At 62.8% G+C, this 99,312-nt stretch carries 90 protein-coding genes, 3 pseudogenes and 1 riboswitch (1 of these 94 running past the window's edge); of the genes and pseudogenes, 45 read left to right on the top strand and 48 right to left on the bottom strand.

Annotated elements, in window-relative coordinates:
* Positions 1-79: 79 nt before the first annotated feature.
* On the top strand, positions 80-421 hold the full coding sequence (locus RFN28_RS11395) for a hypothetical protein (protein ID WP_320287434.1): 342 nt from the start codon (positions 80-82) through the stop codon (positions 419-421).
* Positions 422-914: 493 nt separating this feature from the next.
* Here the strand turns inward: RFN28_RS11395 and RFN28_RS11390 are convergent, their stop codons facing one another.
* Together RFN28_RS11390 and RFN28_RS11385 are read right to left on the bottom strand one after the other, a co-directional pair.
* Positions 915-1,196 (bottom strand): hypothetical protein, encoded by a 282-nt coding sequence (locus tag RFN28_RS11390; RefSeq protein ID WP_320287433.1) that lies wholly within the window; start codon positions 1,194-1,196, stop codon positions 915-917.
* 254 nt (positions 1,197-1,450) lie between these two features.
* Positions 1,451-1,609: pseudogene (locus tag RFN28_RS11385) on the bottom strand (DUF3606 domain-containing protein); the annotation flags it as partial.
* Positions 1,610-1,770: 161 nt separating this feature from the next.
* Between RFN28_RS11385 and RFN28_RS11380 the strand changes: the two are divergent.
* Positions 1,771-2,649, top strand: a complete 879-nt coding sequence (locus RFN28_RS11380; protein WP_320287432.1) for an ATP-dependent DNA ligase — start codon at positions 1,771-1,773, stop codon at positions 2,647-2,649.
* A 37-nt stretch (positions 2,650-2,686) separates the two neighbouring features.
* Here RFN28_RS11380 and RFN28_RS11375 read toward each other — a convergent pair whose 3' ends face one another.
* The 6 genes from RFN28_RS11375 to RFN28_RS11350 form a co-directional block, all read right to left on the bottom strand.
* Complete coding sequence (locus RFN28_RS11375) at positions 2,687-3,211, bottom strand: hypothetical protein (RefSeq protein WP_320287431.1); 525 nt, start codon at positions 3,209-3,211, stop codon at positions 2,687-2,689.
* Positions 3,212-3,217: 6 nt separating this feature from the next.
* On the bottom strand, positions 3,218-3,430 hold the full coding sequence (locus RFN28_RS11370; protein WP_292114199.1) for a hypothetical protein: 213 nt from the start codon (positions 3,428-3,430) through the stop codon (positions 3,218-3,220).
* A gap of 300 nt (positions 3,431-3,730) precedes the next feature.
* Positions 3,731-3,970 carry a hypothetical protein gene (locus RFN28_RS11365; protein WP_320287430.1) on the bottom strand — a complete coding sequence of 80 codons (240 nt, stop codon included), beginning with the start codon at positions 3,968-3,970 and terminating at the stop codon, positions 3,731-3,733.
* A gap of 172 nt (positions 3,971-4,142) precedes the next feature.
* Positions 4,143-4,835, bottom strand: coding sequence for an SOS response-associated peptidase (locus RFN28_RS11360; protein WP_320287429.1), 693 nt, complete (start codon positions 4,833-4,835; stop codon positions 4,143-4,145).
* Between the two features lie 9 nt (positions 4,836-4,844).
* Positions 4,845-5,225 carry a hypothetical protein gene (locus RFN28_RS11355; RefSeq protein ID WP_320287428.1) on the bottom strand — a complete coding sequence of 127 codons (381 nt, stop codon included), beginning with the start codon at positions 5,223-5,225 and terminating at the stop codon, positions 4,845-4,847.
* Positions 5,219-5,971, bottom strand: a complete 753-nt coding sequence (locus RFN28_RS11350) for a hypothetical protein (RefSeq protein WP_320287427.1) — start codon at positions 5,969-5,971, stop codon at positions 5,219-5,221. The genes RFN28_RS11355 and RFN28_RS11350 overlap by 7 nt, the downstream gene beginning before the upstream one ends.
* 101 nt (positions 5,972-6,072) lie before the next feature.
* On the opposite strand from RFN28_RS11350, the gene RFN28_RS11345 reads away from it, so the two are divergent.
* On the top strand, positions 6,073-6,390 hold the full coding sequence (locus RFN28_RS11345) for a hypothetical protein (RefSeq protein ID WP_320287426.1): 318 nt from the start codon (positions 6,073-6,075) through the stop codon (positions 6,388-6,390).
* A gap of 572 nt (positions 6,391-6,962) precedes the next feature.
* Here RFN28_RS11345 and RFN28_RS34840 read toward each other — a convergent pair.
* Positions 6,963-7,145: a Lar family restriction alleviation protein gene (locus RFN28_RS34840; RefSeq protein ID WP_366929463.1), complete on the bottom strand. Its 183-nt coding sequence runs from the start codon at positions 7,143-7,145 to the stop codon at positions 6,963-6,965.
* Positions 7,142-7,597, bottom strand: a complete 456-nt coding sequence (locus RFN28_RS11340; RefSeq protein ID WP_320287425.1) for a Ros/MucR family transcriptional regulator — start codon at positions 7,595-7,597, stop codon at positions 7,142-7,144. Before RFN28_RS11340 ends, RFN28_RS34840 begins: the two co-directional genes overlap by 4 nt.
* Positions 7,598-8,707: 1,110 nt before the next feature.
* Here RFN28_RS11340 and RFN28_RS11335 point away from each other — a divergent pair.
* Positions 8,708-9,418 carry a hypothetical protein gene (locus tag RFN28_RS11335; RefSeq protein ID WP_320287424.1) on the top strand — a complete coding sequence of 237 codons (711 nt, stop codon included), beginning with the start codon at positions 8,708-8,710 and terminating at the stop codon, positions 9,416-9,418.
* Between the two features lie 176 nt (positions 9,419-9,594).
* On the opposite strand, the gene RFN28_RS11330 is transcribed toward RFN28_RS11335, so the two are convergent.
* Both RFN28_RS11330 and RFN28_RS11325 read right to left on the bottom strand, forming a co-directional pair.
* A complete protein-coding gene (locus tag RFN28_RS11330) occupies positions 9,595-10,530 on the bottom strand; it encodes a hypothetical protein (RefSeq protein WP_320287423.1) in 936 nt (311 codons plus the stop codon).
* Between the two features lie 746 nt (positions 10,531-11,276).
* On the bottom strand, positions 11,277-12,023 hold the full coding sequence (locus tag RFN28_RS11325; RefSeq protein ID WP_320287422.1) for a hypothetical protein: 747 nt from the start codon (positions 12,021-12,023) through the stop codon (positions 11,277-11,279).
* Between the two features lie 616 nt (positions 12,024-12,639).
* On the opposite strand from RFN28_RS11325, the gene RFN28_RS11320 reads away from it, so the two are divergent.
* Positions 12,640-17,802 carry a GTPase domain-containing protein gene (locus RFN28_RS11320; protein WP_320287421.1) on the top strand — a complete coding sequence of 1,721 codons (5,163 nt, stop codon included), beginning with the start codon at positions 12,640-12,642 and terminating at the stop codon, positions 17,800-17,802.
* A 614-nt stretch (positions 17,803-18,416) separates the two neighbouring features.
* On the opposite strand, the gene RFN28_RS11315 is transcribed toward RFN28_RS11320, so the two are convergent.
* Positions 18,417-18,917 carry a hypothetical protein gene (locus tag RFN28_RS11315; protein WP_320287420.1) on the bottom strand — a complete coding sequence of 167 codons (501 nt, stop codon included), beginning with the start codon at positions 18,915-18,917 and terminating at the stop codon, positions 18,417-18,419.
* Between the two features lie 569 nt (positions 18,918-19,486).
* Here RFN28_RS11315 and RFN28_RS11310 point away from each other — a divergent pair.
* From RFN28_RS11310 to RFN28_RS11300, 3 genes are all read left to right on the top strand, one after another.
* Positions 19,487-20,992: a tyrosine-type recombinase/integrase gene (locus RFN28_RS11310; protein WP_320287419.1), complete on the top strand. Its 1,506-nt coding sequence runs from the start codon at positions 19,487-19,489 to the stop codon at positions 20,990-20,992.
* Positions 20,993-21,109: 117 nt separating this feature from the next.
* Entirely contained in the window at positions 21,110-24,109 is a 3,000-nt protein-coding gene (locus tag RFN28_RS11305; protein WP_320287418.1) for a VPA1269 family protein, read from the top strand.
* A complete protein-coding gene (locus RFN28_RS11300) occupies positions 24,109-24,789 on the top strand; it encodes a hypothetical protein (RefSeq protein ID WP_320287417.1) in 681 nt (226 codons plus the stop codon). Before RFN28_RS11305 ends, RFN28_RS11300 begins: the two co-directional genes overlap by 1 nt.
* A gap of 1,026 nt (positions 24,790-25,815) precedes the next feature.
* On the opposite strand, the gene RFN28_RS11295 is transcribed toward RFN28_RS11300, so the two are convergent.
* Positions 25,816-26,979, bottom strand: coding sequence for a M20 aminoacylase family protein (locus RFN28_RS11295; protein ID WP_320287416.1), 1,164 nt, complete (start codon positions 26,977-26,979; stop codon positions 25,816-25,818).
* Between the two features lie 212 nt (positions 26,980-27,191).
* Between RFN28_RS11295 and RFN28_RS11290 the strand changes: the two genes are divergently transcribed.
* Both RFN28_RS11290 and RFN28_RS11285 read left to right on the top strand, forming a co-directional pair.
* Positions 27,192-28,364, top strand: coding sequence for a D-alanyl-D-alanine carboxypeptidase family protein (locus RFN28_RS11290; protein ID WP_320287415.1), 1,173 nt, complete (start codon positions 27,192-27,194; stop codon positions 28,362-28,364).
* Between the two features lie 15 nt (positions 28,365-28,379).
* Positions 28,380-29,480 (top strand): CobW family GTP-binding protein, encoded by a 1,101-nt coding sequence (locus RFN28_RS11285; protein ID WP_320287414.1) that lies wholly within the window; start codon positions 28,380-28,382, stop codon positions 29,478-29,480.
* Between the two features lie 48 nt (positions 29,481-29,528).
* Here the strand turns inward: RFN28_RS11285 and RFN28_RS11280 are convergent, their stop codons facing one another.
* The 5 genes from RFN28_RS11280 to RFN28_RS11260 all read right to left on the bottom strand — a co-directional run bounded on the left by RFN28_RS11280 (position 29,529) and on the right by RFN28_RS11260 (position 33,429).
* A complete protein-coding gene (locus RFN28_RS11280) occupies positions 29,529-29,765 on the bottom strand; it encodes a sulfurtransferase TusA family protein (protein ID WP_320287412.1) in 237 nt (78 codons plus the stop codon).
* An 11-nt stretch (positions 29,766-29,776) separates the two neighbouring features.
* Positions 29,777-31,078 (bottom strand): L,D-transpeptidase family protein, encoded by a 1,302-nt coding sequence (locus RFN28_RS11275; protein WP_320287411.1) that lies wholly within the window; start codon positions 31,076-31,078, stop codon positions 29,777-29,779.
* Positions 31,079-31,287: 209 nt separating this feature from the next.
* The gene (locus tag RFN28_RS11270; protein WP_320287410.1) at positions 31,288-32,238 is read right to left on the bottom strand and encodes an acetyl-CoA carboxylase carboxyltransferase subunit alpha; all 951 of its coding nucleotides are present in this window, start codon (positions 32,236-32,238) and stop codon (positions 31,288-31,290) included.
* 99 nt (positions 32,239-32,337) lie between these two features.
* A complete protein-coding gene (locus RFN28_RS11265; protein WP_320287409.1) occupies positions 32,338-33,252 on the bottom strand; it encodes a site-specific tyrosine recombinase XerD in 915 nt (304 codons plus the stop codon).
* 24 nt (positions 33,253-33,276) lie between these two features.
* Complete coding sequence (locus tag RFN28_RS11260; protein ID WP_040989318.1) at positions 33,277-33,429, bottom strand: hypothetical protein; 153 nt, start codon at positions 33,427-33,429, stop codon at positions 33,277-33,279.
* A gap of 194 nt (positions 33,430-33,623) precedes the next feature.
* On the opposite strand from RFN28_RS11260, the gene RFN28_RS11255 reads away from it, so the two are divergent.
* From RFN28_RS11255 to RFN28_RS11245, 3 genes are read left to right on the top strand one after another with little or no spacing between them, the layout of a single operon-like run.
* A complete protein-coding gene (locus RFN28_RS11255; protein WP_320287408.1) occupies positions 33,624-34,238 on the top strand; it encodes a shikimate kinase in 615 nt (204 codons plus the stop codon).
* Positions 34,235-35,356: a 3-dehydroquinate synthase gene (gene aroB, locus RFN28_RS11250; RefSeq protein WP_320287407.1), complete on the top strand. Its 1,122-nt coding sequence runs from the start codon at positions 34,235-34,237 to the stop codon at positions 35,354-35,356. The genes RFN28_RS11255 and aroB overlap by 4 nt, the downstream gene beginning before the upstream one ends.
* Positions 35,353-36,246 (top strand): HlyC/CorC family transporter, encoded by an 894-nt coding sequence (locus RFN28_RS11245; protein ID WP_320287406.1) that lies wholly within the window; start codon positions 35,353-35,355, stop codon positions 36,244-36,246. Before aroB ends, RFN28_RS11245 begins: the two co-directional genes overlap by 4 nt.
* 232 nt (positions 36,247-36,478) lie before the next feature.
* Here RFN28_RS11245 and RFN28_RS11240 read toward each other — a convergent pair whose 3' ends face one another.
* From RFN28_RS11240 to RFN28_RS11230, 3 genes are read right to left on the bottom strand one after another with little or no spacing between them, the layout of a single operon-like run.
* Entirely contained in the window at positions 36,479-38,023 is a 1,545-nt protein-coding gene (locus tag RFN28_RS11240; protein ID WP_320287442.1) for a SpoVR family protein, read from the bottom strand.
* A 27-nt stretch (positions 38,024-38,050) separates the two neighbouring features.
* Positions 38,051-39,364: a YeaH/YhbH family protein gene (locus RFN28_RS11235; protein ID WP_320287405.1), complete on the bottom strand. Its 1,314-nt coding sequence runs from the start codon at positions 39,362-39,364 to the stop codon at positions 38,051-38,053.
* Positions 39,365-39,383: 19 nt separating this feature from the next.
* Positions 39,384-41,333, bottom strand: a complete 1,950-nt coding sequence (locus tag RFN28_RS11230; protein ID WP_320287404.1) for a PrkA family serine protein kinase — start codon at positions 41,331-41,333, stop codon at positions 39,384-39,386.
* A gap of 276 nt (positions 41,334-41,609) precedes the next feature.
* Here RFN28_RS11230 and RFN28_RS11225 point away from each other — a divergent pair, with 276 nt between their 5' ends.
* A complete protein-coding gene (locus tag RFN28_RS11225) occupies positions 41,610-42,422 on the top strand; it encodes an alpha/beta hydrolase (RefSeq protein ID WP_320287403.1) in 813 nt (270 codons plus the stop codon).
* 1 nt (position 42,423) lies between these two features.
* On the opposite strand, the gene RFN28_RS11220 is transcribed toward RFN28_RS11225, so the two are convergent.
* Positions 42,424-42,726, bottom strand: coding sequence for a BolA family protein (locus tag RFN28_RS11220; RefSeq protein ID WP_320287402.1), 303 nt, complete (start codon positions 42,724-42,726; stop codon positions 42,424-42,426).
* Positions 42,727-42,862: 136 nt separating this feature from the next.
* Here RFN28_RS11220 and RFN28_RS11215 point away from each other — a divergent pair, with 136 nt between their 5' ends.
* From RFN28_RS11215 to RFN28_RS11200, 4 genes and pseudogenes are all read left to right on the top strand, one after another.
* Positions 42,863-43,486: a J domain-containing protein gene (locus RFN28_RS11215; RefSeq protein ID WP_320287401.1), complete on the top strand. Its 624-nt coding sequence runs from the start codon at positions 42,863-42,865 to the stop codon at positions 43,484-43,486.
* A gap of 122 nt (positions 43,487-43,608) precedes the next feature.
* Positions 43,609-44,595 carry a cobaltochelatase subunit CobS gene (cobS, locus tag RFN28_RS11210; protein ID WP_320287400.1) on the top strand — a complete coding sequence of 329 codons (987 nt, stop codon included), beginning with the start codon at positions 43,609-43,611 and terminating at the stop codon, positions 44,593-44,595.
* Between the two features lie 52 nt (positions 44,596-44,647).
* Entirely contained in the window at positions 44,648-46,546 is a 1,899-nt protein-coding gene (gene cobT / locus RFN28_RS11205) for a cobaltochelatase subunit CobT (RefSeq protein ID WP_320287399.1), read from the top strand.
* A pseudogene (locus tag RFN28_RS11200) lies at positions 46,543-47,544 on the top strand (esterase-like activity of phytase family protein). The gene cobT and the pseudogene RFN28_RS11200 overlap by 4 nt, the downstream one beginning before the upstream one ends.
* A gap of 73 nt (positions 47,545-47,617) precedes the next feature.
* On the opposite strand, the gene RFN28_RS11195 reads toward RFN28_RS11200, so the two are convergent.
* The 3 genes from RFN28_RS11195 to rpmB all read right to left on the bottom strand — a co-directional run bounded on the left by RFN28_RS11195 (position 47,618) and on the right by rpmB (position 50,571).
* Positions 47,618-49,396, bottom strand: coding sequence for a GtrA family protein (locus RFN28_RS11195; RefSeq protein WP_320287398.1), 1,779 nt, complete (start codon positions 49,394-49,396; stop codon positions 47,618-47,620).
* A gap of 87 nt (positions 49,397-49,483) precedes the next feature.
* Complete coding sequence (locus tag RFN28_RS11190; RefSeq protein ID WP_320287397.1) at positions 49,484-50,161, bottom strand: queuosine precursor transporter; 678 nt, start codon at positions 50,159-50,161, stop codon at positions 49,484-49,486.
* A gap of 113 nt (positions 50,162-50,274) precedes the next feature.
* A complete protein-coding gene (rpmB, locus tag RFN28_RS11185; protein WP_040973570.1) occupies positions 50,275-50,571 on the bottom strand; it encodes a 50S ribosomal protein L28 in 297 nt (98 codons plus the stop codon).
* A 254-nt stretch (positions 50,572-50,825) separates the two neighbouring features.
* Between rpmB and RFN28_RS11180 the strand changes: the two genes are divergently transcribed.
* The 3 genes from RFN28_RS11180 to RFN28_RS11170 all read left to right on the top strand — a co-directional run bounded on the left by RFN28_RS11180 (position 50,826) and on the right by RFN28_RS11170 (position 53,262).
* Complete coding sequence (locus RFN28_RS11180; RefSeq protein WP_320287396.1) at positions 50,826-51,617, top strand: DUF3108 domain-containing protein; 792 nt, start codon at positions 50,826-50,828, stop codon at positions 51,615-51,617.
* 89 nt (positions 51,618-51,706) lie between these two features.
* A complete protein-coding gene (gene yddG, locus RFN28_RS11175) occupies positions 51,707-52,594 on the top strand; it encodes an aromatic amino acid exporter YddG (protein ID WP_320287395.1) in 888 nt (295 codons plus the stop codon).
* Positions 52,591-53,262 (top strand): lysoplasmalogenase, encoded by a 672-nt coding sequence (locus RFN28_RS11170; RefSeq protein ID WP_320287394.1) that lies wholly within the window; start codon positions 52,591-52,593, stop codon positions 53,260-53,262. Before yddG ends, RFN28_RS11170 begins: the two co-directional genes overlap by 4 nt.
* A gap of 140 nt (positions 53,263-53,402) precedes the next feature.
* Here RFN28_RS11170 and RFN28_RS11165 read toward each other — a convergent pair whose 3' ends face one another.
* Both RFN28_RS11165 and gloB read right to left on the bottom strand, forming a co-directional pair.
* On the bottom strand, positions 53,403-53,834 hold the full coding sequence (locus RFN28_RS11165; protein ID WP_320287441.1) for a cupin domain-containing protein: 432 nt from the start codon (positions 53,832-53,834) through the stop codon (positions 53,403-53,405).
* 66 nt (positions 53,835-53,900) lie between these two features.
* Positions 53,901-54,668, bottom strand: a complete 768-nt coding sequence (gloB, locus tag RFN28_RS11160) for a hydroxyacylglutathione hydrolase (RefSeq protein WP_320287393.1) — start codon at positions 54,666-54,668, stop codon at positions 53,901-53,903.
* A gap of 194 nt (positions 54,669-54,862) precedes the next feature.
* On the opposite strand from gloB, the gene RFN28_RS11155 reads away from it, so the two are divergent.
* The 3 genes from RFN28_RS11155 (at position 54,863) to RFN28_RS11145 (ending at position 58,429) form a co-directional block, all read left to right on the top strand.
* Positions 54,863-55,645 carry a class I SAM-dependent methyltransferase gene (locus tag RFN28_RS11155; protein ID WP_320287392.1) on the top strand — a complete coding sequence of 261 codons (783 nt, stop codon included), beginning with the start codon at positions 54,863-54,865 and terminating at the stop codon, positions 55,643-55,645.
* A 107-nt stretch (positions 55,646-55,752) separates the two neighbouring features.
* Positions 55,753-57,576: an ABC transporter ATP-binding protein/permease gene (locus tag RFN28_RS11150; RefSeq protein WP_320287391.1), complete on the top strand. Its 1,824-nt coding sequence runs from the start codon at positions 55,753-55,755 to the stop codon at positions 57,574-57,576.
* Positions 57,577-57,628: 52 nt separating this feature from the next.
* Positions 57,629-58,429: a DUF1194 domain-containing protein gene (locus RFN28_RS11145; protein WP_320287390.1), complete on the top strand. Its 801-nt coding sequence runs from the start codon at positions 57,629-57,631 to the stop codon at positions 58,427-58,429.
* 27 nt (positions 58,430-58,456) lie between these two features.
* Here RFN28_RS11145 and RFN28_RS11140 read toward each other — a convergent pair whose 3' ends face one another.
* Complete coding sequence (locus tag RFN28_RS11140) at positions 58,457-59,386, bottom strand: glycosyltransferase family 2 protein (RefSeq protein WP_320287389.1); 930 nt, start codon at positions 59,384-59,386, stop codon at positions 58,457-58,459.
* 375 nt (positions 59,387-59,761) lie between these two features.
* On the opposite strand from RFN28_RS11140, the gene RFN28_RS11135 reads away from it, so the two are divergent.
* Positions 59,762-60,082, top strand: a complete 321-nt coding sequence (locus RFN28_RS11135; protein WP_320287388.1) for a DUF1330 domain-containing protein — start codon at positions 59,762-59,764, stop codon at positions 60,080-60,082.
* A gap of 38 nt (positions 60,083-60,120) precedes the next feature.
* Here the strand turns inward: RFN28_RS11135 and RFN28_RS11130 are convergent, their stop codons facing one another.
* The 3 genes from RFN28_RS11130 to metX all read right to left on the bottom strand — a co-directional run bounded on the left by RFN28_RS11130 (position 60,121) and on the right by metX (position 63,121).
* Complete coding sequence (locus RFN28_RS11130; protein ID WP_320287387.1) at positions 60,121-61,113, bottom strand: glycosyltransferase family 2 protein; 993 nt, start codon at positions 61,111-61,113, stop codon at positions 60,121-60,123.
* A 147-nt stretch (positions 61,114-61,260) separates the two neighbouring features.
* Positions 61,261-61,875, bottom strand: coding sequence for a methionine biosynthesis protein MetW (metW, locus tag RFN28_RS11125; RefSeq protein WP_320287386.1), 615 nt, complete (start codon positions 61,873-61,875; stop codon positions 61,261-61,263).
* 76 nt (positions 61,876-61,951) lie between these two features.
* Complete coding sequence (gene metX / locus RFN28_RS11120) at positions 61,952-63,121, bottom strand: homoserine O-acetyltransferase MetX (protein WP_320287385.1); 1,170 nt, start codon at positions 63,119-63,121, stop codon at positions 61,952-61,954.
* Positions 63,122-63,209: 88 nt separating this feature from the next.
* A riboswitch (SAM riboswitch) is annotated at positions 63,210-63,287 on the bottom strand.
* A gap of 141 nt (positions 63,288-63,428) precedes the next feature.
* Between metX and hisC the strand changes: the two genes are divergently transcribed.
* Complete coding sequence (gene hisC, locus RFN28_RS11115) at positions 63,429-64,541, top strand: histidinol-phosphate transaminase (protein WP_502572785.1); 1,113 nt, start codon at positions 63,429-63,431, stop codon at positions 64,539-64,541.
* A gap of 6 nt (positions 64,542-64,547) precedes the next feature.
* Positions 64,548-65,486 carry a prephenate/arogenate dehydrogenase family protein gene (locus tag RFN28_RS11110; RefSeq protein WP_320287383.1) on the top strand — a complete coding sequence of 313 codons (939 nt, stop codon included), beginning with the start codon at positions 64,548-64,550 and terminating at the stop codon, positions 65,484-65,486.
* On the opposite strand, the gene RFN28_RS11105 is transcribed toward RFN28_RS11110, so the two are convergent.
* Together RFN28_RS11105 and RFN28_RS11100 are read right to left on the bottom strand one after the other, a co-directional pair.
* On the bottom strand, positions 65,483-66,430 hold the full coding sequence (locus RFN28_RS11105; RefSeq protein WP_320287440.1) for a sugar kinase: 948 nt from the start codon (positions 66,428-66,430) through the stop codon (positions 65,483-65,485). The two genes, RFN28_RS11110 and RFN28_RS11105, sit on opposite strands and share 4 nt — an antisense overlap.
* Before the next feature lie 8 nt (positions 66,431-66,438).
* On the bottom strand, positions 66,439-67,437 hold the full coding sequence (locus tag RFN28_RS11100) for a DUF2125 domain-containing protein (protein ID WP_320287382.1): 999 nt from the start codon (positions 67,435-67,437) through the stop codon (positions 66,439-66,441).
* 123 nt (positions 67,438-67,560) lie between these two features.
* Between RFN28_RS11100 and RFN28_RS11095 the strand changes: the two genes are divergently transcribed.
* From RFN28_RS11095 to RFN28_RS11085, 3 genes are all read left to right on the top strand, one after another.
* The gene (locus RFN28_RS11095) at positions 67,561-68,097 is read left to right on the top strand and encodes a gamma-glutamylcyclotransferase (protein WP_320287381.1); all 537 of its coding nucleotides are present in this window, start codon (positions 67,561-67,563) and stop codon (positions 68,095-68,097) included.
* 125 nt (positions 68,098-68,222) lie between these two features.
* A complete protein-coding gene (locus tag RFN28_RS11090) occupies positions 68,223-69,191 on the top strand; it encodes an aldo/keto reductase (protein WP_320287380.1) in 969 nt (322 codons plus the stop codon).
* A gap of 80 nt (positions 69,192-69,271) precedes the next feature.
* A complete protein-coding gene (locus RFN28_RS11085; RefSeq protein ID WP_320287379.1) occupies positions 69,272-69,892 on the top strand; it encodes a LysE family translocator in 621 nt (206 codons plus the stop codon).
* Between the two features lie 7 nt (positions 69,893-69,899).
* Here the strand turns inward: RFN28_RS11085 and RFN28_RS11080 are convergent, their stop codons facing one another.
* Together RFN28_RS11080 and RFN28_RS11075 are read right to left on the bottom strand one after the other, a co-directional pair.
* Complete coding sequence (locus tag RFN28_RS11080) at positions 69,900-70,694, bottom strand: lysophospholipid acyltransferase family protein (protein WP_320287378.1); 795 nt, start codon at positions 70,692-70,694, stop codon at positions 69,900-69,902.
* A gap of 81 nt (positions 70,695-70,775) precedes the next feature.
* The gene (locus tag RFN28_RS11075; protein ID WP_320287377.1) at positions 70,776-71,678 is read right to left on the bottom strand and encodes a LysR family transcriptional regulator; all 903 of its coding nucleotides are present in this window, start codon (positions 71,676-71,678) and stop codon (positions 70,776-70,778) included.
* A 103-nt stretch (positions 71,679-71,781) separates the two neighbouring features.
* On the opposite strand from RFN28_RS11075, the gene RFN28_RS11070 reads away from it, so the two are divergent.
* Entirely contained in the window at positions 71,782-72,399 is a 618-nt protein-coding gene (locus RFN28_RS11070; RefSeq protein WP_320287376.1) for a pyridoxamine 5'-phosphate oxidase family protein, read from the top strand.
* Here the strand turns inward: RFN28_RS11070 and RFN28_RS11065 are convergent.
* From RFN28_RS11065 to ftsE, 3 genes are all read right to left on the bottom strand, one after another.
* Positions 72,389-73,102, bottom strand: coding sequence for a YdcF family protein (locus tag RFN28_RS11065; protein ID WP_320287375.1), 714 nt, complete (start codon positions 73,100-73,102; stop codon positions 72,389-72,391). The genes RFN28_RS11070 and RFN28_RS11065 overlap by 11 nt on opposite strands.
* A 205-nt stretch (positions 73,103-73,307) precedes the next feature.
* The gene (locus tag RFN28_RS11060; RefSeq protein WP_320287374.1) at positions 73,308-74,297 is read right to left on the bottom strand and encodes a cell division protein FtsX; all 990 of its coding nucleotides are present in this window, start codon (positions 74,295-74,297) and stop codon (positions 73,308-73,310) included.
* Complete coding sequence (gene ftsE, locus RFN28_RS11055) at positions 74,290-74,949, bottom strand: cell division ATP-binding protein FtsE (RefSeq protein WP_095816884.1); 660 nt, start codon at positions 74,947-74,949, stop codon at positions 74,290-74,292. The genes RFN28_RS11060 and ftsE overlap by 8 nt, the downstream gene beginning before the upstream one ends.
* 180 nt (positions 74,950-75,129) lie before the next feature.
* Here ftsE and RFN28_RS11050 point away from each other — a divergent pair, with 180 nt between their 5' ends.
* The 3 genes from RFN28_RS11050 to RFN28_RS11040 all read left to right on the top strand — a co-directional run bounded on the left by RFN28_RS11050 (position 75,130) and on the right by RFN28_RS11040 (position 77,016).
* Positions 75,130-75,777: a hypothetical protein gene (locus tag RFN28_RS11050; RefSeq protein WP_320287372.1), complete on the top strand. Its 648-nt coding sequence runs from the start codon at positions 75,130-75,132 to the stop codon at positions 75,775-75,777.
* A gap of 249 nt (positions 75,778-76,026) precedes the next feature.
* Positions 76,027-76,569 carry a hypoxanthine phosphoribosyltransferase gene (gene hpt, locus RFN28_RS11045; RefSeq protein ID WP_320287371.1) on the top strand — a complete coding sequence of 181 codons (543 nt, stop codon included), beginning with the start codon at positions 76,027-76,029 and terminating at the stop codon, positions 76,567-76,569.
* Between the two features lie 75 nt (positions 76,570-76,644).
* Positions 76,645-77,016, top strand: a complete 372-nt coding sequence (locus RFN28_RS11040) for a response regulator (protein WP_320287370.1) — start codon at positions 76,645-76,647, stop codon at positions 77,014-77,016.
* 165 nt (positions 77,017-77,181) lie between these two features.
* Here RFN28_RS11040 and RFN28_RS11035 read toward each other — a convergent pair whose 3' ends face one another.
* On the bottom strand, positions 77,182-78,132 hold the full coding sequence (locus RFN28_RS11035) for a DMT family transporter (RefSeq protein ID WP_320287369.1): 951 nt from the start codon (positions 78,130-78,132) through the stop codon (positions 77,182-77,184).
* 191 nt (positions 78,133-78,323) lie between these two features.
* Between RFN28_RS11035 and RFN28_RS11030 the strand changes: the two genes are divergently transcribed.
* A complete protein-coding gene (locus RFN28_RS11030; protein ID WP_320287368.1) occupies positions 78,324-79,202 on the top strand; it encodes a LysR substrate-binding domain-containing protein in 879 nt (292 codons plus the stop codon).
* Between the two features lie 199 nt (positions 79,203-79,401).
* Here RFN28_RS11030 and RFN28_RS11025 read toward each other — a convergent pair whose 3' ends face one another.
* Both RFN28_RS11025 and RFN28_RS11020 read right to left on the bottom strand, forming a co-directional pair.
* On the bottom strand, positions 79,402-81,984 hold the full coding sequence (locus RFN28_RS11025) for a TIGR02302 family protein (protein ID WP_320287367.1): 2,583 nt from the start codon (positions 81,982-81,984) through the stop codon (positions 79,402-79,404).
* Positions 81,985-82,099: 115 nt separating this feature from the next.
* Positions 82,100-83,026, bottom strand: a pseudogene (locus tag RFN28_RS11020) (threonine/serine dehydratase).
* A gap of 98 nt (positions 83,027-83,124) precedes the next feature.
* Between RFN28_RS11020 and RFN28_RS11015 the strand changes: the two are divergent.
* Positions 83,125-83,424: an ArsR/SmtB family transcription factor gene (locus tag RFN28_RS11015; RefSeq protein WP_320287366.1), complete on the top strand. Its 300-nt coding sequence runs from the start codon at positions 83,125-83,127 to the stop codon at positions 83,422-83,424.
* A gap of 22 nt (positions 83,425-83,446) precedes the next feature.
* Here the strand turns inward: RFN28_RS11015 and lysA are convergent, their stop codons facing one another.
* The 3 genes from lysA to argH form a co-directional block, all read right to left on the bottom strand.
* The gene (gene lysA, locus RFN28_RS11010; RefSeq protein WP_320287365.1) at positions 83,447-84,715 is read right to left on the bottom strand and encodes a diaminopimelate decarboxylase; all 1,269 of its coding nucleotides are present in this window, start codon (positions 84,713-84,715) and stop codon (positions 83,447-83,449) included.
* A gap of 51 nt (positions 84,716-84,766) precedes the next feature.
* A complete protein-coding gene (locus RFN28_RS11005) occupies positions 84,767-84,973 on the bottom strand; it encodes a lipoprotein (RefSeq protein ID WP_320287364.1) in 207 nt (68 codons plus the stop codon).
* Positions 84,974-85,045: 72 nt separating this feature from the next.
* Positions 85,046-86,446 carry an argininosuccinate lyase gene (gene argH / locus RFN28_RS11000; protein WP_320287363.1) on the bottom strand — a complete coding sequence of 467 codons (1,401 nt, stop codon included), beginning with the start codon at positions 86,444-86,446 and terminating at the stop codon, positions 85,046-85,048.
* A gap of 36 nt (positions 86,447-86,482) precedes the next feature.
* Between argH and tlpA the strand changes: the two genes are divergently transcribed.
* The 6 genes from tlpA to RFN28_RS10970 all read left to right on the top strand — a co-directional run bounded on the left by tlpA (position 86,483) and on the right by RFN28_RS10970 (position 92,918).
* Positions 86,483-87,166: a thiol:disulfide interchange protein TlpA gene (gene tlpA, locus RFN28_RS10995; protein WP_320287362.1), complete on the top strand. Its 684-nt coding sequence runs from the start codon at positions 86,483-86,485 to the stop codon at positions 87,164-87,166.
* Between the two features lie 485 nt (positions 87,167-87,651).
* Positions 87,652-89,004: an extracellular solute-binding protein gene (locus tag RFN28_RS10990; RefSeq protein WP_320287361.1), complete on the top strand. Its 1,353-nt coding sequence runs from the start codon at positions 87,652-87,654 to the stop codon at positions 89,002-89,004.
* 150 nt (positions 89,005-89,154) lie between these two features.
* Positions 89,155-90,039 carry an ABC transporter permease subunit gene (locus tag RFN28_RS10985; protein ID WP_320287360.1) on the top strand — a complete coding sequence of 295 codons (885 nt, stop codon included), beginning with the start codon at positions 89,155-89,157 and terminating at the stop codon, positions 90,037-90,039.
* Between the two features lie 7 nt (positions 90,040-90,046).
* Positions 90,047-90,961 (top strand): ABC transporter permease subunit, encoded by a 915-nt coding sequence (locus RFN28_RS10980; RefSeq protein WP_320287359.1) that lies wholly within the window; start codon positions 90,047-90,049, stop codon positions 90,959-90,961.
* A gap of 12 nt (positions 90,962-90,973) precedes the next feature.
* Positions 90,974-92,074: a sn-glycerol-3-phosphate ABC transporter ATP-binding protein UgpC gene (gene ugpC / locus RFN28_RS10975; RefSeq protein WP_320287358.1), complete on the top strand. Its 1,101-nt coding sequence runs from the start codon at positions 90,974-90,976 to the stop codon at positions 92,072-92,074.
* 46 nt (positions 92,075-92,120) lie between these two features.
* Positions 92,121-92,918, top strand: coding sequence for a phosphodiesterase (locus tag RFN28_RS10970; RefSeq protein ID WP_320287357.1), 798 nt, complete (start codon positions 92,121-92,123; stop codon positions 92,916-92,918).
* Between the two features lie 23 nt (positions 92,919-92,941).
* Here RFN28_RS10970 and RFN28_RS10965 read toward each other — a convergent pair whose 3' ends face one another.
* From RFN28_RS10965 to RFN28_RS10955, 3 genes are all read right to left on the bottom strand, one after another.
* Complete coding sequence (locus RFN28_RS10965; protein ID WP_320287356.1) at positions 92,942-94,024, bottom strand: ABC transporter ATP-binding protein; 1,083 nt, start codon at positions 94,022-94,024, stop codon at positions 92,942-92,944.
* Positions 94,021-95,595, bottom strand: a complete 1,575-nt coding sequence (locus RFN28_RS10960; RefSeq protein ID WP_320287355.1) for an ABC transporter permease — start codon at positions 95,593-95,595, stop codon at positions 94,021-94,023. Before RFN28_RS10960 ends, RFN28_RS10965 begins: the two co-directional genes overlap by 4 nt.
* A 160-nt stretch (positions 95,596-95,755) precedes the next feature.
* The gene (locus RFN28_RS10955; RefSeq protein WP_320287354.1) at positions 95,756-96,763 is read right to left on the bottom strand and encodes an iron ABC transporter substrate-binding protein; all 1,008 of its coding nucleotides are present in this window, start codon (positions 96,761-96,763) and stop codon (positions 95,756-95,758) included.
* Between the two features lie 207 nt (positions 96,764-96,970).
* On the opposite strand from RFN28_RS10955, the gene RFN28_RS10950 reads away from it, so the two are divergent.
* From RFN28_RS10950 to RFN28_RS10940, 3 genes are all read left to right on the top strand, one after another.
* Positions 96,971-97,507 (top strand): sigma-70 family RNA polymerase sigma factor, encoded by a 537-nt coding sequence (locus RFN28_RS10950; RefSeq protein ID WP_320287353.1) that lies wholly within the window; start codon positions 96,971-96,973, stop codon positions 97,505-97,507.
* Positions 97,504-98,142, top strand: coding sequence for an NrsF family protein (locus RFN28_RS10945; RefSeq protein ID WP_320287352.1), 639 nt, complete (start codon positions 97,504-97,506; stop codon positions 98,140-98,142). The genes RFN28_RS10950 and RFN28_RS10945 overlap by 4 nt, the downstream gene beginning before the upstream one ends.
* 155 nt (positions 98,143-98,297) lie before the next feature.
* On the top strand, positions 98,298-99,312 hold the 5' portion of the coding sequence (locus tag RFN28_RS10940; protein WP_320287351.1) for a PAS domain S-box protein. The gene runs 929 nt beyond the window's last position; only the first 1,015 of its 1,944 coding nucleotides appear in the window; its start codon is at positions 98,298-98,300; its stop codon lies beyond the right edge, outside the window.

Genomic DNA, 99,312 nt, shown 5'->3' with positions numbered 1-99,312 from the left:
ACCCGCAGTTTCTGCTCATCTTCTTCCATAACTTGGTGTCCACCTATTTTGGTGGACACCTCATGCATCAACCCACTCAATGGCAAAAGGTGCGGGGAAAATCGCGCTTACTGTCCAACGCAAGCAGCAGATCATTGAGGAAAAGCGCAGGCGCCACGAGGAAGCCATCAGCGCCGCAGCAGAGGCGCGTGCCGAGGCCGAAAGAGAGCGCATCGATAGGCTGGTCGGCGAGGCGGCAGCCTTCCGCCAAGCCCAGGACATCAGGGCCTATGTCGAGGCCGCGCGAAGGGCGATTGCGAGCACAGAAGCGGTGCCCGAAGCGCAGTTTGATGCCTGGGCACAATGGGCGAACGAGAATGCCGATCGGATCGACCCTGTCCTGTCGAGGGCATTTCTCCAAAATCTTGAAGACGAGTTTTAGAGATCTTCGGCATCCCCAACCAAGCTCCTCAGGCGTTCTATTTCCAGCGCCTGCCTGGCCACCAGTGCCTCAAGATAGGCAACCCTCGCTTCGTAGTCCTGAAGTGATCGCATAATCGCCCGAAGGGGCGATGGTGGCATATGTGGTCCGGTGTCTGGATCGGAGATGCTCATTCGGAACCACCCCACTTGGAGGGCACGGAGTTGCTTCCCGGTATTCTTAACCAACATGATTAGGCCGGCGCAATCCTCGCTGCGCGCTGCAGCCGCCCAAGTGTACCCCGGGACACTCGCCCTGAGCGATGCTGTTTCGGACCAGCGCTCCATTCTAGCCCTTCCTCGAGGCACTCGTCAGCGAGCGCCCGAGCGCCGGTCGCCGACGAAACGGTGATAACGATCCCCAGGATCATGAAGGTGCATTGCACGGGACTCGAGGCGGCCAGAAAGGTGTCCAGCGATCAGGGAGCTATATTCAGTTCCCAAGGCGCCTCGCGCTATGGTTGGAGAAGTGCACCGCCGTATTGCGCCCAAAGGTGTTCGCAGTCCCACACCCTCAAGCTTGGCGTTCCGGGTTCCCCATACAGGACGATTGCACCGCGAACGTTGTATCCAAGCACCGACGCATTGGCGACGAACTGGATGGCGCGCCCTAAGCTGATGGCGCCGATCCGAGCTTCAATTTTGCTGGCGAGATCGATCACTCCGAAGATTTCCGCGTCTGCGCCTCTGCCGGCCAAAACAGCCGTCGAGATCGCATCGTCCAGGGCAAGGAGCATCGCATGAGTCCCGGTGGGCAGCGCTACCTAACTTCGATGCGTGAAATTTGTTCCGCGCTCGCGAAAGAATTTGGATCAACCATCCAGTTCAAGCGGCTCATGGTCCGGTTGCTCATGCCAAATGACTTGCCGGAGATCGCGCCGGTCGACGGGCTGGCCGCATTTCCTGCAATTGTAGAAGTGATCCTGTTCGCGGGGAGGGTCGCCCCCGTGTCGGTGCCCGACGATGGGTGGACCAAGGTTCGAAAGCGTCGTCACCCGTGCAATTTCCTGGCCTCGCGTTCCAAAGTCTTGCGGTCGTTGCCGTGTTCGCCGATCAGTTCCCGAACCTGGTCGGGCGTGATGCGATGCTGCTTGGCGAAATAGCGCACCTCGTACTCCTCATCTGCCGAAACGCGGTCACGGTCGCGGAAATCCCGTTTGCTCGCTCTTGTCGTCTGTCATGGCTGTTCCTCCCTGGGAGGGAAAACCACCACAGGGGACGAACGTTCCAACCTGCTTTTTCAGCAATCGCTAACAGAACGCCTGAGTCTGTGCGATATTGAATCAAATTCGAGTATCGCGTGGGGTTTCGATGCGTAAGCCTGTCGGCGGCGCCCGGCTGTCCTTCATTCGTCCGATGGAGCCCGAGCTCGTCGAGCAGCCGCCCAAGGGCGACGGATGGAGCCACGAAGTCAAATTCGACGGCTATCGCACCCAGCTCATCAAGGATGCTGACGGCATCCGCCTCTACACCAAGACCGGAGTAGACTGGACGACCAAATATCGACCACTCGCCGCGGAGGCGAAGTCGATCGAGGCGGAAGGCTTCATCATCGAAGGGGAGACGATTGTTACCAACGAAGCCGGTTTGTCTGACTTCCATGCGCTGCGCTCGGCGATCACCAGGCGACCGCAGGATCTCTACCTGGTCGCGTTCGATCTCCTGCATCTCAACGGCCACGATCTGCGCGACATGGTGCTGAAGGACCGGCTCGAAATCCTGCAGGCACTCATCCTCGCTGGCGGTCATATCCAATTCAGCGAGGCGCTGCCGGGCACGGGCGACGCCGTCTTTCATCTCGCCTGCGAAGCCGGCCTGGAGGGCATCGTGTCAAAGCGGCTGGATAGCGTTTACCGCAGCGGCGCGACGATGAACTGGCGCAAGATCAAATGCTACGTCGAAAAGGAAATGGACATCGTCGGCGTCAAGCGCGAGAGCGGCAAGCCCGCGATGGTCCTAATGGCCGACAACGGCCGCTACATGGGCGGCGCCTTCGTCACCTTCAAAGCCGACAAGCGGCAGGCCCTATGGGACCGGGTGCAGGGCAAGGCCGGCGCTCTGCCGCCGAAAGGGATGGCGAAGGAGAAGGCCGAGTGGCTGAAGCCCGGCCTGGTCGGCCGGGTAAAGTTCCTGAAGGGCGAAGAGAAGCTTCGCCACGCCTCGCTGAAGGACTTTTGGGAGCGAAGCTGAGTATCCGTCGAAGACCTCACAGGCGCGGTTTTTTGGCCTAAGGCCCGGAGGCAGAAGGGTTCGACGCCTGAACGGCCAGGTCGACGGCCTTTTCGACCTCAGCCACTACCGCTCGAAGCCGCTCCATAGTTCGCTCCGCCTGCCAGGGTGCACCCTGTTTATCAAGCCTATAGTCGTATCGGATTCTCACATATTCCTTCGACCGTTTTGGCGATTGAATGAAATCTTGGACCTCTTTTGGCAATTGCAGCCCTAAGGCCTTGCAGGCTGTTAGCCTGGCAGCAAAGTTGTGGTTGTAGTCCCGCACATCCTCCGGCGTCGTGCCGCCGAGTAGCTGGAAACTTCGCAGGTAGTTTTCCAATGCCTGGAAGTAGAGGAGCCTCCGGGGATGGTCCGACATCTGCGGCCCGATCTGCGCCAGAGCGTCGGCGCTCATCCTGTAGGTCTCAGCAAGGCGGAAGACGCCATAGGCCGTCATGTCCTTGCCGTGGATAAGTTTCGGCTTTTTCGCAGTAACATCCCCCATGGTTAGGAGGATGCCGCCATTAGCTCGGTAGGGCAAGCCGTGTCACCGCCTACCGATTGAAATCTTTGGCATGTCGTCTCCTTCGCCCTGTATGAGGAATTCAGCGAGCGCGCTCATTAGCCACTCAGCATTTTCACGGTCGAGCAACATATCGACCGTGTCGTCATCGTCAGTGACCAACTCCAGCGTGCCTCTCAGCGGCTTGCGGGAAGTCACTTCCACATCACCGTCCTGGTACTCAACAAATTTAGGCATAGTCTTCTCCTAAATAGTCATGGGGCCGCAGACGTGCATGAGCGGGTCCGCGAGCCAGTTGATGTTCAAGGAGTTGTGTTGGGCAGCCGTGCTGCTCGTTGTCTACGACGTAAGGGCTCCCCCGTCGTCGGTTATCACGCGGCGTTACACTCAGAGTGCCCGGCGCCGATTCTCTCAAGGCACAGTGCAAGAGTGATCCAGCGCGTGTGGGCAGTCAAGGTCGTTCAGTCGGCCTGTATGCTGACAACAAGTTGCTTCAGCGCAAGCCAATCTCGAACCGCTGCACAAAGGCGGGATTCTTCATTTCCTTGCTCGGATCATCGCCCGCGCGATTGCCAGTTCGGCCTCGACCCTGGCGTTTTCCTTCTGCGTCATGTTGTCGGCGGCGATCAGACGCCGCAGGGTACGCATGACCTCGCCGCGCGCCCACCCGACATCAAGCATGCAGTCGACGATCGCCTGAAAGCCGGGCTCCATTGCTTCCTGACAGTCGACCTCCCGGTCCGGGTAGGCAATGGCGCGTCTAGGCGGACTGATCATAGGAACTTCTCTCCCTCGCTCCGGTGCTCGAAACAGAACCAATGCGACGTCTGCCTTGGTCGGGCAAAGCCCCAACCGGCATCCTTGCCGCACCCGCCGTGCTCGCAAACATGCCCAAGCGGGCCATGGTCGCGTGGTGGCACGATTTCGCCAAGCCGGGCAGGTTCGTCGCTCATAGCAGCTTTATCGGTTCGATCAGCCCGGCGTGGTCATTGGGCTGTTTGTTGATGGCGGCTGCATTGACGTCCCTGCCGACACGGTAGAACTGCAACTGCCCATCGATGTCGTGGCTGAGAATGTCCTTCAGGTCGCCAGCCGGCGTCGTGGGATCGAGCCAGGAATCGTAATAGGCCGGATCGAGCATGAGCGGCTGGCGGTCGTGGATCTGGTTGACCGGCGCCGCCGACGGCTGGGTGATGATGGTGCAACTGATGACTTCGAGCTTCGAATTGTAGGCCCACAGCCCGGCGAATGAAAAAGGCGCATGGTTGGGCTGGAAAATGAACCAGGGGTCTTTCTTGCCGTCGGCGGGTGAGATCGTCCACTCGTAATAGCCATCGGCCGGAACCAGGCAGCGCTTGGACTTGTAGGCGTCTCGAAAGGCCGCTGTCGTGTCGACGCTTTCGATGCGGGCATTGAACATCGCTGCCTTGGGCATTTCCTTCGCCCAAAAAGGAACCAGCCACCAGCGCCCGGTGCGAACCTTGTGATTGCCGTCATCGGCCGCTGTGATGAACGGCACTTCATCGGTCGGCGCGATGTTGTAGCGCGGCGCGTCGTTCCGCCCGATATCGGCCGGCGCTGTCAGCCGATAGAGGCGATGGATTTCCGACCACGGCAGGTATCTGGTGTAGCGCCCGCACATGCCTCCACCTCAGTTCCGCAAGGCTTCGGGCACACTGAGCGGCCCGAGCTCCAGAATTCGCTCGTAAGCGCCTTGCCGCCGCCAGGCGCCACGTGCGCGCCCATTCTCCCTGTCTCTCTTCGGATCGAACACGATGCCGCCGAAGTGGTCAAGGAAGGCTGCAGCGGCCGCAGGGTCGGCGAAGCAATGCAGCCGCCATTGCTCCTGCTTGCCATCATCCCAGACCGCGATCACAGCTCTGGTCCTGCATGAGATGCCGCGCTCGCCGAGAAAGCGCATGATGAGCGTGTAGTTGCAGTCCGTGCAAAGATCGTCGGGGAGCGCGACCTGGTGCGGCATCTCGCGGTCGATGATCGTCGGCGTTGGAATGCCGCGGCTTCGTCTCACCATGCCTGGGGCAGAAAGCTGTCAGCCTGAAGGCGCATCGCGGCGAGCGTCAGCGCAATCGCGGCATTGGCCGGTGGCTTCTCCATGTGCAGGTAGACATCGGGACAACGCCATGCGGCCACGTTCATGTCTTCGTCGTCATCTCCGTCGCGCTCCGGCTCGATGATGTGCGCGTCGCAAGGATCCTGGTCGATTTCGATCGTCCAGCCCTGAAGGGATTTCTCGGTGATGGCCGCAACCTCAGCCAAGTTGCCAGTGAGATAGGGCAGACCCAACTCGCCCGCCTTTTCTGGTGTTCCCGGTTCATTGACCCAACCCATGACATAGCAGATGTCGATGTCGAGTTGCCGGTCAGGACCGGTGGCCGTTTCGAGACGTTCAATGATCTCCCGGTAGCGCCGCTGCCTGTCCGGCCAGGTCGCCAGATTGGCCGTTTTGACCCTGGGTTCGACGGGACCGATCCCCAAAACCCTATGGGCTCGAACGACCTTGTCCTCGGGCCATCCGGCGCAGCACGCCTCGCAGGCGGCGCGCTCAGCCTTGAACCAGATGGTGGCCGCCGCATCCTGTTCCTCACTCGGCTCGGCATCCTCTGGGAACCCCTTCATGTCCCAGAGTTCAACTGCGAGCATGCCGCTCATGGCATCCTCGCAGGAAATCCCAGAGCTTTCGAAAACCGCCTCTGCGGCGGCTACACCGCGAGCAAGTTCTTCGGCTGTTGCGTTCTCGATGATCAAGCGAAGTGGCATTTTCGCCTCCCTTGTGGCTATCCTCCCAATTGAGAACAAAAAGAGAACAAGAAGTCAAGAGAGACCTTGACCAGAGAGGAATATGTTCCTCATTTCAGCATATGCCCGAACAACCCGAAAAGTGGTCGAGAGGCGCCGCCTGGAGCCTGACGCATGCCCATGACGCGGGGCAAGTGGCCGGCATCCGCTGCGCCCGCTGCAACATCACGCGCTACTACAAGCCGCTCGAGCTGCGGGAGGTGATCGGCAACGTCACGATCGAGGAGGTGCGGGACAAGGTCCGCTGCCAGCAATGCAAGAGCCGGGAGTGGATGAGTGCACAGCTATTCCACCCGACCGGAGAGCAGGCCCACACGATCCGCTTCCGGCGATTGGTGCAGATCCGTTGGGAGAAGCGCGTGATCTGGCGCGATGAGTAAATGAACAGCGGGAGCGGCCCGGCAGGCTGGCGGGGTAGGCCAGCAAACGCCGGGCCTAACCGGTGGGGCTCGGGGGCGAGACACCATCGGCTGACGACAAATATATGCTTGTGCCGAAATGATCGGCACGCATCCATACGGCTGAGCCGGGAGTAGCCCGAAGCGCCGCTATGGTCGAAGGAGGCACCAGCATCGCTAGTTCCCGCGCGGCCTGGCTCTTGGTCCTGGGAAGCTTTCACACGGGTTTGCGGCCAATCTGTCGATTTGCGGATCTCTTACCCACAAAGATTTCTTCCTTCTTTCCGATGTCTCATTGAGGTCGACATTAACGGCCGATCGGCCTTTCGTCGCGGCGATCAGAAAATCAGCCTTGTTCGTTCGATAGTCTTCTTTTTGGACAGACATTGGTTTCCTCCCGATCCGTGGCCTTTCCCTCCATTAGCCTGGACGGAGACACTAGCTGCCGATGCATCAAGGGAGTCTACAAATCGAAGATTGTATTAAAATGATACACGTCACCCCGCGCCCAGCATCCGGCTTCGGTTGGTTGCGATGCCAGCCCGGAACTGCCGTCAGTCCCAATCCTGGTCGGGTGTAGCGGGACGGCGATTCCAGCTTCTAATGGCGTTCAATTCGTCGATGCAGACTGGGCCGGATGCGCCGCAGTCGTCACACTTCACCACGACCCGCCTATCGGCTGTGATGAACGGCCTTGCGTCGTTGCTCGTGCAAAACGGGCAAGGCTCCGCGTTCATCGCGGAGAGCGCTTTTTGCCAGTGCTCTTCGCCGGCTTTGCCGCGGGCGGCTTCCGGCCGAGCCCGCTCGACTTCGCCAGCACAGATCTTTGGGCCGCGTAGTTGGGCGCCACCATTGGATAGTCCGGCTTCAACCCCCATTTCTCGCGGTACTCGTTGGGCGTCAGGCCGTAGTGAACTCCAAGATGGCGCTTCAGCGATTTGAACTTCTTCCCGTCCTCGAGGCAGACTATGTAGTCGGGGAACACCGACCGCTTCGGATTGACCGCGGGGACCAGGGCCGGCGTCTCGGGTTCGGCCCTCTGTCCGATCTTCGACAGCGACGAATTCACGCTCTCGATCAGCTCCGGGAGAGACGCAACCGGCACGGCGTTTTTGCTGACGTAGGCGGACACGATGTCCGCCGTGAGCTCGATCAGTTGGCTTCGGCTGTTCTCAATCTCTTCCGGCATGCAGTATCTCCGATTGGCGGGAATAATAGCTGAAGTCTCTTAGCCGGTTTTCGGCCCGGCGCAACAGCGCGAACACGCTCCTGAACGAAGCGATCGCCACGCACCCGTCGTGCCGTCCGTGACGGTGCCCGCATGTACAAGCGTAAAGTCGACGGCATCACATTTTGGTGCTATTCTGTTCGTGTACTGTTCCCTGCCGACAATCACGTCGATGTTGCATCGTGACTGGAGGTTTGATCATCAGCAACCGCTAAATGTAGCACTATATAGTTCCCTCGGAGCCGCCGCTGCCGAAGCCTCACGGTTGGGGCGGGTGGCGGAAAGGGTCAGTCGCCACCCCACCTCCGTTCGCGGCTGGCCCTTTCCGCCTGGCTTTCCCTACACCGCAGCATGGAATTCCTTATCCAAGCTCCTGCTAAAGTGCTATGGTACACATAGCCCGCAGCGCCGACCTAAAGTCCCCCAAACCCCTAAGTCCCCGGGTCGGCTGCGAGTGAACATTGGGATCAGTCACTCTGGTCGGTGGCTGGTCCCTTTCCTCGATGTGCTATCTTCGCAAGCGTAAGCCCTGCTAGCTGCCGCCAAGGTGTCCTCCTCGGAAAGCGCTGCGGGCTTCCAGAGGGTCGGCGTCGTTCAGGTAGAGCGATTCCGGCCCTCGACTTTCTTAGGCTCGTACCCCGCACCGCAGCATCGATTTCGTTATCAAGCGATAGCTAAAGTATGTTACCGTCCGTGACAGGCTCGCGAAGCCGCCTTGTGTCACCTCTATAGGCATGCTGCGAGCAGGAGAAAGGGCCAGTCGAGTATCCTGCGGCTGGCCCTTTTTGTCTGGGTACTAAGGGCTTGGGGCAATGGATGTTCCAATTGACCATGGGCCCGCTGGTTCCGCTAAAGAACTGGTACGGCAAGCGCTCGTGAACACCCGGCCTGGCCAGACGGTTTCGGTCAAAGAGACCATTGCCGCAAGACCCGCTGGCGATGCCGAGGGCATTCGGGCAGCTTTGCGCGCGACGCAAGCGACACAACCACGGTGACGACGCTCGAGGCGTCGTTGGCCGAGCGTGAAACGAGGACTCCGGCGTCATGAGGACGCGGTGGAAGTCTTTCCTGTTGCTTGCAGCCTTGGCAACGGCGGCCTTTGTGGTTGCACGCTATTACTTCAGAACAGAAAGCTACCGCTACAAGTTAACCTTCGCGGTCAATACGTCCGAAGGCGTCAAACGCGGCTCGAGCGTGATCGAAGCGACGTTCTGGGAAGTCTCGTTCCCGGAGCATGGGGTCATGCACAAGCTTCACGGGGAGGCTCTGTATCTCGATCTCGGTGCTGGCAGAAGGCCGCTGATAGCGCTTCTGACCAGTCAGCTTCACCCGATACAAGCAAAGAATTACGGAGAATATCAGAAAAAGATTCGCTGGTCGCGCGATGCCGGGCCAGGCGACAATCTGCTCACCGAACTGTACGGCCCACAATCGGAAGATGTTCTTGATGACATATCCCGCCTAGCCCGAATGCGCGGCGCACACCGGATCACACCTGGCGATCTACCGGATCTCGTGACCTTTGCGGACATCAAAGATCCGAAGAGTGTGATCGACCTCGATCCGAATGATCTTAAGGCAACGCTCGGTCCCGATGTCTCGTGGAATGAGATTACGCTTGAGAGCACCGACGAGCCGGTCACCGAAGGCATCGAGAAGAAGCTGACCTGGCTGCCGGCGTATAACTCTAAGGGCGCGACGCTCGACGGCTCCCCCTACAGCAGCAAAAATACCGTCGCCAATATTCTGTACCCGTGGGACTTCTATCAAAACGTTGATTAGCAAGGGGATAATTAGCAATGGCAACGCAGACTGATCCGTCGGAGACGGCGGTCGTCGTCGCAGGTGGTGCGCACTTTGGCCAGGACAGGCCGTAAGTTAGGGCTCGGCCGCGACGCGCCGATGGTGGACGTTGTCATGGCTGCCCTGTCGACCGCACCGTTGGGCACTCTGTCAAATTATTTTACCGATTGGCTGCCGTTTCGGCGGGAGGGGTTGCCATGTTTGGTGCCCTTGTCGCTCTCGATCGACCACGCGAGGGTCGGCAGCACCTTGGTGGACAGCCACGCGGCAAGTTCCTCGCGCGGCCAGCTGTCTCGGCCGCCCAACACCCATAGCAGGTCCGAAACTTCCCGCCATTTGCTTCCGTCCGAAAACGGGATGGCCCGCGACGCCGAGGCGTTCGCCGGATCGAGTTCAACGGGCAGCGCAATGTTCGCGAGCTGGAAACGCGCGAGCCTTGCTCGATGTTCGATGTTGTCCGCCAACCGGCCTTTCAGAACCCGTTTGCCTTCCCGGACAGGCTCGAGCGCTGCCTCGACATCGCCGATGATCCAGGTGACGTTCCCGACAAACCCGGAAATGACGAGCGCCTGCTTTGCCTTGGCGTTGGCCCGAAGCCCGGCGATACCACCGGCATTGGGAAGGGCGATATCGGGGGTCTCTTCTCCGCCGCTGATCACGGCGGAAACTTGCTTTCCGGTCAGTCCCCGTCCAGCCTCGAATTCGGCAAGGATCTTTTCCAGGTGCTCCGGCGAAGCGGCAAGCTTCTCCATGACATTGTCAGGGACCCGCGCCTGGACAAGCCGCGATTTATGATCCTTGAGGACCCTCGCGATCTTGATGATCGTGTGAACGCGCTGGCGCGTGTAGCGAGTCACAGCCGTAGCCCACTTGCCGAACGTTCGGTCTGGTATCAGGCTTGCGGCCATACCCAGCAGCTCGCCGGCCTCGAATGTCTCTTCGGTTGTCCTCCGTCCCAACGTCAAAAGCCTGGACTCGCATTTCAATACGATCTCGAGATCAGCCCGCTTCAGGCCGAGCTGGGAATAGTCGAAGGCCTCTGCCTTCCTCCGTGGTGCTTTCGTCATCACTGACCCCATGTCGTCGTTCAAAACGCATCTGGGGTGGAAGGCCGGCCTAATATCCCCGCGGTTTTCCGTCCCAGACATGAGAACGGACTACGGCGCCGCTGCGGCGGCGTCAACGCCAATGCCCTGCTAACTTATTGTCAACAATATGTTTTTTGTCATTCCTCCAAGTCGTATCATTGAGTAAGATTCGCCCGCGTTTCGCCCAAGGAATTCTGGTTTCGACATCAGCGGCACCCATTTTCAGTCAAGCGAATCCTTGGTGAGCGCCGAAGGAAAGGGGGATAAACGGATCAAGCTAATCAACAGTGTTGCGCTCGAAACAACATTCTGGTGTCCGAGCTTCGAGCGGCCAACACCGTGGGTGGAAAGCTGTCCAGCTACAAGGGAAGAGGGTCCGCGAGTTGGTTCGAGGCGACTGGCGCGACACTCCTGTTTCCGGCGCCTAACTTGGCGACCCCATCCGACTGCAGAGCTCCAGCATATTCATCCTCGCCGAGTCGGCTTGGTGGGGTCGTACTGCGAATATCCCATAGCGTTTCTCCTTCGGCCGTGATTAGCCGCCAGAGAAACGCGTAGGGATTGGGGACGCTGGGGGGCCGCAAGCGGCAAGTCTGGTTTGGTCGAAGAGCTTATGAATAGCTGACGTTCGTTACTTACGGCCGGCGAGACAAAGCATAGGTCAGCACTGCTAATATATCTTTCGATCGGTTCTCAACGCCCAGGCTGTCACTGTTGCTGCATGAGGCGTGAGGATTCGCGGACCGCGCCTAACGCGGCGAGTTCAACAAACCAGACGCGAGGCAAGGTACGCCAAAAGGCTTTATCTCCCGTTTGATGCTCGCTGTTTCGGTGGGGCTTGCGTGAGGTGTAATCATCACTTGGTCGATGAACGTCTTCGCCTCGATGTCGATATAGACACCCTCTCTCAATGCCTGCTTGTCCAGCCAAAGGAGTCTGACCTCGTCTTCGAACTTGAAGGCACGCCGCTTTTGCAACAGCATGGTCGCGGCCATCCGGGTAACTTCTTTCTTCGATCCTTCTGCAACCGACTGCGCCAGACGAACAAGAGTTCTCTCGCCACGGTACTGGACGCGGCCTAGAAAAGCGGAGCCGACGCTGTCCGTGATGAGGCCTTTTGCCGAGTCCACCATAGCGTCTACCCGACAGCGGATCCGGACAATAGGTGTTTTCTTTTCGGGACCAAAGCCTGCCATTCGCCAACGCGGTTCGTCATGTGCACCTGTGGTCCAACAGGAGCCGTACGGTTGAAATCCCAACAATGGACCGGGGCGATTGAACAGGCCATCGCACCACCACCGCTCATAGGGGTCCTGCCAAGATCGGACAGGCGAGAGCCGCAGTTTGTCGGTTTGGAAAATCAGCTTGGCGTAACGCCATTCGAGCATGTGATAGAGGTATGGCTTTGTGAGCGCGGGATCCCGCATCACTTTCCGACCGTCCGCGCCGCCCTCGACGAGTGACCATGAGATGAGGTGCTTCTGGTTGGTGATCATAACAGATTCCAAGCGCCAGTTCGGCACTCTAATCAGCTACGAACTCTGTGTCATTGGCATCGCCCCCTTAAACACAGGCCATTCAGACCTAGCGGAGATCCGGAGGCTGTTTGGTCTTGCACCATTTTGATCAGTCAGCTAGGATAACTCTATGATTGATCTGGCAACTCACGCGTTTGAGCTTGTAACGGCGCTAGTTGGATTGGCAACAGCAAGCGTTCCCGCGCTCTTGTTTTTTAAAAATACCTGAAAAATCGATATCAATTTCTTTTACGCAACCAAAAACGCCTTCGCCAGATCAGGAATCTTGAAGGACATCGGCACAAAGGACTGGAAAGACCCTTTGCGAGACTTCTGGCGCAAGCCAAGATGAATGGCTGACAGTCAAATCTCAGACCCACAGTTTACCCGGCCGGTAGCGGCGGGGCAACTGACGTCTCGGTGTCGCGGTTCCGCGCGGCCGTTCGGACCACGCAACCGACATCCTTTGATCTTCGGTGACGAGAAACAATCTTAGAAGCTGGCCCTCCCTTGAATTTTAGAAGCACATCAAGATTGCTTTTCCATCCCATGTCAGGCGTGTAAGCGGCGTGGTGGAGGGGGCGAGACAAAAGCGATGGCAACGAAGAAGGACGGGCAACCGCGCAAGAAGCCAGTCACTACCACGCGTTCGACCTCCGGCGAGGCATATGACTTCGAGGATGAGGTGGGCGCCTGGTTTCTGGTGAAGATGCTGGGCGGGCAGCCTATGTCAGGACCCGGAGGATTTGGCGTCGGACTGAAGAATCAAACCGGGGCGCTGGGCTGGAAAATCGACGATCTGCTCGTTGTGACCGATGGGCAGCCCCTGGCGATATCTTGCAAGGGCAACGTGCAAGTGACCGCCAACGGATTACCGAAGGACTTTGTCGAGCGCGTCTGGGCGCAAACGACACAAGATGATCCACCGGCGAGCAGAACGGCACATTTCGCTCTCGCGACGCGTGACTCGCATCCGGAGTTCAATGCGAAGTGGTCGGACATCAAAAGCTGGGCTACTGGCCCCGACGGCGCGCTCACCCTGGCCAGGATCGCCGTATCGCCCAAGCACAGGGCTATTTTTGAGAGCGTAACCGGCTCAGGCGAAGGCGCGCACGACCACACGGCCTCGCTAGCAATGGTCCGGCGGATCGATGTGCTTCCCTTCGATTTCCAGCTTGCGCCGTCGAAGGATGTAGCGGCAGTGGTTCAGGATTGTCGGCAGTTGCTCCGAGACGGAGCGCTCGCAACCGCCCAGCTGCTTTGGCGGTCGCTCGTCGAGCGCGTGCACGCCTCGAGGGTTGGCGGTGGAGCAATTGCGCTCGACGAGCTTTGGGATTCGCTCAGGCAGCACTTCGACCTAAAGGACCATCCGAACTTTCAAGCCGATTGGCACGTATTGCGTGACCTGACATCCGATTACCTCGCGACGATAGCCACGTCGCTACCTGGAGGTATAACCTTGATCCGCCAGAAGCCCCGCGATGATGTTGCACGGGCGGCGGTCGACAATGAGACTACGTTGGTAGTCGGGGATTCGGGTGTCGGAAAATCGGCGATAGTTCGCGCCGCGCTAGAGACCCATTTTCCAAGTCACGAGAAACTCTGGCTCGGACCGGTCGATCTGGAGAAGGTGCTGTCCGCGACGGGCCGTCGCCAGCTAACCCTCAACCATCCTCTCACGGTCACACTGCGCCGCTCGCCCGCGGCAGGCGTGATCCTGGTCATCGATGCCGCGGAAAGAATTTCGGAGCGAAACGTCCCCGCCGCAAATGCCTTCTTGAAAGAGCTTTCCGCCAACGGCGTGCGGGTGATTGTGGTCGGGCAAGCATTGTGGGCGAGCAGCGCGGGCGCCCTAGTTGCAGGCCTGCGGGTACGTCCGGTGTCGATAGAACAACTTTCAACCGAAGAGGTGGCGGCTGCATTGGGCAGTTCACCTGCTGTGAGGTGGGTGGCGTCGCGGCCCCAACTCCTGACGGGCCTGCGCAATCTTCGGACCCTTGGTTGGGTCATGGGGGCCGCCATCACGCCTGAGATTGGACAAACGGGTTTGGCGACGCCATCGGCAATAGTCGACTTGGTCTTCGGCCGGTGGACCGGCGGAAAGATAGCGCTTGAACGTCTGCTTACGACACTTGCGGTTCGCGAGGCTGAATTCGAGCGAAGCTTTGCGATTTCGGACATTGATCGTGGAGATGCTGAGGCTTTCGACAGCCGTCCCGACGGCTTTCCGATACGAAAGAACAAGCAACGCAGGCTGGAATTCGAGCACGATCTCGCGGCCGACTGGGCGCGTTTCGAGTTGCTCAAGGAGAAGGAGATCGTGGGGGTCGAATGGCACGCACTGGCCGTGAACCCGCTATGGCACAACGCGTTGCGGCTCGCCGGTCAGTGGCTGTTGCGGGAAACCGAAGGGGAAACGTCGGCTTGGGACTACGCGACCGCAAAGCTCAAGCGGGAGAACGCCGGGCTTACGTTAGATCTTTTGCTCGACGCTCTGTTTACCGATCCGGAAGCGGAGCGCTTCCTCGAGGAGAAGGCCGAACTCCTATTCGCAAACCAGTGTGAACTGCTGCGACGCTTGCTCGTCCGGTTCCGCCACATTGCGACCGTCACGACTTGGCAGGGAGGCGATGGCGCTGACCAATCTTTTGCCCTTCATTTCGAAAGTGAATTCCGCAGTCCTATTGTGGGCTATTGGCCGGCCCTGGGTAACTTTTTGCATCGGCACCGCGATCGGGCCTCCGCCTCTGCATCCGCCGAAATCGCGCGAGTTGCGTCGATCTGGCTGACTGCTACGCCGCGCGAGACGAGCGACGGAGCCCGGTTTCCCTACCGCCTGCAGTTCGCGGAGGTCGCGCTGGCCTGCGGCAGAGCAATGCAGCTCGATCTACTGAAGCACGGATTTCACTACGACAAAGAGGATAAACCGACTTTCTCGGCGGCGCTGCTCGCAGCGGACGACATTCCCGATGGCGTAGCGGATTTTGCTCTGGAGATGGCGCATCGCCGCCCAACGCTGAAGTCGATCGTCGAGCAAGCAAACGCTTTCCATCGTGAACAGGCGCGCGAGAAGGCGAAGGCAAGTCCGCAGCGCAGCCGATCGCCCCGTCCAATATCGTCGATCTTCGAGCCCGAAAGGTTGCCGCCTTGGCCACTCGGTCCGAAGGGAAGGCTAGACGAGGCCTTTCGCGAAGCGGTGCTTCGATCGGGTTCAATCGGCGCCTTGATGCGCGCGAGACCAGCAGTGGCCTCGGAGGTGGTGCTCGCGTCAATTATAGAAGACAACCCCGTGCGCGATCGGTCATCGCTGAGGGACGGGTTCGGACTTGAGTTCGACAACGACACCTACCCGGTGGCGTTTTGGAAGGGGCCGTTTTTCCTCCTGCTGGGAATCAATCCCGATCACGCCCTCGGATGTGTCGTCCAGTTGGTGAACTTTTGCACCGAGCGTTGGCAAGCGGATCTGAGGCCTCACAACCCTCCTTCGATTACACTGACTCTGGCCGACGGCAGCAACAAAGCCTTCATCGGCAATCGGATGGTATTTGAGTGGGACCGCGTCAGTTCGATGCATAGCGGGCAACTCGGTTGTGCGCTTGCCGCGCTCGAACGGTGGCTTATGGTTCAGCTCGACCAGGGCCAAGCGATTGATGCTTACGTCGAGAGACTTCTGCTCGAGTCCAAATCGTTGGCCATTCTTGGCGTCCTTCTGCGCGCGGGAAAATATCGGCCCGATGTCTTAAGAGGGTGTCTGCGGCCACTGCTCAAAAGTCGCGAAATTTATCAGCTCGATGATGCTCGGGTACGAGAGGGCGAATTTTTCGATGCGATGAGCTGGGCACGCGCGGGCGAAGACATCTTCGAGATGGCGAAACAGTTTGTTTTCGCACCGCATCGGAAGACCACCCTTCGTCGGATCGCCGCCGCGCTTCTTCGTGAAAATTCAGAGCTGGCAAGCGAGGTAGCGGCGGATGCGAAGCGTTGGCCAAAGTCGAAAGACAAAAATGACGCTCTTGAACGCGACGCGCTCATTGAGGAACTCGATCCACGAAACTACTCGGGACCGAGCGGCCACGCTGAGACAGAGGGCGTGACGTTCTCATATCCAAAGCACCTTCTCAATCGGCTTCAGCGCTATCAAAGTAAAGCCGCCAGCGACCTGGGGCTTGTCGGCCTTCCCTTTCAGTGCAGCAGAGCGCTGCAGCAGTATGGCGTCCTGACGCCTGAGACGGCTGCCTATTTGGCAAGCGTGATTAGCTCGGAGCGCTCCCAAGGAGTGAGCGCGGGAGACTATGAACAGGCTCGGCTGGCTGCGGCGGCGACGCTTGTGGCTCGAGGTGGAGAATGGCTGGCGTCGAACACCGGGACGAGCAGGGAGGTAAGTCAGGTCGTCGCTGCTGCCGTGGCGGGCCTCGCAACGACAGGGGAGCGTCGAACCCCTGTTCTCGGCAATCTGGCCATTGAGACATCTGCGTACGCGATAATTCAGAAACTCACGGAAGGCGCCACCGATACTAACTGGGGCGAGTTGGCGCTCATTCTTCTGACCTGCGGCGACATGCAGGCATTGGCCCGACTGATGAACGAGGCCCACGCAAGAAAGTTGGAGCTTGGCAAGATCTGGCCCAGGCTCGTGTTCTTGGGTGTTCTTGCCTCAGGGTTGTCCGTGCTCGCTCCGCGTTACGATGGCGACGCAGTCGAGCCGGCCCTTTGGACGAGATGGCAGCGCTGGTTGCAGAAGCGCCCATTGATCGAGGGCGATCGGACGTTGGAGCAGGTTGATTTCACGAGAATCGCGAAGCGTGTCGGCAAGCTTGAATACCAGCAAGCCGTTGCGCGGGCTGACAGAGACTTTGCACGGTATCGTATGCGCCATCGTCCTAAGCGCCAGGTCATCGGTCTCGACTGGAATTTTCTTAGGTCGCTGTTGGCATGGCTCCTCCAGAGCGAAGGACCTCTGGATGCGGCAGAGAAGCAACTGCTGAAGTCGCTTTGGGACTTTGAGTCCTGGCGGGCTTATGGGCAGACCAGCGTTGACCCCAAAAACGATCGCGAACGGCCGATGGAGCATTTGGGCTATGAGGTGCTCGATCGGATCGCACGCCTTCTCCCGACGCTCAATGTGAATGAGGCAAGGGACCTATGGGAACCCATCCTCCGCCTCGGCGCAATGTCCCACTACGCAGTCGATCATTTCATCAGCAGTTGGATGTTGCTTCTGGGAAAGAACGTTGACCTGGAAGTCTTCTATGCACATTGGCGCGCCATGGCGGAGTATGCCCTGACGGCGCCCGGATGGACGGACGGCCGTCAATGGTACTACGGCGAAAATATGCTTTGCCAAATTCTCGGTTTTGGCACTGTCAACCTAAAGTTCTATCCGAACGCGTTCGGGCTAGTGCCTCGGATGGCCGATCTCCACGAGCGCTGGGCGGCCGAGCATCTCGCTGGCCGGGAAGAGAACGTCTCTGCCTTCTGCTCCTTCCTATCTCAAGCTGCCGGGGCATCGCTGAGGCTGAAAGCCGTGCCATGGATTGCTAAGGCACTTGAACCTGACGGCCGGGCAGCGAAATGGCGCCGGGATAAAACCGGGGAGGATGTCCTTGCTTACCTTAGCGCGCTAATCGCGAGTGAGGGTCCAGCGATCGCCGCGAATGCCACGCAGCGAAACGCCGCGATGACACTGGCTGCTCATTTGGTTGCGCAACAGCTACCGGGGGCGATGGCTCTCCACGACCGGTTCTCAAGACTTCGATAAGCGATGTCACATCACTATCGCAGTCAAATTCGTCGAAGTGTTCCGGCCAGGTTCTAGTCGCAGCCGGCTTCTGGCGGAAGTCAGCCGCCTCAGTTGACCGCCCAGATGACCGCTTTTGAGATCACGAAGCAGTTGGTTCTACGTCTGACATGTGGCGCAAAGCAGTCACGCCCGCCTTAGCCCGTGGGACTCTCGGTCATTTTTTCGCGATCATCTAATCCACCGTGCTCTCCGCAGTGCTTCGGTCCGTGCGGTCTCAAAGATCGTCTCAATCACGAGCGCTGGATCGAACTCGCTGCTCAGCCCCCTCGGATTGCAAACGACGCGAGTATCGTCGATCTGGCAGTCGCACCTGTCGTGCGCATGTCCATGCACCCATAGCGCTGGACGTCCGAATTCAATGAGTTAGGTAAGATCGGAAGCATAGGCGGCGTTGAGGAGGTCGCCCTTGAATCGCTCTGGTATCGAGCGCGGATGCGGCAGGTGATGGGTGATCAGCGCATGTCCGGACACTGGGATCCCCTCGTACGGACGTTGCTCACGACGACCCCAAAGGATTCGCTTCGAATGGTCGATCTCGAAACCTTGCTGCGCGGTTTACCTGGTCATGCGCGTTAGTCGTCCGAACTGGCCAAGGCCCAGCCTTGACCCTTAACGTGCTGGAATTCCGTGCTATGCCGCCGTAGGGCGGCACGAATCAACTCGACCGGATCGGCGGATTGAATCTCAACGCCGATCTCGTCCATTTTTGCCTTGATCTCCCGCTGCATCAAGGGTCGCCCAGCTTCACGAAGGATTCCCCGTGCGGCGTCGCGAATGCGCCCGGACTCGCTCGTGTTCTCGCTGGTCGTCGCAGCGGGCATTGTCGGAATGGAAGGTTCAGCCGGCGGTGAAACCTCGCGGAAGCTGCGCATGGCAGCCAATTCGGCTTGGAAGACCTCTATGCTCTTCTGAGTCCGGACGATCTCTGCACTCCGAGCGGCGATGAATTCCTCAGCCTTCTTCCGATAGTCTTCTGCGGCCTTTCGGAACAGAGCGAGCTCCGCTTCCTGCTCCTGGACGCGGCTCCTCATCGCGTCCAAAAGACTCTTTAAGATGTGCTCGGGCTTGGTCACGGACAACTCCAAAAAACGTTCGGAGCAAACAGTTGTGGCCGTCCACAGTTGCGGATATGGTCCGGGGCAGCGATTCGGACATAAAGATTCGGGTGAGTGCGCGGCAACGCACTCACCCGAGCGATCCGGCTCCAAAACCCTGTCAGGAAAGGAGGCCGCATGGAGGCTTTCTAGCACCATATTCCCGAACACGCCACTGTTTTTGATCGGTTTTCCTGCCAACGGAACGCGTACGCTAAGTCTGTCTAAAAACACGGCTTTTCGGGGACTAATCACGCCCATCCATCCCAGAATGCGGTTCGCCGAAGCTAGGGTGCGGACGCGCAACTGCGCGTCGCGGATGCGCTTTGATCGAATCGCCCGCGATGTACGGGCCAGCGCGATTCGCCGACGTCATCATCCTTTCAACGGGCGCCCGACCCGCGAGTCCGCTGCTGCGACTTGTGGCGCGGACACGCTTGTCCATCTATTGAATATGGAGAACGGAATTGTCTACGAGATCGACACGAAAAAAGAGTCCGAAAACGCAAAGGCTGAATCTATCCCGCCTTGAGCGCGGGCGGAATCATTTGATTGTCCGTCAGACCGTGTATGAGAACGGTTCTTTCAAGAAGCGTCCGGTCCTATGGCTCATACTTCCGGACGCCGATGGACTGCTCCGGGTTTCCCGCGACGAGATGCTCCTAGAGTTCTTCGCCGACAATTCTGCTATGTCCTACACGTGGATGAAGAATGCTGCTCGGGCGCTTGGTGCGCTGGTGGATCATTCGCTAGCAGTGGGCAAGTCTCCGTTCTTCGATCAATGGAGGAAGGAGGGTCGTCTGGAGAGACGTCTACTGCGCGGGCTCGCCAGTTCACTTGTGCACGGTACGATGGAGGTGGCTGCCAGCGGACGCATCGTTGACCAAACTCGGCTCTACTGGAGCCCACTGGGAAAGCGGCAGGCAGCCGTCCTGCTCTCGGCCCTCACCGTCTATTTTAGGTGGATGGAGAACGAGCCTTCTGCCGCCCGATGGGTCCAGGCGGCTTCGACCGATGCAGCCGCCAAGTCTCCGACAGTCGCTCTAAACCTTGCCTCAGAACTGCTGATCCGAAAGAGCAATTCGTTGCTTGGACACTTGAAAGGTATGGAACGCAAGCCGTCCCACGCCTTTCCTGGAGTGATCGAGCGGAGCAGGAAGAGCGCGAGCGCGGTTCCAACTTTTCCCGCAAAATATTTGGGGCCGTTCCTCTACAACGGATTCAAGGACAAATTGGGGGAATGCGACGAGGCTGGCCAATTGCTGGCGCATCTTATCATCGCGCTGGGACTCCGAAAATCCGAAGGCTTTCACCTCTACACATCAGACATTCAGTTCATCGGCGACGTTCCGTGGATCTTCTTCCATCATCCTGAGTTCGGGAAAATCCAGGCCGACGGGAGAGATATTTCCCGTGAAGAGTACCTGGCACGGTTCGGGCTGCTGCCACGTAACCGAGATAGAGGCAGAAATGCAGCCGGTTGGAAAGGGATGGCCGACGACGAGGAGGGGACGCCTGGTTATTTCCTCCCAATCCTGTCGCTCCGGCAAAGAGTTGCCAGACTACTGAAACAATACATTTACTCTACACGCCCGGCCATCATGGCTAGGCGCTCGCGGTCCCTCCGGGACCACCCTTTCCTATTCGTCAGTAGTGGACGCACCTTGACCTCGGGCGGTGGAGACGTCGGGGACCCCTATACCATGAGTGCGTTCGATCATTGCTGGGAGCAAGCCGTCAAACGGATCGGCATAATGTTCGATGATCCCGCCATGATGGTCCCCAAGAAATGGAAGGGAACTACGCCTCACGGTGGGCGACACTTCTACGGGAGGTTCCTGTTCACGTCCGGCGTAGAAGGCCGGATAATCCAAAGCTGCATGCACCATCGGTCGCTCAACGCCCACAAAGTTTATACGCGCCTGACACCGTCCGAAATCAATCTGGTGCTGACACATGCAAGCGAAGGGCATTCGGCCGATTACTCATTGCGCAATTTGCACGACGAATTCGTGTCGCAATTCCGACACTCACCAAGTTGGGAGTTTCAGTAGCGGTGCGACGAGAAGTTAGACAAGAGCGCAAGCAGGAAAAGTCTGCCGTAGAAACCAACTGATGTCTGGTGATGCTCGGGTAAGTTCTGGCACCGCAAATAACACCAAGAAGGGTATATGGAAATGCACTATTTCAGAACCGTGGAAGGCGAAGAAGCCTTTTTGAACCTAGAGGAGGTAGACCAAAAGGATGACGGATCCACGAAATTCTCGCGACAAGGAGTGAAGGCATTGAAACTGATCAGGTCGCTTTCGCATATGAAGCCGCCAACTGAGGAGCACCTGGTTGCGGTCGAGCTCATATTTGACGAGGGGATATGTATCTCACCGTACACTATTTTTAAGCAGCCGCTTCACAAGGATATCTGCAGGTCCTTCAACGAGATTTCGCAATTTGGCTGTGAACTGCGCATGGCACTGGAAGCCGCCGGAGCTTTCGCGTTCATCGATAGGGTAAGCGACAAGCAGGTAGCGTGGGGAACCATAGAGCGTATTCTGTCCGTGTTTTCGGTGTGCGCTAGTGGATTCAACAAGCTAGACGAAGCGCCGACCGCCTTCGTTCACGCCGTGGTCGATTTCTTCCGCACGAGCGATGGAATGGGATGGAACAGGGAAGTCCTCGGGGCGAGCAACGTCTCAGTACAATGCGTATCCAACGTCGTCATCGGCTTGGCCAAAGTCTTCAACGAATCCACTCTCCTCGCCAAGTCTCGTAAGCACAAGTCAGCCCTCCCTGGACGTAATCCGGGTTGGCACGCCTTTCAGCACTCGAATGACTCCGTCGACCAGGAACTATTGAGTCTTTCTCAAAATTTCCGGGAGGACTCGCGCATGAGGCCCGGCCTGGTTCAGGCAGCAATCATCAAGGTCGCATCCTGGATCAAGAAAACCTTCCCGAATGAGACGGTGCGCGAAGTCGTCTTGTCTGCGGCCCGCCCCGAATCCTTCACTTCCTATTTGGCAGAAGAGACGGGAGGAAAATCAAGCAAGCACGTTCTCTCCATTGTTGAAGCGGCAAGGAAACTTTCGATAAGCATAAGTGAGCAGCTGGTTGAAGAGATTGGCGGCATGGTGCAGTTCGACCTTGTCTCGCAAAAGGAAGTCGACAAGGTTAAGAACCAAGTCAAGAGGAGCCCTAAGCCCAGCAGAGCGCGCTCACGGCCGCTACCTGAGAAATTGATCCCGATAATGAAGGAGATTTTGGACGAAGGCGCAAATGGATGGCCTGGAAAGAACTTCAGGATCGATCTCGTCGTCAATGGTAAGGTCCGAAATCTCTATTGCCCGGTAATTCCGACCCTATTCAGGACAATGCTGGACATCCCACTCCGGATGGGACAGATCCGGCGTCTCGACAGTGGCGAGGGGGACGTGCGCCATTTCAATGGCGACAAGATGAAATGGGAGAAGAACAATGGGCCTCTGGCGGGTTTTTGGGCGGATCTTGTCGGAGAGCCGCGGGAAGATTTCCCCACACGAGGTTACGCTATCGAGATAGAAGACGAAATAAAACCTATCACTGGACTCTGGGTCAATACGAATAAAACGGGCGATCCATTCGCGATGCCGTGGCATATGCCTGCAGTCTTCAAGAGGTTGTGGGGCCTACGAAAATGGCAGCAAAAGTTTAATCCGATCAAAACGCCAGTCGGACCAGAGGTTTACCTCGATGCGCCTCAGGATTACCCAGAATCAACCAAGGCAATGATGCCGAATATCTTCCCTTTAAGTCGCCTTTTCCCAACCGGATACTGGCCAGAGCAAGGCCGTATTGTGACGTCCTCCGAAATAGACCATGCCTGGGGCTTGATTCTTCTTGAAATACAGCACCGCTGGAACAAGCAACACCCCGGCAACCAAGTGACCCTCGTAGACATCCAGCCGAAGACGGGACGGCCGTGCAATCCGCGCTACAACATCCACGGGTTGCGCGTTCGCGGCCTGACAAACTTGCGGCGCGGCGGGATGCCCTTGGATTTGTTGAGTAAATTCATCGCAGGTCACGCGAGCCTTGCCATGACGATCTTCTACACGGAGCCCCATCCGTCAGAAATCGCCGACGCTGTGGAAAAGGCTACCGCTAGGTTCGAGGCCCAGCGTCAGTTCATCAACGATTTGAAACGTATGAAGGTCGACGAAGCGCTTAGGCGAACCGTGTCGCTGTCGCCATCGGCTGTCCGTTCGGCGATAGAGTCTGCATCGCAGTTCGAATTCTGTAACGCAGCGATCGGCGTATGCCCGTACGACGGATCCCGATGCGGCGACGGCGGAGATCTAATTCGTAAGGACGAAAGTGAAGGTGTGTCGAAGGGTGTTTATGGGCCGGTCGAACCGCGAAATTGCGTAGTGTGCCGTCACTTTATATCGGGTCCGCCATGGATGAATGAGCTGACCGATTTTTCAACTAAGCTAGCTGAACGCAGGCAATACTTGTCTCGAGAGGAGAGCAAGGTAAATGAGCTGGCCGCTCAATATGACCAAGCATATAGAGATGGGACGATTGGTGTCGCTGAGTACGAGAATCGGTGGGACGAGCTCGGCGCTAGCATGCAGCAGTTGAAGAATGAGCAGGAATCGGTTGATAGAGCGATGTTTTATACGGAAGTGTACGTCAGCGCGTGCGTCAAACTGTACAATGCAGATCCAAAAGGCGAGGCAGGTCTCATGCTTGTCACAAGTAGTCGCTCGGCACTGTTCGAATATCGCGAGGTGACAGAGTTTGAGCAGGCCGTGCGCATTACCTTTGCGGGCCGCGTCTATAAGGTCCTCGGCGATGAGCGGGTCGAGCGGAAGCGTGACGATTACTGCGACCTAATGATGTTTAATTCGGGCGTTGTGTCACCCCGGATGAGGACCGACGTCAGTCCGGAGCATCGGCGATGGGCAATGGACCAGTACTGCCTCTTTATCAGCGCTCGAGCGTCGAGGGCAGAGATTGCAGGCCTAGCGGCGGGGACACTTCGTTATAGCGATCTCGGGATCGAGGAGCAGGTCAGGAACTTGCTCGAGGTTTCCCTGTCGGAGCCAATCCTCCTTTCAGGAGTGACCTGGCCAGGAGCGACCTGGCTAGGAGTGACCCGGCGTGACAGCCCTCCCGCCGTGGAGGCAATGGTGTAATGCCGTCCAGGATAGGCTCCATCATTGCGATAGCTGACAAGAAGTCGGAAGGGATGCTCGACGCGTTGCCAGACGGCAGCAGGGCAAAATCCAACGTTGAAGGCATCAATGGGATCTGCCGGCGGCTAGTAATGCGAAAGACGCCGCTGCTTCCGACTGCAAAGCTCGTGGCCGAAGAAGGCCGTAAGAGCAATCCGCACTTCCCACTCGAGCGGACGATCTTCAACTCCTACAGCAAGGTTATCAGGATCTGGAAAAAGGCGTATCACGACATCATGAACATTGATGCCGACGCCCCTATCGATGGAAACGAGGTCGAAAAGATCGATACGTCAGTGATGGATCCGTCGACGGGCGACCTCGTAGATCGATTGAAGGAGATCATCTACGAGCTGGTGCAACGCAACAATGTGTTGAAGCAGATTGTTGACGAGGGCGTCCCGGTACCGGCTGGTGGCCTGCCAGAGGGCGTTGGTGCCGATGAAATAATGGCGAGCCTCAAGGATTGGCTTCAGACGCTTGCCAATAGTGGTTTCGAGCTAAGCGATCTCGGAGTGAGGGTCAGCCGCAAGACGCCTCCTGGGTCGAGGATAATGGGCGGCCATCTCTTCGACAAACTAAGGTTCTTCATCGAGGATTTCGAGCGCATCCGGAAGACACGAAGGGCGCGGGAGAACTAGCAGGAGAAGGAGTTTACGGGTTCCGTTTGCATGCGAGGGCTAGAGAACCAGCTGGTGGCTTCTGTCGCTAGTTGGGGCGTCGTGGATACCGTCGGTGCCCTGCCGCATTGGCGGTATCGCTGACAGCCTTCTGGCGTAGTGCTTCCGGCAAGGGACTGTTTGGACATGCTCGGAAACCGTCGGGTTGGGCGGAGAGACAGGAGAACTATCGACAGACACTCGCCTGTCACACGCTGCCGACGTCGTCCCGAGTGAGCGAAAATGGTCCGCGGTCGCGATGAAAAGATTCGAAGGACGAGAATCTGTTCCCCCGCTATGGTGCATATGCGATGGGAGCCCCGTGTCGCCTTCTGACTTGCGAATCTCGAGTAGGCGAAAGAACGCGCTGGCCCCTCTAGCCCATTGTGATCGCCGACTATGTAGTTGGTGTCCACGGCAGGATTTGAACCTGCGACCCCAGGATTCATACCACTTCGGCTTTCGCCGCCGCTTGCGCGTTCGTGGTCTGGACTGTCCCTTCACCATTGGCCGAGGCCGTTAGGTGCTGCCCATCCAGTCTCTACACCTTCACCGGAATTCTCCGGAGCTTGGCTCGGGATTGGCATGCTGAGAGTTCAGCGAAGCGTTCCCCGAATTTGAGCAGATCGGTTGTATCGTTTCCGAATACAACCCCCAATTGCTTCAGGAATCCTGTGCTCTATCCAACTGAGCTACGTGGACTTTCTCGTCTTGCAACGGCGTCGTACCCGATGCGCCCGCAAATATCAATTGAGCCAAACAGGTAAAGTTACCGCTGCGGCAACCCCCTGTGGCAGCTCAGAATCTTCCAGACTGGTAACTTTTCCCCCCTTAGTGCCGCTCTATCCTACTGAGCTACGGGACCACGCGGCCTGACACATAACCGCTTCGGGACGGTTCGCCAAGAGGCGGGTTATACGCAATCGATGCCGTGCGAAGCATCCGGTGGTTTTCCTGTCAGATTGGGCAGGAGCGGCGGGAGCCCGCCGTCCTTCATTGCGAGAAGCCTCAGGCGGCGAGTGCCGTCTCCGCCAGCCTCACCCAATAGCTCATGCCATGCGGGATGACCTCGTCGTTGAAGTCATAGGCCGGATGGTGGAGGCCGGCGCTGTTGCCGTTGCCGATGAAGATGAAGGCGCCCGGGCGCGCTTCCAGCATGTAGGAAAAGTCCTCGCCGCCCATCACCGGCTGGATGGCGCGGTGGACATGCGCGTCGCCGGCGATGCCGGCGGCGACGTCGCTGGCAAAGACCGTTTCTTCCGGGTGGTTGAAGGTGACGGGATAGTTGGCGTCGTAGTCGACCTCGATCGTCGCGCCGAAGGCCGACGCAAGGCCGGCGCAGATATCGCGGATGCGCTCTTCCGCCTTCCTGGCCACTTCCTTCTTCAGCGTGCGCACCGTGCCGGCGATCTCGGCTTTTTCGGGAATGACGTTATAGGCATCGCCGGCGTGGAACTTCGTCACCGACACCACCACGGCCTCGACCGGGTCGGTGCTGCGCGAGGCGATGGTCTGCAAAGCGCCGACCAACTGGCTGGTGATGACGATCGGGTCGATGGTGCCGTGCGGCATGGCCGCATGGCCGCCACGCCCCGTGACGGTGATGGTGAATTCGGCGGTCGCCGCCATGATCGGGCCAGGCTTGATGGCGAACTCGCCCACGGGAAGGCCCGGCATGTTGTGCATGCCGAACACCTTGGAAATGCCGAAGCGCTCCATCATGCCGTCCTTGACCATTTCGTTGCCGCCGCCGCCGCCTTCCTCGGCAGGCTGGAAGATCACCGCCACGGTGCCGGCGAAATTGCGGGTCTCGGCGAGATGTTTGGCGGCGCCAAGCAGCATGGCGGTGTGGCCGTCATGGCCGCAGGCATGCATCTTGCCTGGAACGGTCGACGCATAGGGCTTGCCGGTGATCTCTTCGATCGGCAGCGCGTCCATGTCGGCGCGCAGCCCGATGGTCGGGCCATCGCCCTTGCTGCCGCGAATGATGCCGACCACACCGGTCTTGCCTAGGCCCGTGACAACCTCGTCGCAGCCGAAGGCCTCAAGCTTGTCGGTGACGAAGGCAGCGGTCTGGAACACGTCGAAGTTGAGTTCCGGCGTCTGGTGCAGATGCCGCCGCCAGCCGGCGACTTCTTCCTGCAGTTCCGCGGCACGGTTCAGAATTGGCATGATCGGTCCATCTCGTTGTTGGGGCGGGCGGTTCAAGCCCGCTCAGCAATTGTGATTGTCTGGCGCTTTGCCATTTTGGCGACACATAGGATAAATAGCACGCAAAGAATGCGTTCCGGGTCGAGGGTCGGTCCGCATCATGCTGGCCATTGCGTAACGAAATCTTACGGAGCCGGCGGCAATTACGGCAAGAGGCGATTTCGGAATAGATCATGCGGCAGAGGCATTTCCTCAACCTGTTGCTTGCGGGGGCGCTGGCGCTACCGACGCTTTCCGGCGCGGCGCGCGCCAATCCGGTGGTGCTGTTCGACCTGAAGAGCGGCAAGGTGCTGGAGCATCAGGATGCCTTCAAGCGCTGGTACCCCGCCTCGCTAAGCAAGCTGATGACTGCCTATGTGACATTCCGGGCGATCGCTGCCGGCGAGGTGGCGCTCGATTCGCCGATCAAGGTGACGAAGCATTCCGCCGGCGAGCCGCCGAGCAAGATGGGCTTCAAGCCGGGCTCGGTGATGCGGCTCGACAATGCGCTGAAGATGATGCTGGTCAAGTCGGCCAACGACATCGCCATGGCGGTCGGCGAGAATATCGGCGGCTCGCAGGAGGCCTTCGCCGAAAGGATGAACGCCGAGGCCGCCAGGCTCGGCATGACCGGCACGCATTTCGTCAATCCGAACGGGCTCTATTCGCCCGACCAGTACACGACCGCGCGCGACCTCGCCGTTCTGGTGACGGCGATCCGCAACGATTTCCCGCAATACGCGCCGTGGTTCTCGATCGAGGGCCTTGCCGTCGGCAAGAAAGCGCTCCCGAACTACAATCTGCTGATCGGCCGTTATCCTGGCGCCGACGGCATGAAGACCGGCTTCGTCTGCTCGTCGGGCTTCAACATGATCGGCTCGGCGACACGCAATGGCCGCACGCTGGTTGCCGTGGTGCTTGGCGAAAAATCCGCCATCAGCCGCGCCGAGACGGCAGCGAAGCTGCTCGACCGGGGTTTTGATGCGCCGGCCGCCGGCTCGACGACGCTTGCGGCGCTCAAGCCCTATGGCGACACGCTGTCGCCCAACGACCTGCATGACGAGATCTGCAAGAAGAAGACCAAGCAAGAGCAGTCCGAGGCCGCACCGACCGTCGCCGCAAAGGACAAGGCGAAATCGCCTTATCAGGTGAAACTCGACCACCCGACTCTGGTCGCGGTCGGCCTTGGCGACGCGACCGGACCGGCGCCCAAGGCTTTCGTCGATCCGGGCAGCCAGGAATATGCCGATGTGCCACTGCCAACGTGGCGGCCGGACATACCGGTGCCGGCCGGTGCTGAACCCGCCGCGACCGGCACGGCCGCTGCCGCCGCGCAGGGCGACCAGCCGGCCAAGGCCGCCAACTAACCGGTGACCGGGAGGATGAGCGGCGGTTTTCCCATTCCCGTCTCGGTGCTCACCGGCTTCCTCGGCGCCGGCAAGACGACGCTGCTCAACCGGCTGCTCAAGGATCCGCGGCTTACCGACACGGCGGTCATCATCAACGAGTTCGGCGAGGTGGCGGTCGACCATCTTTTGGTCGAGCAGGCTTCGGACGGTATCATCCAGCTTTCCGACGGGTGCCTCTGCTGCACGGTGCGCGGCGATCTCGTCGACACGCTGGCCGACCTCGTCGACCGGCTGCAGACCGGCCGTATCGCCAGGCTTGCCCGCGTCGTGATCGAAACCACCGGTCTTGCCGACCCCGCGCCGGTGCTGCAGTCGATCATGGCGCATCCGGCGCTGGTGCAGGCTTTCCGGCTCGACGGCGTCATCACGCTGGTCGATGCGGTCAACGGCGAGGCGACGCTGGACACCCACGTCGAGGCGGTGAAGCAGGCGGCGGTCGCCGACCGCATCGTGCTGACCAAGGCCGACCTAGCCGATCGGGGCGACGTCGAGGCGGTGCTGGCAAGGCTCAGGCAGATCAATCCAAGCGCGGTGCTGCTCGACGTAAATCATTCCGCCACAGGCGCTGGGACCCTGTTCGATTGCGGCCTCTACAATCCCGAAACCAAGAGCGCCGATGTGCGGCGCTGGCTCGGCGAAGGGGCGGCGCACGATCACGACCATGATGGCCATGATCATGACCATCATCATCACGATCATCGCCACGACAGCCGCGTGCGCTCGCATTCGCTGGTTCATGCCGGCCCGGTGCCGTTCTCGGCGATCGAGATGTTCCTCGATCTCCTGCGCTCGACGCATGGCGAGAAGCTGCTGCGCATGAAGGGCGTCATCGAGCTCGTGGAAGATCCGTCACGGCCGCTGGTCGTCCACAGCGTGCAGAAGATCCTGCATCCGCCGGCAAGGCTGCCGGCCTGGCCGGACGGCGAGCGCGGCACCCGGCTGGTGCTGATCACGCTCGACATGCCGGACGACTATATCCAGCGGCTATTCTCCGCCTTTGCCAACAGGCCGTCGGTCGACACGCCGGACCGGGCGGCGCTCGAAGCCAATCCGCTGGCGATCGCCGGGCTGTAAGCCGAAAGAGCAGCCAGATTCAGAGCTGCGCACTTTCGCTGGAATGGCTCAGACCGCGCCGCCGCGCTCGACCAGGAAGCGATGGCCGCCGGCGACCGCGGCCGTCTCGATCAACTGGTGGCCGGCATCGGCACAGAAGGCCGGAATGTCGATCACGGCGAGCGGATCGGTGGTTTCCAGCCACAGGCGGCTGCCGGGCCGCATCGCGGCCAGGCGCTTGCGGGCTTTCAGCACCGGCAACGGGCAATTCAGTCCCTTGAGGTCGTAAATGGCGGGCCTGGGCAAGGCGAAAGGCCTCAGCCGCCGAACATGCCGAGCAGCTTCTTCTTCAGCTTCGAGACCGTGCCCTCATCGGCACTCGCCGCCTGCTGTGTTTCCGCCGCCGGTTGGGCGGGCGCCGCCGCCTCGACGCCGGCGGTGACCACCGGCTGCTGGGCAGCCTGCTTGGCGGCTTCCTTCTCGGCCAGCGCCTGCGCCCTGGCAGCTTCCTTGGCGGCCTTGGCCGCCTCGATCGCCGCCAGCCGCTGCTCCTCGGCCTTGCGCTTGGCTTCCTTCTCCGCGTCGAGCGCGGCCATCTTGCGGCCGAGCGGGGAATCGATACGGCCCATGCGCGTCGTTTCGGTCACCGAGCCGTCGGAATTCATCGAGGGTGGCTCGATCGGCACGCGCTCGCCGCGGGCGCGGCGCTTCGACCATTCGGAAACGATGCTGGCTTCCTTGATGCCGGCGATGGCCGGCTTGGGCGGCAGCGTGCTTCCCTTGATGGCGGCATTGAATGCCGCGTCGTAGCGCTTCTCGTAGTCGGTAAAGGCTGTCTTCAGCGAGTCCGGCTGCGTTGTTGTCGGGCAGGGGCCTGTCGGATCGAAGGTCGTGCCTTCTGGCGCCACCTGGTTGAAGACGTAGCGCTTCTCGCAGACATCGACCTTCGGCGGCACCTTGGTGATCTCGAAATTGTCGTAGCCCACCTTCAGCATCTTCCAGAACTCGTAGTTCGGGTCGTTGCGGTAGCGCGCCATATTGGCGGCGGTCATGCGGAACGGGAAGGCCTGGATCTGGAACTCGGTCTGCCCGCCCTCGAAGGCGTCGCGGCCGAAAGCATAGATCTGCTCGATCTGCGCGTCGGTCATCGAGTAGCAACCCGACGACGAGCAGGCGCCGTGCACCATCAGGTTTTGACCTGTGCGACCGTTGGCGCGGTCATAAGCGTTGGGGAAGCCTATATTGAAGGACAGGTGGTAGTGCGACCGGGGGTTCATCTGCGACGGACGCACCGTGTAAAAGCCCTCCGGCGCCTGGCGGTCGCCCTCGGTGTATTTGGGCCCGAGCTTGCCCGACCATTTGCAGATGTCGTAGCTGGCGACGAGATCGTAGCGGCCGTTGGTCTTGGCCTTCCAGATCTCCAGCTTGCCTTCTTCCTTGAAGATGCGCGCCATCACCGAGGAGGTGCGCACCATCCCCTTGGCCTTCATGTCGGCCAGGATCTTGTCCGGCAGCGGCTTGTTGGCCTCCGGCGCGAAATCCTTCATCGACGAATCATTGCAGCCGGCAATGCCGATGGCGGCGATCAGGACTCCAGTGCGGGCAAGCTTGGCAAACATCGGTAAGGCTGTGTCTTTTCTTTCGGGCCAATGGCTTCGGCGCGGTCGGCCCGCAGGCTGAACACCAGTGGACCGTAAGCCCGTTAACCTTGAAAATTCCTTACCGCAAGCCTTGGCAAACCCCTCACGGCAAATTCCATTGAGCCGAATCCGGCGGCATTTTTGTGGCGAAAATGCTCATGCCGGCCACAGTTGAATGCCGGGCCGGGTCAGAGGCTGCGACCCATGGCCAGATATTTCTCGCGGCGCTGCTCGCGGAAATCGGTGTTGGCGCCGGCAAAGTCCTTCATCGTCTTGGCAATGAGGTCGCCGGTGGCGGCAATCACCGTTTCCGGCGCGCGCTGGGCGCCGCCGATCGGCTCGGGAACGATGGCGTCGATGATCTTCATCTCGAGAAGATCCTGGGCGGTGATCTTCATGCTGGTCGCCGCGTCCTTGGAACGGGTGGTGTCGCGCCAGAGAATCGAGGCCGCGCCCTCCGGCGAGATCACCGAATAGATGGCATGCTCGAGCATATAGACGCGGTTGGCGGTGGCGATCGCGATGGCGCCGCCGGAGCCGCCCTCGCCGATGACGACCGAGATCGACGGCACCTGGAGCGCCAGGCAAGCCGAGGTCGAGCGCGCGATGGCCTCGGCCTGGCCGCGCTCCTCTGCGCCGACGCCGGGATAGGCGCCGGCGGTGTCCACCAGCGTCAAAAGCGGGATCTTGAAGCGGTCGGCCAGTTCCATCAGGCGCACCGCCTTGCGGTAGCCCTCGGGCCGCACCGACCCGAAATTGTGCTTGATGCGGCTTGCCGTGTCGGAGCCCTTCTCCTGGCCGATCACCGCCACCGGCTCGCCGCGAAAGCGGGCGAAGCCGCCGACGATCGCCTGGTCGTCGCCGAAATTGCGGTCGCCGGCCAAAGGCGTGAAATCGCTGAACAGGCCCTTGATGTAGTCGACGCAATGCGGCCTGTCGGGATGGCGCGCGACCTGCACCTTCTGCCACGGGGTCAGCGCCTTGTAGAGGTCGCGCAGCGCATCGCGCGAGCGCTTCTCCAGCCTGTTGATCTCGTCGGCGACATCGACCGCCTCGCCGTTCTCCGCGAGCTTCTTCAGCTCGAGGATCTTGAGCTCCAGATCCTGCACCGGCTTTTCGAAATCGAGGTAATTATACATGCTTGAGCGGACCGATCCGTCGGAAGGCAATGGCTGGCGGAACCCTGGAAATGCTGGTTCCGGGCGGTGGAACGTCGCCCTCACATAGCGATATGAGGCCTAGTCGGCAAGCGGGTGATGATCGTTGACCAGCCGCACCAGCCGCTCCTCCAGCACATGGGTATAGATCTGCGTGGTGGAGATATCGGCGTGGCCAAGCAGCTGCTGCACGGCCCGAAGATCGGCACCGTTCTGTAAGAGATGGCTGGCGAAGGCATGGCGCAGCACATGCGGCGAGATCTTGGCCGAAGCGATACCGGCCCGGGCCGCCAGGCCTTTGAGATCGCGGGCGAAAACCTGCCGGGAGAGATGCCCGCTGTCGGAAGCAGCCGGAAACAGATAGGGGCTGTCGGCAAAGGCCGGCCTGGCTGCCCGTTCCGAAAGCCATGCCCGCATCGCCGCGCGCGCCTTCACCGACAGCGGCACCATGCGCTCCTTGTCGCCCTTGCCGCGCACCATGAAGAAGCGGTCGTCGCGCTGCGCCACCGTCACCGGCAGGCCGACGAGCTCGGAAACGCGCAGGCCCGTGGCATAAAGCACCTCGACCAGCGCATGCAGGCGCAGCGCCGCCATTCTATCGCCGTCAGGCGCGGCAGCGCCCGCCTCCTCGGTCGCGCGGTCGAGCAGGCGGCCGGTCTCGGCCTCGGTCATCGTCTTCGGCAGCGGGCGGCCTTTCCTCGGGCTGTCCAGCGTGCCGGTCGGGTCGTCGCCGCGCAGGCCTTCCGCATAGAGGAATTTGAAGAACTGGCGGATCGCCGACAGCTTGCGCGCCTGCGAGGTCGGCGCGAAGCCGCGCGCTGCGATATCGTCGAGATAGGCCCGGATGTCGGCGACGCCCGCTTGCGCCAGCCCGCCGCGAATCGCGGCGGAAGCGTCCTCCAGGTCGCGGCGGTAGGAGGAAAGCGTGTTTTCCGCCGCCCCCCGCTCGGCGCTCATCATCTCCAGAAAGGCTTCGATGCGGGCCGCGCTGTTCATATCGCCGGGGTCGGTTTTCCCTGGTTAGTTCTTCTTTGGATTGAGCTTTTCGGCGGGAATGCGCACGCTCATTTCCGCTTTCTTCGGCTCCACGAACATCGCCAGCGCGAACATCGCGCCATAGGCAATGCCTGCAAGAACCGCCAGCGTCACGACAAAGCGAAACAATGTCGGCATTCAGCTTTCGCCCGTCTTCTTGTCCTGCGTTTCCAAACCCTGTGCCCTTATGGGACGCCAATCCGGGCAATTCAAGGACGAAGGATTTCGCCGGCGAAGGTTCCGTTGGAAAGCCGCGCGATCCGGCCGCTTGCGGCGCCGTGCTTGACGCAAACAGGCTTTTGATGTCGATACGGCGCAAAGAAGGGTTCCGCATGAACGCGCTACCAGCAAATCCGCCGGACGAAGGTCGTGTCGCGCTGCTCGATCGACTGGGCAGCCGCTCGATCGTGTTTGTCGGCCTGATGGGCGCCGGCAAGACGGCGATCGGCCGCAAGGTGGCGGCGATGCTTTCGCTGCCCTTCACCGACAGCGACCAGGAGATCGAGAGCGTTTCACGCATGACCGTGCCGGAGCTGTTCGAGCGCTATGGCGAGCCCGAGTTCCGGGCGCTGGAGCAGCGGGTGATTCTGCGTCTGCTCGAGAACGGTCCGCAGGTGCTTTCGACCGGCGGCGGCGCCTTCATGAACGCGCAGACGCGCGAGGCGATCGCCGGTCACGGCGTCTCGGTCTGGCTGAAGGCCGATCTCGATCTCCTGATGGAGCGGGTTTCGAAGAAGCAGAACCGGCCTCTGTTGAAAAATCCCGATCCGCGCGGCGTGCTGGAGAAGCTGATGGGCGAGCGCTATCCGGTCTATGCCACGGCCGACATCACGGTTGCGACCCGCGACGACCGCAAGGAGGTCATCGCCGGCGAGGTGGTGTGCGCGCTTTGTTCCTATCTGGGGATCGCCGCGATCGCTACCAGCGACGACGAGGTGGAACCGTGATTGATCCCGAACCGGTGAAGGTCGAGGTTGGGCTCGGCGATCGCGCCTACGACATTCTGATCGGCCCCGGCCTGCTTTCCAGCACCGGAAGGGAAATCGCGAGCCGACTTCCCGGCACCCGCGCCGCCATCGTCACCGACGACAACGTCGCCGCCGCGCATCTCGACACGCTGAAGGCGGGCCTCGACAAGGGCGGCATCCAGACGGCCGTCATCACGCTGCCGGCCGGCGAAAAGACCAAGAGCTTCGCCCATCTCGAAGAGGTGGTTGACGGCGTGCTCGCCGCCAGGCTCGAACGCCGCGATGTCGTCGTGGCGCTCGGCGGCGGCGTCATCGGCGACCTTGCCGGCTTCGCCGCCGGCATCGTGCGGCGCGGCATGAATTTCGTGCAGGTGCCGACCTCGCTGCTGGCGCAGGTCGACTCTTCCGTCGGCGGCAAGACCGGCATCAACAGCGCCCGCGGCAAGAACCTGGTCGGCGTCTTCAACCAGCCAAAGCTGGTGCTTGCCGACACCGGCGTGCTCGACACGCTGCCGATCCGCGAGTTCCGCGCCGGTTATGCCGAGCTCGCCAAATACGGGCTGATCGATCGCCCAGCCTTCTTTGCCTGGCTGGAGGAGAATTGGCAAAAAGTGTTCGCCGGCGGCCCGGAGCGGACCGAAGCCATCGCCGAGGCCTGCCGAGCCAAGGCCGATGTTGTCGCCCGCGACGAGTTCGAGACCGGCGACCGCGCGCTGCTCAACCTCGGCCATACATTCGGCCACGCGCTCGAGGCCGCCACGAATTACGACGGCGCCCGCCTCGTCCACGGCGAGGGCGTCGCCATCGGCATGGCGCTGGCGCACCGCTTCTCGTCGCGCCTCAATCTGGCGAGCCCGGACGATGCGGAGCGCGTGGAGGCGCATCTACGCGCCGTCGGCCTGCCCTGGCGCATGGCCGATATTCCCGGCGATCTGCCGGACGCCGAGGCGCTGCTCGGCTTCATCACCCAGGACAAGAAGGTGTCGCGCGGCGCGCTCACCTTCATCCTGACGCGCGGCATCGGCCAGGCCTTCATCGCCAAGGACGTGCCACCCTCGGAAGTGCTGTCCTTCCTCAAGGCGAGCCATCCGGGATGAGCAACGCCGGCTGGATCGTCGCAGCCGTCCTCGCCACCGTCATGATGCTGGCGCTGCTGTTCCGCACGCGCCTGCTTGCCGCTTTCGGCCACACGCTGCAGCCGATCCAGCCTGATGACGACGATGACGAGTCGGACGAAGATGGCGACGACTTCCGCCGCAGCGGGCAGGCGCGCGAGGACCGCGACAGGCTGGGCGAGCTCTTCGATCTCGAGGAGCTCGAAGTGTCGGATGTCATGGTCCATCGCACCAACATGCGCTCGGTCAATGCCGACGATCCGCCCGAAATGGTGGTGCGCGAGATCCTGCAGAGCCCGCACACCCGCATGCCGCTCTGGAAAGGCTCGCTCGACAACATCGTCGGCGTGCTGCACGCCAAGGATCTGCTGAGGGCGCTCAACGAGGTCGGCAACGACTTTTCCAAGATCGACGTTACAAAAATCGCGTCGAAGCCATGGTTCGTGCCCGACACAACCACCTTGCAGGACCAGCTCAACGCCTTCCTGCGCCGCAAGGCGCATTTCGCCATCGTCGTCGACGAATATGGCGAGGTGGAAGGGCTGGTGACGCTGGAAGACATCATCGAGGAGATCGTCGGCGAGATCGCCGACGAGCACGATGTCGACATGCAGGGCGTCAAGCAGGAGGCGGACGGCTCGGTCGTCGTCGACGGTACGGTGCCGATCCGCGACCTCAATCGTGCGCTCGACTGGGACCTGCCGGACGAGGAGGCGACGACGATCGCCGGCCTCGTCATCCATGAGACACAGACGATCCCTGAGGAAAAGCAGGCCTTCACCTTCCACGGCATGCGCTTCGTGGTGATGAAGCGCGACAAGAACCGCATCGCGAGGCTCAGGATCAGGCCCGCCGGCGAAAGCCAAGGCTAAGCTGTGTTGATATTCAGGTGATGCCGGCCTGCAAATGGCGGCTTCCTGCTCTTCCGGCCTTCGCCGGCCGAAGCACTCAAGAGTGGCGTAGAAGTTAAATCAAGGCTACGGCCGGCGTAGGCCGGTGCTCACTTACTTCAAGCACGCTCCGCTCCGGCTCTCGGAAACCACCATTCTCGGCGTTGCCTGACCTGAATCTCAACACACCTTAGGCGGAGCCTGGCCTCCGATCTCAAAGTTCTTTTGTCGAGCGCTCGCTGAGCATCGCGCCGGTTTCGCCGTCGATTGACGCGAGGCTCACGTCGTAGCCCCACAGGCTTCGGATATGGCGCAGGGTCGCGTCGCGACTTTCGCCCTCGAGCATGATGCCGTCCTTCACCGTGTGCCGAAGCCGCAGATGGCGGTCGCCTAAAAGGTCCACGTCCACCACCTGGATGTCGGGCCGGCTCGCCCCCACGTCGTAGCTTTGGGCCAGCGCGGACCGGATCTTGCTATAGCCGCGCTCATTATGGATCGAAGCGACCTGGTAGTGCGGTTCGTCGGCGGTGTCGGCCAGCACGAAGAGCCGCCATTTCCGGATCAGGGCCGGGCTCAGATATTGCCGGATGAAGGATTCGTCGCGGTGGTTGGCCCAGGCGTCGAGCAAGGTGTCGCGCCAGTCGCCACGACCGGCGATGTCGGGAAACCAGTCGCGGTCCTCCGCGGTCGGTTCGGTCGAGATACGCTGGATGTCCTGCATCATGTCGAGACCGAGAGCATAGGGGTTGATGCCCGAAAAACGCGGATCGTCGAAGGCCGGCTGGAAGATCACATTGGAATGATTGCGCAAGATCTCGATCATGGCGCCTTCGCTGATGCGGCCACGGTCGAAAAGCATGTTCATGATCGTGTAGTGCACGAAGGTGGCGCAGCCCTCGTTCATCACCTGGGTCTGCCGCTGCGGATAGAAATATTGCGCTATGACACGGACGATCCTGACGATTTCGCGTTGCCAAGGCTCGAGGACGAGACTGTTCTTCTCGAGGAAATAGAGCAGGTTCTCCTCCGGCAGATTGAGCGACTTCTTCCGCTCGGCCGCGGCGTCACCGCTTGTTTCAGTCTTGCCGGTCTCAGGCGAAGGAGGCAGCGTGCGCCACAAATCGTTGTAGGACCGCTCCTCGTATTCGAGGCGCTCGCGAAGCCCTTCGCGCTGCTGCTCCGATGACAGCTTCGGCGGCCGGTGATAGCGGAACACGCCCTGTTCCATCAGCGCGTGGGCGGAATCGAGGACCGCCTCCACGGCGGCAAGGCCATGCCGTTCCTCGCAGTGGGTTATGTAGCTCTTGGCAAAATCCAGATAGCTCAGGATGCCTCCGGCGTCCGTCCACTGCCGAAAGAGATGATTGTTCTTAAAGAAATGGTTGTGCCCAAGCGCGGCATGGGCTGTCACCAGGGCCTGCAGGGCCATGGTGTTTTCTTCCATGAGATAGACGATGCAGGGATTGGAGTTGATGACCAGCTCATAGGCCAGTCCCCGCGCGCCCTTGCGGTAAAGCAGCTCGTTGTAGAGGAAGTGCTTGCCGAACGACCAGTGCCGATACATCAGCGGCATGCCGACCGACGAATAGGCATCGAGCATCTGCTCGGAGGAAATGACCTCCATCTGCACCGGGTAGATGTCGAGGCGAAGCTCTTCGGTTCCGATCGCCTCGATCTCGTCATAGACCCGCGCCAGCTTCCTGAAATCCCAGTCCGACCCGGAAAAAAGCAGTTCGGATTTGCGCGCCTGACTGACCATCGGTCCACGTCCCATCGACCTACGTCCTCACGCGTTCTTACGCAGGGCTGGCTGCCTGGCGAAGAGCTCGCGAAAGACCGGGTAGATATCGGCCGGAGCAGCGATGCGCCTTATCTGGAAGTTCGGCCACTTCTCGTCGACCTCGCTGTAGGCGCGCCAAAGCGTCGTCCCGTTTTCGGTCGTGCCGAAAATGTGGCTTTCCCGTTCGTCGATGATCTCCACATAGGCAAAATACTGGCAAAGCCGCATAAGCTTGCCGTCGAGCAGTTCTATACAGCGCTCCGAGTCGGTGGCGAAATTGTCGCCGTCGGAAGCCTGGGCGGCGTAGATGTTCCATTCGGCGACCGGATAGCGTTTCTCGATGATGCGGTACATTTCCTCGAGTGCCGTGGAAACGACCGTGCCGCCGCTCTCGGTGTGATAGAAGAAGGTATGCTCGTCCACCTCCTTGGCCTCATGGGTGTGGCGAATAAAAACGATGTCCGTCCTCTCGTAGCGCCGCGTCAGGAACAGATGCAGCAGCACGAAGAAGCGCTTGGCCAGATCCTTCTCGCGCTCTCCCATCGATCCCGACACGTCCATCAGGCAGAACATGACGGCGCTGGCATTCGGTATCGGCTGCGGATCGAAGCGGTTGAAACGGATGTCGACCGGATCGACATAGGCAATCCGCCTACGCCGGCGCTCAAGCCGGTCAAGTTCCTCGCGCAGAGCGACGATGTGTTCGCGTATTACCGTGTCTGGCGGCTTCGACTCCAGCTCGGCGATCTGCCGGGCGATGACGTCCACTTCCTCCTGCTTGGGTCGTTTAAGCGCGATGCGGCGCCCGTGGCTGTGTCGCATCGTGCGCCCGACATTGATGTTGGTCGGCGTTCCGCTTGCGGTGAAGCCAGCCCGTCTTGGCTTGAAGCTCAGTATCTGCTTGAGATTGAGCTTGACCAGATCGGGTAGTTCGAGATCCTCGAAGAAGAGGTCGAGCACTTCCTCTCGTGACAGCACGAAGCGGAAGTCATCCTCGGATTCCATGCTTCCCGGACCCGAGGAGCCGGCGCCGCCCCCGCCGCTAGGCTTGGGGATCAGGTCGCCGGCAGTGAACGTCTTGTTGCCGGGCAGGATATGCTGGCGCCGGCCGCTATCCTTGGCGTCGCTGAAGGTCGGTTCGCTGGTGCCCTTGCGGGGCATCGGCACGGTATGCTCCCGGTCAATCTCGTCGATGCGGCCCGTGCGGACGTGGTCGCGGATGCTGCGCTTGAGTTCTTCCCGGGCGCGCCTGAGGAAGCGCTGACGGTTGCCCAGGCTCTTGTCCTTCGGATTCAGGCGGCGGTCGATGAAGATCGGCATGGAACCGTTCCGGCTTTGCTCAACCGGCCTTGTTCACGCGCATGTACCAGTCGACCAGCCGGCGCACCTGCCGCTGAGTATAGCCGCGCTCCACCATCCGCTGCACGAATTCATTGTGCCGCTTCTCGGTGACGCTGTCCTGCTTGGAGCCGAAACTGATCACCGGCAACAGATCCTCGACCTGGCCGAACATGCGCTTCTCGATGACCTCGCGAAGCTTTTCATAACTCGTCCAGGATGGGTTGCGGCCATGGTTGCGCGCCCGGGCGCGCAGTGTGAATTTGACCACTTCGTTGCGGAAATCCTTGGGATTGGCGATGCCGGCCGGCTTTTCGACCTGCGACAATTCCTTGTCCAGAACCTCGCGATTGAGGATCTGCCCCGTATCGGGGTCCTTGTAATCCTGATCCTCGATCCAGGCATCGGCGTAGGCGATGTAGCGGTCGAAGAGGTTCTGGCCGTATTCGCTGTAGGATTCCAGATAGGCCTTCTGGATCTCGTGGCCGATGAACTCGGCGTAGCGCGTCGCGAGCTCGGATTTGATGAACTCGAGATAGGCGGCTTCCGTCTCCTTCGGGAATTGCTCGCGCTTGATCGCCTCCTCGAGGATGTAAATCAGATGCACCGGGTCGGCGGCGACCTCCTTGGTGTCGTAGTTGAAAGTCTGCGACAGGATCTTGAAGGCGAAGCGCGTACTGACCCCTGTCATGCCTTCGTCGACGCCGGCGGCATCGCGGTACTCCTGGACCGACCTCGCCTTCGGGTCGACCTCCTTGAGATTCTCGCCGTCATAGGCGCGCATCTTGGTGTAGAGCGGCGAATTGTCGTGCTCGGCAAGGCGGGTCGAGACGGTGAAGCGGCTGAGAATGTCCAGCACCTCAGGCGCGCAGGGACTGTTCGCCAGATCGCTCTCGCGCAGCAGCTTTTCGTAAATCTGCCTTTCTTCGGTGATGCGCAGGCAGTAGGGAACCTTGACCACGAGGATGCGGTCGAGAAAGGCCTCATTGTTCTTGTTGTTCTTGAATTGCTGCCATTCCGATTCGTTGGAGTGGGCAACGACGATGCCCTGGTAGGGGAAGGCGCCGAAATTCTCGGTGCCGTTGTAGCTGCCTTCCTGGGTTGCCGTCAGCAACGGATGCAGGACCTTGATGGGCGCCTTGAACATCTCGACGAACTCGAGCAGGCCCTGCGTGGTCCGGTTCAGGCCGCCGCTGTAGGAATAGGCATCCGGGTCGGACTGGCTGAAGTGTTCCAATTGCCTGATGTCGACCTTGCCGACCAGCGCCGAGACATCCTGATTGTTCTCGTCGCCAGGCTCGGTCTTGGCGATGGCGATCTGGCGCAGCCGCGACGGCGACAATTTGACGACGCTGAATTTGGAAATGTCGCCGGAAAGCTCGTCCAGGCGCTTGGCCGCCCAAGGCGAGATGAGCCCGTTCAGGCGGCGGCGGGCAATCCCGTATTTATCCTCCAGCAGATCCCCCATCCGGTCGGGATGAAAAAGGCCGAGCGGCGATTCGAAAATCGGGCTGATCTGGCTGCCGACCTTCAGCGTGTAGATCGGGCGCTGCTCCATCAGCTTCTTCAGCCGTTCGGCGAGCGAGGACTTGCCGCCGCCGACTGGGCCGAGCAGGTAGAGGATCTGCTTGCGCTCCTCCAGCCCCTGCGAGGCGTAGCGGAAATATCCGGCGATGCGCTCGATCGTATCCTCCATCCCGTAGAAGTCGGAGAAGGAGGGGTAGATCTTGATCGTGCGGTTCGAGAAAATGCGCCCGAGCCGCTCGTCCTTGCTGGTATCGACAAGGTTGGGCTCGCCGATCGCCTCGACCATCCGTTCAGGTGCCGAGGCATACATGGATTTGTCCTCGCGGCAGGCGAGCAGATATTGCTGGAGACTGATCTCTTCCTGAGCCGCGTTGGCGTAAATCTCCGAAAACAGATCGAAGACGTCGGATTGGTTCTCGCGCATGGTGTTTTGCTCTCAGAGCCCGTTCTGGTTGCCAGTCGGCTCATCATACTTCAACTGCCGGAAAGCATTGTGGTTCCCTTCACATGAACGAGAACTTAACAATCCGGCAATGACCTCCGGGAGGGCACCCGATCTGGCCGAAAATGCCCCCGCCTGACAGTTACGTGGTGATTGCCGGCGCGCCTTCAAGGGTGGATTTGGTGTTGTGTCCGCATGTCGCCATTATTGATCCGTAACTGAGCGCACTCTGTCGCCGCAAAGCGGCCGGAGGTGGTGATGATCGATCGACGCAGCTTCATCATGGCATCCATGGCGGCGATGCTGCCGGCTGGCGCATCGGCAGCCTGGCGCCCGAGCCAGCCGGCGCCACAGACGCTCGACTACGGGCCGGCCAAGCTCGATGTCTATGCGCGCGACGGCGTCACGGGGCGGCCTGTCGTCTTCTTCATTCATGGCGGCGCCTGGCGGATCGGCAACCGCAAGAACGTCAACGCCAAGCCGGCCTTTCTGCTCGACAACGGCTTCGTATTCGTCTCGATCGACTATCGCATGCTGCCTGAGGCCGATGTCGCCACCCAGGCAAGCGACGTCGAGAAGGCTTATGCCTATGTGCGCGCCAACATTGCCGCCTATGGCGGCGATCCGGACCGCATCGCGGTCATGGGCCATTCGGCCGGCTGTCATCTCGCGGCGCTGACCGGGCTTCGCGGCGGCTTGCCCGGCGTCGCCGCGCTGGTGCTCGACGACACCGAAGCCTATGACATCGAGGCCCTGGCCAAGGCGCAGGGCGGCAGGTTGCGGCCGGTCTACGCGCAGGCATTTTCCGATCCGAGCCAGTGGCGGGCGCTCTCGCCGGCGACTTATGTCGGGGCGGCCAAGCATGCGCCCGTCTTCGTCGCCTATTCGAACTCGCCGATCCGCGCGGCCGCTGCGCATCAATTCGCGGACCGGCTGCGGGCGGGCGGTACCAAGGTCACGCTGTTCGACGGCAGCGCCTATTCGCATTTGGCGATCAATCGCCGCTTCGGCGAGGAGGGCGATGCGCTGACCGTCGCTGTGATGGCTTTCCTGAGGGCGACGGTCGTGTGAACTACCAGCTCGTCCGTTCGCCGGGCGCGGCAGGCTCGATCGCCAGCGCATGCACGCCGGCTTTCAGCTCGTCGGCGAGCAGCTGGTTGACGGCGCGGTGGCGGTCGATGCGGCTCATGCCGGCAAAGTTCGGCGAGACGATGCGGATGCGGAAATGCGTCTCGCTGGTGCCGTCGAAGACGGCCTCGTGACCGTGCTCGACGTGGTGATGACCGGCGTGAAGATGGCTTTCGTTGATGACGGTGAGCCTTTCCGGTGAAAATGCCGCCTTCAGCTTGCTTTCCATCGTCGCCTGTATGGACATTCGAGCTTCCCTTCACCACATCTGCGGCACCGCCGCAAAATCTGCATTTTCGACCGCTTTTAAGCCGCGATTCAGCGGTTAGGGCGATCATCGGCAAAATGTCAATTCTTGTTTCGCACTGGCGAACAGCCCATAAATGGGTGAGATGAAACCGTATCCCAAATATTTCGAGAAAATCCGCATCCGGCCGGAAAAGGACGCGGAGCTGAAGTCGCGCGCGCCGATCTGCCAGTGGGACGGTTGCAACGAGGCCGGCACGCATCGCGCGCCGGTCGGACGCCTGAAGGAGGGCGAGTATTTCCGCTTCTGCTTCGAGCATGTGCGCGAATACAACAAGGGTTTCAACTACTTCTCGGGCGTGTCGGACAGCGAGATCGCCCGCTTCCAGAAGGAGGCACTGACCGGCCACCGGCCGACCTGGCGCATGGGTATCAATGGCGGCGCGGCGCGTTCGGCGCCGGACTTCGCGCAGCTGCGTTCGGGCCGCGCCGGCTACTACAACCGCATGCGCGACCCTTTCAATCTCTTCGGCGGCGGGCCGCGGGAGGCGCGCGAGCGCAAGGCCAAGCCGCTTGAGGCCAAGGCGCTGGAAACGCTTGGCCTTGATACAAAGGCGACTGGCAAGGAAATCAAGGCGCGCTATAAGGAACTGGTCAAGCGCCACCATCCGGATGCGAATGGCGGCGACAGAGGTTCGGAAGACCGGTTCCGCGATGTGCTGCAGGCCTATCGCGTGCTCAAGCAGGCAGGGCTGTGCTGAGCGACCGTTAGCTCGTGTCGTTTTCCAACTTTCATAAGGTCGGAAAAGGCTCTAAGACCGCCCCCGAACAAAATCGATTGCCGGCGAAACGCGGCGTTTCGCCCGTGGAGACGTTGATAGTGATGAACAAGGTCGATCGCGACATCGCCAACCTGCCCGACACGACGGTGTCGGTGAGGGAGAAATTCGGCTTCGACTCCAGGATGGTGGTTCCGGCCTATTCGGGCTCGACCGAGCATGTGCCGGACATCGATCCCGACTACCTCTTCGACCGCGCGACGACGCTGGCGATCCTCGCCGGCTTCGCCTACAACCGCCGCGTCATGGTGTCGGGCTATCACGGCACCGGCAAGTCGACCCATATCGAGCAGGTCGCCGCGCGCCTCAACTGGCCCTGCGTGCGCGTCAACCTCGACAGCCATGTCAGCCGCATCGACCTCGTCGGCAAGGACGCCATCGTCGTCAAGGAAGGCCTGCAGATCACCGAATTCCGCGACGGCATCCTGCCTTGGGCCTATCAGCACAATGTGGCGCTCTGCTTCGACGAGTACGACGCCGGCCGCCCGGACGTGATGTTCGTCATCCAGCGCGTGCTGGAATCGTCGGGCCGGCTGACGCTGCTCGACCAGAGCCGGGTCATCCGCCCGCATCCGGCCTTCCGCCTGTTCGCTACCGCCAACACGGTCGGCCTCGGCGACACCACCGGCCTCTATCACGGCACGCAGCAGATCAACCAGGCGCAGATGGACCGCTGGTCGATCGTCACCACGCTCAACTATCTGCCGCATGACAACGAGGTGAATATCGTGCTGGCCAAGGCCAAGCACTATCGCGACAACAGGGGCAAGGAGATCGTCAACAAGATGGTGCGCGTCGCCGACATGACGCGCTCGGCCTTCATCAACGGTGATCTGTCGACGGTGATGAGCCCGCGCACCGTCATCACCTGGGCCGAAAACGCCGAGATCTTCGGCGACGTCGGCATGGCGTTCCGGCTGACCTTCCTCAACAAGTGCGACGAGCTGGAGCGTTCCTTGGTGGCCGAATTCTATCAGCGCGCCTTCGGCGAGGACCTGCCGGAGAGCGCTGCCAATGTGGTGCTGGGGTAGGCGCGTGCCGGAAGGCTTAGCCTTTCGGGTCAAATCGCGCAGGGAATGATCGATGGCGGGTCCAGGCGACAACACGCGCAACAAGCCGAAGAACGGGTCTGAAGCGGACAGCTTCAAGCGCGCCGTCACCGTCTGCATGCGCGCGGTCGCCGGCGACAAGGACCTCGAGGTGAGCTTCGCCAAGGACCGGCCCGCGCTGGCCGGCAGCCGCGCCCGCCTGCCCGAACTGCCGAAGAAGGCCACCAGGAACGACATCGCCATCACCCGCGGTATCGGCGATTCCATGGCGCTGAAGCGCGCCTGTCACGATCAGCGCATCCACAGCAAGCTCGCGCCGGAAGGCAAGCTGGCGCGGGCCATCTTCGATGCCGTCGAGCAGGCGCGCGTCGAGGCGATCGGCAGCCGCGCCATGCAGGGCGTGGCCGACAATATCGGTTCGATGCTCGAGGATAAATACGCAAGGGCGAACCTCGGCGACGTCAAGGACAAGGCCGACGCGCCGCTCGAGGAAGCGGTGGCGCTGATGGTGCGCGAGAAGCTGACCGGCCGCGCCGTGCCGAAGAGCGGCGAGCGGCTGGTCGATCTGTGGCGCCCCTGGGTCGAGGAGAAGGCGAGCAGCGACCTCGACGGGCTCTCGGCCAAGCTCGACGACCAGCAGGCCTTTGCCCGTATCGTGCGCGACATGCTCGTCTCCATGGAAATGGCCGAGGAGCTCGGCGACGACCAGGAGACAGAGGACTCCGAGGAAAACGAAGAGAACGAGCAGCAGGGCGAGGAGCAGAGCGAGGAAGGCGGCGAGGACGATTCCGGCTCCGAACAGTCGCAGTCCGAAGATGCCGAGGCATCCGCTGACGAGGAAGAGTCGGCCGAGACGGAGGCGACCGACGCCACCTCGGACGATCTTTCCGACGAAGACGATTCCGACGCCGAGACGCCAGGCGAAGCGCGCCGCAACGACAATCCCTTCCTGAACCTGCCGAAGGAAATCGACTACAAGGTCTTCACCACCGCCTTCGACGAGACGGTCGGCGCCGAGGATCTTTGCGAGGAAGAGGAGCTCGACCGGCTGCGCGCCTTCCTCGACAAGCAGCTCGCAAACCTCTCCGGCGTCGTTGGCCGGCTGGCCAACAGGCTGCAGCGCCGGCTGATGGCGCAGCAGAACCGCTCCTGGGATTTCGACCTGGAGGAGGGCTATCTCGATCCGTCGCGGCTGGTTCGCGTCGTCATCGATCCGATGCAGCCGCTCTCCTTCAAGCAGGAGCGCGACACCAAGTTCCGCGACACGGTGGTGTCGCTGGTGCTCGACAATTCGGGCTCGATGCGCGGCCGGCCGATCACGGTGGCCGCGACCTGCGCCGACATCCTGGCGCGCACGCTGGAGCGCTGCGGCGTCTCGGTGGAGATCCTCGGCTTCACCACGCGGGCGTGGAAGGGCGGGCAGGCGCGCGAGAAATGGCTGAAGGACGGCAAGCCTCCGAATCCTGGCCGGCTCAACGATCTGCGTCACATCATCTATAAATCCGCCGACCATCCGTGGCGGCGGGCGCGCCGCAATCTCGGCCTGATGATGCGCGAAGGCCTGCTCAAGGAGAACATCGACGGCGAGGCGCTGCTTTGGGCGCACAACCGGCTGATCGGCCGGCCCGAGCAGCGCAAGATCCTGATGATGATCTCGGACGGCGCGCCGGTCGACGATTCCACGCTCTCGGTCAATCCAGGCAATTATCTGGAGCGCCATCTGCGTGCGGTGATTGACCTGATCGAGACGCGCTCGCCGGTCGAGCTTTTGGCCATCGGCATCGGCCACGACGTCACCCGTTACTACCGCCGCGCCGTCACTATTGTCGACGCCGAGGAACTGGCGGGCGCAATGACCGAGCAATTGGCCTCGTTGTTCGACGAGGAGAGCGCGCGCGACGTGCGGCGCGGCGGCTTGCGGCGCGCCGGGTGACCTTCTCGCGGGGCGGGATCCCGCAGGCGCTTTTCGCTTGCGCGCTGACCTGCGCGTCGTTTGCGCCTGCATTCGCCGAGGGACGCGCCCCGGTCGAGGTGGTCGAGATTTCGGCGCGGCCGATTACTACCGCATCGGCCATGACGAAAAACTGTTCGGACCGCTCGAATTCGTCGGGGGGCTGGAGATGACCTCGCCGTCGCGCGATTTCGGCGCGCTGTCGGCGCTTCGCTTTCTCCAGCCCGGCAGCGATTTCATCGGCGTCGCCGACACCGGCTTCTGGTTCTTCGGCACCATTGCGCATGATGCCGACAAGCGTCCCTCGGGCGTGTCGAATTTCCGCATGCAGCAGATGGTCGACGCATCGGGCCAGCCGATCGACAAGAAATGGGAGGTCGACGCCGAAGGCCTCGCGGTGAAAGACGGCATCGCCACCGTCGGCTTCGAGCGGGATCAGCGCGTCGTCCAGTTCAGGATCGACCCGGGCACTATGAGGGCGCCGTTCAAGTCGCTCGATTATCTGGTTCCGACCCGGGAGCTGCGCCAGAACCGCGGCTTCGAGACTGTCGCGTATGCCAGCCCTGAAGGCCAGCACGAGGGCGGTCTGGTCGTGGTCTCGGAAAAGAGCCTCGACAAGGCCGGCAACATCTATGCCGCAGTCATCGAGGGACCGAAGAAGGGCGTATTCACTGTCAAGCGCAACGGCGATTTCGACATCACCGACGGGGCCTTCCTGCCCGATGGCGACCTGCTTCTGCTCGAACGCGGCTTCTCGATGGCTGGCGGGCTGAAGATGCGGCTGCGGCGCATCTATGGCGAGAGCGTCGAGAAGGGCGCGGTCGCCGACGGCCCGGTGCTGATGTCAGATCGACAATATGGAAGGGCTCGACGTCTGGACCCGCGACGACGGCGCGCTGATGGTGTCGCTGGTGTCGGACGACAACCAATCGATCCTGCAGCGCAACCTCTATCTCGAATTCATCCTGCACCAGGATTGAGCCGGGCTCGCGGCATCTACACAAATTCCGGACGGAAAACTGTTACACACTTTTCCCGGAATTGCGTTGATCCTCAACGGACCTTGTAGATCGCGATCGGCTTGCCGGCGCTGGAGCTGTCCAATTCCAGCCAATCCGGCACGTCTCGCTTGAGCAGCCGCGCCGCCAGGCCCGTGGGAGCGTCCTGCGCAAGCGATATCTCTTCCGTATTGCCGCGACATATGGCGACCAGCCCGACATGCTCGCGCTCGATCACGGCGTGCGCGGCGTCCGGCGTTCCCATGAAGGCGTCGAGCATGGCGAGGTTGCCGCCGGCATTGCGGTGGTAGGGGCCGGCCAATGCCCTGTGGCCGGTAAACATCACTATGGCCGAGCCGAGATTGGACGACGCAAGCACCGTGGTTACCGGCATGGCGGCAAGATCCTGGAAGTCTGCCGCCTTACCGCAGGTCACGGCATGATCGGCGTCGGAATTGGCTCCCGTAGGCGCCTCGTGGACAACGGACTGCGCGGCAACCGCGACGCCGGCCCAGGTTGCGTTGAGCGACACCAGCCATGCCACCGCGATGCGGGTCGAGCCGCGCCATGATTGCGCGGCGCTCGCCTGCAGGCGTATCCAGGCGATCCAGGTCGAGAGCGGCAGCCCTGCGAAAGCGACCGAGAAGGTCGAGCCGCGCACCTGCCACAGGCTGACGGCGAATGCGACCGCAAGCAACACACCGGCAAGGGCTTCCTCGCGGCGCAAGCGGCGGCTGCCAAGCTGCAGGCCGATCAAGAGGAGCGCGATGAAGGGCGTCACATAGCGCGAGGCCATCAGCTTCGGCTGATTGGCGGCGACGCTGAGGAAGGGCTGCGCTTCGACGACATCGTTCAGCCAATAGGTGCGGACACGCTCGTCCATGCCGGCATAGGGCGATGCCAGGCATTGCGGGAAGAACACGATCGCAACGGCCGCGACCAGCATGGCCAGCGCCGACATCGAGACGAGCCGCGTCCTGGCCGTCGATTGTCCGGAGAAACCGGCAATTGCCGCCAGACCGAAGCCAGACAGCGCCGCGATCACGAGCTGGAAGGCCGAGAAGGCATCGCACTGCGCCACGCCCCAGGCCGCTGGCGGAACGGTGGCGACCAAAGCCACTATTGCCATCACGGCAAATCCGACGCCGAAGCCTTGCGCGATCCAGCGCTCGCCTGCGTCGAGGATGAAGAGCGTGGCTGCGCAAGCGCCGAGCGCGGCGACATAGGGAGCGGTCTCCATGCCGACGGCGAGCGTGAGGCCAGCGCAAAGGCCAGACAGGACGGCAGCGGGCCGCCAGAAGGGAGCCTCCATCAGAAGCCAGAGGCTGGCCGCCGTCAGCAGGAGCTGGACATTGTGGTGGTCGAGCGTGCCGGGACTGAAGATGCCAAGGAAGAAAAGCCCGGCGGTGGAAAGCACCAGGGCCGGCATCGCCACATCCGCGCCGGCAAAACGCCGCGAGGCGCGCAGGATGACGAAAATGGTGAGCCCGTAAAGGGAGAGCGGCCAGATGATCTGCGCCGCCCTTTCCGCAGTGGCGGCGCCGGCGCCCAGCGCATGGAAGGCAAGGATGATCAGCGCGATCGGCGTGTCGACCAGCCGCGACCAGTGCATGACGAAGCCGCCGTCGAGGCCCATCCTGTATTGGTGCAGATCGAACCAGCCCTGGCCGGCCAGCAGGTCGCGGACCTCGACCAGCCTCAACATGCTGTCATTGTCGGCGCCAAGGTTCGCAATCGTCGGAAAGCCGGAGACGGCATGGATCGCCAGCACGACCAGCATCGCGCAGAGCGCAAGCAGGAGATCGTGTTTCCAACCGGCGCCCTGGATGGTCATGCTGGCCGCAATGCCCTGGATCGTTTTCGCGATCCTGCACCAATGGGGCGTAACAAAGCGTAAAGCCGCATCTCCTGGCTTTGAACGTCAGGCGAAGGCGGGCTGGCTCCAGCGGGCGGCCAGCAGCCGGTAGGGGATCAACGCCACAACCGCGATGATCAGCTTGACCGAGAGGTCGCCCAGCGCCCAGGACACCCAGCGCATGGTCTCGATCGGCAGCACGCCCATCAGCGGCGCCGGCTGCAGCGCGAAGCCGTCGTTGGGTCCGACAAAGGCGAAGGCGGCGGAAAAGGCGACACCGAAGAACACAAGCGTGTCGAGTACGGAGCCGACCAGCGTGCCGACGATCGGCACTCGCCACCAGCTCTGCCGTCGCAGACGGTTGAACACGGTGACATCGAGCAGTTGCGCGGTGAGGAAGGCGGCACCGGAAGCGGCCGCGATGCGCACCAGCCGGTCGGCGGGGGTCTCGAATTCGATCAGGCCGTGACGGAATAGGAAGGGTGGAACGAGAATCGAGCAGATCACCGCCGTCATGAAGCCGACGAACACCACCTTGCGCGCCACGGCTGGGCCATAACGGCGGTTGGCAAGGTCGGTGACCAGGAAGGAGAAGGGATAGGTGAAGGCGCCCCAGGTGAGCAGGTCAGCCAGCGACAGGCCGCCGATCTGACCTTGCATCGGGAACTGGACGAGGATGTTCGAGGCCACGACGACAAGCGCCATGGCGGCCACGAAGGGCAGGAATCGCTTGAGGAAGTTCATTTTTTTATCCTGGGTAATGGAACCAGCCGAGCGTCCCGTCGAACGCTCGCTTGCGTTTCAAGCGCCGGATTGGGCCGGCGCTCGAGGCGGTTGTCCTCCGATCGAAAGGCGCTTTAGGCGGCCGACTGCTCGGCGAGCTTCTTGGCGATCTGCTTCTTGAGCAGGCGGGCGCGCTGCGAGAGGTCCTTGGCGTCGGCCTTGGCCAGGAAGGCGTCGAGGCCGCCGCGATGCTCGACCGAACGCAGCGCGTTGGCCGAAATGCGCAGGCGAACGTTCTGGTTCAGCACTTCGGAAATCAGCGTCACATTGACCAGGTTCGGCAGGAAGCGGCGCTTCGTCTTGTTGTTGGCATGGCTCACATTGTGGCCGGTCTGGACTGCCTTGGCAGTGAGCTCGCAGGTGCGGGACATCTTGTCTAACCTTCAGTTCTGAACCCGCCAAACCATTCTGCCCGCGCCAGGCGGCGCGGGGTCTCGGTCAGGCGGCCTTTGGAAAAGTTGGCGTTCCATAGTTGCATTTCGCCACTGCGTCAAGCTCCGGCACGTGTGCAACGACCGAGCGCGCTCCATATAAAGGCCGGAATTCGCCCTATAAGCCCTTCGCGAACGGATTGCCAGGCTGGAACCACTGCGTTTCCGGCTCTATCGAGGACTCGCTGCCCGCTATGCTTCGACCATCCTATGCCCTGTTCACGCTGCTCGCCGTCACTGTCCCGACGACCGGCTTCGCTGCTGCCCCACCGCAGTCCTTCAAGGGCGAATATACGGTGTCGTTCCTTGGCCTTTCGGTCGCAAGGGCGACATTTTCGAGCCGCTACGACGGCGATACCTACGCCATCAACGGCACCGTCTCGGCCGCCGGCATCGCGAAACTCTTCGACGACACGAAGGGCACGATCTCGTCGAAAGGCACGATTTCGGGGCAGCAGATGCGGCCGCAGGCCTTCCGGGCCGACTACACCTCCGGCAAGAAGGCCTCGGTGGTCGACATACGTTTTTCCAATGGCGGCGTCGCCTCGACAAAAGTCGTTCCCGAGCCCGGCAAGCGCGATCCCAAGAGCTGGGTGCCGGTTGGCGACGGCGACCTGAAATCGGTGCTCGATCCGATGGCGGCGACCGTCATCCATGCCGACAGCCTGGACAAGGTCTGCGGGCGGACCGTCAAGTTCTATGACGGCGAGATGCGAGCCAACCTGTCGCTGACCTATGCCTCGAAAGGCTCGATTTCGGTGCCCGGCTACAAGGGCGACACCGTCACCTGCAAGATGGGCTTCGAGCCGGTGGCGGGCTACCGCAAGGGACGCAAGGCGCTGGAGTTCCTCCAGAACAAAAGCCGCATGATGGTGACATTTGCACCGCTCGGCCAATCCGGCGTATATGCGCCGATCCGCGCCACGGTCGGGACCCAGATCGGTCCGCTGACCATAAGCGCGAGACGGTTCGAAGCCGTCGAGTAGTTTGTTTATTACGCAATTCCGGACGGAAGACCGCAGGCGCTTTTCCTGGAATTGCTGAGGGCGCCACGGCGCGCCGCCGGGGGGCAGCTATGGGGCGCGCAACACTGATCGGTTTTTCCGCGGTCGCCATGTGGGCGCTGCTTGCCCTGCTCACCGACGCCTCCGGGCAGGTGCCGCCGTTCCTGTTGTCGGCCATCACTTTCGCCATCGGCACCTGCGTCGGGCTTGCCGCCAGGCTGGTGATGCCTTCGCCCGACAAGAGCCGCAAGATTCCGCGGCAGGTCTGGCTGATTGGGATTGCCGGCCTGTTCGGCTACCACTTCTTCTACTTCACGGCGCTGCGCAATGCGCCTGCCGTCGAGGCGAGCCTGATCGCCTATCTTTGGCCGCTGCTCATCGTGCTCGGCTCGGCGCTGATGCCGGGCGAGCGGCTGGCGTGGAACCATGTGGTCGGCGCGCTGCTTGGCCTTGCCGGCACTTTCCTCATCGTCACCAAGGGCGGCGGGCTGGCCTTCGACGCGCGCTACGCCTTCGGCTATGCGATGGCGGGCGTTTGCGCATTGCTGTGGTCGTCCTATTCGCTACTGTCGCGGCGCTTCCCGTCGGTGCCGACATCGATCGTCACCTGGTTCTGTGCGGCGACGTCGGTGCTTTCGTTCGTCTGCCACCTGCTGCTCGAAAAAACCGTGCTGCCTGACGGCCCGGGCCAGTGGCTGGCAGTCGTCGGCCTCGGCCTGATGCCGGTAGGGGCCGCCTTCTATGCCTGGGATATCGGAGTCAAGCGCGGCAACATCCAGGTGCTGGGAGCGGCAAGCTATGCCGCGCCGCTTTTGTCGACCCTGGTGCTGATCGCCGCGGGGGTGGCGGAGCCGTCGTTGCGCATCCTCGCGGCCTGCGTGCTCATCACCGGCGGAGCGGCGCTCGCCGCGAAGTCGCTCTTGCTGCGCGAGCCGGCAACCAGCGGAGCAAGCGCATGATGCCGTTTGCGGGCGGCATCGACGCCAATCCGAATGCGACGCTTTTGTTTTCGATCGCCGCCGCCGCGATCTATGCCTTGGCGCTCGAGCTGTCGCCGCGACTTGCCCGTTCCGCCGCGAAGACGCTTGCAGTCGGCTTGCTGGCTGTGCTCGCCGTCATGCAGGGCGGTCCGTTGCTGCTCGTCGCGGCGCTGGGGCTCAGCGCCGCCGGCGACGCGTTCTTGTCACGCGACGGCGAGAAGGCCTTCCTCGGCGGACTGGCGAGCTTTCTTGCCGCGCATGTCGCTTATATCGCCCTGTTCCTGAAGGCTGGCGGCGGGGTCGGGCTGCTCGCCGCCGATCCGTGGCGCGGTGCGATTGCATTGGCGATGGCGGCCTTCGTTATCGTGATGCTCGCAGCCCTTTGGCGCCGCGTCGGTCCCGCCTTGCGCGTTCCGATCGCCGTCTATGTCGCGGCGATCCTTGCCATGGGTATTTCGGCGCTCACCACCAGCTATTTCTGGGTGATCGCCGGCGCGGTGCTGTTCATGGCCTCGGACGGACTGTTAGCGGCAGAGCGCTTCCTGCTTGCCGCGATCTCGCCGCATCGCGTCTGGATGCGCTACGCGGTCTGGGTGCTTTATTACGTCGCCCAACTGGCGATCACCTTGGGATTCTTGCTGAGCTGAGGCGCGTTGATATTCAGGTGATGCCGGCTTGCAAATGCCGGTTTCCTGCGCTTCCGGTACTCACGTACTTTTAGTACGATCCGTTCCGGTTCTCGCAAACCAGCATTTTCAGCTCGGCCTGACCTGAATCTCAACGCGCCTCAAGCGTTTTTCGGCTGCCAGCCAGGCTCGGCCAACTCGAAGGCGGCGAAGTCGAACCCCGGCGCCACCGTGCAGCCGACCAGCGTCCATTCGCCAAGACTGCGCGCCGACTGCCACCATCCAGCCGGCACAACGATCTGCGGCCGCTCTCCGGCGGCAAGTGCGGCACCCAGCACCTGTTCGATGACGGTGCCTGAGCCTTCCTCATGCATGGCTAGCGCCAGCGGCGCGCCGGCATAGAAGTGCCAGACCTCTGCCGCATCCTTCACCCGGTGCCAGGCCGAAAGCTGGCCTTCCTCGAGCAAAAAATAGATCGCTGTCGAATGGCCGCGTGAGCCCCCCGCGCCGTCGCGAAAAGTCTCGGCATACCAGCCGCCTTCGGGATGCGGCTTGAGGTCGAGCGTGGCGATGATTTCGGCGGCGCTGGTCATGCAAGGGAGGCCTGTTTGATGCATGTCGTTATCCCAAAACCGCTACGCACTTTTGGGCGACATGCATTAGAAGTTATCCTTGCGCTTGCGGATCTCGGCGAACACTTCCGTATCGCTCGCCCTCTCCATGCCGAGATGCCTGCGGATCGCCGGGTCGTGCCAGCGCAGGAATGGATTGGTCGACAGTTCCTCGCCGATCGTCGTCGGCAGCGTCGGCTTGTTGCCGGCGCGCAGCGCCTCGATCCTGGCGGCGCGTTCTTTGAGCGCGGAATTGGTGGGATCGATCGTCAGCGCGAAGCGCGCGTTGGCCAAAGTGTACTCGTGACCGCAATAGATAAGGGTCTCGGCCGGAAGAGCGGCAAGCTTCTTGAGAGACTCGTGCATTACCGGCGGCTTGCATTCGAACAGCCGGCCGCAGCCCAGCGCAAAAAGCGTGTCGGCGGTGAAGGCCACTTTCGAGGCCGGCAGATGGTAGGAGACATGGCCGGCTGTGTGGCCGGGCGTTTCGATGACATTGATCCGTTCCTCGCCCAGGCGAATGACGGAGCCTTGCCTGACTGTCTCGTCGATGCCGGGGATCTTCGCCTTCTCGGCTTCCGGGCCGACGATGGTGAGCTTGAAGCGCTCCTTCAGGGCCAGATTGGCTTCGACATGATCGCCATGATGATGCGTGGTCAGGATCATCGTCGGCGTCCAGCCGGTGCGCTTGATCGCGGCCAGGATCGGGGCTTCTTCCGGAGCGTCGATGATCGCCGTCTGCCCGCTTTCGGGGTCGTGCACCAGCACGCCGAAATTGTCGGTGCGGCACATGAACTGTTCGATTTCGACCGGCATCTCGTCGCTCTCCATCAGAGCGCCGTGCGTCGAGGTGGACGCACAAAAGGGCGCTCTAACACTTGTTGGCTGCTGCATCGAACTCGAAACCGATTTCGGGCCGATGCAGGAGTCGCGGCAGACATAGGGCGGCGGGCCGCCGATGTCATCCGCCTTTGTTGAACTCGTCGAATATCACGGCTACCGTCCCGGCCATGCATTCCGATATCGTCGACCTTCGCTCCTTCTATTCGACCACGCTCGGGCGCCTGGCCGAGCGCGCGATCACCATGGCACTGTCGTCGATATGGGCAACCGTTCCGAACGAACGCCTGGTCGGCCTCGGTTATACGCTGCCCTGGCTGGAGCGGTTCGGCGCCGATGCCGAGCGCGTCTTTGCCTTCATGCCGGCGACGCAAGGGGCGGTGGTCTGGCCGGCGACCGGACCGACGGCGACGGCGCTCGTCTTCGACGAGGAGTTGCCGCTGGTCGATTCCTGCATCGACCGCATGTTGCTCGTGCACTCGCTCGAACATGTCGAAAATCCGCGCGAGACGCTGAACGAGATCTGGCGCGTGCTGTCGCCTGCGGGCAGGGTCGTCATCGTCGTGCCCAACCGGCGCGGCGTCTGGGCACGTTTCGAGCATACCCCCTTCGGCAACGGCCGGCCGTTCTCGCGCGGCCAGCTCACCGAATTGCTGCGCGAGGCGAATTTCACCCCCGCCGCATGGTCCGACGCGCTGTTCTTCCCGCCGTCGCCGCGCCGCTTCATGATGCAGTTCCACAACGTGCTGGAGCGCGCCGGCCGGCGGTTCTGGCCAATCTTTTCCGGCGTCATCGTCGTCGAGGCGCAGAAGCGGCTCTACCAGGGTGTGCCTGTCGTGCAGCGCGCCTCGCGCCGCGTTTTCGTGCCCGTCTTCTCGCCGCAGGGCGCGACGACGCTCGGGCGCCGGGGTGCCGGCCCGATGCCGCCGGGCAAGCGGGTGACGCGTTCGTAATCGGGGTGAAGCCTTGCGCCGCAGGGCAATCATCACCTTATCTCGGGGGACAGGTTCGCGGTGCGGCGTCGGCGCAGACGACGCTCCCGAATGCAGGGATCACGCATATGGATGACCAAGTGTATCACAAACCCGGCACCGAACAGCCTAAGTTCTCGGTGGAGACCAGCAGCCTCTCCGACCAGTTGGTGGCAATCAGGCTGGCGCTGAAGACGTCGCCGGTGCGCAGGCAACTGCTGTGGGCCTCGATCGGCATTGTCGGCGTCGTCGTCGCGACCTCGATCGGGCAGGTCATACTGAACCGCTGGAATCAGCCCTTCTACGATGCGCTGGCGCGGCGCGACCTGCCAGCCTTCCTGCACCAGCTGGTGGTTTTTGCCGAAATCGCCGCCAGCCTGCTGGTGCTCAATGTCGGCCAGACCTGGCTCAACCAGACGATCCGGCTGAAGCTGCGTGAGGCGCTGACGCTGGACCTGATCGATGAATGGATGCTGCCGGCGCGCGCCTTCCGGCTCACCCATGCGGGAGCCATCGGCGTCAATCCCGACCAGCGCATGCAGCAGGATGCCGGGCATCTCTCGGATCTGTCGACCGATCTCGGCGTCGGCCTGTTGCAATCCTTCATCCTGCTTGTGTCCTTCATCGGCGTGTTGTGGGAACTCTCTTCCGGCTTCGTCTTCCATGTCGGCGGCTATTCGCTGGCGATACCCGGCTATATGGTCTGGGCGGCGATCCTCTATGCCGGCATCGCCTCCTGGCTGAGCTGGCTGGTGGGCCGGCCGCTGATCCGGTTCAACAGCGATCGCTATGCGCGCGAGGCGGAGCTGCGCTCCTCCATGGTCCGGGTCAACGAGAATATCGACGCCATCGCGCTCGCGCATGGCGAGGGGGACGCCAGGCGGCAGCTCGAGCTCGATCTCGGCACCGTGCTTGGCGCCATGCGGCGCATCTACAGCGCGCAGATCAATCTGTCCTGGGTCACCGACGCCTATGGCTGGATCACCGTGGTCGCGCCGATCCTGGTCGCCGCGCCGGTCTATTTCGCCGGCGACATCAGCTTCGGCGGACTGATGATGGCGGTCGGCGCCTTCAACCAGGTGAATTCCTCGCTGCGCTGGTTCATCAACAATATCGGCGCCATCGCCGACTGGCGGGCAACGCTGATGCGCGTTGCCGACTTCCGCATCGCGCTGGGCGAAACGGATATCCTGCACCACCGGGCAAAACGGATCGAGTTCGGCGAGAACGCAAACGGCAAGCTGACATTCGACAAGCTCGAGGTCGCCTCGCCCGACGGCTGCACCAGGCTTGCCGAGACGAGCGTCGAAGTCCAGGCCGGCGAACGCGTCATGATCACCGGCGATCCGCGCGCCGGCAAGACGCTGTTCTTCCGCGCCATTGCCGGCCTCTGGCCATGGGGAGGGGGGCGCATCGGCATGCCGGCCGGGGAAACGCCATTCTTCGTGCCGCGCACGCCCTATTTCCCGCTCGGCACGCTGCGCGACGTGCTCAACCATGCCGAAGGCGCCAAGATCGACGACGCCGAGATCTCGGCGGTGCTCGGCGAGGTCGGCCTGGAGCGACTGTCGTCCCAGCTCGACCGCTCGGCGCGCTGGGAGCATGAACTGGCCGACGACGAGCAGCGGCTGCTCGCTTTTGCCCGGCTCGCCCTCAGGAAACCAAGATGGGTGATCATCGACGAGGCGCTGGATACGTTCGACGGAGCCACGCTGCGGCGCGTGCTGGCGATGCTGGAGACCCGGCTGCCAGGCGCTGCGATCCTCAATATCGGGCGCGGCCTGCACAACACCCAGTTCTTCCCGCGCGCGCTCACCATCCTCAAGGACAGCGGCGGAACGGCGCTCAAGCCGGCCCGCCTTCGCGCTGGGGCGATCGAGCCTCCACCGGCCGCGGCGCGCGCCGGAAAATAGCTTTATTTTGCCGCGATCGCCGGGAACAATCCCGACGTGGTCGGAGCCTGCCATGCTCAAGCTGCTCAGCCTGCTCGTTTGCCTTGCCTGCGCCGAAGCAGCGCCGCTGCCTGCGATCGGCGACGGCGCTCCGGTCGATGTCGCGCTCGTGCTGGCCGTCGACATCTCGCAGTCGATGGATGAAGACGAGTTCGCCCTGCAGCGCGCCGGCTATGTCGAGGCGCTGCGCCATCGCGACTTCATCGACGCGGTGCGCGCAGGCCAAAGAGGCCGCATCGCGCTCGCCTATTTCGAATGGGCCGGCGTCGTGCGCGACGACGGCGTGATCGCCTGGCAGGTCATAGACGGCGCAGACAGCGCCAATGCCTTCGCCGACAAGATCGCGAGCCGTCCGTTCCGGAGCTTCCGCGGCACCTCGATTTCAGGCGCTCTCGGCTTCGGCGCAAGGCTTTTGGAGAAAAACGGCTTTTCGGCGCCGCGCCGGGTCATCGACATATCGGGGGACGGGCCCAACAATGCCGGGCTGCCTGTGGCCCTGACCCGGGACGCAGCTTTAGCCAAGGGCATCGTCATCAACGGCCTGCCGATCCTGATCAACCCCTCGCCAAGCGTCAGCCGTCTCGATCGCTACTATGCCGATTGCGTCGCCGGCGGTCCCGGCTCGTTCGTGCTGCCTGTCTATGCGGCGTCCGAGTTCTCGACCGCGATCCGCCGCAAGCTGGTCCAGGAGGTGAGCGGCGTCGGCGATGCGGCAACGATCCGCGTCGATGCGGAAGCGCCGACGGATTGCCTGCTTGGCGAGCGCCTGCGGCAACGGTTTTCCGATCCGTATTTTCCGGAACTGGACCGGTGAAACGCCCGTCTCGCGCAATTCCGCCCCTTAGGCCGGCCGGACCCCATATTTGGCGCGGAACTCGTCATAGCAGTCGCGGCGCCAACGCCGGCCGACGACATAGCCGCGCACCAGTTCGCCCGGCGAGTAGCCGAGCGCCTTGGACGATCGGTTGGCGAGATAGCCGGAAAATGCCTGCGGCAGCCTGCCCTTCAGGACATCGGCGATGATCTGTCGCGCAATCATGTATGGCGGAACGTCGGGATAGCGGTCGGCGATGTAAGGGTGCTTGTCGATCAGGTTGGCATAGGCCTCGACGTAGCCGTCCCGGCGGCCGGAGATCGAATTCTCTGAATTGTACTTCTTCCAGTCGATATCCTCCGACAGCAAGGCGCCGCTGCGGTGGGCAAAACGCAGCAGCAACTCGCGGTCCTGCATGCGCGTGATGTCGCTGTCATAGCCGCCGATCGCCAGCAGCGACTCGTGCCTGGCCGTTATCGCCGAGCCGGCGATGAAGATCGTCTGCGAGACCAGGGCGCGCTGCAGCGTGCTCTTGTCGAGCAAGGCCTCGCGGTTGACGCATTTGCTGCTGCGGTTGCCCTTCACCGAGACGTAGGAGCTGATCAGCACTTCGAGCGACGGGTTCCTGTCGAAGCGCTCCAGCGTTCGCTCCAGCCGGTCCGGCAGATAGACATCGTCCGAATCAAGGAAGGTCACGATCGGCGCCCGGGCGCGCTCGATGCCCGCGTTGCGCGCGGCATTGGCGCCGCGCCATTTCGCGCCGACATAGATCAGCCTGGAGTCATGAATTTCGGCCAGCGTCGCGGCCGTCCCGTCGGTCGAGCCGTCGTCGACGACGATGTGCTCGAAGCGGGTAAGTGTCTGGGCAAGAACGCTTTCCACGGCGCGCACAACCTGGCTGCGCCGGTTGTGAGTCGGCGTGATCACGGTGATCAGCGGAGCCGCTTCGCTCGACACGCGGCCGCCACTACCAGCCGGGTTCTGCTGCTGTCGGATGGGTTTGATGGTGGCCCTCCATGCCCGCCCTTGACCCGCCCCTGATTGATTTCGGCTCCGACGCTACAAAAAAGCGGTCTTGGTGTCATCCCGAGGTGCGGCGGGAAGTGTCGGATTCCGGTCGGTTTCCGCGGCATTGCGGTTTGAGGGCAACACCATTTCCGCCCGCAATCGTGCCCGAGTCGTTCCCTTATCGGTCGACGTCATGGTTTGCCGCGTGAGGCGCCGGCGGCGTTTTTGATAACCTCGAAGGTAATCGACCGAAATACCTTCGTTCTGCAAACTGCTCCCCAACGAAGCCGGTCCGACGGCTTCGATCAATTGAAGGAGCAGACCATGACCGCTTACGCCGTTGCCCATATGCGCCACGTCACGCCCGGCCCTTGGATCGTCGAATATCTCGAAAGAATCGACGCCACGCTGGCGCCGTTTGGCGGGCGCTTCATTGTCCATGGCGGTGAAGTCGAGGTGGTCGAGAACAGCTGGCCGGGCCACGTGATCGTCGTCGAATTCCCGGACAGACAGCATGTGCGCGACTGGTACAATTCTCCCGCCTATCGGGCGATCCTCAATTTGCGCACCGATAACTCCGAATCCGACATCGTCTTCGTTGACGGCGTCGAGCATCCGCACAAGGCTACGGATGTGCTCGGCTAGCAGAACTGAACAAAGTGCTTGTTCAGTGCCGGATGATTCTAACTATGCCCGACATAGTCCGGTAAGATTTCGATTTTGTCACGAAAGAGGCCGGCAGCGAGGCTGAACTGGCCGAAAAATGCCAGAGTGTAAAAGGTCAGGCCGACCGCCAGCGAAAACGGAACCTGCCAGAGCGGCATGCCTGTTTGCGGCGCGTGCCGTATCACGCGTCGTGTCGTGCGCCACGACATGGTCCACCAGCGGCTGAACGATTTGACGATCCGTCGGGCGCGGCTGGGAGCACGAAGCGCGACGAATTTCCGGTCGGCGTCCCGGCCGGTCACCAGCGCGCGCCAACAGAAGAACCGCCAGCCCCGCGGGGGATAGTGATAGACGCGCGCGTCGACATGGACGATTTCGTGGCCCTCGCGCCGAAGCCGATGCATAAGCAGCGTGCAAGAAACCTTGAAGCCGTTGTTTTGCGGGAAGGTATTGGCGGCAATCCATTCGCGCCGGAAGGCGACGTTGTTGGCGTTGATCGCCCGTTTCGCGGCAAATTTCTTGTCTCCCCGAGCCATCGGGAAGAACCAGATCAACGCGAAGGTTCGCGAGAAGAAGTCGTCGTAGAAAAGATATGTATAGCCATTGACGCAAACGGTCTCGGGATTCCGAAATGGGCTGAGCAGGATCGAGAGCCAGTCCGATTCAGGAACCGTGTCGGAGTCCATGAAGATCACGACGTCTGCGTCGGTCGCCAGGATGCCGTTGTTCTTGAGCTCGTAATAACGGCCACCGGGACAGGCGACGAAGCAAAGCTCTGCCACCTCTTTCAGCTGCGGTGCTTCTCTATTGATATGGTCTCGCAGCGACTGGGCGTCTACGTCGTGCCCGGGGTGCGAGATAATGACTTTCGGGCTTGCGAAACCGGCCGCCGAAACCGAGGCGATTTCATCGGACAGGGCGGTCAGCCCAACGCCGATCTCGTCCCAGTCGATCGACTTGGCGTTTTCCATTTCCATGACGACTGAGTAAGTCGGGAGATCGCCGACCATCACTGCTTCACCAGGTTGCCTGAATTCAGGTCGGTATAACCGCCATCGTTCGCTGTCAAATGACAGAAACAGCAATGCAAAATATTTTTGGCGCCTCATCGATATCCCCGGCAGTCTTGCCAGCCAAGAGAACCGTTTCGAGCGCCGTTACCTCTTCAACAAAAACACCGCCTGCTGGCCGAAGAAGTTCCAGAACCACCAGGGCATCGACAGGCCGATCTTCTGGCCATTGGCGTCCAGCGCGGTGGCCTTCTCGACCGTCGCGCCAAGCTCCTCGCACAGATTGACGAAGTCGCGGATGGTGCAGAAGTGGATGTTGGGCGTGTCGTACCAGGAATAGGGCAGGTCCTTGGTGACCGGCATCCTGCCCTTGATCAGCAGTGAGAAGCGCACTCGCCAATGGCCGAAATTGGGGAAGGAGACGATGGCGCGGTTGCCGATCCTGAGCAATTCGTCGAGCACGCGCTTCGGATTGCGGGTCGCCTGCAGGGTCTGCGACAGCACGACGAAATCGAAGCCCTTGTCGGGGTAGAACCCGAGGTCCTTGTCGGCATCGCCCTGGATGACGGAAAGGCCGCGCGCCACGCATTCGTTGACGCCGCGCTGCGACAATTCCATCCCGCGGCCGTCGACCTGCCTGGTTTCCTGCAGAAGTTCCAGAAGCACGCCGTCGCCCGAGCCGACGTCGAGCACGCGCGAATTGGGCGGAATGAGATCGGCGACGACGTCGAGATCGACGCGCTGGGCGCGGTTGACGCTCATGAGCATACCTCCGGCCTTAGGGCGTTTGCAGCCAATGGCGTCGCCACGCGGCCAAGACAAACAGGTCGCGAGCGGCTCATAGGCTGAGCCCCCTGGCGCGAGCGGCGGAGGCAATGAAGCCGTTGATGGCCGCGAACAGTTCCGGCTCGTCGAGCAGAAAGGCATCATGACCGCGATCGGTCTCGATCTCGACGAAGGAGACGGAAGCGCCGGCGGCATTGAGCGCATGAACGACCGAGCGGCTCTCCTCGGTCGGGAACAGCCAGTCGCTCGTAAAGGACACAAGACAGAAGCGCGTCTTGGTGCCGGCGAAGGCGTTGGCCAGGCGTCCGCCATGGTCGACGGCGATGTCGAAATAGTCCATCGCGCGGGTCAGATAGAGGTAGGAATTGGCGTCGAAGCGGTCGACGAAAGTCATGCCCTGGTGGCGCAGGTAGCTTTCGATCTGGAAATCGGCATCGAAACCGAAGGTCAGCGCCTCGCGGTCCTGCAGGTTGCGGCCGAATTTGCGGTGCAGCGCCGCCTCGGACAGATAGGTGATGTGGGCGGCCATGCGCGCCACGGCGAGCCCCTTTTCCGGGCGCCTGCCGAAATCGAGATATTTGCCGCCGTGCCAGTCCGGATCGGCCATGACGGCCTGCCGGCCGACTTCGTGGAAGGCGATATTCTGCGAGGAATGGCGGGCGCCGGTGGCGATCGGCAGCGCGGAAAAGACGCGCTCCGAATGGCTGGCGGCCCATTCCAGCACCTGCATGCCGCCCATTGAGCCGCCGACCACGCAAAACAGCTTCTCGATGCCGAAATGATCGACCAGCATCAGCTGCGCGCGCACCATATCGCGGATGGTAATGATCGGCAGGTCGAGCCCGTAGGGCCGGCCCGTCGCCGGATTGGTCGAGGCGGGGCCGGTGGAGCCCAGGCAGCCGCCGACGACGTTGGAGCAGATGACGAAAAAGCGGTTGGTGTCGATGATCTTGCCGGGACCGATCAGCACCTCCCACCAGCCGGGCTTGCCGGTCACCGGATTGGTGTTGGCGACATGCTGGTCGCCGGTCAGCGCGTGGCAGACGAGGATGGCGTTGGAGCGGGCGTCGTTGAGGGTGCCGTAGGTCTGGTAAGCGATCTGGAAGGGCGACAGCAGCGTGCCCGCATCGAGCTTCAACGGCTTGTCGGGGCCGAACTGCAGCACCGGGCTCGACGGATTGTCGGCCTCGTTGTTGGTCCTTACAGCACGCTGAGCGACCATTGCATTCCCCATCCAGCATCGATTTCGCCGATGCGGCGCCCGGCCGGCAGCGGACAACAAAAAACCGGCTTGCCTTCGCAAAGCCGGTTACAGGTTGCAAACGGCCCTTTAGCGAATTGTTTAACGTGGCTGCAAGCCGACCGGCCAAATCACCACGGGAAGTCCGGCTGCTCTTCTAGGGCCAGCGCCGCGCTTCGTCAACGGGCAGCCTCTTGGGGTTAGCATCCTGGCGCAAGCACCGGCACTCGACATTCCGGGCCATGGCCTGTATTTCCGCAGCGGCCTCGGACAGAGGCCCTCTCGACGGATTTGCGATATGAAGCAGGATCAGGCACGTCCAACGCCACGCGCTGGCATCATGGACATCGAGGCCTATGTACCGGGCAAAAGCACCGCGCCGGCAGGCGTTGCGAAGGTCTACAAGCTGTCCTCGAACGAAAACCCGCTCGGCCCGTCGCCGAAGGCGATCGAGGCCGCGCGGGACGTGGCTGCCAGGCTCGACGTCTATCCCGACGGCTCCGCCCGCCGGCTGCGCGAAGCGATCGCCGACGTGCATGGCCTCAATCCGGCGAACATCGTCTGCTCCAACGGCTCCGACGAGATCCTGGGGCTCCTGGCGCAAACCTATCTGGCGCCCGGAGACGAGGCCGTGTTCACCGAGCACGCCTTCATGGTCTACAAGATCTACATCCAGGCCGCCGGCGCCAAGCCGGTGGCGGTCAAGGAAACCGACGAGCGCGCCGACATCGATGCCATCCTCGCCGCGGTGACGCCGGCGACCCGGATCGTGTTCCTTGCCAACCCCAACAATCCGACCGGCACCTATGTGCCTTTCCAGGAGGTGCGCCGGCTGCATGCCCGCCTGCCGAAGAACGTGCTTCTGGTGCTCGACGCGGCCTATGCCGAATATGTGCGGCGCAACGATTATGAGGCCGGCGTCGAGCTGGCGGGCAGCTCCGAGAACGTGGTCATGACCCGCACCTTCTCCAAGCTCGGCCTCGGCGGCGCGCGCATCGGCTGGATGTACGGGCCGGCGCACATCGTCGATGCGATCAACCGGGTGCGCGGACCCTTCAACGTCAATGCGACCGCGATCGAAGCCGGCATCGCGGCGATCCGCGACCGTGCCCATATCGAGCGCAGCGTGGCGCATAACGAGAAATGGCTTGCCTGGGTCAGCGAGCAGTTGACCCTGCTCGGGCTGCGCGTGACGCCCAGTGTCGGCAATTTCGTGCTGATCCATTTCCCCGACGACAAAAAGCATTCGGCGGCGGCCGCGGACGATTATCTCAGCGCGCGCGGCTATATCCTGCGCCGCGTCACCGGCTACGGCTTCCCCAACGCGCTGCGCATGAGCATCGGCATCGAGGAGGCCAATCGCGGCGTTGTCGAAGCGCTGACGAATTTCCTGAAAAGCTGAAGCACCATGACATCACCGATGTTCGAAAGAATAGCGCTGGTCGGCATCGGCCTGATCGGCTCGTCGCTCGCCCGCGTCATCCGCCGCGAGGGCCTTGCCCGCCATATCGCCATCGCGACCCGCAGCCGATCGACGCTCAAGCGGGCCGAGGAACTCGGCCTCGGCGATTCCTATACGACTGACGCGAAGGAAGCTGTCCGCGACGCGGATCTGATCATCGTGTCGGTGCCGGTCGGCTCGTCCGGCGAGGTCGCCGCCGAGATCGCACCGGCGTTGAAGAAAGGCGCCATCCTCACCGATGTCGGCTCGACCAAGGCCTCGGTCATCGCACAGATTGAGCCGCATGTGCCAAAGGGCGTGCACTTCATCCCCGGCCATCCGCTGGCCGGCACGGAAAAATCCGGGCCGGATGCCGGCTTCGCCGACCTCTTCGACAACCGCTGGTGCATCTTCACGCCGCTGCCCGGAACCGATCCGGAAGCGCTGGAGAAGCTTTCCGAATTCTGGCGGCGCTGCGGCTCCAACATCGACACGATGGACCCGCAGCATCATGACATGACCTTGGCGATCGTGTCGCATTTGCCGCACATCATCGCCTACAACATCGTCGGCACCGCCGACGACCTCGAGACGGTGACGAAATCGGAAGTCATCAAATATTCGGCCTCCGGCTTCCGCGACTTCACCCGACTGGCCGCGTCCGACCCGACCATGTGGCGGGATGTGTGCCTGCACAACAAGGACGCGATTCTGGAAATGCTGGCGCGCTTCTCGGAGGATCTGGCCTCGCTGCAGAGGGCGATCCGCTGGGGCGACGGCGAGAAGCTGTTCGATCTCTTCACCCGCACGCGCGCCATCCGCCGCTCGATCATCGAGGCCGGCCAGGACATCGACGTGCCGGATTTCGGAAGACAGGCGATCGAGCACCCGGGCGCCAAGCCCTAGGCTTTTTCCTCGATCTGTTCCGATGGCGGCCAATGGGCCGCCATCATCGCCAATGTCTCGGCCCTATCCGGCGCGCCGAGCCGGCCGCCGAAGCGCAGGCATTTGAGCGCGGCGGCGGCGCTGGCGAAGCGCAGCGCCTGCTCGGGCGGCATCGCTTCGGCAAGGCCGACGGCAAAGGCGCCGTGGAAGACATCGCCGGCGGCAAGCGTGTCCACCGCCTTCACCTTCGGCGCCTCGACATGGCGCACGCGACCGGCTTCCCGGTCATGCCACCAGGTTCCGGCGGCGCCTCCCGTCACCGCGACGAAGGCGTCGGTGCGCGAGGCAAGGTCGGCACAGGTGCTTTCCGGGTCGAGCGCGTGGCCGCAGACGATGCGCGCCGCCGGTTCCGAGGCGACGATATGCGAGGCCAGCGGCAAGAGCCGCTCCAGCACCTCGACCGGCGCCGTATCGGCGTCGAGGATGGCCGGACGGCCAGCGTCACGCGCGGCCGTCAGGGCAAGTGCGGCGGCGCCAGGCCAGCGCACATCGACCAGCACCGCGTCGAAGGCGGAAAGATCGGCAAGTGGCAAGGTCTCGGGATCAGCCTGCGCTTGTCGGTCGTAGAACGGCACGATGACGCGCTCGCCATGGGCATCCACGAGGATAGCGGCCAGCGCCGAACGCGCACCGGCGACGCGGCGGATCAGGGTGCAGTCGACGCCTTCCGCCTCGATCTCGGCGATCAGCCGATCGCCGACCGCGTCGTCACCCGCGCTCGCCCAAAGCGATACGCTGGCGCCCAGGCGATGCGCGGCGCAGGCGGCGCTCGTCGCCATGCCAGAGGCGATCTGGATGCCGTCGCCGGCGATAAACTTGCCCTGATGCGTGGGAAGCGTCTCGACGCGCAGGATCGTGTCGAGGGTGAATGCGCCGACGCTGAGCAGCCTGACGGGTTCCAATATCGCAGCCCTCAATCGATCGGCTTGATCTTGCCCAGCGGGATGAAGCCGAGCGAGGCCTTGCCCTTGACGATCTTGAGCGGCATGGACGGCTCGTTGCCAAGCATCGCCAGGCCGGCAAAACCCTGCTCGATCTCGTTTTTGTGCTCGGGGATGGCGTCGGCGAGTATGGCCGCGACAGCCTTCGGGTCCTTGAGCTTGATCGTCAGGTTGGCGTCGACCAGGCCGTCGGCGTCGACCGAGACCGGTCCGGACACGGTCACGCGCGCCATTCCGGACGACAAGTCGAGCTTTGCGATGTCGGCCGACTGGCCGCGCAGGCTTTTCGGCGGCGCCGCGATCAGCGCGACACCGTTCTTCAGCGTCGCCTCGCCGCTGCCGTCCAGCGCAGGAAGCGCGCGTCCGCCGATCGCGTCGGCGTCGATCTCGAGATCGCTGAAGCTGCCGGCATAGGTGACATCCTGGCCTTTCGGTTCCAACTGTCCGGCCGCCTTTGCTGCGTAGAACAGTTCGGCCGGGTCCGAATCATCGGCCGGGTCGGTCTGGCCGGACAGTCCTTCAGCCTGCAGTGAGACGCGCCGCGGCAAGGGCCAGGACAGGTTGACCGTCGCATGCAGCTTGTCCCAGTCAATCCACAGCGGCAGCATTCCCGGCGCAGAGGTTCGGAGCGGGCCCCGCACATCGGCCACCGGCGACAAAGGCTGCGTGATCCCTGCGACGGCGTTGAGGCTGCCGGTGGAGGCGGCGATGTTTTTGGTGTCGTCCTGATAGGCGAGGCTGTCGCAGGAAACGGCGAAGCTCAGCGGATAGCCGCTGACGGTGAGGTTGGCGCAGCTGGCGGCGATGCCTTTGGTGCCGAGCTTGGCCACCGCCTGGTCGGCCTCCGTCTTGAGGCGGCCGGCGAGGTAGAACCAGCCGGCGCTGTAGAGCGCGAACAGCACCACGATGAATGCCGCCAGCCAGAACAGCCGGCGGCGAGGTTTGCGCGATCGCTCGTCACTTGACGTCATGCTGCGGCTCTCGTTAACCCCTCATGCGGCGAGCGGGCAGTTGTTTTTGCGCACAACCAGCGGGGACAGAAGAAACACCTTACCGGTGCGATGTCTCACTCGAGTGCGATCAGGCTTGGCGATATGGGCGATTTTTGGGTTTTTGGCTATGGGTCGCTGATCTGGCGGCCGGGATTCGCACATATCGAGACGCGGCGCGCCCGTCTTTACGGCTACCGCCGGTCGCTTTGCGTCTATTCCTTCGTGCATCGCGGCACACGCGAGCGGCCGGGACTGGTGCTCGGCCTCGACCGCGGCGGCTCCTGCATCGGCCTTGCCTTCCGCGTGCCCGGCGATTTGCGGGACGAAGTGCTTTCCTATCTGCGCGAGCGCGAGCTGGTGACCAACGTCTATCTCGAACGCATGCTCGACGTCCGGCTCGACGGAAGCGGGGCGGGAGGAGACCGAACGGTCGAGGCTGTCGCCTACATCGTCGACCGCGAGCATGAGCAATATGCCGGCGGACTCGACGCCAGCCATGCCGCGGCAGTCGTTCGCGGCGCCGTCGGCCAGTCGGGGCGGAACGAGGACTATGTCCTGAGCACGCTCGAACATCTGAAAGCGCTCGGCATTCGCGACCACTGGCTGGAGCAGGTGGGGCGGCACGTCGCGCCTTCGTGACGGCCTGGCCCGATCAAAAAGCAAAACCATGCCTTTGACGTCGGCAGGGCGAGACCTAACTTATCGGCAAATTCATCCATCCCCTCCTGGGCGTCGAGCCCATCCCAGCATCACGGAGATCAGCCTTGCAGAAACGCCGTCTCGGTCGCACCGACCTTTCCATCGCGCCGCTGGTTCTTGGGGGCAACGTCTTTGGCTGGACCGCCGACGAGAAGACGTCCTTTGACCTGCTCGACCGGTTTGTCGAGGCCGGCTTCAATGCCGTTGATACCGCAGATGCCTATTCGCGCTGGGCTCCGGGCAACAAGGGCGGCGAATCCGAAATCATCATCGGCAACTGGATGAAAAGCCGCGGCAACCGCGACAAGGTCGTCGTCATCACCAAGGTCGGCTCCGACATGGGCCAAGGCAAGCGGGACCTGTCCGCGGCCTATATCGAAAAGGCGGTCGATCAGTCGCTGAAGCGGCTGCAGACCGACGTCATCGACCTCTATCTCTCGCACTGGCCGGACCCGGCAACCCCTTACGAGGAAACGCTCGGCGCCTATCAGCGCCTGCTCGAAAAGGGCAAGATACGTTATCCGGGCTGCTCCAACCTGGATGCCGGGCAATTGCGCGCGGCGCTCGACGTGGCCAGCCTGCGCAGCCTGCCTCGCTACGAGGTCCTGCAGCCCGAATACAATTTGTACGACCGTTCCTCGCTGGACGGGCCGCTGCTCGACCTCTGCAAGACGGAGGGCCTCGGGGTTATCACCTATTTCAGCCTCGCCAAGGGTTTTCTCAGCGGCAAATACCGCGGCAAGGACGATCTTGGCCAAAGCGCGCGCGGCGAAGACGTGGCCGAGTATCTCAACGAGCGCGGCATGCGCATCCTCTCCGCGCTCGATGCCGCGGCCGAGCGCCACTCGGCCAAGCAGGCGGAAGTGGCGCTCGCCTGGATCATGGCGCGGCCGGGCATCACCGCGCCGATCGCCAGCGCGACGACACCCACCCAGATGGACAGCCTGATCCGCGCTGCCTCGCTGAAACTTTCCGCCGACGACATGGCCGCGCTCGACCGCGCCAGCGACAAGCAACACGCCCTGGTGCCGTAAGTCCGCGCACGATCGTCCAAGACCATGAGGGCAGCCCCGCGATAATTCCTGTCGGATCGCGGCAGGAATTGAGGTTCGGCATGGCCGGAGGAGTTCTGTCTGGAGCGCAGCCCTGGCAGCAGATGCTGGCGCTGGTCGTGGCGGCGGCCGTCGTCATGGGCAGTCCCGGTCCGGCGACGATCAGCGTGACGGCCATCGGCGCGGCCTTCGGTCTGCGCCCTTCGCTGCGCTACACCTTAGGCGTCGTGCTCGGAACGGTCTGCGTGCTTCTGGTGGTGGCCGCCGGCATTGTCGGCATGCTCGTCTCGACGCCGGGGTTGGCGCCGGTGCTGACGGTCGCTTCAGCGGCCTACATCCTCTATCTCGCCGTCAGGATAGCCACCGCGCCGCCGCTTGGAGAACATCGAGATGCTGCGGCGCGTCCCAGTTTTCTCGGCGGCTTCATGCTCGCCGTCGCCAACCCGAAGGCCTATGTGGCGATCGGCGCGGTGTTCGCGGGTGCCTCGTCAACGGTCGACGAACTCGGGCTTTCGACCAAGCTGCTGGTGCTCGCGGCGATGATCGTTGCCATCCACGTGGCCTGGCTTCTCGCCGGAACGGTTTTCGCGCGGCTGCTGCGCGATCCGCTGGCGTCGCGGGTCATCAACCTGGTCTTCGCGGCCACGCTGGTGCTGACCACCGCCTTGGCGGCACTGCCGTGAGCGCGCGTCAGCTCTTTGCCGCAGCGCCGAGCTCCGCCAGCCGCTTTGCCGCCGACGGCGGCATGGGCGGCGGGTTCGGCGCGCGCGCGGCCTCGACCAAAAGCTCGTCGCAGGCGGCTTCCGTCTCGCCGATCAGCCGCTGCATGAATTCCTCCTTGGCGAGCCCCGGCGGGATCGGCGGCAAAAAGCGGGCCTTGATGGTGCCCGGATAGCGCATGAATTTGCGGCGGGGCCAATAGAGGCCGGCGACGTGGGCGACCGGAACGACGGGGATACCCAATTGGGTGTAGATCTCGACGATGCCGTATTTGTAGGACGGCTCGGCGCCCGGCGGGCGGCGTGTGCCTTCGGGATAGATGATGAGCTGGCGGGGATTGCGCGCCATTTCCGCCTTGGTGGCAGCCACGACCGCTTTCAGCGCCTTCGAGCGGCTGCCGCGGTCGACCGGGATCATGCGCATCTTCATGATGTACCAGCCGAAGAAGGGGATCCAGGTCAGCTCCCGCTTCAGGATGTAGAGCGGGTCGTCCAGGTAGGGGAAGAAGGCGATCGCATCCCAGAAGGACTGATGCTTGGGCGCCAGGATGAAGGATCCTTCGGGCAGGTTCTCGAGCCCCGTGATGTCGTTCTTCGTGCCGGCGATCCTGGCGTAGAGCCACATCGAGGTGCGCGACCAGAATTTCGGCACGTACCAGGCGCGGTGGCGCGGCGACAGGAAATAGTAGGGCGTCCAGAAGATCATCTGGACGATCAGGCTGAGATAGAAGGCGAGGTTGAACGCCAGCGAGCGGATAATGAGCATGCGGGAAAAAGCCCGGTGTGGAAGTGTGCGTTGGTTACACCAAGCGCGGCCAAAAAGGAAACGGCGCGGTGGTCGAACCCGTCACAGCGACCGCGCCAGCCGCTCCTTCAGGCGCGGCGCGGCGAAATCGAGAAAGGCGCGCAGTTTTACTGGCAGCAGGCCCTGGCCGGCATGCACGAGGCTGACCGGCCAAGGCGGCGGCTCGAAGGGCTCGAGCACCACGCAAAGCGTGCCCGCGCGCACGGCACTGTCCGCCTGATAGGAGAGCACCTTGGTCAGGCCGAGACCGGCGATCGCCGCATCGATTGCCGCCTCGGCGGTGTTGACCTGCAGCCGCGACCGGACCGGAACCGCGGTTTCGCTCTTGCCGGTGCCGAAGGTCCATGTCGCGGGTGCGGCCAGTCCTTCGAATGTGATGCAGTTATGGCCGGCGAGGTCCCGCGGCTCGGCCGGCGTGCCGTGCCCGGCAAGATAAGTGGGGCTCGCGCAGACGATGCGGCGGATCGAGCCGACGCGCATTGCGACCATGGCCGAATCCGGCAGCTCGCCGATGCGCACCGCAAGGTCGATATGCTCCTCGACCAACTGGGTGACCCGGTCGGACAGCGTCAGGCGGATGTCGACATCTGGGTAGGCGGCAAGGAAATCGGTGACCACGGGCAGCACATGCAGGCGGCCGAAGACGACCGGCGCGGTGACGGTCAGTTCGCCGGTCGGGCTCATATATTCGCCGGCGGCGGCGCGCTCGACCTCGCTCACCTCGCCGAGGATGCGGCGGCAGGCGGCCAGGTAGGACTGGCCGGCATCGGTCAGCGTCAGGCGGCGCGTCGAGCGGTTGAGCAGGCGCGTCTTGAGGTGTTTCTCCAGGTCCGAAAGCCTGCGGCTGACGGTCGCCAGCGGTATGCCGGCACGCCGCGCGGCGGCAGAAAGGCTGCCGGCCTCCACCGTGGCGACGAACAGGGACATGGCGTCGAGGCGATCCATTTGTTTCTTCCAAAAAATGGAAGGACAGATTGCAAACATGCGCCCTACATCCGTCTTTTGGAAGAGGTTATTTCTGGTGGCAGGTTCTGCGAGGAGTGCCGTCATGAACGCCTTCACCAGCGACGTTGCCTTCACGCCCACCGTCAAGGCGATCCAGTCCCGCAAGGGATCGCGGGAGTCCTATGCTCGCGTCGAACAGCGCGGCGGCTGGCGGGCTGCGATCACGCCTGATCTCGCCGCTTTCATCGAGGCGCAGACCAGCGTGTTCCTGGCGACTGCCAACAGCCAAGGACAACCCTATATCCAGCATCGCGGCGGCCCGGCCGGCTTCCTCAAGGTGCTGGACGAGCACACGATCGGCTTTGCAGATTTCTCAGGCAACCGGCAGTTCATCACGCAAGGCAATCTTGCCGACAATGCCCAAGCCTTCCTGTTCCTGATCGACTACACGCATAGGCAGCGCATCAAGATCTGGGGTAAGGCGCGCGTCGTCGAGGACGATGCGGCACTGACGGCGAGCCTGATGCCGGCCAGCTACAAGGCGCGGCCGGAGCAGGCGATCCTGTTCACCGTCACCGCCTGGGACGCCAATTGTCCGCAGCATATTCCGCAGCGATTCGAAGCGGCGGACGTGGCCGCGGCACTTGCCGAGCGCGATCGGCGCATTGCAAGCCTCGAGCAGGAGATCGCGCGCCTGCGTGGAGTTGCGGCTACGGGATGACCCGGCCCGGTTGCTTGTCGCTGTTGGCCACCGAGGCTTCCGCGAGCGTGACGCCTTCTGCGGTCGGCCGCAGCGGAACGATGCCGCGCACCAGCGCCAGCACATATTTGCTGTATTCGGTGAGCAGCACGCGCAGCGCTTCCGGCTTGGTCAGCCAGCCACCGTTGCCGAGATTGGTGTTGACCACCGGATACGGTTCGAGCCGCGCGCCATGCAGCAGCCGGCTCATCTCCAGCAGGCTGCGCGGCATGTGGTAATTGTTGGTGACGAGGATGATGCTGCCATAGGCGTGCCTTTCCACCCATTTGGCGCTTTCCTCGGCATTGCCGATGGTGTCGAGCGCGGCGCGGTCGATGTCGACGCAGCAAGAGAACAACTGCTTGTCGCCGCCCATGGCCGCCTGCAGCTGGCGGCGGCTGGCCGAAGGGTGAACGCCGCTGATCAAGAGCCGCTCGCCCTTGCCGGACGCGAGCAGTTCCATGGCGGCGTCGAGCCGGGACTGGCCGCCGGTGAGCACGATGATGGCGTCGGCCCTTTCCGGATTGAGCGGCGTGGTCATGTGGCTGACCTTGTCGGCAAACCATCCGAAGCCGCCGGCAAAAAGCGCCAGCAGGGCAAGCAAGAAGAAACCTGAGATGCGCAGCGCGAACCTGAGACGACCGCGCCTCGCGGGTGCGGCGGCGCGTGCAAGCCCCGCTGGCATCCGTCCAGCCGTCCTGGTCGAGTCCCTCGCGTCCATCATCCCCAGGTTAATCCTGAAAACATCCTATGGTTAACTCTGAAATGCGGTCTTTCATAGATAAGGCGGCGCACATTGCGTTACGGCAGCTGCTCGGTCCGTGATCGTTTTCCTTCCTGAATATAACGGTTTACCGGTTTTCATTTCGTCCCACGGGATCGCGTCATGATCAGCCCGACTCCGGCTGGCGGATGTCGATATCGCTGAGGTAGGCGACGACGGTCGCATGCGAGGTTGCCGCCGTCAGCGCGCCGATCACCAGCACCATCAGGCCGACGCCGAAATAGCCCGTGGAGCCGATGGCGAAATTGCCGAACAGCGCGGTCGCCTGGTCGGCCTGCGGCGTCGCCATGTTGCGCGACGACCACCAGGAAAAGACGATGAACACGGCAATCGCCGCCGCACCGCCGGCGGCAGCGCCCTTCATGCCGGTGACCAGGAAATGCCAGCGGAATTCGCGCGCGATAAAGCGGGCCTCCGCGCCGACGAAATGCAGCACTTCGATGATGTGGCCATTGCCGGCCATGGCGCCGCGCGTGGCGAACACCACCGTCAGCACCGTTGCCGACAATATCAGCGCCAGCACGGCAAAGCCGATCGTCACCGTCGTATGCGCCATGGCGACCAGCCGGTCGACCCAGGTGCGGTGGTCGTCGAGTGCTGCGCTCGGCAGCTTGGGCGTGATGGCGGCGCGCATGGCGGCAAAGTCGGGCGGACTGGCCTCGTCGATGGTGACGACGATGAGGCGCGGCACCGGCAATTCGTCGATGTTGAGGCCGCTGCCCAGCCACGGCTCGAGCAGACGCGCCGTCGCATCGCGATCGATGATCCTGGTGCCCTTCACGCCGGGAAACTCGCTGGCGATATCGGAGGCCTGCGCAAGCGCTGCCTCCATGTCGAGACCGTCGGCCGGCTTGATCTGGATCGTCGCCTCGCGCGAGATCTGGTTCTCCCAGACCGAAGCCGTATCGCGCACCAGTGTCACGGCGCCGAAGGTCAGGCAGGAGAGAAACGTCATGATGGCGATGACCAGCACCAGCGCCCGGCCGGCGATGTTCTGCGCCGGCACGATCGGCGCCATCTTGCGCTGGACGCGCCTCGCCGTCGGCGTCGTCTCGACGGCTTCGTCGTGCAGGTGATCGGCCGAAAGGTCAGTCATAGACGTCCAGCCTTCCGCCGGCGAGGATCATGCGCCGCGCATCGACCTGTTCCATCAGGCCGAGATCGTGGGTGGCGATCACCACGGCGGTGCCCAGCCGGTTGAGCTCGATGAAAAGCCTCAGCAGCCGGCGCGCCAGCGGCGGATCGACATTGCCGGTCGGCTCGTCGGCAAGCAGAATCTCCGGCTGCTCGATCAGGGCGCGGGCGATCGCGGCGCGCTGCTTCTCGCCGCCGGAAAGCACCGGCGGCAGCACATGCATGCGGTCGCCGAGGCCGACCCATTTCAAAAGCTCGGTGACGTCGGTGCGATAGCCTGCCTCCTCGCGCCCGCGCACGCGCAAGGGCAGCGCCACATTCTCGTAGGTGGTCATATGATCGAGCAGGCGAAAATCCTGGAACACCACGCCGATGCGGCGCCTGAGCAGCGGCAGTTCGCTGCGCGAGATGCGCGAGCGATCCTTGCCGAAAATGGTGATCAGTCCGCGCGTCGGCTTCAGCGACATGAAGAGAAGACGCAGCAAGGTGGTCTTGCCGGCGCCCGAGGGACCGCTCAGGAACTGAAAGGAGCGCTCCGGAATGTGCAGGGAGATGTCGCGGAGAATCTCCGGACCCATGCCATAACGGAGGCCGACATTTTCGAAGCGGATCACGTGCGGCGACCTGAAACCTTGGGCGGCGTCCTGCCAGCCTGTTCTCTACCAAGACCATCGGCCGGCATGGTTAATGGTCGGTTAATTTCTGCTCGTTTTCGACGTTTCACAGCGGTTCCGGTGGGGAAGCGTTAACCATTTGCGTTTACCCAAAAGCAACGAAGATTGCACGGGGCCGTAATGGCTGAGGATCGAACCGCGCGCCTTGTTTCCGGCGAAATCATGACCGGCACGGCGGCAAATACAGTGCCGGAGCGCGTCATGTTCGACGCGCCGGCCGATATCGTCGATGCCGACTATGTGGTGATGCCGCGCTCCGCGGGACGTTCGGAACCGGCGGCCTCGCCGCCACCGCCGCAAAAGCCCTCGACGCCATCCATCGAAGGCATGGGCATGCTGCGGAGACCAGAGGCGGCGCCCGCGGGGCCGGCCTCGCGCGGCGGGCCGATCTTCTGGACCGCCGGAGTGGGCGCGGCACTGGTCGCTTTCTGGGTGTCGGGCGGACATGCCCTTGTGCGACAGAGTCCGTTTTGGACAAGTTCGCCGCCGGCAAGCGCGTTCAGCATTTCTGGTGTGACGTCGCGCGTCGACGCATCGGGGCTGAAGCCAATGCTGTTCGTCGACGGCGAGGCCGCCAATGACGGCGCAAGCGCGGCATCGCTGCCGCCGCTCGAGATCCGCGTCACCGACAATGCCAGCAACGTCATCCGCTACAGGCTGGGGACATCCAACCGCTCGCTCGCGCCCGGCGAAAGATTCGGCTTTTCCAGCCGCCTCGATGTGCCTAGAAACGGGGTGAGGGCCGTATCGGTCACCTTCGCCGGCTAGGTGTGTCGATATTCAGGTGAGGCCGGCTCTGCAATAGCGGCTTCCTGCGCTTCCGGCCTTCGCCGGCCGAAGCACTCGCGAGTGGCGTGGCAGTTGAATTAAGGCTACGGCCGGCGTAGGCCGGTGCTAACGTACCCAAAAGTGCGCTCCGCTCCGGTTCTTGGAACCCACTATTTTCGGCTCGGCCTGACCTGAATCTCGACTCACCTGAACCAATCGATGATACAGGCGATTTTGAAGGAAAAAAGTATGCCAGTTGTGCGCGGCAAGGATATCGAGGTCCTGTTTTCGGCGTCGGCGATTGCCCGCCGCAATCTCGAACTCGCCAAGGAGATCGCCGGGCGCGACTATCATGACCTTCTGGTGATCTCGATCCTGAAGGGCTCGTTCGTCTTCGCCGCCGATCTCATCCGCGCCCTGCACGATGTCGGCCTGTCGCCCGAGGTCGAGTTCATCTTCATCTCCAGCTACGGCGCCGGCACCACCAGCGGCGAGGTCAAGGTGCTGCGTGACATCGACAATGAGGTCGCCGGCCGCGACGTGCTGTTGATCGACGACATCCTGGAATCCGGCAAGACGCTTTCCTTCACCCGCGACCTCATGCTGTCACGCGGCGCCCGAAGCTGCGCCGTCGCGGTGCTGCTTGACAAACGCATGCGCCGCCAGACCACGCTCAACGCCGACTATGTCGGCTTCGACTGCCCCGACTATTTCGTCGTCGGCTACGGCATGGACGTGGCGCATGCGTTCCGGGAACTGCCGTTCGTCGGTGTGGTCACAGGCGACGCCTGAGGCCGGGTCGAAAAGGCTGCGCCGACGTTTCAAATTTTCAGAAAAAGTCAACGTTTCCCCGCCATGTATCTCGGCATGGCAAAGCTTCTGATCGTCGAGGACGATGAGTCCGTCCGCACTCTCGCCGCCCGCGCGCTGGAGCGCGATGGGCATAGCATCACCGTCGCCGCCGACGGCGCGCAAGGGTTGGCGCTGATCCAGCAGAACCGCGGCGGGTATGACCTCGTGGTTTCCGATATCCGCATGCCGGAGATGGACGGCATCGAGATGGCGACGGCGGCGGCAAGACAGTTCCCGGCGATGAAGATCATGCTGATAACCGGCTATGCCGATCAGCGCGAGCGCGCCGAGGAATTGAACGGCATCATCCTTGATGTCGTGCAGAAACCCTTCACGCTTGCCGAAATCCGCGCCCGCGTCGGCCGCGCGCTCAGCTGCTTCGCCTGATCGCCTGTTCGTCTCGCACGCAAATCCCGGACGGAAACCGCCAAGCACTTCCTGGAATTGCCTAAAGCGTGTCGCGATCTTTCAGATTCGCTCCATGCGCTTTAGGTTTTTGATTTTACGCATGTCTTTATCCCGAAACCGGTTCCCGCTTTCGGGAGACATGCTTTAGGCCGCGTCGCCGGTCGGGGCGAACGCAGGCAGCGCGCCTCGGCGGCGCTCGCCGTTGAGCGCGAGCAGGCCGGCGCCGATGATCAGCGCCGCGCCAAGCACTGTCGTTGCGCGCGGAACCTCGGCGAAGAACAGGAAGCCCCAGAGCGGCGACCAGAGGATGCCGGTATATTCGAAGGTGGCGACGCGGTTGGCGGGCGCCATCCGGTAAGCCTGCGACAAGAGGATCATACCGGCGGAAGCGACGAAGCCGCAGGCCGCCATCTTGAGGAAGTCCGGCATGGTTGGCCACACCCATGGCCGCACCAGGAAGTCGAGGCTCGGATGGCCCGCGTGGGTGATGCCTGCAAGATGAAATACAGCGGCGACCGCTACAGCGCCGGTGAGATAGGCGCCGTTCTGGTAGAAGGCCATGACGGTGGAGGATTCGGTATCGCCGATCCGGCGCGCCATCAGCTGCGAGAAGCCGTAGAGGAAGGCCGAGCCGAGCGACAGGAGTGCCGCCCAATCGAGCAATCCGGCACCCGGACGCAGCATCACGATCACTCCGACAAGACCGATGAGCACCGTCGCAAACGTCCGCCAGGAGACGCGCTCGCCGAGATAGGGGCCGGCGAGCGCCATGATGAAGAGCGGCGCCATGAAATAGAGCGCTATCGCGTCGGCCAGCGACAAGGCGGCGATCGCCAGGTAGTAGACCGTGTAGGACGAGAACTGGATGAAGGCGCGCAGCGTCAGCAAGCCCGCTCGCTTCGACAGTAGCGCCTTCAGGCCGACATCGGCATGCACGATCGCGATCAGGATCGGCAGCGCGACGATGGCGCGGATCGCCATCACTTCCGTTACCGGATAGCCGCCCGAGACCGCCTTCACCAGCGGGTCCTGCAGCGAAAACACCAGAACGCCGAGGCAGAGGCTCAAGACGCCAAGCACCATCCGGTTCTGCATGTTCGTTCCAGCGAAAAAGAGCCCGCCACCGTTTTCGGGCAGCGGGCACGAGTGAGGACTCTTTGAAATTGGTCCGCGGCCGATTTGGCGGCCGCATATCCAATGGGAGAGGCGACTATCCCGCGGTGTTTGACATGTTGCAAACGAATTGGAATGATGCCAGCAATCAAAAATTCTTATGGCGATATTCCATGAAGCCCACCCTCGACAGCGACCTCCTACGCACTTTCGTGGCGGTGGCGGAGACGGGAAATTTCACCAAGGCGGCCGAGAAGGCCGGACGCACCCAATCGGCCGTCTCCATGCAGATGAAGAAGCTGGAGGAGATGGTCGGCGACAGCCTGTTCGAGCGCGGCTCGCGCGGCGTGGCGCTGACGCGGCGCGGCGGCGAGCTCATCGCCAATGCCCGCCGCATCGTGACGCTGCTCGACGAGACGGCGGCATCGCTGGTGGCGCCGCCGCTCGGCGGGCTGGTGCGCATCGGCATACCTGCCGAATACGGCCGCTCGATCCTGTCGCGGGCGCTCGGCGAATTCGCCAAGCGTCATCCGCGTGTGGAGGTCACCGTGCGCTACGCCCATTCGGCCTCGCAGGTGAAGGCGCTGGCGGCGGGCGAGCTCGATCTCGCGGTGGTCTTCGAGTGGGAGGGCTTTTCCGGCGGCGAGGTGCTGATGCACGACCCGACGGTCTGGGTGACATCGATGCTGCATCACATGCATGAGGAGCGGCCGGTGCCGATCGCGCTCTACAGCCGCGACGGCTGGTGCCGCGACTTCGCGATCAAATCGCTACAGCAGCGCGGCCTTGACTATCGCGTGGCCTATACCAGCGACACGAATGGCGGCCTGACGCTGGCGGTCACCTCGGGGCTGGCGATCGCGCCGATCTCGCGCAGCAACATCCCGCCCGACTGCCGCGAGCTGACCGCCGCCGACGGTTTCGGCGACATCGATTCCTCCAATGTGGTGCTGCATCGCAATCCGCTGGCGACCGGCGAAGCGATCGACGGCATGGAGAACGCCATTCGCGAAGCTTTCATGCTGACCAGGCAGGCCGCGCCGGCAGCCTAATGCATGTCGCCCAAAAGTGCGCAGCGGTTTTGGGAGAACGACATGCATCAAAACAAGGACTTAAAGCGCGTCGCCCGACTCCGTTTCATCGCGACGCGCTTTAAACGACATCGCGTCCTCCGGCACTGCTCAGAGGCAAGGCCGAGCGCCGTCATATCTGGCCGAAGAACTCTGGGCCGAAGAACCCTGGGGGAGTGAACTATTTCAGCTCCAGCAGCCGTTCGAGGTAGCTGCGCTCGATATCGGGGCTCAGCGCGTTGCCGAGGCGCTTGCGGATCGCGTCCAGGATCTGGCGGGCGCGCTGCACGTCGATCTCATCCGGCACCTTGACCGAGCTGCCGTCGTCGGGACCCTTGGTGGCGCGCGGCCTGCCGAGCGGATCGCGGTCGGCGTCCTGCTGGCGTCCGCCCTGATCGCTGCCGCCCTGGTCGCCCTGCATGGCCTGCATCTGCTTCATCATGTCCTTGGCGCCGCGGCGCAGCGCATCCAGCGCACGGCCCTGGTGGCCGACCGCCTGGTCGCCTTCGTTTTCGCCAAGCGCCTGTTCGGCATCGCCCATCGATTTGCCGGCCTCGCCGAAGCCTTCGTTGGGCTGCATGCCCATGCCTTCAAGACCCTTCCTCAGCTTGTCGAGCTCGCTCTGCAGCTGGCCTTGGCCCTCCTGCAGCTGCTTCATGGCGTCCGAGAATTCCTGCGGCGTCATCGGCTTTTGCTGGCGGCCGTCGCCGGGACCCGGCTTCTGCCCCTCTTGCGGTTGGCCCTGCTGGCCTTCCTCGCCGAGCTGCTCGTCGCGATTTGCGCCGCGCTGCCGCTCGCCACGCTGCATCTGATCAAGGCGGAAGGTGTCGTTCATCATCTCCTGCTGGCGCCGCATGATCTCGCCCAGCTTGTCCATCTGCTGGCGCATCTCGCTGTCCTGCTCGCCACCCTGTTGCTGGCGGCCGGCCTGCAGGTTGTTCATCATGTCCTGCAGTTCCGACAGGAGCTGCTGGGCGCGGTCGCGGTCGCCGGATTTGGCGAGGTTCTCGATCTCGTCCATCATCCGGTTGATGTCGCTCTGGCGCAGCTCCCTGCCGTTTTGCTGCATCTGCGGCGCGTTCGGGTTCTGCTGGGCGCGCTGGGCGAATTCCTGCAGGAACTGGTTCATCGCCTCGCGCAGTTCCTTCATCGCCTTGTTGATCTCTTCGTCGCTGGCGCCGTTCTTGATGGCGTCCTGCAGCGCCTGCTGCGCCTGGCGCAGCCGCCTCTCGGCGGCCGACAGATTGCCGTCCTCGATGCCGAGCGCGATCTCCCACAGATAGGACACCTCGTTGCGCATCTGGTCGTCGTTGCCTGCGAGCTTCAGCCGGCTCCTCGCGCTCATGATCGCGAGGTAATGCGACATGTTGTCGAAGGTGTCCTCCGGGCGCAGCGTGATCGCGTCCATCAGGTCGAGCACGCGCCGCTTGGCATTGGTGTCGAGTGCCAGCAGCCGGCGCTGCTCGATTACGGCGCGGGCGAGCGGATTGGAGAAGGGCCGCTCCGGCATGACGAGCGTCTTGGTTTCGCTGCCGGCGGTATGGCCAGCATCGTCGGTGGCGGTCAGCGTCAGCTTGACGGTGCTGCCGGCCCAGACATGCTCAGTCAGATCCTTGGTCGTCTTGGCGGCGTTCGCCTTGCCGCCGCGGCGCGGCAGCGTCAGCGGCATGTCGGGGGGCCCGTAGAGCGGATGGGCATTGGCCGGCGGCGGATCGGACAGTGCGAAGACGGCCTTGGCGGAGGCGGCGCCATAGTCGTCGTCGATCTGGTAGTTGAGCTCGATGGCGCCGTTGACGGCGCGCTTCGGTTCGCCGACGAAGCGGATCGTCGGCGCCTTGTCCGGGATGATGGCGAAGGCCCAGTGGCCGAGATCGTCGTCACCGGACTTCAGCGTCAGCATGCCGTCGTTGTTCAGCTTGCCGGAGAACTGGCGCACCTTCGGCGCCTCCTGGCCGGCAGTGGGTGTGAGGCCTTTAGGCGCTGCGGGCTCGATGGCGCGGGCATTGCCGCTCGGATCGGCATAGCTCAGCGTTTCCTCGCCGGAGCCGCCGGTGACGCGCAGCGACACATCGCTGCCTTGCGGGACGCTGAAGGTTTGCGCGGCCTGATGGGCGTCGGCGGTCAGGAACAGGGGCGGCCTGCCGGTATAGGCGGGTGGCGTCACCCAAGCATCGATGCGGGGCGGCACGACATCATGCGCGGCGCGGGCGACGAAGCCGTCGGCGATCCTGCCGCCGAAAGGCCCGAAGGAGAAGGCAAAGGCGGTAACGAAGAGCAGCCCCACCAAGGCACGCAGCCCCCAGCGGTCGTAATCCGGCACGCGTGTGCGCGGCCTGTCGGCGCTTAGGCTGGAGAGCCGCTCCGCCATGCGCTTCTGGTGCTCGCGCCACAGCGCCTGCGAGAACAGGCTCTCGGCGCCGCTCGGCCGGTCGGTCTGCACCTGCACGGGGCTGTGCTGCAGCTCGTTCGCCGCCTCGATACGCCGGTCGACCTCGGCGGCGGAAGGAATGCGGAAGAAGCGCAGCGGATAGAGCGCGGCCAGCGCCGAGACGGCAAAGAGGATCAGGAGACCGATCCGCGCGGGATCCGGCAGGCGCTGGAACAGGCCCAACCATAAGACGCTGAGGAACAAGCCGGCGACAACTGCCAGCGGCAGCAGCAACGGCCAGCCACGCTCGAAGATCATCGAGGTTCGCGTCGCCAGCCGGCTGAGCGCCAGACGCCCGGCCAGACCGCGTTCGCTGGAAGTGGGTCGTTCCGTCATCGGCCCTTCCTGCCCGGGCAGGATAGCCCGGACCTCATGAGCAGAAGAATACCAGCAAACACGGCAAAGGCGAGGCGGGTTCCAAAATCGTGAAGAGGTACGCGCCGATTTATGGTCAGAAATTCGCGGGATTTGTGTTGGAGCCGCAGACCAGAACGGCCACGCGCTCGCCGGGAGCCGGCGCATAGCGGCCGGAAAGCATCCCGGCAAAGGCGGCGGCCCCGCCGGGCTCGGCGATGATTCGCACGCGGTCCCAGAGCGCTTTCTGCGCAGCTACGATGTCGTCGTCGCTGACCAGGATCGAGCGCTCGACGAAGGCTTCGGCAATCGGGAACATCATTTCGCCGACGCGCTTCGGCGCCAGCGAATCGGCGGCGATCCCTTCGGCCGGCGCATTGACCGGCTTGCCGGCCTCAAAGGCACGGTAAAGCGTCGGCGCGCCCTCGGGCTCGATGGCGACGATGCGGATGCGGCCAGCGAACCAGGCGGCGATGCCGCCGATCAGGCCGCCGCCGCCGACGGCGACCAGAAGCGTGTCGATCTGAGGCAAATCAGCCTCGATCTCGAGGCCGAGCGTGCCCTAGCCGAGCAAGGTCTCCTGCTGGTTGAAGGCGTGGATCTGCAGGGCGCCGGTCCGGGCGGCAAAATCCTCGCTCGCGGCCAGCGCCTCGGCATAGCGCGCGCCGCCGACGACCAGCTCGGCGCCATAGCCGCGGATGCGCTCGAGCTTCGCCGGCGGGCTGACCTCGGGCACGAAGATGGTGGCCTTGTGCCCGAGCTTCATGGCGGCATAGGCGACGGCCGCGCCATGGTTGCCGCCCGAGGCGGCGACGACGCCAGCTTTCGGCACCTGCCGCTCGAGCAGGTTGGTGAAGGCGCCGCGCGCCTTGAACGAGCCGGAATGCTGCAGGCATTCGAGCTTGAGATCGACCGGGAAGGCAGGCCGGCCGAAATCAGCCATGTCGACGTGCATCACCGGGGTGTGCCGCACGAAGGGGCGAATGCGCGGCTCCACGGCCGCGATGCGTTCGCGCGTGATCATGCCTGTACCGTCCGACGTGCGTGTCTCCGACGTACTTGGGTTCAACATGGCTTGCTCCTCGGGATTGACTTCAATTAGTAACTTAGCAAAATGCCTAAATGCAAGAGGTCGACATTCTCAAGGCGATCGCCAACGAGCGCAGGCTGCAGATCCTCGATTGGCTGAAGGATCCGCGCGCGCATTTCCCGCGCCAGGTCGACGGCGATCTGGTCGAAGACGGCGTCTGCGCCCTGCTGATCGCCGAAAAGCTCGGCATCACCCAGGCGACGCTCAGCGAGCATATGCGCGTGTTGACTCAGGCGGGCCTGCTCTCCACCAAGCGCACCAAGCAATGGATATTCTACCGCCGCGACGAACAGAAGATCGCCGAAGCCAAGGCGCTGCTCGTGCGGATCTAGGCGCGGCTCAGCGCGAGATGCGCTATTTCAGCCAATCCGGGATCGAATCCAGCCCGATCAATTCCTCATAGGTCTGGCGCGGCCGCGCGACGTGAAAACGGTCGCCGTCGACGAGCACTTCCGGCACCAAAAGCCTGGTGTTGTAGGTGCCGGCCTGCACCGCGCCATAGGCGCCGGCCGTGGAGACGGCGATGAGGTCGCCGGCCTTCAGCCTGGGCAGATCGCGGTCGAGGCCGAGGAAATCGCCGGTCTCGCAGACGGGACCGACGACATCGACCTTCATGCGGGGCGTTGCGGCCGGCGGCTGCACCACCGGCCTGATATCGTGGAAGGCATCATAGAGCGTCGGCCGGATCAGGTCGTTCATGGCGGCGTCGACAATGAGGAAGTTCCTGGCGTCGCCTTCCTTCACATAGATAACTTCCGAGACCAGGATGCCGGCATTGCCGACGATCAACCGGCCAGGCTCGAACATCACCTTGAGGCCAAGCCGGGTGACATGCTTTCTCACGATCTCGGCATAGGCGTCGGGCAGCGGCGGCGGGCTGTTGTCGGTGCGGTAAGGGATGCCGAGGCCGCCGCCGAGATCGACATGCTCGATGGCGTGCCCGTCAGCGCGCAGCACGCCGACCAGTTCCACAAGCAGCGCGAAGGCATCGTCGAAAGGCTGCAGCTCGGTGATCTGGCTGCCGATATGCGTGTCGATGCCGGTCACCCTGATGCCGGGAAGCTCGGCGGCGCGGGCATAGACCTGGCGCGCCCGCTGCCATGGAATGCCGAACTTGTTCTCGGCCTTGCCGGTCGAGATCTTCTTGTGGGTCTTGGCGTCGACATCCGGATTGATGCGCAGCGAGATCGGCGCCACCTTGCCGAGGGCCACGGCGCGCGCCGACAGCAGTTCCAACTCCGGCTCGGATTCGACGTTGAAGCAGAGGATGCCGGCCGTGAGCGCAAAGTCCATCTCGCGCGCGGTCTTGCCGACGCCCGAGAACAGGATCTTGCTGGCGGGGATGCCGGCGGCCAAGGCGCGGCGCAATTCGCCTTCCGACACCACGTCGGCGCCGGCGCCTTGGCCGGCAAGCGTCTTCAGCACGGCCTGGTTGGAGTTCGCCTTCATGGCGTAGCAGATCAGCGCGTCGAGGCCGGCAAAAGCCTCCCTGAAGACACGGAAATGCCTGGTCAGCGTCGCCGTCGAATAGCAATAGAAGGGTGTACCCACCTCAGCGGCGATATGGGGAATTGCGACATCTTCGGCATGGAGCACGCCGCCGCGGTAGTCGAAATGGTTCACGACAGTATTCCGGAAATTGGAGCACGATGAGATCGGATGATCTCATCGGCTCTAGAGCAAGGGGTCGAGGATGAACTTCTTGTCCTTCACCGGTTTCTCCGGCTCGGGCGGCAAAGGCTGCTTGGCCTTTTCCGCATCCTTGCGCGCCTGCACGGCCGCCTCGTAGGGCGTATCGAGGCCGGTCTTCCTGCCGCAGGCCGTTACGGTGGCAACCGCCGCGAGCAGCGCGAGCGTCACCAAAATCCTGCTTCCGGTCATCGATCCATCCATTCGAAACTATTTTCTTGTGCAGCGCTTTTAGCCGAGTTTTGGGCGCAATGCATCCTGGCATTACGCCTTGGCCAGGCGCTTTTTCCAGTAGCGGATCTGCTTCTTCACTTCCGACGGCGCAGTGCCGCCGAAGCTGACGCGGCTCTTCACCGAATTCTGCACCGCAAGCACCGAGAAGATGCCGTCGGTGATACCGGAATGGATCGAGCGCAGGTCCTCCAGCGAAAGCTTTTCCAGCCCGACCTTCTTTTCCTCGGCAAGCGCCACGGCGCGGCCGGTGACGTGATGGGCCTCGCGGAAGGGGAGGCCGAGATTGCGCACCAGCCAATCGGCAAGGTCGGTGGCGGTGGCGTGGCCGGCGCCGGCGGCCTTCTTCATGGCGGCGGCATTGACCGTCATGTCGCGCACCATACCGGTGGTCGCGGCCAGCATCAGGTCGAGCGTCTCGGCGGCGTCGAAGACCGATTCCTTGTCCTCCTGCATGTCCTTGCCGTAGGTCAGCGGCATGCCCTTCATCACGGTCAGCAGGCCGACGAGGTGACCGTTGATGCGACCGGTCTTGCCGCGCACCAGCTCGGCGGCGTCCGGGTTCTTCTTTTGCGGCATGATCGAGGAGCCGGTGGAGAATGAATCCGACAGCCGGACGAAGCCGAATTGCGGCGTCGACCAGATGATGATCTCCTCGGCAAGCCGCGACAGATGCGTGCCGCAGATCGCCGCGATCGAGAGGAACTCGAGCGCGAAGTCACGGTCCGACACGCTGTCGAGCGAATTGCGCATCGGCTCGCGGAAGCCGAGCGCCTTCGCCGTCATGTGGCGGTCGATGCCGAAGCTGGTGCCGGCAAGGGCGGCGGCGCCAAGCGGGCTTTCGTCCATGCGCTCGATGGCGTCGCGGACGCGCGCGAGGTCGCGGCCGAACATCTCGACATAGGCCATGCAATGATGGCCGAAGGTCACCGGCTGCGCGGCCTGCATGTGGGTGAAGCCGGGCATCACGGTCGCGGCGTGTTCCTCGGCGCGCTCCAGGAAAGCGGCGATCAGGTCTTTCAGCGCCCGGGCGACGCGCTGGCATTCCTCCTTGACCCAAAGCCTCAGATCGACGGCCACCTGGTCGTTACGCGAGCGGGCTGTGTGAAGCCTCCCGGCGGCCGGGCCGATCAGGTCGGCGAGGCGCGCCTCGACATTCATGTGGATGTCTTCGAGCTTGGTCGAGAATTCGAACTTGCCCGCCTCGATCTCTTTCAGAATCGTGTTCAGCCCGTGAGCGATTTTTTCTTGATCGGCCGCCGAAATAATGCCCGTCTTCGCCAGCATCTCGCTATGGGCGATCGATCCGCGGATGTCCTGCGCGTATAGTTTGCGGTCGAAAGCGATCGACGCATTGATCGCTTCCATGATCGCGGCCGGACCCGAGGCAAAACGTCCGCCCCACATCTGGTTGCTGGCCTTCTTGTCGCTCATCGCTATAACCCGTGCTCCGGAGCAGTTTTTACGAAAATGGCAGACGGCAATAGTTTCTTCCCGGCCCCGCGCCTCATCCTCGCCGCCCTGGTAGCGGGCGTGCTGGCGGGCGCGGTCGCGGTATATGTCAGCGAGAGCGGTTCTGGCAACAACGCCCCGCCGCCGCAGGTCGCGGCCGGCAACGGCAAGGACGATGTCGCCTGCAAGGCCAAGGCCGAGCGGGCCAAGCAGGTCGCCGCGAAGGCCGTCGGCCAGGTCGCGGCGCTGCAGCCGGCCGATCCGCCGCAGTCGATGAAGAGCCTTGCCTTCAACGGACCCGACGGCAAGCCGATGACGATTGCCGACCATGCCGGCAAGACCGTGCTGCTCAATCTCTGGGCGACATGGTGCGCGCCCTGCCGCGCTGAAATGCCGGCGCTCGACGCACTGCAGAAGGAAAAGGGCAGCAGCAGCTTCGAGGTCGTCGCGGTCAATGTCGATACCGGCGACGACGCCAAGCCGAAGAAATTCCTGAAGGAGATCGGCGTCCAGACGCTCGGTTATTATAGGGATGCGACGATGGGCCTGTTCAACGAGGCCAAGACGCGCGGTCTGGCGCTGGGGCTGCCGGTGACGATGCTGATCGACGGCGATGGCTGCCTGATCGCGCATATGAACGGCCCGGCGGAATGGTCGAGCCCGGACGCCAAGCGCCTGGTGGAAGCCGCGCTGGCGCCGTGAACGCGGACGCCATTCACCGCGACGCTCACCCCACGCGGACAGTGACGATCAGCGCATCGTGATCGGCGCTCGGGCTGCCGTCCGGCAACAATGCCGGAAAGGGGCGGCTCGCTTCCTGCCAGGGCCGCGCGTGAAGAACCGGTCGATGCGGCTGACCCGGCGTCGGATGGCCTGCCACCCGCCGTTGGGTCGCTTTCGTGGGACGCCTCGCCGTCTATCTATTGCGGGACAGGCATGTCGTTCGTCAAAATTTAGCCGGGTAACCACGAGGGGGACTTTCCGCCGCTTTTCGGCGCCCTAGCTTCCTACGCCGCCGATATGACGCTTCATGCCGGCGCGACCGCCGAGGGGGAGGAGAGACTGGCTGTCCACAGGGCCGCAGCTACTGGTCTGGGGCCACAACAGAACTGTCACATACCTTCTCTAAGAGAGCGGCAAGGACTTGCGCAAAACCTTGTCAAACTGCCACTCAAGAGGGAAAAACCATGACCATCATCAAGCGGGGCCTCACCGCCCTTGCCGCCGGCGCGCTCAGCACCGCGCTCGCGGTTCCTGCCTTTGCAGAGCCGGTGAAGTTCGATTTCTGGTTCGGCCTGTCGGGCGATCTCGCCCGCGTCGTCGACACGATGTGCAAGAACTTCAACGCCTCGCAGTCCGACTATGAAGTGGTCTGCACCAGCCAGGGCAATTACGACGCGACGCTGCAGAACACCATCGCCGCCTTCCGCGCCGGCAAACAGCCCACCGTCGTCCAGGTCTACGACGTCGGCACCGCCACCATGATGCTGTCGGGCGCCTACAAGCCGGCCGACAAGCTGATGGAGGAGAACGGCTACAAGATCGACTACAGCGACTATTTCCCCGGCATCGCCCGCTACTACGCGACCTCGAAGGGCGAGATGCTGTCCTTCCCGTTCAACTCGTCGACGGCGCTGATGTACTGGAACAAGGACGCCTTCGGCAAGATCGGCAAGACCGAGGCGCCGAAGACCTGGGAAGATGTCGGCGCCGACCTCAAGGCGCTGAAGGAGGCCGGCTACGATTGCCCGATGGCGATCAACATCTCCGGCAACGAAAGCTGGCAGCTGATGGAGCAGTTCTCGGCCATCCACAACCAGCCGATCGCCACCAAGAACAACGGCTATGACGGCCTCGACGCCCGCCTGGAGATGAACAAGACGAAGTTCGTCCAGTACGTCACCGACTTGAAGAAGTGGTATGACGCCGGCTTGGTCAAGATCAAGTCGAAGGACCTCGGCCAGGACATGGTGCAGGCTTTCGCCACCGGCACCTGCCAGATCATCATGACCTCGGTCGGTGACCATGGCACCGTCGGCAAGACCCAGAAGGAAGGCATGAACTGGGATGTCGCGGAGCTGCCGGTCTATGCCGGCACCGAGCGCAAAAACTCGCTGGTCGGCGGCGCCTCGCTGTGGGTGCTCTCCGGCAAGTCGGACGCCGAATACAAGGGTGCTGCCGCCTTCCTCAACTTCATCCACGACCCCAAGACCGCTTTGTTCTGGTCGACCAATACCGGCTACATCCCGGTGACGAAGTCGGGCTTCGAATACATGAAGTCGAGCGGCTTCTACGACAAGGCGCCCTATAAGGGCCGTGAAGTGGCGATCGCTAGCCTGACCGCCTCGGAGCCGACCGAAATCACCCGCGGCATCCGGCTGGGCAACTTCACCCAGATTCGCGCCGAGTTCGGCACGCAGATGCAGGCGATCTTCGCCAACAAGGTCAGCGTTCAGGACGGCATCGACGCGCTGGTCAAGAACGGCGACGCCATCCTCGACCGCTTCCAGCAGACCTATCCGAACAAGACGCTGCCCTAAGCAGCAGACATATCGAGGCCGCCCGCCGATTTTCTTCTCAGCATGATCCTTCCCGAAAACCGTGTTGCGACTTTTCGAGATCATGCTTCAATCGGCGGGCGGCCGCTTCCTGTCCAACCATAGGCTGGCCGCGCCTGCGGCGTCGGATCGATGGAAAAACGCGTCACTTTCGGCAAATGGACGATCGGCATCCTGTTCGCGGTGCCTCAGCTCATCCTGATCTTCACCTTCTTCTACTGGCCGGCGGGACAGGCGGTCTACTGGTCGCTGACGCTGCAGCAGCCCTGGGGCGGCGGCAACATCTGGGTCGGGCTCGACAATTTCCGCTCAATCCTTGCCAACGCTGACTACTGGAATTCGATCACGGCCAGCCTCGTCTTCGCGGCGACCAGCACGGGGCTGGCGATGGTCATCGCGCTGGTGCTCGCCACCTTGACCGACCGCCAGCTCGCCGGCTCACGTCTCTACCGCGTCGTGCTGATCTGGCCTTATGGCATCGCCGCGCCGGCGCTGGCGATGGCGTTCCGCTTCATCCTGGCGCCGGAAGCCGGCTTCATGGCCGCCGTCAACAAGTTCTGGCCGGGCTTCTGGGACCCGGGCCTCAACGGCGCCGACGCCATGGCCTCCGTCATCATCGCCTTCTCGTGGAAATATGTCGGCTATAATTTCATCTTCTTCCTCGCCGCGCTGCAGGCGATCCCGCGTTCGCTGATCGAAGCGGCGGCCATGGATGGCTCCGGGGTCGTGCGGCGCTTCTGGGATATTCAGTTTCCGCTGATCACGCCGACGATCTTCTTTCTCCTGGTCATCAACATCACCGAGAGCTTCCAGGATTCCTTCGGCATCGTCGACATCATGACCGCCGGCGGCCCGGCCAACGCGACCAACCTGATGGTTTACAAGATCTATTCCGACGGCTTCAAAGGCCTCGACTATTCGGGTGCCGCCGCGCAGAGCATCATCCTGATGCTGCTCATCATCCTGCTCACCATCGTCCAGTTCCGCTTCATCGAGCGGCGCGTGCATTATCGCTGAGGCGGCCATGGTCGAGCGCACCCCGATCCTCAACTTCTTCACGCATCTCATCTTGTTCGTCGGCTTCGTATTTTGCGTGGCGCCGTTCGTCATCGTGGCGATCGCCGCCTCGCACAATCTGAAGGACGTGAATGACGTGCCGATGTCGCTGCTGCCGGGCAGCGATTTCTGGGTCAACATCAAGACGGCCTGGACGACGGCCGATCTCGGTCCGAAACTCTTCAACAGCTTCGTCATGGCGGCGGGCGTCGCCGCCGGCAAAGTGATCATCTCGGCGCTCACCGCCTTCTCGATCGTCTATTTCCGCTATCCCGGGCGTATGCTGATCTTCTGGCTGATCTTCGTCACGCTGATGCTGCCGCTCGAAGTGCGCATTGTGCCGACCTATGCGGTCGTCGCCAACGTGCTTTCGCCCTATCAGGCGATCATGGACGCGACCGGGCTCTCCTGGCTGATCGAGAAAGTGTCGGGCGTGCAGGTCTCGCTCAGCCTCGGGCTGCTCAATTCCTATACCGGCCTGATCATGCCGCTGATCGCCACCGCCACCGGAACTTTCCTCTACCGCCAGTTCTTCCTGACGGTGCCGGACGAGCTGACGGAAGCCGCGCGCATGGACGGCGCCGGCGCGCTTCGCTTCTTCATCGACATCCTTCTGCCGCTGTCGCGCAACAACATGGCGGCGCTCGGCACCATCATGTTCCTGTGGGCCTGGAACCAGTATCTTTGGCCGCTGCTCATCACCACCGATCAGTCGCATGCGACCGCGGTAACCGAGCTGAAGCAGCTCATCCCCAATGTCGGCGGCGCTCCGGAGTGGCATATCGCCATGGCCGGCACGCTGATCGTCATGCTGCCGCCGCTGATCGTCGTGGTGCTGATGCAGCGCTGGTTCGTGCGCGGCCTGATCGCCACCGAAAAATAGGGAGACGATAAAATGGCCTCCATCACCATCCGCGACGTCAGAAAGAGCTACGCCAAGATGCAGGTGGTGCACGGCGTCAATCTCGACATCGCATCGGGCGAGTTCGTCGTCATCCTCGGACCGTCGGGCTGCGGCAAGTCCACGCTGCTTCGGATGATCGCCGGGCTCGAGGAGATCTCCGACGGCACGATCGCCATCGACGGCACGGTGGTCAACAAGCTCGAGCCGCGCGAGCGCGGCTGCGCCATGGTGTTCCAGAACTATGCGCTCTATCCGCATATGAGCGTCGCCCAGAATATCGGCTATTCGCTGAAGGTGGCCGGCGTTCCGGCGGCAGAACGCACGCAGCGCATCCAGGCCGTCGCGCGCATCCTGGAGCTGGAGCATCTGCTCGACCGCAAGCCGATGGCGCTGTCCGGCGGCCAGCGCCAGCGCGTCGCCATGGGTCGCGCCATGATCCGCGAGCCGAAAGTGTTTCTCTTCGACGAACCGCTCTCCAATCTCGACGCCAAGCTGCGCGTGCAGATGCGCTCGGAAATCCGCAAGCTGCACCGGCGGCTCAACGCCACCTCCGTTTTCGTCACCCACGATCAGGTCGAGGCGATGACGCTGGCCGACCGGCTGGTGGTGATGAATGGCGGGCGCGTCGAGCAGGTCGGCACGCCGGCGCAAGTTTACAGCCGGCCGGCGAGCCGCTTCGTGGCGACCTTCGTCGGCGCGCCGGCGATGAATATGCTCGAAGGCACGGTCACGCTCGACGGCGTGTCGCTGCTCGGCGACAGCCGCAAGCTCAGCGTGTCACGCGCGGGCCTCCCCGTGGGCTCGAAGGTTGCGGTCGGCATCCGGCCTGAGGCCGTGCGCATGGTGGCGCCTGGAACGCCGGGCGCGCTCGACGCGACGGTGGACCTGGTGGAAGAGCTTGGCGCCGGCCGCGTCGTCTATGTCGATCTCGACGGGGCGCCGTTCTCCGTGGTGACCTCCGAGACTGTCCACCCCAAGCCGGGCAGTGCCGTCGGTCTGCAGTTCGCCGAGAGCGACCTGCATTTCTTCGCGTCGGAGACCGGAAGCCGGCTCGACGTTTTCAAGGCTTCGGTGCCGGAGCCGGCGCTGTAAGCAGCCGGCTGGCCGACTTTTGCAAGATTGATTGAGGGTTCATGGAATGAAGATCATCCAGGTTACCGACGTCCATCTCGGCCGTCGGGGCGAAATGCGCTTCGGCGCGAACCTCAATGAGCGGCTCGATCGCTGCATCGACCATATCAATGCCCGCCATGGCGATGCGACGCTCTGCGTCTTCACCGGCGACCTGACCGAGTCCGGCGAAACGGAGAGCTATGCCGACCTGAAATCGGCGCTCGGCCGGCTGTCCGTGCCCTACCGGCTGCTGCCCGGAAACCATGATCGCCGCGTCAACCTCATCGCCGCCTTTCCGGAAAACAGAACCGACGGCAACGGCTTCGTGCAATCGGTCTTCGATACGACGGAGGGGCGGCTGGTGTTCCTCGACAGTCTGGCCGAAGGACGCGTGACCGGGGAACTGTGCGACAATCGCCTGGCCTGGCTCGACGCCCGGCTTGCCGAGGCGGCCGGCAAACCCGTCTATCTGTTCCTGCATCATCCGCCGGTCGAGCTTGGCCTAACCATCCTCGATCCGCTTGGCCTCGAACAGCCGCAGCGGCTGCTCGACGTGCTCGCGCGCCACGGCAATGTCCGCTACATCTTCTTCGGCCATGTGCATCGCGACATTGCCGGTACGGTCGCCGGCATCCCGTTTTCGGCGCAGCGCGGCCTGCATGCCCGCTTCGTGCTCGACCTGGTGGGCGACGAAGTAGTCGAGCAGGCGCCGCCCGCCTATTCGGTCGTCCTGATCGACGGCGCCCGCGTCGTCATCCACAGCTGCGACTTCCTGGAAAACTGGCCGCTGTGGTCGCCGGCGACAGGCCAGCGCGTACGGTAGAGCAGCGGCAGCCAACCTGCGGTTCAGGCAAACACATGCGCCTTGCCGGAGACGGTGAGGCGCACGATCTCGCCGACCGCCGGCGCGTCCATGCCCGTCTTGCGCAGGATGAGCGGCGTGTTGCCGATCGCGGCTGCATCCGGCGGGTCGGGGCTGTTGAGCAGCCGCACCGCGATGGTGCAGACCGAACCGGCGAATTCGGAGTCCGTCACTTCGCCGAACAGCATGTCCGGCGTTCCCGACATGCCCTCGCGCGAGGTCCGCTTGAGCAGCACCTGCTCGGGCCTGAGCATGATGCGGGCGACGTCGCGCCGCTCCGCGGTGTCGACGGCGATGCGGCCGAGCGGCGAGATGGCAAAGCCGTCGGCGATCTTGGCCGGCACGATGATGGCGTCGCCGAGGAACTCGGCAACCATCCTGTCCCTGGGCCGGAAATAGAGCTCGCGCGGCGTGCCGACCTGCGAGAACAGGCCGTCGCGCATCACAGCCACCTGGCTGGCGAAGGACAGCGCTTCGGCCTGGTCGTGGGTGACCAGGATGGTGGTGATGCCGGCATCCTCTAGCAGCTCGGCAACCGCCTTGCGCATCGAGGCGCGCAAGCCCGTGTCCAGCGCCGAGAACGGCTCGTCGAGCAGCATGAGCCGCGGCTTCATGGCCATGGCGCGGGCGAGCGCGACGCGCTGCTGCTGGCCGCCCGAGAGCTCGTGCGGCCGGCGTTTCAAGACAGCCTTGTCCAGTCCGACGATATAGGCGAGCTCGACGATGCGTTCCGTGCGTTTGTCCTCGCCGCGCGCCATGCCGAAACCGATATTGTCGGCGATGGTGAGATGCGGGAACAGCGCGCCGTCCTGCGCCACCACGCCGATGCCGCGGCGGTGCGCCGGCACCGCGGTGTGGCCATTGGCCAGAACCTTGCCGTCGAGCGCGATGCGGCCGCTATCAGGAGCCTCGAAGCCGGCGATCAATCTCAGCAAGGTGGTCTTGCCGCAGCCGGAGGGGCCGACGATCGCGGTGCGGCTGCCGCTTTCGACGCGCAAGTCGACGCCGGCGAGCGCCGCCACCTTGCCATAGTATTTCGCCACGCCGCTGAGTTCGAGGAAGCTCATCGTCCGGCCATCCGCTTCGACTGGACATAGAGCATTAAGGTCATCGGCAGCGACATCGCAACCATGATCAAGGCGTAAGGCGCGGCGGAGGCGTAATCGATCTCGCCGCTATAGGACCAGAAGGCCATCGCCAGCGTGCGGGTGCCGTTCGGCGCCAGCATCTGGGTGGCGGTCAGTTCGTTGGTGATGCCGAGCGCCACCATCGCCATGCCGGCCGCGGCGCCCGGTGCCGACAGCCGGATCGTCGTCGCCCACAGCGCCTTGAGCGGCGGGCGGCCGAGGCTCGAAGCGGCGCGTTCGAGCTCCACCGGCGCCTGCGCGATCGAGGCGCGCAGGCTGACCAGCGCGCGCGGCAGGAACATCAGCGCATAGCCGAAAAGGATGGTGAACAGCGTCTGGTAGAGCGGTAAGGCGATGCGCACCGTGATGGTCACCAGGGCCAGGGCGATGACGACACCCGGCAGCGATCCGACGATGTAGTTGCAGCTCTCGAGCAGCCGCTGCAAGCGGCCCGGCGCGCGGATCGAGATCCAGGCCATCGGCATGGCGGCGATCGTGGCAAGCAGCGCACCGGCGATGGCCAGGAACAGCGTCTGGCCGAGCGCCAGGCCGATCTCGTCCCAACGCCAGACCTCGGCGCCGCCGGCGAACAGCCAGCGGCCGACGGTGACGAAGGGCACGCCGAGCGTCAGCAGCGCGGTGCCGGCGGGCAGCAGCAGGCAAGGCAGCGTGGCGCGGCCGAGCCGTACGCGCTGCTGCTGGCGCGCGGCGCCGGAGCCGACGCGCGCATAGCGCTCCTCGCCGCGCACGATCACCTCCACGCCCAAAAGCACGAAGCAGCAGGCGATCAGCACGGCGGCGAGCATGTTGGCCGCCGGGCCGTTGAAGGTCGACTGGAACTGGTCGACGATCGCGGTGGTGAAAGTGTCGAAGCGGATGAAGACATAGAGGCCGTATTCGGCAAGCAGATGCAGGCCGACCAGCAGCGAGCCGCCGCAGATGGCCAGCCTCAACTGCGGCAGCACGACGCGCGCGAAGACGCGCCATGGGCCGAGGCCAAGGGCGGCTGCCGCATCTTCCAGCGCCGGGTCGAGACGGCGCAACGCCGCCGCGATCGGCAGATAGAGGAACGGGAAATAGGCGATGACGGAGACCAGCACGCCGGCCCAGAGCCCATGCAGGCCAGGCACAAGGCTGATCCAGGCGTAGCTGTGGACGAAAGCGGGAATGGCGAGCGGCGCGACCGACAGCCACGACCACAGCCGGCTGCCGGGCAGGTCGCTGCGCTCGGTCAGCCAGGCGAGCGCCACAGACAGCACAATCGCGACCGGAACCGACACGACGACGAGCAGGATGGTGTTGACCAGGAGCTCGCCGACGCGCGGACGGAAGATCAACGCCAGCACCGTTTCCCAGCCGGTCTGGATCGCTACCCAGACGATGAAGGCAAGCGGCAGCAATGCGATCAGCGAGACCAGAGCGGCGGCAAGTGTGATCCACGACGCGGACTGCCGGCTCTGCCTCGCGGCAGCCGGCAGTCCTGAACGCGTGAGGTCGACCACGGACGCCATCAGCCGGAATGTGCCGCCTGGAAGCGATCCGATGAACCGCGGATGCGGTCGCAAACTAAGATGATCGGCATCGACGAGGCCATCTCCAAAACAAAAGCGCTCCCGCGGAAAGCGAATTCCCGCAGGAGCACGGTCGGTGTCCTTTTAGGACGAACGCGAACTAAAGCAAGCCGGCTTGCGTCATCAGGTCGATGACCTTCTTGGAGTTCAGCGTCGCAGGATCGACTTTCGGCGCCTGCAGGTCGGCTAGCGGCACCAGCTTCGGGTTGGACTCCGCACCCTTGCCGACCGCGTATTCATAGGACGTGCCGGTCTTCAAGATCTCCTGGCCGCCCTTGCCGGTGACCCACTTCAGGAAGGCCTGCGCTTCCTTCGGATGCTTGCTAGACGCCAGCACGCCGCCGCCAGAGATCGACACGAACGCGCCCGGATCCTGGTTCTTGAAATAGTGCTGCCCGATATTCCTGCTGTTCTCGCCGGTCTTGGCCTGATCGCCGAAATAGTAATAGTGGAAGATCACGCCGCCATCGATCTCGCCGGCGTTGACCGCCTTCATCACGGTGCTGTTGCCCTTGTAGGCGGTGGAGTTCGCCTTCATCGCCTTCAGCCAGTCGGCGGTTGCGGCTTCGCCCTTGAGCTCAAGCAGGGCGCTGACGATGGCCTGGAAATCGGCGCCCGACGGCGACGCGGCCCAACGGCCCTTCCAACTTGGATCGGCGAGATCGAGCAGCGACTTGGGAAGCTGGTCTTCCTTCAGCTTGTTCTTATTGTAGGCAAAGACGGTGCTGCGCGCGGCGACACCCACCCACTTGCCGCTCGAGGGCTGGTATTCCTGCGGCACCTGGGCCAGCGTATCGGCATCGACCGGCGCGAACAGGCCGGCGGCTTCGACCAGCGCCATCGCCGGCGAGTTCTCGGTCAAGAACACGTCGGCCGGCGAAGCGGCGCCTTCGGCGACGATCTGGTTGGAAAAGTCGCTGTCGCCGCCGTTGCGCAGCGTGACCTTGATGCCGGTCTCCTTGGTGAAGCCCTTTGCCCATTCCTTGGCGAGGCTCTCATGCTGGGCATTGTAGACAATGATGCCCGCATTCTCCGCGTTTGCCGGGCCCGCGGTCAGGCCGAGCGCCAGCGCGGCGGCGCCGGCAAGGGTGGAAAGGGCAAGTTTCATGGGCATCGTCCTTGAATCTGGAGACAGGGTGTTCGATCACGGACGCCACCTATCAATACCTGATTAGGATAGTCAACATTCTTACCCTGCTTCAATCGGTCGCCGCGCCGCAAACTTTCGTGATTTTGCGGTACTTTGGCTTGGACATTATTTCGCCCGCCACGTAACAAACCAGGGCCGAGACGCGAACATCGGGGGTGAACTCTTGTGACCGGCAAGGACGAAGCCGAGCTCTCCCGGCTGCTGAGGGCCGCGATCGCGGGAGACGAAAGGGCTTATGCCGACTTTCTGCACCGGACAGCCGCCCTCGTCCGCGGCTTCGTCCGGCGCAAGATCGTTCAGGGCGGGGTCGACCCCGAGGATGTCGTGCAGGAAACCTTGCTGGCCATTCACGTGAAGCGGCACACCTGGCGCGAGGACGCGCCGGTCCTGCCGTGGGTGTATGCGATCGCCCGTTTCAAGCTGATCGACGCCTTCCGCAGGCGAGGCCGGCGTATCGAGGTCGAGATCGACGAGATCGCCGAGACTTTCGCCGAGCCGGAAGCGGAGACGGTCAGCGAGCGCGACATAAACCGGGCGCTCGACGGCCTGCCGCCTTCGCAGCGCTCCGTGGTTTCGGCGATTTCGGTCGACGGGAGCTCGATCGGCGAGACGGCGGCCAAGCTCGGCATCAGCGAGACGGCGGTGCGCGTGTCGCTGCACCGCGGACTTGCCGCGATCGCCAAAAGGTTCGGACGACAATGAGAACCGAGGACCTCATCAAGGCGCTTGACGCCGATGCCCGCAGCAAGGCGATGCCGCTCGGCAGGGCCTGGTGGCTGGCCGTCGGCGTGGCGGCGGTGGTCGCGGCAGCGGTCTTCTTCATGACGATCGGCCCGCGTCCCGACTTCATGGCCGCCACGCACACAATGCGCTTCCTTTCCAAATTCGTCTTCACCGTCGCACTCGGTGTCAGCGCCTTCGCCCTGATCCAGGCGTTGTCGATCCCCGGCGCGTCGAGCAGGCACGCGAAACTATGGATGCTTGCTGCGCCCGTGTTGGTCGTGATCGCCGTGGTCCTGGAGCTTTTCGTCGTCCCCGAGGCTGAATGGGGCAGGCGGCTTGTTGGCACCAACTGGTACATCTGTCTGACCTTCATCCCGCTGATCGGCATCGGCCCGCTTGCAGTCTTTGTGGCGGCGCTGCGTTATGGCGCGCCTACGCGACCGGTGCTGGCCGGCACGGTCGCCGGTCTGCTTGCCGGCGGGCTCTCGGCGACCCTTTACGCCGCGCATTGCTTCGACGATTCGCCGCTTTTTGTCGCCACCTGGTATACGATCGCGGTCCTCATCCTGGCCGGACTCGGCGCGCTTGGCGGGCGGTTTTTCGCCCGCTGGTAGGATTGCACACCGATCCTTAATCATGCGGCAATTGTTTGCCGGCTAGCGGAGTGATCGCCGCCGCTCGCGCAACCATTCCTTAAAATCGATCCACCAGGGTTGCGCCAACGTGCAGTTGCGCATTGGGGTGGGATCGCATTGTGGCGTGGTTGAGTTTGAATGCTCCGCGGACCGGCAAGCGCGCCGTGCTGGTCTTGATGACAGCCGGCATCGTTGCCGTGGCCGCATCGATTCTGGCGCCGGGCTTTCAGCTTAGCGTCGAGGCGCTCAGGGTCTGCCTGCAGCTGTCGATTGCCGTGATCGGCGCGTCGCTTTTCCTGTTCGCGCTGTTCATTCGCCGGATCGCGGACGACCATCGGCAAATCGCCGAAAGCGAACAGCGCTTCCGCCGCGCGATGGAGGATTCGGCAATCGGCGTCGCCATCGTCGGTCTCGACGGCCGTATCGTGCAGACCAATCCAGCCTTCGCTGCCATGCTCGGCTACAGCCGCGCGGAAATCGAGGCGATGACCTTCTTCCAGATCACGCATCCGGACGATCTGCAGCTCGGCCGGGAGACGATGGTCGCGCTGAAGGAGGGAAAGATCGATTCCTTCCATTTCGAAAAGCGTTACCTCAAGAAGGACGGCACTCCGGTCTGGGCGCAGCTCGCCGGCTCGGTCATCCGCGAAGAGGAGACAGGCAAGCCGCTCTATCTGGTGTCGCAGATCGAGGACATCGATGCGCGCAAGCAGGCCGAGGCGCGCATCGCCGAGGCCGAGACGCGGTGGAACTTTGCGCTGACGAGCGCCGGACAAGGCGTCTGGAGCCTCGACATGCGCAAGGGCGGCACGACCTACTCCGAAACCTGGGTGAGGATGCTTGGTTATGACGATGGCGAGCTCGACGGCGACCCCGACCTCTGGCTGACCATGATCCACCCGGACGACCGCGGTCGCGTGGCGGAGGCGGACCGTGCGCATCTTGCCGGCGAGACGCCGTTCTTCGAGGCCGAGTTCCGGATGCGCCACAAGGATGGTCATTGGGTCTGGATCCTCGATCGCGGCAAGGCGATCGAGCGCGACGGCGAAGGCCGGCTGATCCGGGCCATCGGTAGCCTGACCGACATCACCCAGCGCAAGCAGGCCGAGGAGCGCCTCAAGGTCTCGGCAGCCATGCTGGCCGACGAGA

The sequence above is a fragment of the Mesorhizobium album genome (assembly GCF_033977205.1).
Classification (GTDB): Bacteria; Pseudomonadota; Alphaproteobacteria; order Rhizobiales; family Rhizobiaceae; genus Mesorhizobium; species Mesorhizobium album.
The sequence above is the reverse complement of the archived record's forward strand: the minus strand, read 5'-3'. Positions and strand labels throughout refer to the sequence as shown.

Coding starts and splice junctions, on each gene's coding strand:
- RFN28_RS11395 (WP_320287434.1), top strand. CDS start 80: ATGGCAAAAGGTGCGGGGAAAATCGCGCTTACTGTCCAACGCAAGCAG.
- RFN28_RS11390 (WP_320287433.1), bottom strand. CDS start 1,196: ATGCTCCTTGCCCTGGACGATGCGATCTCGACGGCTGTTTTGGCCGGC.
- RFN28_RS11380 (WP_320287432.1), top strand. CDS start 1,771: ATGCGTAAGCCTGTCGGCGGCGCCCGGCTGTCCTTCATTCGTCCGATG.
- RFN28_RS11370 (WP_292114199.1), bottom strand. CDS start 3,430: ATGCCTAAATTTGTTGAGTACCAGGACGGTGATGTGGAAGTGACTTCC.
- RFN28_RS11365 (WP_320287430.1), bottom strand. CDS start 3,970: ATGATCAGTCCGCCTAGACGCGCCATTGCCTACCCGGACCGGGAGGTC.
- RFN28_RS11360 (WP_320287429.1), bottom strand. CDS start 4,835: ATGTGCGGGCGCTACACCAGATACCTGCCGTGGTCGGAAATCCATCGC.
- RFN28_RS11355 (WP_320287428.1), bottom strand. CDS start 5,225: ATGGTGAGACGAAGCCGCGGCATTCCAACGCCGACGATCATCGACCGC.
- RFN28_RS11350 (WP_320287427.1), bottom strand. CDS start 5,971: ATGCCACTTCGCTTGATCATCGAGAACGCAACAGCCGAAGAACTTGCT.
- RFN28_RS11345 (WP_320287426.1), top strand. CDS start 6,073: ATGCCCGAACAACCCGAAAAGTGGTCGAGAGGCGCCGCCTGGAGCCTG.
- RFN28_RS34840 (WP_366929463.1), bottom strand. CDS start 7,145: ATGAACGCGGAGCCTTGCCCGTTTTGCACGAGCAACGACGCAAGGCCG.
- RFN28_RS11340 (WP_320287425.1), bottom strand. CDS start 7,597: ATGCCGGAAGAGATTGAGAACAGCCGAAGCCAACTGATCGAGCTCACG.
- RFN28_RS11325 (WP_320287422.1), bottom strand. CDS start 12,023: ATGATCACCAACCAGAAGCACCTCATCTCATGGTCACTCGTCGAGGGC.
- RFN28_RS11320 (WP_320287421.1), top strand. CDS start 12,640: ATGGCAACGAAGAAGGACGGGCAACCGCGCAAGAAGCCAGTCACTACC.
- RFN28_RS11305 (WP_320287418.1), top strand. CDS start 21,110: ATGGAAATGCACTATTTCAGAACCGTGGAAGGCGAAGAAGCCTTTTTG.
- RFN28_RS11300 (WP_320287417.1), top strand. CDS start 24,109: ATGCCGTCCAGGATAGGCTCCATCATTGCGATAGCTGACAAGAAGTCG.
- RFN28_RS11295 (WP_320287416.1), bottom strand. CDS start 26,979: ATGCCAATTCTGAACCGTGCCGCGGAACTGCAGGAAGAAGTCGCCGGC.
- RFN28_RS11290 (WP_320287415.1), top strand. CDS start 27,192: ATGCGGCAGAGGCATTTCCTCAACCTGTTGCTTGCGGGGGCGCTGGCG.
- RFN28_RS11285 (WP_320287414.1), top strand. CDS start 28,380: ATGAGCGGCGGTTTTCCCATTCCCGTCTCGGTGCTCACCGGCTTCCTC.
- RFN28_RS11275 (WP_320287411.1), bottom strand. CDS start 31,078: ATGTTTGCCAAGCTTGCCCGCACTGGAGTCCTGATCGCCGCCATCGGC.
- RFN28_RS11270 (WP_320287410.1), bottom strand. CDS start 32,238: ATGTATAATTACCTCGATTTCGAAAAGCCGGTGCAGGATCTGGAGCTC.
- RFN28_RS11265 (WP_320287409.1), bottom strand. CDS start 33,252: ATGAACAGCGCGGCCCGCATCGAAGCCTTTCTGGAGATGATGAGCGCC.
- RFN28_RS11260 (WP_040989318.1), bottom strand. CDS start 33,429: ATGCCGACATTGTTTCGCTTTGTCGTGACGCTGGCGGTTCTTGCAGGC.
- RFN28_RS11255 (WP_320287408.1), top strand. CDS start 33,624: ATGAACGCGCTACCAGCAAATCCGCCGGACGAAGGTCGTGTCGCGCTG.
- RFN28_RS11245 (WP_320287406.1), top strand. CDS start 35,353: ATGAGCAACGCCGGCTGGATCGTCGCAGCCGTCCTCGCCACCGTCATG.
- RFN28_RS11240 (WP_320287442.1), bottom strand. CDS start 38,023: ATGGTCAGTCAGGCGCGCAAATCCGAACTGCTTTTTTCCGGGTCGGAC.
- RFN28_RS11235 (WP_320287405.1), bottom strand. CDS start 39,364: ATGCCGATCTTCATCGACCGCCGCCTGAATCCGAAGGACAAGAGCCTG.
- RFN28_RS11230 (WP_320287404.1), bottom strand. CDS start 41,333: ATGCGCGAGAACCAATCCGACGTCTTCGATCTGTTTTCGGAGATTTAC.
- RFN28_RS11225 (WP_320287403.1), top strand. CDS start 41,610: ATGATCGATCGACGCAGCTTCATCATGGCATCCATGGCGGCGATGCTG.
- RFN28_RS11220 (WP_320287402.1), bottom strand. CDS start 42,726: ATGTCCATACAGGCGACGATGGAAAGCAAGCTGAAGGCGGCATTTTCA.
- RFN28_RS11215 (WP_320287401.1), top strand. CDS start 42,863: ATGGGTGAGATGAAACCGTATCCCAAATATTTCGAGAAAATCCGCATC.
- cobS (WP_320287400.1), top strand. CDS start 43,609: ATGAACAAGGTCGATCGCGACATCGCCAACCTGCCCGACACGACGGTG.
- cobT (WP_320287399.1), top strand. CDS start 44,648: ATGGCGGGTCCAGGCGACAACACGCGCAACAAGCCGAAGAACGGGTCT.
- RFN28_RS11195 (WP_320287398.1), bottom strand. CDS start 49,396: ATGACCATCCAGGGCGCCGGTTGGAAACACGATCTCCTGCTTGCGCTC.
- RFN28_RS11190 (WP_320287397.1), bottom strand. CDS start 50,161: ATGAACTTCCTCAAGCGATTCCTGCCCTTCGTGGCCGCCATGGCGCTT.
- rpmB (WP_040973570.1), bottom strand. CDS start 50,571: ATGTCCCGCACCTGCGAGCTCACTGCCAAGGCAGTCCAGACCGGCCAC.
- RFN28_RS11180 (WP_320287396.1), top strand. CDS start 50,826: ATGCTTCGACCATCCTATGCCCTGTTCACGCTGCTCGCCGTCACTGTC.
- yddG (WP_320287395.1), top strand. CDS start 51,707: ATGGGGCGCGCAACACTGATCGGTTTTTCCGCGGTCGCCATGTGGGCG.
- RFN28_RS11170 (WP_320287394.1), top strand. CDS start 52,591: ATGATGCCGTTTGCGGGCGGCATCGACGCCAATCCGAATGCGACGCTT.
- RFN28_RS11165 (WP_320287441.1), bottom strand. CDS start 53,834: ATGACCAGCGCCGCCGAAATCATCGCCACGCTCGACCTCAAGCCGCAT.
- gloB (WP_320287393.1), bottom strand. CDS start 54,668: ATGCCGGTCGAAATCGAACAGTTCATGTGCCGCACCGACAATTTCGGC.
- RFN28_RS11155 (WP_320287392.1), top strand. CDS start 54,863: ATGCATTCCGATATCGTCGACCTTCGCTCCTTCTATTCGACCACGCTC.
- RFN28_RS11150 (WP_320287391.1), top strand. CDS start 55,753: ATGGATGACCAAGTGTATCACAAACCCGGCACCGAACAGCCTAAGTTC.
- RFN28_RS11145 (WP_320287390.1), top strand. CDS start 57,629: ATGCTCAAGCTGCTCAGCCTGCTCGTTTGCCTTGCCTGCGCCGAAGCA.
- RFN28_RS11135 (WP_320287388.1), top strand. CDS start 59,762: ATGACCGCTTACGCCGTTGCCCATATGCGCCACGTCACGCCCGGCCCT.
- RFN28_RS11130 (WP_320287387.1), bottom strand. CDS start 61,113: ATGGTCGGCGATCTCCCGACTTACTCAGTCGTCATGGAAATGGAAAAC.
- metW (WP_320287386.1), bottom strand. CDS start 61,875: ATGAGCGTCAACCGCGCCCAGCGCGTCGATCTCGACGTCGTCGCCGAT.
- metX (WP_320287385.1), bottom strand. CDS start 63,121: ATGGTCGCTCAGCGTGCTGTAAGGACCAACAACGAGGCCGACAATCCG.
- RFN28_RS11110 (WP_320287383.1), top strand. CDS start 64,548: ATGACATCACCGATGTTCGAAAGAATAGCGCTGGTCGGCATCGGCCTG.
- RFN28_RS11100 (WP_320287382.1), bottom strand. CDS start 67,437: ATGACGTCAAGTGACGAGCGATCGCGCAAACCTCGCCGCCGGCTGTTC.
- RFN28_RS11095 (WP_320287381.1), top strand. CDS start 67,561: ATGGGCGATTTTTGGGTTTTTGGCTATGGGTCGCTGATCTGGCGGCCG.
- RFN28_RS11085 (WP_320287379.1), top strand. CDS start 69,272: ATGGCCGGAGGAGTTCTGTCTGGAGCGCAGCCCTGGCAGCAGATGCTG.
- RFN28_RS11080 (WP_320287378.1), bottom strand. CDS start 70,694: ATGCTCATTATCCGCTCGCTGGCGTTCAACCTCGCCTTCTATCTCAGC.
- RFN28_RS11075 (WP_320287377.1), bottom strand. CDS start 71,678: ATGGATCGCCTCGACGCCATGTCCCTGTTCGTCGCCACGGTGGAGGCC.
- RFN28_RS11070 (WP_320287376.1), top strand. CDS start 71,782: ATGAACGCCTTCACCAGCGACGTTGCCTTCACGCCCACCGTCAAGGCG.
- RFN28_RS11065 (WP_320287375.1), bottom strand. CDS start 73,102: ATGCCAGCGGGGCTTGCACGCGCCGCCGCACCCGCGAGGCGCGGTCGT.
- RFN28_RS11060 (WP_320287374.1), bottom strand. CDS start 74,297: ATGACTGACCTTTCGGCCGATCACCTGCACGACGAAGCCGTCGAGACG.
- RFN28_RS11050 (WP_320287372.1), top strand. CDS start 75,130: ATGGCTGAGGATCGAACCGCGCGCCTTGTTTCCGGCGAAATCATGACC.
- hpt (WP_320287371.1), top strand. CDS start 76,027: ATGCCAGTTGTGCGCGGCAAGGATATCGAGGTCCTGTTTTCGGCGTCG.
- RFN28_RS11040 (WP_320287370.1), top strand. CDS start 76,645: ATGGCAAAGCTTCTGATCGTCGAGGACGATGAGTCCGTCCGCACTCTC.
- RFN28_RS11035 (WP_320287369.1), bottom strand. CDS start 78,132: ATGCAGAACCGGATGGTGCTTGGCGTCTTGAGCCTCTGCCTCGGCGTT.
- RFN28_RS11030 (WP_320287368.1), top strand. CDS start 78,324: ATGAAGCCCACCCTCGACAGCGACCTCCTACGCACTTTCGTGGCGGTG.
- RFN28_RS11025 (WP_320287367.1), bottom strand. CDS start 81,984: ATGACGGAACGACCCACTTCCAGCGAACGCGGTCTGGCCGGGCGTCTG.
- RFN28_RS11015 (WP_320287366.1), top strand. CDS start 83,125: ATGCAAGAGGTCGACATTCTCAAGGCGATCGCCAACGAGCGCAGGCTG.
- RFN28_RS11005 (WP_320287364.1), bottom strand. CDS start 84,973: ATGACCGGAAGCAGGATTTTGGTGACGCTCGCGCTGCTCGCGGCGGTT.
- argH (WP_320287363.1), bottom strand. CDS start 86,446: ATGAGCGACAAGAAGGCCAGCAACCAGATGTGGGGCGGACGTTTTGCC.
- tlpA (WP_320287362.1), top strand. CDS start 86,483: ATGGCAGACGGCAATAGTTTCTTCCCGGCCCCGCGCCTCATCCTCGCC.
- RFN28_RS10990 (WP_320287361.1), top strand. CDS start 87,652: ATGACCATCATCAAGCGGGGCCTCACCGCCCTTGCCGCCGGCGCGCTC.
- RFN28_RS10985 (WP_320287360.1), top strand. CDS start 89,155: ATGGAAAAACGCGTCACTTTCGGCAAATGGACGATCGGCATCCTGTTC.
- RFN28_RS10980 (WP_320287359.1), top strand. CDS start 90,047: ATGGTCGAGCGCACCCCGATCCTCAACTTCTTCACGCATCTCATCTTG.
- ugpC (WP_320287358.1), top strand. CDS start 90,974: ATGGCCTCCATCACCATCCGCGACGTCAGAAAGAGCTACGCCAAGATG.
- RFN28_RS10970 (WP_320287357.1), top strand. CDS start 92,121: ATGAAGATCATCCAGGTTACCGACGTCCATCTCGGCCGTCGGGGCGAA.
- RFN28_RS10965 (WP_320287356.1), bottom strand. CDS start 94,024: ATGAGCTTCCTCGAACTCAGCGGCGTGGCGAAATACTATGGCAAGGTG.
- RFN28_RS10960 (WP_320287355.1), bottom strand. CDS start 95,595: ATGGCGTCCGTGGTCGACCTCACGCGTTCAGGACTGCCGGCTGCCGCG.
- RFN28_RS10955 (WP_320287354.1), bottom strand. CDS start 96,763: ATGAAACTTGCCCTTTCCACCCTTGCCGGCGCCGCCGCGCTGGCGCTC.
- RFN28_RS10945 (WP_320287352.1), top strand. CDS start 97,504: ATGAGAACCGAGGACCTCATCAAGGCGCTTGACGCCGATGCCCGCAGC.